Source organism: Spirosoma gilvum, from assembly GCF_054776815.1.
The window spans coordinates 287,758-403,100 of sequence record NZ_BAAHBH010000002.1 but is presented as its reverse complement, the minus strand read 5'-3'; the positions used below and the strand labels follow the sequence as shown (position 1 = coordinate 403,100).

Annotated in this window: 86 protein-coding genes (1 of these 86 running past the window's edge); 34 read left to right on the top strand and 52 right to left on the bottom strand. The window is 48.5% G+C overall.

Annotated elements, in window-relative coordinates; genetic code table 11:
- A protein-coding gene (gene eboE, locus ACYVFD_RS06440) for a metabolite traffic protein EboE (RefSeq protein ID WP_461088957.1) crosses the window boundary here: on the top strand, positions 1-1,199 show its 3' portion. Its footprint begins 28 nt before the window's first position; only the last 1,199 of its 1,227 coding nucleotides appear in the window; the start codon falls outside the window, past its left edge; its stop codon occupies positions 1,197-1,199.
- Between the two features lie 239 nt (positions 1,200-1,438).
- On the opposite strand, the gene ACYVFD_RS06435 is transcribed toward eboE, so the two are convergent.
- The gene (locus tag ACYVFD_RS06435) at positions 1,439-4,639 is read right to left on the bottom strand and encodes a TonB-dependent receptor (RefSeq protein ID WP_461088956.1); all 3,201 of its coding nucleotides are present in this window, start codon (positions 4,637-4,639) and stop codon (positions 1,439-1,441) included.
- 261 nt (positions 4,640-4,900) lie between these two features.
- On the opposite strand from ACYVFD_RS06435, the gene ACYVFD_RS06430 reads away from it, so the two are divergent.
- From ACYVFD_RS06430 to ACYVFD_RS06420, 3 genes are all read left to right on the top strand, one after another.
- A complete protein-coding gene (locus tag ACYVFD_RS06430; protein WP_461088955.1) occupies positions 4,901-6,283 on the top strand; it encodes an alkaline phosphatase family protein in 1,383 nt (460 codons plus the stop codon).
- 136 nt (positions 6,284-6,419) lie between these two features.
- Positions 6,420-6,956 (top strand): hypothetical protein, encoded by a 537-nt coding sequence (locus tag ACYVFD_RS06425; RefSeq protein WP_461088954.1) that lies wholly within the window; start codon positions 6,420-6,422, stop codon positions 6,954-6,956.
- A 105-nt stretch (positions 6,957-7,061) separates the two neighbouring features.
- Entirely contained in the window at positions 7,062-7,574 is a 513-nt protein-coding gene (locus ACYVFD_RS06420; RefSeq protein WP_461088953.1) for a hypothetical protein, read from the top strand.
- Positions 7,575-7,598: 24 nt separating this feature from the next.
- Here ACYVFD_RS06420 and ACYVFD_RS06415 read toward each other — a convergent pair whose 3' ends face one another.
- The 5 genes from ACYVFD_RS06415 to ACYVFD_RS06395 form a co-directional block, all read right to left on the bottom strand.
- Positions 7,599-8,567, bottom strand: a complete 969-nt coding sequence (locus ACYVFD_RS06415) for a DUF6089 family protein (RefSeq protein WP_461088952.1) — start codon at positions 8,565-8,567, stop codon at positions 7,599-7,601.
- A 307-nt stretch (positions 8,568-8,874) separates the two neighbouring features.
- Positions 8,875-9,855 carry a PorP/SprF family type IX secretion system membrane protein gene (locus ACYVFD_RS06410; protein ID WP_461088951.1) on the bottom strand — a complete coding sequence of 327 codons (981 nt, stop codon included), beginning with the start codon at positions 9,853-9,855 and terminating at the stop codon, positions 8,875-8,877.
- 65 nt (positions 9,856-9,920) lie between these two features.
- Positions 9,921-10,814, bottom strand: coding sequence for a gliding motility-associated C-terminal domain-containing protein (locus tag ACYVFD_RS06405; protein ID WP_461088950.1), 894 nt, complete (start codon positions 10,812-10,814; stop codon positions 9,921-9,923).
- Between the two features lie 1,258 nt (positions 10,815-12,072).
- Positions 12,073-12,315: a hypothetical protein gene (locus ACYVFD_RS06400; protein ID WP_461088949.1), complete on the bottom strand. Its 243-nt coding sequence runs from the start codon at positions 12,313-12,315 to the stop codon at positions 12,073-12,075.
- 43 nt (positions 12,316-12,358) lie between these two features.
- Positions 12,359-12,823, bottom strand: a complete 465-nt coding sequence (locus ACYVFD_RS06395) for a hypothetical protein (protein ID WP_461088948.1) — start codon at positions 12,821-12,823, stop codon at positions 12,359-12,361.
- A gap of 712 nt (positions 12,824-13,535) precedes the next feature.
- Between ACYVFD_RS06395 and ACYVFD_RS06390 the strand changes: the two genes are divergently transcribed.
- Entirely contained in the window at positions 13,536-14,255 is a 720-nt protein-coding gene (locus ACYVFD_RS06390) for a LytR/AlgR family response regulator transcription factor (RefSeq protein ID WP_461088947.1), read from the top strand.
- Between the two features lie 257 nt (positions 14,256-14,512).
- Complete coding sequence (locus ACYVFD_RS06385; RefSeq protein WP_461088946.1) at positions 14,513-14,815, top strand: GIY-YIG nuclease family protein; 303 nt, start codon at positions 14,513-14,515, stop codon at positions 14,813-14,815.
- 248 nt (positions 14,816-15,063) lie between these two features.
- Here the strand turns inward: ACYVFD_RS06385 and ACYVFD_RS06380 are convergent, their stop codons facing one another.
- The 9 genes from ACYVFD_RS06380 to kdpB all read right to left on the bottom strand — a co-directional run bounded on the left by ACYVFD_RS06380 (position 15,064) and on the right by kdpB (position 25,711).
- Positions 15,064-15,981 carry an SMP-30/gluconolactonase/LRE family protein gene (locus ACYVFD_RS06380; RefSeq protein ID WP_461088945.1) on the bottom strand — a complete coding sequence of 306 codons (918 nt, stop codon included), beginning with the start codon at positions 15,979-15,981 and terminating at the stop codon, positions 15,064-15,066.
- A gap of 71 nt (positions 15,982-16,052) precedes the next feature.
- Positions 16,053-16,967, bottom strand: coding sequence for a hypothetical protein (locus ACYVFD_RS06375; RefSeq protein ID WP_461088944.1), 915 nt, complete (start codon positions 16,965-16,967; stop codon positions 16,053-16,055).
- Between the two features lie 70 nt (positions 16,968-17,037).
- Complete coding sequence (locus tag ACYVFD_RS06370; protein WP_461088943.1) at positions 17,038-17,331, bottom strand: hypothetical protein; 294 nt, start codon at positions 17,329-17,331, stop codon at positions 17,038-17,040.
- A gap of 169 nt (positions 17,332-17,500) precedes the next feature.
- The gene (locus ACYVFD_RS06365; RefSeq protein WP_461088942.1) at positions 17,501-18,325 is read right to left on the bottom strand and encodes a ThuA domain-containing protein; all 825 of its coding nucleotides are present in this window, start codon (positions 18,323-18,325) and stop codon (positions 17,501-17,503) included.
- A gap of 44 nt (positions 18,326-18,369) precedes the next feature.
- The gene (locus ACYVFD_RS06360) at positions 18,370-20,181 is read right to left on the bottom strand and encodes a HAMP domain-containing sensor histidine kinase (RefSeq protein WP_461088941.1); all 1,812 of its coding nucleotides are present in this window, start codon (positions 20,179-20,181) and stop codon (positions 18,370-18,372) included.
- Positions 20,182-20,282: 101 nt separating this feature from the next.
- Entirely contained in the window at positions 20,283-21,407 is a 1,125-nt protein-coding gene (locus ACYVFD_RS06355; protein WP_461088940.1) for a sensor protein KdpD, read from the bottom strand.
- A gap of 19 nt (positions 21,408-21,426) precedes the next feature.
- Positions 21,427-22,560 (bottom strand): porin, encoded by a 1,134-nt coding sequence (locus ACYVFD_RS06350; protein WP_461088939.1) that lies wholly within the window; start codon positions 22,558-22,560, stop codon positions 21,427-21,429.
- A 295-nt stretch (positions 22,561-22,855) separates the two neighbouring features.
- On the bottom strand, positions 22,856-23,419 hold the full coding sequence (locus tag ACYVFD_RS06345) for a K(+)-transporting ATPase subunit C (RefSeq protein WP_461088938.1): 564 nt from the start codon (positions 23,417-23,419) through the stop codon (positions 22,856-22,858).
- A gap of 162 nt (positions 23,420-23,581) precedes the next feature.
- Positions 23,582-25,711, bottom strand: coding sequence for a potassium-transporting ATPase subunit KdpB (gene kdpB / locus ACYVFD_RS06340; protein WP_461088937.1), 2,130 nt, complete (start codon positions 25,709-25,711; stop codon positions 23,582-23,584).
- Between the two features lie 32 nt (positions 25,712-25,743).
- On the opposite strand from kdpB, the gene ACYVFD_RS06335 reads away from it, so the two are divergent.
- Both ACYVFD_RS06335 and ACYVFD_RS06330 read left to right on the top strand, forming a co-directional pair.
- Positions 25,744-26,070 (top strand): hypothetical protein, encoded by a 327-nt coding sequence (locus tag ACYVFD_RS06335; protein WP_461088936.1) that lies wholly within the window; start codon positions 25,744-25,746, stop codon positions 26,068-26,070.
- Positions 26,054-26,407, top strand: coding sequence for a toxin-antitoxin system TumE family protein (locus ACYVFD_RS06330; protein WP_461088935.1), 354 nt, complete (start codon positions 26,054-26,056; stop codon positions 26,405-26,407). The genes ACYVFD_RS06335 and ACYVFD_RS06330 overlap by 17 nt, the downstream gene beginning before the upstream one ends.
- Here ACYVFD_RS06330 and kdpA read toward each other — a convergent pair.
- From kdpA to ACYVFD_RS06275, 11 genes are all read right to left on the bottom strand, one after another.
- Positions 26,394-28,124, bottom strand: a complete 1,731-nt coding sequence (gene kdpA, locus ACYVFD_RS06325; protein WP_461088934.1) for a potassium-transporting ATPase subunit KdpA — start codon at positions 28,122-28,124, stop codon at positions 26,394-26,396. The two genes, ACYVFD_RS06330 and kdpA, sit on opposite strands and share 14 nt — an antisense overlap.
- Positions 28,125-28,136: 12 nt before the next feature.
- On the bottom strand, positions 28,137-28,217 hold the full coding sequence (locus ACYVFD_RS06320; protein ID WP_461089458.1) for a potassium-transporting ATPase subunit F: 81 nt from the start codon (positions 28,215-28,217) through the stop codon (positions 28,137-28,139).
- Positions 28,218-28,658: 441 nt separating this feature from the next.
- Complete coding sequence (locus ACYVFD_RS06315) at positions 28,659-30,608, bottom strand: KUP/HAK/KT family potassium transporter (RefSeq protein WP_461088933.1); 1,950 nt, start codon at positions 30,606-30,608, stop codon at positions 28,659-28,661.
- A 169-nt stretch (positions 30,609-30,777) separates the two neighbouring features.
- The gene (locus ACYVFD_RS06310; protein WP_461088931.1) at positions 30,778-32,148 is read right to left on the bottom strand and encodes a sigma-54-dependent transcriptional regulator; all 1,371 of its coding nucleotides are present in this window, start codon (positions 32,146-32,148) and stop codon (positions 30,778-30,780) included.
- A gap of 48 nt (positions 32,149-32,196) precedes the next feature.
- Positions 32,197-32,922, bottom strand: a complete 726-nt coding sequence (locus ACYVFD_RS06305; protein ID WP_461088930.1) for a superoxide dismutase — start codon at positions 32,920-32,922, stop codon at positions 32,197-32,199.
- Between the two features lie 2 nt (positions 32,923-32,924).
- A complete protein-coding gene (locus ACYVFD_RS06300) occupies positions 32,925-34,079 on the bottom strand; it encodes a chromate transporter (RefSeq protein ID WP_461088928.1) in 1,155 nt (384 codons plus the stop codon).
- Positions 34,080-34,090: 11 nt separating this feature from the next.
- Positions 34,091-34,621, bottom strand: coding sequence for a hypothetical protein (locus tag ACYVFD_RS06295; RefSeq protein ID WP_461088927.1), 531 nt, complete (start codon positions 34,619-34,621; stop codon positions 34,091-34,093).
- A 78-nt stretch (positions 34,622-34,699) separates the two neighbouring features.
- Positions 34,700-35,563: a chromate resistance protein ChrB domain-containing protein gene (locus tag ACYVFD_RS06290; RefSeq protein ID WP_461088926.1), complete on the bottom strand. Its 864-nt coding sequence runs from the start codon at positions 35,561-35,563 to the stop codon at positions 34,700-34,702.
- Positions 35,564-35,642: 79 nt separating this feature from the next.
- Positions 35,643-36,803 (bottom strand): Gfo/Idh/MocA family protein, encoded by a 1,161-nt coding sequence (locus tag ACYVFD_RS06285; RefSeq protein ID WP_461088925.1) that lies wholly within the window; start codon positions 36,801-36,803, stop codon positions 35,643-35,645.
- An 87-nt stretch (positions 36,804-36,890) separates the two neighbouring features.
- The gene (locus tag ACYVFD_RS06280; RefSeq protein ID WP_461088924.1) at positions 36,891-38,270 is read right to left on the bottom strand and encodes a putative oxidoreductase C-terminal domain-containing protein; all 1,380 of its coding nucleotides are present in this window, start codon (positions 38,268-38,270) and stop codon (positions 36,891-36,893) included.
- A 117-nt stretch (positions 38,271-38,387) separates the two neighbouring features.
- Positions 38,388-39,806, bottom strand: coding sequence for a Gfo/Idh/MocA family protein (locus ACYVFD_RS06275; protein WP_461088923.1), 1,419 nt, complete (start codon positions 39,804-39,806; stop codon positions 38,388-38,390).
- A 240-nt stretch (positions 39,807-40,046) separates the two neighbouring features.
- Between ACYVFD_RS06275 and ACYVFD_RS06270 the strand changes: the two genes are divergently transcribed.
- The gene (locus tag ACYVFD_RS06270) at positions 40,047-41,411 is read left to right on the top strand and encodes an OmpA family protein (protein ID WP_461088922.1); all 1,365 of its coding nucleotides are present in this window, start codon (positions 40,047-40,049) and stop codon (positions 41,409-41,411) included.
- Between the two features lie 108 nt (positions 41,412-41,519).
- On the opposite strand, the gene ACYVFD_RS06265 is transcribed toward ACYVFD_RS06270, so the two are convergent.
- Positions 41,520-42,626: a DUF2911 domain-containing protein gene (locus tag ACYVFD_RS06265; protein ID WP_461088921.1), complete on the bottom strand. Its 1,107-nt coding sequence runs from the start codon at positions 42,624-42,626 to the stop codon at positions 41,520-41,522.
- A gap of 255 nt (positions 42,627-42,881) precedes the next feature.
- Between ACYVFD_RS06265 and ileS the strand changes: the two genes are divergently transcribed.
- The 3 genes from ileS (at position 42,882) to ACYVFD_RS06250 (ending at position 49,474) form a co-directional block, all read left to right on the top strand.
- Entirely contained in the window at positions 42,882-46,343 is a 3,462-nt protein-coding gene (gene ileS, locus ACYVFD_RS06260) for an isoleucine--tRNA ligase (RefSeq protein WP_461088920.1), read from the top strand.
- A gap of 316 nt (positions 46,344-46,659) precedes the next feature.
- Positions 46,660-47,061, top strand: a complete 402-nt coding sequence (locus ACYVFD_RS06255; RefSeq protein WP_461088919.1) for a hypothetical protein — start codon at positions 46,660-46,662, stop codon at positions 47,059-47,061.
- Between the two features lie 88 nt (positions 47,062-47,149).
- Positions 47,150-49,474, top strand: a complete 2,325-nt coding sequence (locus tag ACYVFD_RS06250; RefSeq protein ID WP_461088918.1) for a metallophosphoesterase — start codon at positions 47,150-47,152, stop codon at positions 49,472-49,474.
- Between the two features lie 245 nt (positions 49,475-49,719).
- Here the strand turns inward: ACYVFD_RS06250 and ACYVFD_RS06245 are convergent, their stop codons facing one another.
- From ACYVFD_RS06245 to ACYVFD_RS06225, 5 genes are all read right to left on the bottom strand, one after another.
- On the bottom strand, positions 49,720-50,613 hold the full coding sequence (locus ACYVFD_RS06245; protein WP_461088917.1) for a 1,4-dihydroxy-2-naphthoate polyprenyltransferase: 894 nt from the start codon (positions 50,611-50,613) through the stop codon (positions 49,720-49,722).
- Positions 50,614-50,704: 91 nt separating this feature from the next.
- Entirely contained in the window at positions 50,705-51,322 is a 618-nt protein-coding gene (locus tag ACYVFD_RS06240; protein ID WP_461088916.1) for a glutathione peroxidase, read from the bottom strand.
- A gap of 79 nt (positions 51,323-51,401) precedes the next feature.
- A complete protein-coding gene (gene argS / locus ACYVFD_RS06235; protein ID WP_461088915.1) occupies positions 51,402-53,186 on the bottom strand; it encodes an arginine--tRNA ligase in 1,785 nt (594 codons plus the stop codon).
- A gap of 112 nt (positions 53,187-53,298) precedes the next feature.
- Positions 53,299-54,687 (bottom strand): FAD-binding oxidoreductase, encoded by a 1,389-nt coding sequence (locus ACYVFD_RS06230; protein ID WP_461088914.1) that lies wholly within the window; start codon positions 54,685-54,687, stop codon positions 53,299-53,301.
- A gap of 270 nt (positions 54,688-54,957) precedes the next feature.
- A complete protein-coding gene (locus tag ACYVFD_RS06225; RefSeq protein ID WP_461088913.1) occupies positions 54,958-57,327 on the bottom strand; it encodes a penicillin acylase family protein in 2,370 nt (789 codons plus the stop codon).
- Between the two features lie 120 nt (positions 57,328-57,447).
- Between ACYVFD_RS06225 and ACYVFD_RS06220 the strand changes: the two genes are divergently transcribed.
- Positions 57,448-57,975 carry a hypothetical protein gene (locus ACYVFD_RS06220; RefSeq protein ID WP_461088912.1) on the top strand — a complete coding sequence of 176 codons (528 nt, stop codon included), beginning with the start codon at positions 57,448-57,450 and terminating at the stop codon, positions 57,973-57,975.
- A 62-nt stretch (positions 57,976-58,037) separates the two neighbouring features.
- Here ACYVFD_RS06220 and ACYVFD_RS06215 read toward each other — a convergent pair whose 3' ends face one another.
- Positions 58,038-58,688: a hypothetical protein gene (locus ACYVFD_RS06215; protein WP_461088911.1), complete on the bottom strand. Its 651-nt coding sequence runs from the start codon at positions 58,686-58,688 to the stop codon at positions 58,038-58,040.
- 202 nt (positions 58,689-58,890) lie between these two features.
- Between ACYVFD_RS06215 and recQ the strand changes: the two genes are divergently transcribed.
- The 4 genes from recQ to ACYVFD_RS06195 all read left to right on the top strand — a co-directional run bounded on the left by recQ (position 58,891) and on the right by ACYVFD_RS06195 (position 65,045).
- Positions 58,891-61,017, top strand: coding sequence for a DNA helicase RecQ (gene recQ / locus ACYVFD_RS06210; RefSeq protein ID WP_461088910.1), 2,127 nt, complete (start codon positions 58,891-58,893; stop codon positions 61,015-61,017).
- A gap of 189 nt (positions 61,018-61,206) precedes the next feature.
- Positions 61,207-62,310 (top strand): lytic transglycosylase domain-containing protein, encoded by a 1,104-nt coding sequence (locus ACYVFD_RS06205; RefSeq protein ID WP_461088909.1) that lies wholly within the window; start codon positions 61,207-61,209, stop codon positions 62,308-62,310.
- A 185-nt stretch (positions 62,311-62,495) separates the two neighbouring features.
- The gene (locus tag ACYVFD_RS06200) at positions 62,496-63,725 is read left to right on the top strand and encodes a lytic transglycosylase domain-containing protein (protein ID WP_461088908.1); all 1,230 of its coding nucleotides are present in this window, start codon (positions 62,496-62,498) and stop codon (positions 63,723-63,725) included.
- 135 nt (positions 63,726-63,860) lie between these two features.
- Entirely contained in the window at positions 63,861-65,045 is a 1,185-nt protein-coding gene (locus ACYVFD_RS06195; protein WP_461088907.1) for a lytic transglycosylase domain-containing protein, read from the top strand.
- A gap of 22 nt (positions 65,046-65,067) precedes the next feature.
- Here ACYVFD_RS06195 and ACYVFD_RS06190 read toward each other — a convergent pair whose 3' ends face one another.
- The 6 genes from ACYVFD_RS06190 to ACYVFD_RS06165 form a co-directional block, all read right to left on the bottom strand.
- Positions 65,068-66,387 carry a cryptochrome/photolyase family protein gene (locus ACYVFD_RS06190; protein ID WP_461088906.1) on the bottom strand — a complete coding sequence of 440 codons (1,320 nt, stop codon included), beginning with the start codon at positions 66,385-66,387 and terminating at the stop codon, positions 65,068-65,070.
- 66 nt (positions 66,388-66,453) lie between these two features.
- Positions 66,454-67,491: a DUF4249 domain-containing protein gene (locus ACYVFD_RS06185; RefSeq protein ID WP_461088905.1), complete on the bottom strand. Its 1,038-nt coding sequence runs from the start codon at positions 67,489-67,491 to the stop codon at positions 66,454-66,456.
- Positions 67,492-67,495: 4 nt separating this feature from the next.
- Positions 67,496-68,485 (bottom strand): DUF4249 domain-containing protein, encoded by a 990-nt coding sequence (locus tag ACYVFD_RS06180; protein WP_461088904.1) that lies wholly within the window; start codon positions 68,483-68,485, stop codon positions 67,496-67,498.
- Between the two features lies 1 nt (position 68,486).
- On the bottom strand, positions 68,487-70,841 hold the full coding sequence (locus ACYVFD_RS06175; protein ID WP_461088903.1) for a TonB-dependent receptor: 2,355 nt from the start codon (positions 70,839-70,841) through the stop codon (positions 68,487-68,489).
- A 152-nt stretch (positions 70,842-70,993) separates the two neighbouring features.
- Positions 70,994-71,338 (bottom strand): hypothetical protein, encoded by a 345-nt coding sequence (locus tag ACYVFD_RS06170; protein WP_461088902.1) that lies wholly within the window; start codon positions 71,336-71,338, stop codon positions 70,994-70,996.
- Between the two features lie 413 nt (positions 71,339-71,751).
- On the bottom strand, positions 71,752-72,462 hold the full coding sequence (locus tag ACYVFD_RS06165) for a GNAT family N-acetyltransferase (RefSeq protein WP_461088901.1): 711 nt from the start codon (positions 72,460-72,462) through the stop codon (positions 71,752-71,754).
- 425 nt (positions 72,463-72,887) lie between these two features.
- On the opposite strand from ACYVFD_RS06165, the gene ACYVFD_RS06160 reads away from it, so the two are divergent.
- Positions 72,888-73,688: an ion transporter gene (locus ACYVFD_RS06160; RefSeq protein ID WP_461088900.1), complete on the top strand. Its 801-nt coding sequence runs from the start codon at positions 72,888-72,890 to the stop codon at positions 73,686-73,688.
- Between the two features lie 21 nt (positions 73,689-73,709).
- Here the strand turns inward: ACYVFD_RS06160 and ACYVFD_RS06155 are convergent, their stop codons facing one another.
- On the bottom strand, positions 73,710-74,324 hold the full coding sequence (locus ACYVFD_RS06155) for a trimeric intracellular cation channel family protein (protein ID WP_461088899.1): 615 nt from the start codon (positions 74,322-74,324) through the stop codon (positions 73,710-73,712).
- A gap of 169 nt (positions 74,325-74,493) precedes the next feature.
- Between ACYVFD_RS06155 and ACYVFD_RS06150 the strand changes: the two genes are divergently transcribed.
- Positions 74,494-76,410: a DNA polymerase III subunit gamma/tau gene (locus ACYVFD_RS06150; RefSeq protein ID WP_461088898.1), complete on the top strand. Its 1,917-nt coding sequence runs from the start codon at positions 74,494-74,496 to the stop codon at positions 76,408-76,410.
- Positions 76,411-76,519: 109 nt separating this feature from the next.
- Here the strand turns inward: ACYVFD_RS06150 and ACYVFD_RS06145 are convergent, their stop codons facing one another.
- Entirely contained in the window at positions 76,520-77,635 is a 1,116-nt protein-coding gene (locus ACYVFD_RS06145) for a tetratricopeptide repeat protein (RefSeq protein WP_461088897.1), read from the bottom strand.
- 99 nt (positions 77,636-77,734) lie between these two features.
- Between ACYVFD_RS06145 and ACYVFD_RS06140 the strand changes: the two genes are divergently transcribed.
- From ACYVFD_RS06140 to ACYVFD_RS06100, 9 genes are all read left to right on the top strand, one after another.
- Entirely contained in the window at positions 77,735-78,985 is a 1,251-nt protein-coding gene (locus ACYVFD_RS06140; RefSeq protein WP_461088896.1) for a M16 family metallopeptidase, read from the top strand.
- A 1-nt stretch (position 78,986) separates the two neighbouring features.
- Positions 78,987-79,463 carry a 2-C-methyl-D-erythritol 2,4-cyclodiphosphate synthase gene (gene ispF, locus ACYVFD_RS06135; RefSeq protein WP_461088895.1) on the top strand — a complete coding sequence of 159 codons (477 nt, stop codon included), beginning with the start codon at positions 78,987-78,989 and terminating at the stop codon, positions 79,461-79,463.
- A 101-nt stretch (positions 79,464-79,564) separates the two neighbouring features.
- Complete coding sequence (locus ACYVFD_RS06130) at positions 79,565-80,698, top strand: amidohydrolase family protein (RefSeq protein WP_461088894.1); 1,134 nt, start codon at positions 79,565-79,567, stop codon at positions 80,696-80,698.
- Positions 80,699-80,794: 96 nt separating this feature from the next.
- Positions 80,795-81,895, top strand: a complete 1,101-nt coding sequence (locus ACYVFD_RS06125) for a mandelate racemase/muconate lactonizing enzyme family protein (protein ID WP_461088893.1) — start codon at positions 80,795-80,797, stop codon at positions 81,893-81,895.
- 51 nt (positions 81,896-81,946) lie between these two features.
- Complete coding sequence (locus ACYVFD_RS06120) at positions 81,947-82,507, top strand: GNAT family N-acetyltransferase (RefSeq protein ID WP_461088892.1); 561 nt, start codon at positions 81,947-81,949, stop codon at positions 82,505-82,507.
- A gap of 77 nt (positions 82,508-82,584) precedes the next feature.
- Positions 82,585-83,868 carry a serine hydrolase domain-containing protein gene (locus ACYVFD_RS06115; protein ID WP_461088891.1) on the top strand — a complete coding sequence of 428 codons (1,284 nt, stop codon included), beginning with the start codon at positions 82,585-82,587 and terminating at the stop codon, positions 83,866-83,868.
- A 54-nt stretch (positions 83,869-83,922) separates the two neighbouring features.
- Positions 83,923-84,564, top strand: coding sequence for a cysteine hydrolase family protein (locus ACYVFD_RS06110; RefSeq protein WP_461088890.1), 642 nt, complete (start codon positions 83,923-83,925; stop codon positions 84,562-84,564).
- 125 nt (positions 84,565-84,689) lie between these two features.
- Entirely contained in the window at positions 84,690-85,736 is a 1,047-nt protein-coding gene (locus ACYVFD_RS06105) for an aminopeptidase (protein ID WP_461088889.1), read from the top strand.
- Positions 85,737-85,765: 29 nt separating this feature from the next.
- Positions 85,766-86,554 carry a DUF3108 domain-containing protein gene (locus tag ACYVFD_RS06100; RefSeq protein WP_461088888.1) on the top strand — a complete coding sequence of 263 codons (789 nt, stop codon included), beginning with the start codon at positions 85,766-85,768 and terminating at the stop codon, positions 86,552-86,554.
- 93 nt (positions 86,555-86,647) lie between these two features.
- Here the strand turns inward: ACYVFD_RS06100 and ACYVFD_RS06095 are convergent, their stop codons facing one another.
- The 3 genes from ACYVFD_RS06095 to dnaA all read right to left on the bottom strand — a co-directional run bounded on the left by ACYVFD_RS06095 (position 86,648) and on the right by dnaA (position 93,811).
- Positions 86,648-90,562, bottom strand: coding sequence for an SdrD B-like domain-containing protein (locus ACYVFD_RS06095; RefSeq protein ID WP_461088887.1), 3,915 nt, complete (start codon positions 90,560-90,562; stop codon positions 86,648-86,650).
- Positions 90,563-91,331: 769 nt separating this feature from the next.
- Positions 91,332-92,333 carry a GNAT family N-acetyltransferase gene (locus tag ACYVFD_RS06090; RefSeq protein ID WP_461088886.1) on the bottom strand — a complete coding sequence of 334 codons (1,002 nt, stop codon included), beginning with the start codon at positions 92,331-92,333 and terminating at the stop codon, positions 91,332-91,334.
- A 68-nt stretch (positions 92,334-92,401) separates the two neighbouring features.
- Positions 92,402-93,811 carry a chromosomal replication initiator protein DnaA gene (gene dnaA, locus ACYVFD_RS06085; protein ID WP_461089456.1) on the bottom strand — a complete coding sequence of 470 codons (1,410 nt, stop codon included), beginning with the start codon at positions 93,809-93,811 and terminating at the stop codon, positions 92,402-92,404.
- A 304-nt stretch (positions 93,812-94,115) separates the two neighbouring features.
- On the opposite strand from dnaA, the gene ACYVFD_RS06080 reads away from it, so the two are divergent.
- Both ACYVFD_RS06080 and scpA read left to right on the top strand, forming a co-directional pair.
- Positions 94,116-95,432, top strand: coding sequence for a methylmalonyl-CoA mutase family protein (locus ACYVFD_RS06080; RefSeq protein WP_461088885.1), 1,317 nt, complete (start codon positions 94,116-94,118; stop codon positions 95,430-95,432).
- A 3-nt stretch (positions 95,433-95,435) separates the two neighbouring features.
- On the top strand, positions 95,436-97,610 hold the full coding sequence (gene scpA, locus ACYVFD_RS06075; RefSeq protein ID WP_461088884.1) for a methylmalonyl-CoA mutase: 2,175 nt from the start codon (positions 95,436-95,438) through the stop codon (positions 97,608-97,610).
- Positions 97,611-97,723: 113 nt separating this feature from the next.
- Here the strand turns inward: scpA and ACYVFD_RS06070 are convergent, their stop codons facing one another.
- The 3 genes from ACYVFD_RS06070 to ACYVFD_RS06060 are packed head-to-tail and all read right to left on the bottom strand — an operon-like array spanning position 97,724 to position 100,668.
- Complete coding sequence (locus tag ACYVFD_RS06070; protein WP_461088883.1) at positions 97,724-98,791, bottom strand: VWA domain-containing protein; 1,068 nt, start codon at positions 98,789-98,791, stop codon at positions 97,724-97,726.
- Between the two features lie 4 nt (positions 98,792-98,795).
- A complete protein-coding gene (locus ACYVFD_RS06065) occupies positions 98,796-99,800 on the bottom strand; it encodes a hypothetical protein (RefSeq protein WP_461088882.1) in 1,005 nt (334 codons plus the stop codon).
- A gap of 7 nt (positions 99,801-99,807) precedes the next feature.
- Positions 99,808-100,668 carry a DUF58 domain-containing protein gene (locus tag ACYVFD_RS06060; RefSeq protein ID WP_461088881.1) on the bottom strand — a complete coding sequence of 287 codons (861 nt, stop codon included), beginning with the start codon at positions 100,666-100,668 and terminating at the stop codon, positions 99,808-99,810.
- A 135-nt stretch (positions 100,669-100,803) separates the two neighbouring features.
- Here ACYVFD_RS06060 and ACYVFD_RS06055 point away from each other — a divergent pair, with 135 nt between their 5' ends.
- The 3 genes from ACYVFD_RS06055 (at position 100,804) to porU2 (ending at position 105,678) form a co-directional block, all read left to right on the top strand.
- Positions 100,804-101,178, top strand: a complete 375-nt coding sequence (locus ACYVFD_RS06055; protein WP_461088880.1) for a DUF4296 domain-containing protein — start codon at positions 100,804-100,806, stop codon at positions 101,176-101,178.
- Positions 101,179-101,396: 218 nt separating this feature from the next.
- Positions 101,397-102,197 carry a polyprenol monophosphomannose synthase gene (locus ACYVFD_RS06050; RefSeq protein ID WP_461088879.1) on the top strand — a complete coding sequence of 267 codons (801 nt, stop codon included), beginning with the start codon at positions 101,397-101,399 and terminating at the stop codon, positions 102,195-102,197.
- 223 nt (positions 102,198-102,420) lie between these two features.
- A complete protein-coding gene (gene porU2 / locus ACYVFD_RS06045) occupies positions 102,421-105,678 on the top strand; it encodes a putative type IX secretion system sortase PorU2 (RefSeq protein WP_461088877.1) in 3,258 nt (1,085 codons plus the stop codon).
- Between the two features lie 2 nt (positions 105,679-105,680).
- Here porU2 and ACYVFD_RS06040 read toward each other — a convergent pair whose 3' ends face one another.
- Positions 105,681-106,382 carry a hypothetical protein gene (locus ACYVFD_RS06040; RefSeq protein ID WP_461088876.1) on the bottom strand — a complete coding sequence of 234 codons (702 nt, stop codon included), beginning with the start codon at positions 106,380-106,382 and terminating at the stop codon, positions 105,681-105,683.
- A gap of 140 nt (positions 106,383-106,522) precedes the next feature.
- Between ACYVFD_RS06040 and ACYVFD_RS06035 the strand changes: the two genes are divergently transcribed.
- A complete protein-coding gene (locus tag ACYVFD_RS06035) occupies positions 106,523-108,475 on the top strand; it encodes an asparagine synthetase B family protein (protein ID WP_461088875.1) in 1,953 nt (650 codons plus the stop codon).
- Here the strand turns inward: ACYVFD_RS06035 and ACYVFD_RS06030 are convergent.
- From ACYVFD_RS06030 to ACYVFD_RS06015, 4 genes are all read right to left on the bottom strand, one after another.
- On the bottom strand, positions 108,433-109,680 hold the full coding sequence (locus ACYVFD_RS06030; RefSeq protein ID WP_461088874.1) for a nucleotidyltransferase domain-containing protein: 1,248 nt from the start codon (positions 109,678-109,680) through the stop codon (positions 108,433-108,435). The two genes, ACYVFD_RS06035 and ACYVFD_RS06030, sit on opposite strands and share 43 nt — an antisense overlap.
- A 137-nt stretch (positions 109,681-109,817) precedes the next feature.
- Positions 109,818-109,961 (bottom strand): hypothetical protein, encoded by a 144-nt coding sequence (locus ACYVFD_RS06025; RefSeq protein WP_461088873.1) that lies wholly within the window; start codon positions 109,959-109,961, stop codon positions 109,818-109,820.
- A gap of 68 nt (positions 109,962-110,029) precedes the next feature.
- Positions 110,030-111,088 carry a T9SS type A sorting domain-containing protein gene (locus ACYVFD_RS06020; protein ID WP_461088872.1) on the bottom strand — a complete coding sequence of 353 codons (1,059 nt, stop codon included), beginning with the start codon at positions 111,086-111,088 and terminating at the stop codon, positions 110,030-110,032.
- A 90-nt stretch (positions 111,089-111,178) separates the two neighbouring features.
- Positions 111,179-114,841: a beta strand repeat-containing protein gene (locus tag ACYVFD_RS06015; RefSeq protein ID WP_461088871.1), complete on the bottom strand. Its 3,663-nt coding sequence runs from the start codon at positions 114,839-114,841 to the stop codon at positions 111,179-111,181.
- Positions 114,842-115,343: the final 502 nt, after the last annotated feature.

Here is a 115,343-nt window from a genome sequence, read left to right as displayed (position 1 = left end):
ACTGCACCAACATCCATGCGGGCGGAAGCTGGGCCGATCATTTTGCGGCCATCCAGCAGGCCATTCCCGAACTGAAGCAGCGTTTATCGCCCAATGCGCCGTTTGGTATTGGCCTCCGTCTGTCGAATCAGGCCAGTGAAGAACTGGAACTGCCCGACAATCTGATCGCTTTTCAGCACTGGCTCGCCCAGAACGACTGCTATGTGTACACCATGAACGGCTTTCCGTTCGGCGGCTTTCATGATACGGTTGTAAAAGACCAGGTCCACGCGCCCGACTGGACAACCGAAGCACGGGTTGAGTACACCAAACGGCTGTTCCGGCTACTGTCGGTATTGTTGCCCGTCGATGAACTTGGCAATGCGATTCAGGGCGGTGTCTCGACATCGCCCCTCTCCTATCGGCACTGGTTTGAATGGGAACAGCCAGCCGCCCGCGACTATATTTTTTCACTCACCACCCAGAACGTACTCGAAGTGGTAGCGGAGCTGGTCCGACTCCATAAGCAAACCGATCGGCTCATGCACCTTGATCTGGAACCTGAACCTGACGGCGTCATTGAAACGGCCGATGAGTTCATTAGCTGGTTTACGGAGTATCTGCTGCCAATGGGCATCGAGCAACTAACCAATGAGTTTGGCATGACTGATGCAGAAGCGGAGGCTACTATCTGCGAGCACGTTCGCCTTTGCTACGACGTTTGCCACTTTGCCGTGGGTTATGAACGCCCGGCCGACGTACTGGACAAGCTCAAAGAATACGGCTTACGGGTCGGTAAAATCCAGATTAGCGCGGCTTTGAAAGCCCAGTTTCCCGACGACCCAGCCGAACGAACAGCAATTCGGCAAGCTTTCGAGCAATTCAACGAGCCTACTTATCTGCATCAGGTTGTTGCCCGGTCGAGCGATAATACGCTGATGCGATTTTCTGACTTACCCGAAGCACTTGCCGCGTTGAATAACCAACACAGCGAATGGCGATCACATTTTCATGTCCCTCTATTTGTGGCCGACTATGGCGTATTGCAATCGACTCAGGATGACATTATGGAGGTGCTACGGCTTCAGGCTGAACGACGCTTTACCAACCAGCTCGAAGTGGAAACCTACACCTGGGGGGTATTGCCCGATGATTTAAAGAAAGACATCGTTGACTCCATTGAACGCGAAATGAAATGGGTCGTTGAGCAGATAGGTTAGTGCAGCCTTACCACTTAAGAAAATTAAAACCCCTAAATTCCATGAATAGACTTTAGGGGTTTAATGAAGCGGTTTTATACTTTTCCTTATTAGTCAAAGCAATGCTTTTTTTGTCATTCCGACGAAGGAGGAATCTCAAGCTCAACTAATAATCAAGCTTGAGATTCCTCCTTCGTCGGAATGACAAAAAATAGCGCCCATTTTAAGTGTATCTTCAAAAGTTCAGACAGCTTCAATATCTAAAAGAAGCTGAACCGTGCACCAAGCTGAACCTGGAACGGATCGCCTGAAGGCGTAACGGCTCCCGTGTTATTGACCCGGTAATTATACTGCGGCACCGACGCGGTAAAGCCCGGTACGGCAGCGGTGGTGCTCGTTGCCGGAACGCTCAACGCATACAGTGCCTGCGTACCCAGCGACTTGTTGGTTCCCCAATCCCTTCTCAGCAAATTCGTAAAATTGAACACGTCGGCCGATAGTTCTAGCGCGTAGTTCTTTCCGAACCGGAACTTATACAGCGCCCGTATGTCGAGTACGCCGAAGAAGCCATTGACACCGCCATTGCGCTCGGCAATCCGGCCAGAATAGGCGTTGATGTAGTTTTTGAGGCTCTGGCTGGCTGCAGGGTTATCGAGCAGGGCTTGCAGACCCGTCCGGACGTTGGCGGCTACTTCGGGATTGTTCCGGTCAAAAACAAAAGCCAGATCGTTGGTCGCTACGAAGTCGGCGTTGGTATTAGCCCCCGACAGCAACGAGTAGCGCGTACCGCCAATACCCGTATACCGGAATCCAAGCGTAACGCCAAAGAACGACGGCAACGTACCGTAAACGACCACCTTGTTGCGGAACTGGTTATCCGAATACGTCGTGTTGCTCAAGTTGCGTGGGTCATCTTTTACGGGCAGCACCAGCGTAGCCGTGTTGGCCACGTTACCGTTGTAGGTAACATTGTCGCGGGTGTCGTTCCAGGTGTAGCTCGCTGTGATTTCGCCATCCCGGAAATATTGCCACGTAGCATCCACTACGGCTGCAAACTGATTCACCTGCCCTTCGCTGTTCAACTCCAGTACCCGTCCCAGACGATTGCTGATACGCCCCTGCTGCCAGTCGCCCACGCCTGTCGTCGGCATTGACGCCAGCGGTACGTATACGCCCCGATTCGCTTCATTGGACAGCCGGAAGAACGGTTCTGCCACCATATTCCGGTCGATGTACATATAATTATTACGTCCCAGCGACATGTACCCCGAAACACCAACTTTCAACCGGTCCGTCAGGAAGCGCGAGTACGAGATATTGGCCTTGTAAAGCACCGGTATTTTAGCGTCCGGGCCCGTCATGTTGATGGTCGGCACCTGAAACTGCGCCAGCGTCGGAATACTGGACGCATTTTGGCGGTAAGCGGCAAAATCGGGCGTTGGTACGTTAGCTCCCCGCACATCGACCGTCGCAAAGTGCTTGCCGTCGAAGGTCAGGTTATTAATCAGCATATAGTTGTTAATGTCCGACGCAAATACCCCAGCTCCCAACCGAATAAAGGTGCGGTGTTCGTTATTGACATCCCAGTTGAACTGGATACGTGGCTGCGCAATAAAAGATTTGATCTGGTTGTCGGTGCGTAGTTTCAGATCGTCGAATACCACCTGATTAAATTGCGCTTTGGGGTAGATCGAATAGTCGAAGCGCAGCCCGGCGGTCATTTCCAGCTCCGGTCTCAGGTGGGTGCTGAGTTGTCCGTAAGCGCCCAGGTTGTAAATATTGCCGTAAACGGTCGGATCGGCCACGAGCGGTACCTCACGGTAGAAACGATAGGGCTTGAGGTTGTTGAAATTATCGAGCGCCGACCCGGAAGCATCGTTAATGTAATGAAACCGGCCATTTACTTCACTGCCATACAGCGACTTAGCGTGCGTGTACATTAGGTCGGCCCCAAACGTGTACTGAATCCGGTCGGTGTTGTAGTAAAAATTATCGACCAGTTGCAGCACATTGTTCGTGAATCCTTCCTGTGCGAAGCGATGCCCACCCATCTGGATATTAGTCGACAAGGTTCGTCCATCTACCGTCGATGTTACGTTCTCCACGATGTTACGGGGAATATTAGCGGCTGGCAACTGATCACCGGGACCGCTTTTCTGATAGGTGTACAGGTACTGGAGCTTCAACTCGTTGGTAATCTTGGGCGAAACCGTTGTGCGGAGCGTAGCCAGCAAACTGTTGTCGATGTTGTAATCGTTACCGTACGATTCGTAAAGGTTGATAGCCGTATTGTCGGCCAGGCCCAATTTATTCCGGTCGTTGGTATAGTTGTCGCGGATGGTCAGCAGGTTATTGGCGTTGATCTGCCAGTCGATTCGGGCAAAGGCCGCATCCGTTCCCCGGTTTTTGGGGAACGTACCAAATTGCTGCGTGTTGGCTACACCGTACTTGCTGCGGGCAATGTCTACATACCGATTGAGCGTGGCATTGGTCACGTTGAAACGGCTTTCGTCGAGTGGTGTCTGTACGTCGGCGATAATTAGCGGGCGCGAATCCTGCTGATGGTCCCATACAACGAAGTAGTGCAGTTTATCTTTGATAATTGGACCGCCTAACGAAAACCCAAACTGATTGGTCGAAAACGGTACGTTGCGCACGTTGCCCCGAATGTCGTACCGGCTAGACAGCCAGTTGGCGCGGGTGTAGTTGAACACGCTACCGGTCAGTTTGTTAGTTCCGGCCTTCGTTACGGCACTCACCAGACCACCCCCGGCCCGGCCGTACACGACGTCGTACTGGTTGGTGATTACTTTAAACTCCCGAACAGCCTCAATCGAAATTGAGTACGGCGCACCGCTGCGGCTGGTCGTCGCTCCGGCCGATGTCGGGTTTTTAGCCGTCATTCCGTCGATGGTGTAGTTGGTGGATGAACCAAGCTGGCCCGACAGGCTACCGCTGCTGTTGGTGAGGGGCGACAGGTTAACGAGCTGCGTAAAGTTTCGGCCATTGACGGGCATCGAGATCAGCGTTTTGGCATTGATAGCCGTAGCGGCCCCCAGGTTGTCGGTCTTGTTTTTCAGACCCGACGCCACCACCTGCACCACCTCAAGCGATTGATCGGCTTCCTGCATGGCCAGACTGATGCGAATGGCGTCGCCTTGGTTGACCATGTAGCCGGTCCGCTTTTGCTCGCCGTACCCAATAAATGTAACGCGGATGGTGTATGGGCCGCCTAATGGAATTTCTTTAAACGAATATTCGCCTTTGGCATTGGTCACCGTTCCGGTGGTAAAACCCGTGGATTCGTTACGTACCTGAACTGTAGCACCGGGCAGCGCAGCTTTCTCTTTTTCCGAGATCACCCCCGAGATTGATGCCTGTGTAGTCTGGGCAATTGTTTGATTGATGAAAGAACAGATTAAAAATAGAAGGATAGCACTAATAAGTAGGCCTTTTTTCATTTGTCAACTGAGTAGTTATGAGTTGCAAAGAGAGTGCCTGCCTTTTAACTGAATTTTAACATGCCTTTACCATATCGTTACCATTACATGATGAAACCTTAATAATTTCACTACACCGAAAACTGATGGACTGATGAGACAAACCTTATGGTAGAATAACCGTTTCTCATCTTTATTGATCAAGAACCTTAATCGGCTCTAGAACCGTTTTACCAGCAGATTCAATACTTTTACAGTTGCTTTTTCTTCGTTCAGATAACCATGCAAAAGACCGTAGTACTCGACGTTGTAGGGCTGTCGTATTCACTCATTGGCGAACACACACCTTTTCTGAAACAATGGTTCGCCAGTAAGCATCAGGCGACTATCGACCCGATGCTTCCAGCCGTAACAACCTCCGTTCAGTCGACCTATGTAACGGGCAAATGGCCAAGCGAAACGGGTATTGTCGGTAATGGCTGGTACGACCGGACAGATTCGGAAGTGAAATTCTGGAAGCAGTCGAACAAACTGGTAGCCGGTGAAAAAATCTGGGAGCGGGCAAAGAAAATCGACCCCAATTTTACGGTCTCCAAGATGTTCTGGTGGTATAACATGTACTCTACCGCCGATTTCTCGGCCACGCCACGCCCGCAATACCCCTCCGATGGATTGAAAATTCCTGACTGCTACACCCATCCCGGCGACCTGCGTGACAGGTTACAGAAAAAACTAGGTACGTTTCCGCTCTTTCAGTTCTGGGGGCCAGCTACGACGATAAAAAGCAGCCGATGGATCGCCGATGCCTCCATGCTAGTCGACAAGTGGCACCACCCGACCTTAACACTGATTTACCTACCACATCTGGACTATTGCCTGCAAAAGTTCGGGCAGGATTTTGCGAAAATTGGCAATGACCTGCGCGAAATCGACGACGTATGCCGCGACCTGATCCAGTATTACGAGAAAGAGGGCGCTGAAGTAATCGTGCTATCGGAGTATGGGATCACGGATGTGGATAACCCGATTCACATTAACCGAATCCTGCGCGAAGCCGGTATGATTCGCTATCGGGAAGAGCGGGGACTGGAAGTCTTCGATGCGGGTGCTTCTCCGGCCTTTGCCACACCCGACCATCAGATTGCCCACGTGTATATCAATGACCCGGCGGTGTTCGATAAAGTACGCTCGTTGCTGGAAAACACCCCCGGTATCGAATTAGTGCTGGATAAGGAACAACAGAAGCAATACCATATTGATCATGAGCGTTCTGGCGATCTGGTTGTCGTGGCCGATGCCCGTAGCTGGTTTACCTATTACTACTGGCTCGATGACGCCCGCGCTCCGGACTATGCACGGCTGGTAGCGATTCACCAGAAACCGGGTTACGATCCGGTGGAGATGTTTATGGACCAAACCAATCCGCTCATCAAGCTAAGAGCTGGGTATAAATTAGGTCGCAAACTACTTGGCTTCCGATACCTGATGGATGTAATCTCGCTGGATGCAACCCTCGTCAAGGGGTCGCATGGCCGGGTTGGTACAGCGCCCGAGCATCATCCTGTTTTTGTTAGCAGTCGAAACGTGGGAAAATCCCTGTCAGCTACGTCAGTTTACGCTCAGATCTGGGAAACCTTGTCAGTTGATGTATTCGTCAACAAGTAATAAACAATGTATAGTGCAGAATATATAATGGATAATGGCACTACGACAATTATACATTACACATTCTGCATTATACATTGCCAAACAGCGCACCTAACTTCTTGGTTATTTGAGTGGAAGCATCTAACTTAAATCTATGAAAGCGATCTTTCCTCTTCTTCTGCTGCTTTCGGCTTGCTCTACCCATCGACCAGCGGCAGTAAATGCGCCTGCCGATGGAGCTGAATATTATCAGGCTAGTCAGCCCATTGCCGGTTATCAGCAACGCCTTTACCCTGACCCCCAGGGTGGCCTTGGGCATTCACAGGACCCTGACATTAAAGTTACCGACATTCGGTTGACGGCCAGCTATACCGTGCTGTACATGACATTTGCCAAAGATCCCCATGGGCACGACAATAATTACTACGGCACGAGTAGTATTTCGTTCAACCCAAAAGCCGTGCTGGCTACGTCGGACGGAAAGAAAACGTACACCCTGGTTAAGACCGAAGGTATTCCGATGTCGCCCGAAACCCGCGACATTAAGAATGATGAAAAAGTCCCTTTCATTTTGTATTTCGAGCGGCTCGACAAGGGCGTTGAATCGTTCGATTTGTTCGAGTGTAAGAGCGATAATCAAAATTCCTGCTTCAATGTCGCCGGTATGACGGTACGAAATCCAGTTGACTGAACGACCTCATCGCCAAAATAATCTATTATTTTCTGTTCATATATACACCGAATCCGTCAATCAGGCGTTAATTTTATAGTTCCCGATTGAAATTAATGGTTGATTATGAATTTGATTACCTCCGTAAGCCGTCGCTTACGCACTCCTCTTTTTTTTCTTACCGGCTTGCTTATCAGCGTTTTAACGTTAGCTCAGGTCAATTTAACGTATCGGTTGCTCACTGGGTATTTCCTGAGTACTGATGCATCGGTCAATAAGGGTAAGCCTACCCTATTCGTGTTCGATGAGGCTGATGGTTTTGAAAAGGTTTTTAAGCCAGCAGCAACCACCAAGCGCCCAGATGCTATAAACTTTGCCAAAGAAACAGTAATCGGCATTGCACTACCGTCTACGAACAAACCGCCCAAGCTGTCGATCAGTAAAGTATTCGTCCAGGATTCTGTTTTAACGGTGCGCTATATACGACTGGCCGATACAACATTGACGCACAATCCACAGTCGTTCACAAGCCAACCTTTATTGCTACTTGCGGTCCCAAAGCACAACTATCTGAAAACCAAACTCATTGAAAACGGTAAAGTTGTTCAAATCCGGAAAAAGCAAGACGAGGAGGAGTAGTTTCAGACGTAAGGTAGCACCAGACTATCGCAAAGGTGGACACTTGATTCGACCCGGAAAGATATATTGAATCGATACCGTACTGAGCAGGTAACTATCTTTTTGCAGCGTGTTACTGCCTCGTTCTGAGGTTGTAAATAAGGCAGGTTGATTTTGAAACAGTTGCTGTGCCTCGGTGTACCGACTGATATTGACCCGGGCCGCATCGAACTCAAATCGACGATCGCCCATGAGCGCTGACAGACCCTGCAACGTTCCCGACTGGTCATACTGCCCGCTTACATCGTCAAGGTAATTGGTAAAGGTGTACCGAAAGCCTAGCTCAAAGCCCAGGTTCAGATTTTCGTTTAATCGATAGCGTACACCAAGTCCTGCCGGAATAGCAACCGTCACCAGCGAATAGGCTTTGTCCCGTTCCGCTCCCCCTTGTCCCTCTGTGTGCAATGGCTGAAGCTGAACCCACTGCCGCGCAGCCGATTCGCCATTATTTCCATTTGTGTTGGTTGGGGTACGAGCTTCTGGATTATGGGCTATAACGGCCAGCCCACCAAAGACGTATGGGGTAAACTTCGCTCGGAAAGCGGGTCTGTCTCCATCAGCGATGAATGAATAAATCCCTGTTATTGAAACTTCTTTTACATCATTGCGAAAATGAAGGTTTCTTGAAAACTGAGCGGCATATTCGGTTGGATTCGATCGGCTGTATGTATAATCATCGCCCACAATTCGGGCCCATGTAAACTGAGCACGGCCAGCAAAATGCGGAGTAAACTGGCGGGTATAGCCCAGAGAAGCATTCCAGCGAGGAAGTGTCGTTAGCGATTTTGCCAGATTTGAATAGCTGGCCAAATCGCCAAAATATGTCGATGAGCCAACCCCAAGCGATAGAGCATCGTACTGAATAAACCGACTCTTATTTCGCCACTGTGCCTGGCTAATTGTTGCCTGATTTAGTACTAACCAGGCTATTAATACGCATTTAATGAAATTCATGTACATAATCGAATCAACTCAACTAAGCTCCAGAGCCAAATGACAGATACTTGAGGATTCTGAACTGTCTTTCATTTCAGAATCGGCAAAACATCAGCTATTCACACTTTCCACTCGTTCTTAAAAATTCTCCCTAATCTTCTCCAGCGCTTCGTTGAGTATTGATTCATGTAGTAAAAACGGAATCTAAAAAAGCACATTGTTTTATATATAAACATTTTTATTAAAATTGTTTATATATAGAGTAACTTCCTTTTTGATCACAAAAAAAGGCCACTGGCTCGCTAAAACCAGACGGCACCTCTACTCAAAGATAACGGGGGGTTAGCACTCGTGTTTTAGAACGCCCTACTCTATAACGCACCATAAACTCATGCGAACTAGGGGCCACATCTTTGAAATTATTCATCGTCCGATCATAAGCGTAGCCAAACCGGAGCTGATCCGTTAATTCGACTTCCAGCAAGCCAACCAGTGCATCGGTTGTGTTGGTCGACCAGGATGAAAACTGATTTTTACGAACCGACGCACCCAGAGCAATACGGTCAAAAAACCAGAAATTAACGTTCCCATCAAATCCCAGATTCGTTCCTTCGGCATAGCGCAGGAGCATCGACGGCTTCATTTTTATATCGGAACTGAGACCAACGACAAATCCGGCTCCCAGATAGGCCTGCCGAACCTGCACCTGGGGTGCACTTCCTGTATTGTATTCACTCAACTTATTTTTGATCAGTCGGGGAACCGAAACACTTACATAGGCCCGATCGCTGCTGAGGTAAATACCTGTACCAAAATTTGGCAGAACCTTGGAAATATTACTGGCAAAGTTCGGATCAATCTGGCCGGTATTTCCAGGATTCACCTGAACATCGATTAGATTGGCCTGATAACTGGAAGCGCCAGCCTGTAACCCGAGTGCCAGTGTACTCCGATTCCCTACCGGAATACGAAACGCATACGAAGCGAAAGCACCCGCTTCCTGAAATACACCCACTTTATCACCATAGAGCTGTAGGCCCACTCCTACCCGGTCGTTATTGAGCGGCATATCCATCGAAAACGTGGCGGTTTGCGGGGCTCCCTGTATACCGGTCCACTGACTTCGATACAGCGCCGTCATGTTGAACGACTCTCTGCTTCCGGCATAGGCAGGATTCAGCGCCAGCATATTGAACATATACTGCGAGAACATTTTATCCTGTTGCGCTTTGGCTGCACTACCGAACAGGGCAAGCAGCATGAGTAAAAAAGCGGCTTGTTTTTTAGGTAAAAATGGGGTCAACATCGGGTTACGATTAACTTGTTATGGATCTATTCACTTACCGCTCGCCTTTACCTGATTCCATTCAATCAGTAACTGATCGTCATTGATCGCTGAAACGTACGTCCATCGCTTAATCGAACACTATAGAAATAGGTACCGCTGGGCACCGTACCCCCATCGGCTTTCCCATCCCAGTCATTCTGGTAATTATCGCTGGTATATACGGTCGCACCGCTCAGGTTATAAATGGTAACGCTCGCTTTCAGCGCGCCCAGATTATACAATACAAATCGGTCGTTAAGACCATCGCCATTGGGCGAAAAACCTTCCGGAATCATCAGTTCGCCATTACTGGCCACGCCTTGTCCACTGCATATGGCGCCAATCGATGTGATTTCCAGATTCTGAAAAACGCCACTCGCTTTGGTCACGTAGGCATCGACATTTGATGAGGCATTTTTAAGTACCACTTCACTTAAACCAGTCACGGGGAAACTGGTATCGGTATGCCAGCGCAGGCCAAAGCAGTTGTTGGTAATCAGACTTGTATTCCGAATATCGAACTGCAGGCAGGAAACCGTGATCCAGTCGGTACCGACCAGTTTAGCGCCCGTTCCCGATCCGCCATAGGTAGTATTGAGCGAAACCGTTCCGATGGTTGGGCCTTCAGTAGTACCGTTCAGGTTTTGTGGATTATAGCGCGTATCGCTGGCGGGTGCCGGGCTGGCGAAATTTTCCTGGCTGACGATTTGCGGATTGGTAATGATCCGGGAATCATAATCGAATCGATAGTTGGCATCGCCCATCAGGAATGTACTATCGGGATGACTGGCTTTGACATCCAACCGAATGACGACCTTCCCGGTTGAACAGTCAAGCGATTTGACCGTAAACCGCACCGAGAATCGACCTTTTTGAGCAAAAGCATTCGTCGTGACGGCCAAACCCAGAAGAAAAAGAAAGTAAAGCCTTTGTTTCATAATTCAGTGGATTATGAGGTACCGTGTTAGATAAGAGATGTTGCGTTGAGACGATTGTAGGGGTGCCCGCGTTACATTAGTGTATCAACATGTAAACAGCGAATGGCAAGGATCAGGGGTCGTTGAGTTCTGTTTAAGCAACGTCGTGCGTAATCAGTATCCAATTGGCTGCAATTCTGTGACCACTTTGCAGGAAAACGCCCCCAAAATGAATGAATTGGACCTTTAACTAATGGAATGAGAACTATGACTTAAGGAATTTAACATTTAGGGCATTTTTGGAGGTGTACGTTTAATATATTTATTCATAAGTAATCAATTACGGAGTTCACCTATTGAAGGCATGTTTTAGGCTTATCAATTTGATTACCAGACCAATCAATTAGACAAAAAAGGCTTGTTACAGGGCGTTTATTGGCGTAATTATTGCGCTTGTTTTATTTAGCTATAATTTACCATTTCCTATTTAATATATATATACAATAGAATAGAGTTAAAAAAATTTCATTTATTACGTAAATTTTTTAGTTAGGTACTGTTTTTTATCAATTCATGGGGCAAATGTCCATTTATCTACTGCCTCTTGGTAATCGTCCCTATTAGGGTTTTATAGTAAAACAGTCACAGGAAGCGGGAACACACGCCCATAGGGTTTATTGAGGCTGTTTAAACTTTCGGTATAGCTAGATTGGCTTTCTGTCATTCCCACGTATTCTGTCCTTCCTACGGATTTTTGTCATCCCGTCTTTGTGATGCTGCCTCTTTTTTGTCATCCCGAGGAACGAGGGACCTTCGGTAACAGGTGTTTTTTCAGCCTCACCCGAAGGTCCCTCGTTCCTCGGGATGACAAAGACGCTATTTTTGTTGTCATTTCGTCTTCGTCATTGCGGCCCTTTTTTGTCATCCCGGATAATGACAAAAAAGGCCAGCATGGAAAAAATGCCTATCGCACAAAAGTTAAAACAGGTTTAATAGCTAAATCTTATAGTTCACCTTAAATTACCTTATTAAATAAATTATAAAAAAACAACGCATAATTATATTAATAAATTACTATTTCCCTAACGATAACCTATATACGTTAACACTATACACCTACATATTAATATATAAGTAACATTTTCTAATACTAATTTGACGGGCACCAATAGTACCCGTCAAACCGATTTCCTACTCGGCAACTTAAGTAACATAAAATCCATTATGTGCAACTACTTAGCTTATAGAAGTCTTAAAGCATTACAAAATCAGGAGTTAGTTACCTCCATTCCAATTGTAGCCGTCGAATGGTATCCTTCATAGGCTTTCCATCAAACGCTTCAACTGGCAGGTTCAATCCACTTTCCGTATAATCGGCAAAAATACGGGCGCTTCGTAATTGCCAGCCTCGACCAACCAGCAGACTTAGTATTTCAAAACAGGATTCAATATCCTGATCGCTGTAGCTTTGTTCTCTACATTCGCCATACGGATTAACTGCCGTAAAGTCAACTATAGCCATAGTGGTGGGTACGTGAAAAGTGAGTATATAATTCGTTACGGTTTCATGCTGGTTGATTGGTTTCGCTACCCAACTTGCCTTTACTGGTCGGAGCAGCTTTTGACTTAGGGTTGCTGACTAGTTGTTTAGCACACCAACCTTGAATTTTCTCCAGTTCTCTGGGCAACCACAAATCGGGGTCGAGCTTATGCAGTTCGAGCTTTTCGTCGGTTAATCCGGCCGTTTTATAAACTGCCTTCTTTTCAGAACTAGGCAGTTGTTGAATCAGGTCGGCTAGTTTTTGTAATCGGCTCCCCATTCCATCCCAAAGCCCCAACTGATAAGCCAGTTTATGGATTTCGGCTGGTCGCCATAACTGAGCATTACTCCGTCGGCGATAGATGGAATGCGAGTCATGGCCGAATACGGCTTTGTACTCAAATTTTGCGAAGCGACTGTCTTCTATTTTTCGCAATACGGCCCCTCGAAAGTAAGCGTAGGATTGTAAAAGTTGTCTGATCTGCTCCATGTCAAACGTATAGTTATACACCCATAAATGAAATAAAGTACATTCACTCAGGTAGATGAATGTAGGTACACATATATAGTTATCTCTTATGGGTAGGGTACGTCTGGTTGAATCAGCCACAACACAACTGCCGTAGCTTATGTCAATTTTGCTTACTTAAGAAGCAATTGCATCGCCAATGTCACACTGGCTCTCCGATTAATGAATGAATGCTATGATTAATCTATTGAGTTATAAATCGTAGAGCAAGAATTATAGGTTTTTACCCTTAGTCACTATATCTGCCAATTTTATACTTTGCATTAGGTTATTTTCTACCTGACTATCACAAAAAGCAAAGCCAAATTTATAGCCGCTTTAGTAATGAATAGATATAAACTAATACGCATTCAGCAGCCTTTTCACTAGCAATTACTATATCTTATTATGACTTTTGAATCATAATTGATAAGTCAAAAAAAAAATCGCCAACACATGTGATTTTTCAGAAAACAATTCGTCTAACCCGTGAACTCTGAAAAATTCAGTTTTTGACATTTCCCTGGCCTAAAAAAAATTGTTTTCAACAATTAAAAACCCAGCTAACTATATCATTATCATGTGCATAGCCCAAAGACAACCTTTTTGTTTTTTTGGACACATTCACAAAATTTTTACTCATCTACCTAAAAAAACTACCGTCAATCAATTTTGTACTTAGCCATCGTAAGCCATGACAATACACAACTGCCTGGTAATTGATAATTCCAGCGAATCAACCTCTGCTTTAAGTCATCAACTGCAACAGATCGGACTTTTTGAGCTGACCTATTGCACCACTTGGGATGAAGGCACCCAGAAAATAAGAAAGCAATCGTTCGATTTAATTTTTTTAGATATCGATCTATGCGATCAAAGCGGGCTTACATTTTTAAAAATTTTTACCAACTTACCTCCTATCATTATCGTAACTGCTAATCCAGCTTTTGCCGTTGACACCTACGATATTGATGCAGTAGTTGATTACCTGTTAAAGCCTATCGATCCGGCTCGTCTGTACAAAGCCATTAATCGTGGGCTGGCAAATCTTTACACTGACAACTGCATCATCGAAAAAAACTTTGCTTTTTTCAAAGTTGCCCGGAAAGTTGTACGTTTCGATTTCCATGATATCAGCCATGTAGCCGCCTACGGAGTCTACTCAAAGATATTTTACAACAACCAGATGAACCTGGTCAATGAGCCGATTTCTGCACTGGAAAAAAGCCTGCCAAAGCATAAATTCAAGCGGGTTCACAAATCATACATCATTAACATTCAGAAGGTTACCGGCTTCGACCATAAATATTTCTACATTGATTCGGAGCAGATCCCGATCGGAATATCCTATCGTCCGCAACTGGAAGGGTTGTTCAGGCTTTTTGGCTCTTCGGGCTCTGAATCCGAATCCTGAATCCGTGCTACAGCTTACACCACAAAGGCGCAAAGAATAAGTGTTTTTGTCATTCCCACGCTTTTTGTCATGCTAACTCATTTTCTGTGATGCTGACTCTTTTTTGTCATGCTGACGCAGGAAGCATCTTCGGTGACAGGATAGAAGGTCATCACCCGAAGATTCCTCCTGCGTCGGAATGACAGAAAAAGAGTCAGCATGACAAAATGCGTCGGAAGGGCAGAAACGCGGATTGAGATGCCTAAAAATGTAGTAGTATGAACAGGTATGCTTTCTATGTTTATATCGTTACCAATCCTGAAAAAACGGTGCTATATACGGGTATGACAAACGACCTTGTCAGGCGGTTACAGGAGCATTATGAGTCACTTGGGCAACCGGATAAATTTACGGGTAAGTATTACTGCCACCGTCTGATTTATTGGGAGCATCACCAGTATGTACGCAACGCAATCAGTCGGGAAAAGGAGATAAAAGGTTGGCGACGGGAAAAGCAAGTGGCATTAATCAATTCAATAAATCCCGAATGGCGATTTCTAAACGATGACATTCAGCCATAACTAAACATGTGCTAAACATCTTTGGTAACCGTTTTTCTGTCATGCTGACTCTTTTTTGTCATGCTTTTTGTCATGCTGACGAAGGAAGCATCTTCGGTGGATGTTAAATATATCCTGTCTCCGAAGATGCTTCCTGCGTCAGCATGACAAAAAGCATGACAAAAAAGAGTCAGCATGACAGAAAAAAACACTTATTCTTTGCGCTTTAGTGGTTTAATCGTTTACGAATCGACTAAAGTTGGTTGCCGCTATTCAACCCCCTTCACCCGCATGGGGATTGTATAAATCGATTCGGTAGCGGTAATGAACAACATATCCCGATTTTTGCCCCCAAAGCAAACGTTTCCTACCCAACGCGATGGTACGGGAATGTTACCCAGCTTTTTGCCGGATGGATCATATATGGTTACACCTCTTCCCGAGATATACAAATTCCCTTGCTTGTCGAGGGTCATACCGTCGGAGCCCTGGGCAATAAAAAGCTGTCGGTTTTTGAGTGAACCGTCAGAACTGATTTCGTATTTATAGGTTTTGCTGTCCCGGATGTCGGCGACATACAGGTATTTTCCATCGGGCGTACCGACAATCCCATTGGGTTGTTTTAAATCGCCATCGACCAGTACCGCTTCCGATTTTCCTTTGGGTAGATAGTAGACTTTCTGTCCATCCATATCCGGTTTTTTCCGTTCCCAGTAATCGCGCTGGTAATAGGGATCGGTAAAATAAATCCCCCCCTTCGGGTCGATCCACAGATCATTAGGCCCGTTCATTCGCTGCCCCTGAAAATTGGTCATCAGCACCGTGATTTTCTTATCAGGACTGATCGACCACAATTCATCTTTCTCGTCGGCACAGGAAATAATATTGCCTTTTTTATCGAAATAGAGCCCATTAGAACGGCCCGTCTTATCCATATAGAGCGACAAATTTCCGTCGGTATCGTATTTCCAGATTTTGTCGTTCGGCTGATCGGTGAAGTAAATATTGCCTTTCTTATCAACAGCCGGGCCTTCGGTAAATGTAAACTGGCTCGATACTTTCTGAAGCGTAGCGCCGGGGGCCACCACCTGTATGGTATCCAGTCCGCTAGTTTGCTGCGCCATTATAGGCCCCGAGATAGCGGTAAGGCTGGTCAGTAGAAGAACAGTTTTAATCGAATGCATCATAGAAAATAAGAATGAAAACTTTTCTAGATCAGTAAGTTGGTTTCCCCGAAAAACTAATCTTAAGTCCTGATTTATTTAATTACCCAGGTCAGGCTTATATCGGCATAATAGCGCATATCGGTCGATATATCTTCGTCAGTATAGAGTTTAAATGGACGCACCAGATGGTTCGTTATACCGATCCGGAATCCAGAAAATGTTACTCGAACAGGGGCCGAAAAATCCAGTGCCATCAGCCCAAATCCATCATACCCAGTATCGGTCGTAGTAGCGTTCTTTTTTGCTTGTAGGCGCTGTAGAATACGGGCTAATCGGGTCGTTGCAGTCGTAGATGTTGCACCGGTTACGGCATTGGGCTGATATAGATTATAGGCCGAGATTTCGGTACCCAGGATAGCTGTTAGCGTAGGAATGACGCTTATCCGTTTTAAACCAAGGGATGAGGCAGATATAGCTTTAGCCAGATAAGCCGAAAGGGATAGCCGAAGTCGGTGAGCGGTCGCATTGCCGAAAAGTAGGCTATAATCGGATGTTGCTGATACGATTGGGCCAAGGTTGACAGTTAACGATGTATTGGCGTTGTAGGGCAGCAGGTTTTGCTGACCACGCTGGATGAGCACCGTTCGACCAAATTCTCCTGAATAGGCAATGACGTTACTTAGTATACCCAGGTATCCTACTGACAAAGCCGTCATTTCATAATGTGGCTTGCTTTGGCTTAGATAATAGCCTGAAAGGTCAGCATAAAAACCAGATTTGGCATAATACGTTATGCTCGGAGTGCTTATCCACTCCCGAACGCCAAAATCCCGGCCCGAAAACAATGCCTGACTTGTATAATTTAACCGGATGTTCAGTTCAGAGCCCGAAAGCGTACGGGAAGTCGGACGGGAAAGTTGGGTAGAATCGGCTGGATAACCGGTTGCCTTACCTGGTTGAGCAATGAGCAAAAAAAGAAATGAAAGTAGAACGGTTAAATAGGCCATGAGTCAGAAACAAATCGACGCCCGACCAGATAGATCGGGCGTCGTAAGTCCAGAAAGTAGAAAATTACGATCAATGTTTTCCCAGGCGTTCACGACGTGCCTGTAAGCGCTCTTTCGCTTTTTCACGCTGTTCAGGAGTCAGACTAGCCCATTTCTCTTTCAACTTTTCACGCTGCGCTTCTCGAAATACTTTTCGCTCTTCTGGAGTCATAGCGGCTAGTTTAGCCTTCAACTCCTGGCGTTTAGCAATTCGTTCTTCTTTTGTTAAATGGGGTTTGTCAGTAGGGGATTGGGCCGATTGAGCTAACGCTCCAATTGACATACTTGCGACGATAAAAGCAGTGGCCAGGAAACGGGTCTTCATGTAGGTAGGCGGTTTATGGTTTTAACTGATTTCGCCAGCTTTGACCAACTAATCATGATATGGTTTAATACTCAGCAGAAAAATAGTTTATTTTTTTATAATCAGCTAATTATGCACGATTACATGATCTTACGCACCGATTTTTGATAAGTATTTTTACTGTAGCTCCTTACTTAATTGGCGTATCCCGCGAATCGGCGTAGGCGTTGCTGAAATCAATTTTCTTTACCTGCCCGGCCACGTAGCGAATACCCTGAAAAATGTGCTTGATAAACGTTGTGTCGTCTATATAATCTGTTTTGGCATGGCCTAGGGTTGTGCACCAGGTGTAGCCCCCATCGAAATTATAGTACCAGGCCGATGGATATAACTCGGTATAGGAACCACCAAATTGCCTTACTTTCTCGGGTTCATCCTGATTCAGCGAAGTCAGATCGTTGGCCATGATAACGGTAGGACCAGGCGACATATTTTTGGCGAAATAAAATTCGTCTTCTTTCTCCCAGACCTTAGGCAGCCCTATCATCGACGGGTGTTTCGTATCGATGATGTCAATTTTGAACTTCTGGAATTTTGGATGCCAGGCAAACGTACCACCCAGCATTCGTTTGAACCACGCCCAGTTGCGTTCGGTCCCCATCACGGAGTGAATACCGACAAAACCTCCACCGGCTTCGATGTACCGGCGAAACGCCAGTCGCTGCTGGTCGGTATCGAACACATCGTTGTTGGTACTGGGAAAAAGCAGCAACGTATATTGTTTAAGGTTGTCTTCGGTAAAAACGGTAGGCTGGTCGGACGCATCGACCGTAAAGCCGTGTTGCTTCCCAAGTTTCTGAATGCACTGAATGGCATTGGGAATATTGTCGTGAACATAGCCTTTTCCATTTTTGGTGTACACGAGCACCTTTACCTTTTTCCAGTTTACATCCTGCGCCTGAAGTCTGACGATGGGCAACAGGCCAAGAAGCAATAAAACGGCCAATCGAGTCATTTTTACGGTTCGTTATGCCTCTATAAGCACCAAATCCAATCGATCTACGCTTGCTGACTGATGGGTAACTGAAAGAAGAAGGCAGCGCCATCTGTAACGCTGGTATCTAAGCCGATTTGGCCATGCATACTCTGGATAAATTCACTCGATATGGTAAGCCCCAGACCGGTGCCACCCGGCGCTCCATGACCAGCCTTACTACCAATGCCCGATGCTTTAAAATACCGATCGAACACGCGCTCCTGATGCTCAGGACGTATGCCGGAACCGTGATCGCGCACTCTAAATTCTACGACCCCATTCGTTTGTCGGGCCGAGATGTCAATGGTACTCTCCTCTGGACTATATCGAATCGCATTCGACAGAAAATTAATGAGTACCCAGGAGGCTTTATCGAGATCGGCCAATACGCTGGGCAAGGCGGGGTCCAGCTCTACCTGAAGCGCCACTTGGTTGGTATCGGCCTGTACGCGCAGGGCATTGATGGCAGACCGGACAATATCGGCTGGGGGCACAGGCTGGATATTGAGTTGAATCTGGCCCGATTCGACCTGGGCCATATTGAGCAGTTCGCCCGTCAGGTTCAGAAGCCGGTTCACATCGTCGCCAATGCTGCCAACGAGTTGTTTCTGCTCCTCATTCAGCGACCCAATACGACTGTCTTCCAGCAGCTTAAGACTCATCTTGCTACTCGACAGAGGGGTTTTCAACTCGTGCGAAATGGTGGCAATAAAGTTTGTCTTGGCCAGATCCAGTTCTTTATAAGAGGTAATATTTTCGAGCACCATAACATAGCCTGCCAATTGAGGCTGTTGTTCGCCCGTTGGGGTTACCTCTACCACATGGGTGCGTTGTTTGAAATAACTTTCCTTGCCGCTTCCATTTTTCCTATCCAGACCGGACCTATCCAGGCCGGAATCATAAATTTTCAGGAAGCCGTTCTGTTCGTTCTTCGGTGGTGTATCGACCATAATATCCTGAATCAGCGTTCGCATCAGGTCGTTGGAAGCGGCTACATCGGGAGCATATTGGCCTATCAACTGGTCTTCATTGACAGCCAGCAACCGACAGGCAACCGGATTGGCAAATAGAATCCGTTTGTTTTCGTCCATCCCTACAATGCCTTCGTTCATGATCCGAATGAGGGTGTCGATGCGTTTTTTCTCGAACAGGACTCGGGCCAGATTGGAGTGTTCGTACTCGTCCAGCTTTTCGGTCATGGAATTGAAGGTGCGGGCCAGTTCGCCAAATTCGTCGTTGGTTTGAATGTGCAATCGCTCTTCAAAATTCCGTTTGGTCACCTGCCGCAGCCCCCGTGTCAGTTCGCGCAGGGGATTGGCAACGTAGCTGGGAAAATTGATCACAAACGAAAACAGAATCAGAAAACACGTAGTCCCCACCACCGACAGCCACAGCAGCGCGTCTTTGGCCGTTTGCTTGGCTGTTTCATTTTTTCGGACAATTGCCTGTCGATTTAGTTCGTCGAGTATGAACAGATAATGTTGGATACGCGCAACGGTGGGACTATCCGTTGAATTGACTTTCAACCGATTAAACTCCCGACGAACACCCGTGGTAGCCTCCCGCTCGCCAACTTCGGTGATATTGGCTTCCTGTTTTTTCAGATTTGTCTCAAAATCGACCAGCGCATCTGGAGCAGTATTTGCGGATTCGGTAAGGTTAGCCAGGGCTTTCTGCATGTTGTTGGCGTATTCGAGCGAAATGTAATTATCCTTCAAAATGGCTTGTGAATCGTTGGCCAGCTCATTCAGATAAAACGCACTCAGCCCCCAAATCGCCAGAACAATGGCGAACATAAACACCAGCGCAGCCGCTATTTTACTTCTGATAGACATGGGGTAAGGGGTAAGGGGTAATGAACAATGAATAATGGAAAATGTATAATGTATAATGGGGGAGTTACTTCATTATTCATTTTCCATTATTCATTTTCCATTTACGAAAGGATAATCAGGTCAGTATCGGAACCCGACAGTTTGTTCAGCAACTGATTGAATGCATTTGTGCGTAAAATTATCTGTATCAGGGTAAAATGTGGCTTACCGATGCACACTGTCGTAATATTTCGTTTTTGTACCTCCTCCACAATGCTGTTGACCACACTGCTGCTTTTCACCTGTATCACCTCGGCTCCCAGTTCGGTAGCCAGTTTCAGATTGTTGATCAGGTGTCGCTGCACATCCAGCTTGATCCGGTCCGACTCTTCGCCCGGCGTTTGAACATAAAGCGCAAACCAGCGTGAGTTGTAATAGGCTGCCAGCCGGGCCGTTTTGCGAATAACGCGCCGGGCTGTTTCGTGGTTGGAGCTGATAGCCGCCATAAATCGCTCTGGCTTTGCCTTAATGCCGACCGGAATCGAAATCTCGATTTTCCGTTCGACAGCCGTAGCGACTTCACGGAGGGCCAACTCCCGCAGTTGTAAAATTTTTTCGGCCTGGAAAAAGTTGCGCAGGGCCGTTTCGACTTTGGCAGGATCGTAAATTTTGCCTTCACGCAATCGGCTGATCAACTCATCGGCGGTGAGGTCAATGTTTACAACTTCATCGGCCAGTTGAATGATTCGATCCGGCACCCGCTCAGTCACATCGATACCCGTAATCGCACGGACTTCATCATACAGGCTTTCAATGTGTTGAATGTTGACGGCGCTAATGACATTGATACCGGCCTCGATGATCTCGACCACATCCTGCCAGCGTTTTTCGTTTTTTGAACCGGGGATGTTGGTATGGGCCAACTCATCGACAATAACCAGTTCGGGATGCAGGTTCAGAATCGCCTGCACGTCCATTTCGTCCAGCTCACGCCCTTTATAGAATAGATTTCGCCGGGGAATAACAGGAAGCCCCTGAACCAGTGCCTGTGTTTCGGCCCGGTTGTGTGTTTCGATAAACCCGATCCGAACATCGATGCCTCCCCGCAGCAAACTATGGGCTTCCTGCAACATACGATACGACTTGCCAACGCCCGCGCTCATACCAATATAAATCTTAAACTTCCCCCGTCGCGACGCCTGAATAAGTCGCAGAAAGTGTTCAGCCGATTGATCGCGGGATTCCATTTGTATCAGAAACAATTCGTCAAAAACTGATGGCTAAACTGGTGGTCAAGGATGTGTTTGTACTGGTCATACCACTGCCTGTCTCGAAAATAGCATCTTTACTGGCGTATACTTTCCCCTCGATACGCGCCAGTGCATTGGGTAAGATGGCGTAATCGTAGTTCAGCGAATAGCCCCAGGTCTGAAAACCATTCGGTGTACCCGTATTGATAATCACCCCATTTTTATCATCGTAATACTCAATCCGACCCGCCAGATGACTTCGTTCGCTGGTGACAACACGGGCAATAACGACGGGCGCGTACCACACGTATGAACCACTGCCAATCCGCTGACTGCTACGGCTGTTGAGAACCGGCTTACGGTCGGCACCAATATCAAAGCCAAGGATCAGACCGAATTTTGCGGTTGGGTTAATGATGGCGTAGAAGTTATTGAAAAAACGGCTTTGCTTCAACGAATCGGGCCGGTCGGAGCCTATGAACGTACTCCAGTTCAACGTCAGTTTCGATGAGGGATGGTACTGTACCTGGGTGCTGATGGATGGCCCGCTATAACCCGCTAGTTTAGCAATACGCTGCCAGCCATTCAGCACTGAGCCTAGTAACGTCCATTTGCCATTCGCGGTGTTATACGTCAGTTTAGCACCGGCCAGAAAATAGGGTGAATTTTCGGCCATTATACTCCGAGTTAGCGTCCAGCAGTCTTTTGAGACGGCACTTTCAAAGCCAATATGCGACGGAAAAATACCCGCATCGAGCCACAGATGCTGCTTTTTACTGAGCCTAACCCCCGCGTTGGCTTCGTAAATGTGCTTAACCAACTCCTGCTCAGCCGCGTAATTGTATTGCGCATACGTGCCCACCTGCATCGCCAGATTGGCCCGGACGAGGGCGCTCGTATAGGCTGCCTTCAGAAAAGCCAGATTGATATTGACCTCCCGATTGCGCTTATGATTATAGAGAAAACCGGGACGCTCCTGGGCTGTTTTGGGCGCTGTAAAATCGTGCGTATAATACGCTTCGCTGTAGCCGGATACGTTTAGTCCTGTCTTTGGTTGAGTCGAATTCGTTGAGTCGGTGGTTTGCGCCATCAAGGGAAAGGCTACGGCCGACCAGGTTACAGTCAGCCACGCGGAAAGTCTATTTTTCATGGTTGTTTTGTTGTACGCAATCAACTGGCCCGAACCGTATAGGCTCTGTTCGGGCTTTCGATTAGTTTAACGCAAACTATGAGATTTATTCGCTGGTTAGGAGATGGTTCAGTGCCGTAGGCACGCAATGTTGGTAGAAAAATAACGCAATTCAGAACTTCAGCGTGCCGTAGGTACGCCACAATCGGTGCTGGTTGCGTACCTACGGCACGCCCATTGAGTCAATCAGAAACATAGAGCTATCAACATTCCGTGCCTACAGCACTTTATCAGCCAAATAATCCCATCGTTGGCGTTACTTTAATTCATCCAGCGCAATATTCAGTTGAAGCACATTGACTTTGGCAGGGCCAAACAACCCCAATAGGGGGCCTTCTGTATGTCGGTCCACTAGTTGTTCCAGTCGTTCTGCCGAAATTCCCCGAATCTTGGCAATTCGGGCGATCTGAATTTTAGCACCTTCAGGCGATAGATCTGGGTCGAGTCCACTCCCCGATGCGGTTACCAGTTCGGCCGGAATATCGGCTTTCTTTACACCGGGGTTATGCACCAGAAATGTATCGATACGAGCCTGAACCGTTTTCAGATAATCGGGATTGGTTGGGCCTTTGTTCGACCCTCCCGAACCGGCTGCATTATAGTCTACCGCCGATGGCCGGGAGTTGAAATACCGATCTTCGGTAAATTTCTGACCGATCAATTTATAGCCTACGACCTTACCCTTGACGGTAACGGTTTCTCCTCTGCCTCCGCCTGGTGCCAGACGGGCAATGCCTGCCACAACGAGTGGATAAATAACGACTAATACTACCAGCATCACGAACGTCAGTCGAATCGCTGGGCCTATGTGATTTTTCATAAGTTTAGTTGGTTTACCTCACCCCTGGCCCCTCTCCTAAAACAGGAGAGGGAAAAATTTCTGAGTCTCGTACTTTTTAGCAGCAGAGAACAGAACAAACTTTCCGTTTAATCTCCTCTCTCCCGTTCTGGGAGAGGGGCAGGGGGTGAGGGCTGAATTCATTTACACAAATAATCCGACGAATAAGTCAATCAATTTGATGCCGACGAAAGGAGCGACCAGCCCGCCAAAACCATAAATAAACAGATTCCGGCGCAGCAGCGCACTGGCCCCAATCGGCTTGTATTCGACCCCGCGTAAGGCCAGCGGAATCAGCAGGGGAATAATGATCGCATTGAAAATCACCGCTGATAAAATAGCTGATTCCGGGCTATGCAGACGCATCAGATTCAGGCTTTGCAGCGCTGGAATACTAACGACGAACAGGGCGGGTACGATGGCGAAATACTTGGCTACGTCGTTGGCAATGCTGAAGGTGGTCAGTGTACCACGCGTAATGAGCAACTGTTTGCCGATTTCGACGACCTCGATCAGTTTGGTCGGGTCGTTGTCCAGATCGACCATATTACCGGCTTCTTTGGCGGCCTGCGTGCCTGAGTTCATGGCCACACCCACATCGGCCTGGGCCAGCGCTGGGGCATCGTTGGTACCATCGCCCATCATCGCCACTAGTTTGCCACCCGTCTGTTCGTGCCGGATGTAGTTCATTTTGTCTTCCGGTTTGGCTTCGGCAATAAAGTCATCGACACCAGCTTTTTCGGCAATAAATTTGGCCGTCAGCGGGTTGTCGCCTGTTACCATCACCGTTTTAACGCCCATCTTCCGAAGCCGGTCGAAACGCTCCGAAATGCCAGGTTTAATAATGTCCTGCAACTCGATAACACCTTTAACAACCTCGTTTTCAATCACTACCAGTGGTGTGCCGCCGTTGGCCGCAATTTCGTTGGCTTTCGCTTCCACTTCGGTCGGAAACGGCTTCCCAGCTCGCTGCACAATAGCCCGTATGGAATCGACGGCTCCTTTCCGAATCCGAACCGACTCACCTTCGGCCTGACCATTTAGTGGCAGATCGATACCCGACGAGCGCGTTTCGGCGGTGAACTTTACAAAATGAACAGTAGATAATGGATAATGAATAATGGGAGTATTATCGAGTTGAAACCGTAAGGTATCGTTATTCATTGTCCATTGGACATTATTCATTTTCTCGCCCAGTTCGACAATGGATTTGCCTTCGGGGGTTTCGTCGGCCAGCGAACTCAGGGCCGAAGCCCGTACCATATCGGCCTGTTTAATACCGGGAGCCGGATAGAAATGGGTTGCTTTCCGGTTGCCGATGGTGATGGTACCCGTTTTGTCGAGCAACAGCGTATCGACATCGCCCGCCGTCTCGACCGCCCGACCCGATTTGGCAATGACGTTAGCCCGCAAGGCCCGGTCCATACCCGCAATGCCAATGGCCGACAGTAGACCGCCAATGGTCGTTGGAATCAGGCACACGAACAGCGAAATCAGGGCCGCAATCGTAATGGGCGTATTGGCGTAATCGGCAAATGGTTTCAGGGCTACGCAGACGATGATAAAGATCAGCGTAAAACCCGCCAGCAGAATTGTCAGGGCGATTTCGTTCGGTGTTTTTTGCCGCGAAGCTCCTTCCACCAGCGCAATCATTTTATCCAGAAACGATTCGCCGGGCTGGGTAGTTACCATAACTTTGATCCGATCCGACAGTACTTTCGTACCTCCCGTTACCGACGACTTATCACCACCTGCTTCGCGGATTACCGGGGCCGATTCGCCCGTTATGGCCGACTCGTCTATGGTTGCCAGCCCTTCGATAATTTCTCCATCGGAGGGGATGATATCGCTAGGTTCACAGAGGAATACATCGCCTTTTTTGAGTTGAGCCGACGAAATCGTTTCTACTTCATCAAGCTTGTAATTACCTACCGGGCGGATTACTTTGGCTGGCGTTTCCTGCCGGGTTTTCCGCAACGACTCGGCTTGCGCTTTGCCACGGGCTTCGGCTATGGCTTCGGCAAAATTGGCGAACAAAACCGTAACCAGCAGAATCAGCGTAATGACGAGATTATACGCTAGCGTACCCTGTGTTGTGTCGCCGGTAAAGGCGATGTAGGCCGTTACCAGCATCATAATCAGCGTACCGACTTCAACGGTAAACATGACCGGATTTTTGATCAGTACGGCTGGATTCAATTTGACAAATGACTCCCGAATCGCCGACCCAACCAGGTCGCGCTGAAATAGAGAGGGGGATGATTGCTTTGCCATTTTTGGTATATTTGATAAAAATGTGTGTTGTTATGACGGCTTCTCTCAACCCCGCCCTGGACGAATTAGCCCATGCTTTGGGCTACCGAAGTGCAATAGACTTTACCCGGATTCAACTTGAGAATATGGCGGTCCAAAAACTTGCCTATTTCAAAAGCCGTGTTGAACTCTACGAACAGAAGTACGGCATGTCGTACCAAGAGTTTATGAATCGTGTTGTTAACCAGCATGATACCGATTTGAATCGTTTTGGAATTTTTGAAAAAGAAGACGATTCATTTGATTGGGACGATAGCCTGCACTCGGTTCAATTCTATCAGCAACAGCTCGCAACGTTGGCGAATGGAGGAACTGCTTAGTCAATTCGATGACCTGATTCTTGCCCATAAAATCAGGAAGTACGACGTTCCGGGTGACCGATCTACAGTACGCACTGAACTGACGTTAAGCAATCACTCCCGCTTAATTGCGTATGAGTCGTTCTTTTATGATACGCATAGGCAGAAATACAGCTATCAATGGATTTCGTCCGACAATCAGCATATTCATCGCTGGGATAATGCCCATGACGTAGCGGGTATCGCAACTTCTCCCCATCATCAGCATGTTGGTTCCGACGAAAATATTCAGCCGTCTGAACCGATGACGCTCGGCAAAGTGCTGGCCTTTATCGCGGCTCGCCTTACCGCAGACTGAAATATTCGGCCAGCGGGCCAAGGGCCAATGCGGGAAAAAACGATAAAGCGGTCAGAATAAGGATAACAGCGAAAATCATCAGTCCAAACGTAGGCGTATCGACCGGTAATGTGCCGGACGATTCAGGAACGTACTTTTTACGAGCCAGTAAGCCCGCAATGGCTACCGGGCCGATGATGGGAATGTAGCGTCCGAAAAGCAGGACAAAACCCGTTGAAACGTTCCAGAAGATGTTGTTATCCCCCAGCCCCTCGAAACCTGAACCGTTGTTGGCGTTGGCCGATGTCATTTCATAAAGCATCTCCGAGAAACCGTGAAACGCTGGGTTATTTAGCCAGGTTGAGGGTTTCACGCCCAGGTCGGACGCAACCCCGGCCGCATCACCATATTGAACAAAAACCCAGGCAGCCAGCGCCGTACCTCCTTTTACCAGCAGGGCGCTCAGTAGAGCTACCAGCGAGGCAATCTTGATCTCGCGGGCTTCTACTTTTCGGCCAAAAAGTTCGGGCGTTCGGCCCACCATCAGACCGGAAATAAAGACAGCGATGATCAGGAAGTAGTAGAAGTTGAGCAATCCGGCACCCACACCCCCATAAAACGCATTGACCATCATGCCCAGCAATTCCATCGCTCCTGACAGGGCCATTGACGAATCGTGCATCGAGTTGACCGATCCCGTTGAAATGATCGTGGTGACGATACTCCAGTAAGCCGAAGCCAATGGCCCAAACCGAACCTCCTTACCTTCCATAGCACCCGTTGGCTGACTGATACCCAGGTGAGCAATTGCCGGGTTGCCACCTAGTTCACTCACGATGGTTGGTATCAGGAGCAGGAGCATCCCGACCGTCATTACGCCGTAAATAACCCAGGCAAATCGTTTGCGGTTGATGAAATAGCCCAGCGCAAAAATCATAGCAATGGGCAGCAACACCTGCACTACCATCTCCACCATATTGGTCAGGTAATTCGGGTTTTCGAGTGGGTGAGCCGAGTTGGCACCAAACCAGCCTCCGCCGTTGGTACCCAAGTGCTTAATGGCAATCATGGCTGCGGCTGGCCCCCGCGATATGCCTACCGTGTCGCCCTGCATGGTCACAATGGTATCCTTGCCATCAAACGAAGCGGGTACACCGTTGAATGCCAGAATCAGCGCGATAACGAGCGCACCAGGCAGCAATACCCGCGTGATGGAGCGTGTAAACAGCACGTAAAAATTGCCGACAGTTTCGGTGCTTTGCGGCAGAAACGACCGAAACAGCAGCACCGCAGCCGCCATACCCGTAGCCGCCGATACAAACATCAGAAACATCATAACGGCCAGTTGCGTCAGGTACGTAACCCCCGACTCGCCCGAGTAATGTTGCAGGTCGCAGTTGACCAGAAACGAAATGGCCGTATTAAACGTAAGATCAGGTGTTTGTGAGGGGTTGCCGTCGGGGTTGAGTGGTAAGCTACCCTGAAACAGCAGCAGTCCGAAAGCCAGCACAAACCAAACCAGATTGATGGTCAGCAAGGCCGCCAGATTTTGTTTCCAGGTCAGATCAGCCGACTCCGGCACACCCCCAATCCGATAAATCAGCCGTTCGAGGGGTTTCATAAAATCAAGGGCGGAAGGTTCGCTTTTAAAAACGCGGGCCAAGTATTTCCCCATCGGAATTGCCAGCAGCACCGTCAGGCCATACATGACAAATACCCCCATCCATTCAGTAGTCATGGCAGAAGTCGATTAAAATTTTTCTGGTCGTATCAGCACGTACAGCATGTAGGCAAAGACCAGTAGAGAGATGATAAAAACAAGTGTGATCATGGGAGTTGAATGTTGAATGATTGAGTGATAGAATGATTGAATAGTCAGTACAAACCCTTATTCAATCATTCAATCATTCAACATTAGTTAGATACGTTCGAACCAGTCGATGGCTTTGTAGAAGATGGCGAAGCAGAGCAGGGCCAGAACGAGAAGCAGCAGAGCGGTACTCATGATGTTGGTTATAAGTTTCGGACAGGATATGCCAAACCATATACCAGTTACGCCAACTAAACCAGCCCCTACAAGTAAACCCCTGATAGTCAGAAACCTAAACTCCTGTTTACTTGAAAAGCAGGCAGCTTATAAAAAATCGACCCTACCATTTTGGTAAGGTCGATTTTCAAATTGGAAAGATTTTTAGCTGAACAGCCCTACCGTTTTAAACATCTGTAACGGCCTGTATTGCAAGCCAGCGCTTTCAAAACGGAGGAGTCCCCTTTATTCCTCTTTCGGAGCGATCCGCTTGAGAGGTAATGATTTGGGCCTGGTAATGACCAACGGAATGGCTTCAACCGTAACATTGCTGGTATCTAGCCCGTAGGCAGCTTGTGGCGCTAATGCAATATTTTTGAGCAGCATATAACCGAACATAATTATCTGCTGACGCACCGATAGGTCGTTTTCGTAGGAAAGGAATCGCCGGAAAAGCACAAACCGGAAGTCGCCGGGAACGCGGTGCGAACTGAGCGATTTATACCGACTCTCAATGGTAACTTCATTTTTCTCAACCAAATCCTCAACTACCATCCTGAAGAGCAGATTGATGCGGGGTTCAATGCGGAAGCCCAGGTAAAACGTAACTACATAGACATCCTCCTGCGCCAGTGTATCGACCGAATAACGCATCACGTAGGGTTCATCTTCCACGCAAACATGAATAAACCAGTAAATATCCGCTCGCTTGGGCGCCCGGTTCAGAATCGAATATAAGATTTCCGATTCAATGCGCTTGCTGGAATCGGATGTGGTCAGATACACCAGATGCGTGGCAAATTTCGGAATGTTCGGATCGTTGCTTAATGACTTCAGAATGGGCAGGTTGCTGGTTAGCGATTCGTACTTGATCAGGCTTTGCTTTATCGACTCACCCTCGTGCCAGAACAGCATCATCGCCATGATCAGCAGGCCCAGCGTGACCGAAATCCAGCCACCTTCCTCAAATTTCACCAGATTGGCAATCAGAAACGTGGTTTCAACCGTCAGGAAAATACCGGTCAGAACAATCTGAAGAATGGGGTTGAACCGCTTTACGCGCATGTACATACTCATGAGTACGGTCGACATGAGCATGGTAAGCGTAACGGCCAGTCCGAAAGCAGCTTCCATATTTTTCGATTCCCGAAAGTAAAGCACAATCAGGCAGCAGCCGACCATAAGCGCCCAGTTGACAAACGGCACATACAGTTGTCCCCGCTCATTGGATGGATACGCCACCCGCTGACGGGGCCAGAGCGTCAGTCGCATGGCCTCACTGACGAGCGTAAACGACCCGCTGATCAATGCCTGCGAAGCAATGATTGTCGCCAACGTTGCCAGACCAATGCTAAACACCACGATAGAGGGCGGCACAATGCTGTAAAACGGACTCGTCTCGCCCAGCCGCTGACCGAGGTGATGCATGAGCCAGGCCGACTGCCCCGCATACGATAGCAATAGCGTCGTTTTTACGTAGACCCAACTGACACGGATGTTGCCCCGGCCGCAATGCCCCATGTCGGAATAGAGGGCTTCGGCTCCGGTTGTGCAGAGGAATACGCCACCCAATAGCCAGAAACCGCTGGGGTAAGTCATCAGGAAATGGAGCGCATAGTAGGGATTGATTGCTTTAAGAACCCCAGGCTGGCTCCATAACGCCCAAAGGCCAATGACGCCAATGAAGGAGAACCAGACCAGCATAACCGGTCCAAAAAGCCGTCCTAGTTGCTGGGTGCCAAACTGTTGACCGACAAACAGCGCAATCAGAATAGCGATGACTATGGGAACGGTGTCGAGTTTTGGATAGAAAATCAGCAGTCCTTCCACAGCCGATGACACCGAGATGGGTGGCGTAATCAGCCCGTCGGCCAGTAGAAAAGAACCGCCAATTACAGCTGGATACATCAGCCATCGGCCTGTATACCTCCGAACAAGAGTATATAGCGAAAATATACCGCCTTCTCCCTTGTTGTCGGCCCGAAGAGTAATAACGACGTATTTGATCGTAGTCTGTAATGTAAGCGTCCACAGAATACAGGAGAATGTTCCTAGAATCAGCGTTTCGGATAGCTCACGCCCGCGCATAACGGCCGATAAGGTGTAAAGGGGTGAGGTGCCAATATCACCGAAAACAATACCAATAGCGACCAAAAGCCCCTGCGCTGAAACCTTGTTGAGCGATGTAGACGACATGTCGAATGAAAAAATAGGCTGTTTTAAAAGAATGCCTGGAATTTTATTAAATGGAGACTCTTTGTCATTCCGACCGGGACGCGTAGTCGAAGGAGGAATGACAAAAAGTCTCCATTTCGGCTTCTGTTTAGAATTTTAGATAACCTCTTTGGGTCAAGATACTTAGACTTTATTCTCCTTGCAAAGTATCCATTTCGCTCAGTTTTCGGTAAAGGCTCGTCAGGCCAATACCGAGTAACCGGGCCGCTTCTGCCTTGTTACCGTGCGTATGCTGTAAAACCCGGCGGATGTGCCGTTGTTCGACCGTTGCCAGATCCAGCGCTAATTCGTTGCCCGCATTCGCTGCCGGGCCAGCCGTTTGCATTTCATACGGAAGCAGTTCGGGCGTGAGTTCAGTCGGGGTGTTTTGAGGAGATTCGGCTAGAATGACCGCTCGTTCGATGATGTTTTTCAACTCACGGATATTCCCTTTCCATGGATGTTGCTGGAGTTTCTTGACAAATTCGGCACTGAGTCGGATGTCGCGCTTGCCGAGCTTAGCCGCATATTGTCGGGCAAATTGTTCGGCCAGGTCAGGTATGTCGTCGCGTCGGTTGCGGAGGGGAGGCAGCTCAATCTGGAATACAGAGAGCCGATAATACAAATCCAGCCGAAAATGACCCGCGTTAGCTTCCTGCTCCAGCCCCCGGTTGGTAGCCGCAATCACCCGTACATCGGTTTTGGTCGGTTTGGTATCACCCACACGCAGAAACTCATGGGCCTCGAGCACACGGAGCAGCTTGGCCTGTAGATCGAGCGGCATTTCGCCAATTTCGTCCAGGAAAATGGTCCCTTTAGCGGCTTCGGCAAACAGCCCTTTCTGGTCGCGGCTGGCTCCGGTAAATGCCCCCGCCCGGTGTCCGAAGAGTTCGCTTTCCAGAATGTCTTTGCCCAGCGCCCCACAGTTGATGGCCACAAACGGCCCTGTCCGGCGTGGGCTAGCCTGATGGATGGCTTGGGCAAATACTTCTTTGCCCGTACCCGTTTCACCCGTCAGCAATACAGTAGCGTCGGTAACGGCTACCTTTCGGGCCAGATCGACAGCTTGCTGAACGGCTTTTGAATGACCGATAATACTCTCGAAGCCATGCCGCTGATTAACCTGTTTTTCAAGCTGCTGTATCCGAAACTGAAGCGTCGCTTTCTCAATAGCCCGGCTGACCAGTGGGATGATCCGGTCGTTATCATCGCCTTTGGTGATGTAATCGAATGCACCATTTTTAATAGCCGTAACGCCGTCTGAAATGGTCCCATAAGCGGTCAGGACAATAATTTCAGTGGCTGGGTAAAGCTGCTTAATCTGTGCTGATAGGTCAATACCGTTGCCATCTGGCAACTTAACATCACTGATAACCAAATAGACTTCCTCGCGTTCCAGAACCTTCAGACCAGAGCGGGCATTTTCTGCTTCCAGTACAGTATATCCTTCGAGTTCCAGAATCCGAGCCAGTAACTGACGCAGCCGTGACTCATCGTCGATCAGCAGAATAGGAGCAGGCATAAAAATCGCATCGTTTCTTCGGCAAAGATGAGAAACCGAACGAAGAATTCAGCGCATCAGTTTGAGGGCTACGTCTAATCGTTGAGCCGCATTATCCCAATTAAGGACCTTGAAAAGCGTATCAACAAAGTCAGCCCGCTTATTTTTATGTTTAAGGTAGTAGGCATGTTCCCACACGTCGATGACCAGCAAGGGAATCACACCCCATTGGGTTAGTTTCTCATGGTTTTCGCATTGCAGAACGGTCAACTGATTCGTGTAGGGCAGGTAGCCCAAAATACCCCAGCCATTACCATCGACATTTTTAGCGGTATGCGCCAATAGCCCTTTTAGCTTGTCATAGGAGCCAAACTGCTGATCGATTCGTTTGCGAAGTTCGCCTGCTGGCTCTGTGGCGTGGTTGGTTAAATTGGTCCAGAAAATGGTATGCAAAATATGGCTGGACAAGTGCAGGGAGAGCTTTTTAGTCCAGTAATCGACCGTCTCAAACGTAGCGGCATTGGTAGCATCCCGAATTTTCTGCACCGCCGTGTTCGCCGTTTTTACCGCATTACCATGGTGAAACGTATGGTGCAGATAGACCGTTTCTTCATCCATATAGGGTTCCAGGAAATTATTGGCAAACGGAAGCGCCCCCAACACAAACTGTCCCTGAGCATCGGTAAGTTTATCTAAACCACCATCGCGCAAACTGCTAGTGAAGGCATCGGTGCCCATCAACACGCCAGCACCAGTCAGGGCGGTAGAAGCCTGCAAAAATTGTGTTCGATTCATGACTAAAGAATGGTTTTAAGAAGAATACCTAACAGGCCTGCCCCGGCAATCAGATAGGGTTCCTGGATCCATTTTACACGCCAAAGTAAATAGCCGCTTAGTAAGGCAATGCCTACCGCAGGCCAATCAACGAGCGAACGCTGGGCCAATATAACCACGGCACCCGCGATAGCCCCAACCGCAGCCGCCGTTACGCCATCCACAAAAGCCTTGAGTGCAGGTAGTTTACCATACCGACGAAAATAAGGAGCCGGTAACACAGTAAGGACATAGCAAGGCAAAAACGTGGCTAGTGCAGCCGTGCAGGCACCCGGAAAGCCTTCGACCAAATAACCAATAAAACCGACGGTAATCACCACCGGCCCTGGCGTGATCATGGCAACCGCTACGGCATCTAAAAACTGTTGTTCCGTAAGCCAGCCGTACTCTTTTACGACACCACTGTACAGAAACGGTACAATGGCCAGCCCGCTCCCGAAGACAAATGCGCCCGCTTTGGCAAAGAACAGACCCATTTTAAACAAGTTACCCGAATAGCCAGTGGGTAGTATCTGTGTTAAAAATCCCAAAGCCGGAGTGGTCAGGGTATTGGAGATTGAGGAACGAATTTGAGGAGGTGATTTAACTAGCCAGACCAGTACACCAGCCCCCAGAAACAGCCAGATATTCTCATCCTTCGTCCAGATGGTCAGCACGGCCGATACCGCAAAAATTGCCCATAGCAATCGCTGTTGTCCCAACGATTTTTTAGCCAGCTTATAGGTGCTGATGGTGATAATGCCAATTACAGCAGCCCCGATTCCGTAAAAAATAGCCTGCATGCCCGGCAATCCGCCAAAGCGGACATACGCCCACCCAATGGCAACGACCATTAGAAACGAAGGTAATACAAACGCCAGTCCAACCCAGGTAGCGCCCAGAATCCCATAATGCACATACCCCATATAAATAGCCAATTGAGCCGCCAGGGGACCGGGGGCCAATTGGGCCAGAGCAAGACCCTCTTTATAATCTTCGTCCGAAATCCATTGGCGGGTTTCCACCAGATCGCGGTGCATATAGCCAACCAAAGCGACCGGGCCGCCAAAACCAATGGCACCCAGCCGTAAAAAATAGGCCGAAAGTTGTCGAAGCGAGTAAACAGGTTGTGTTTCCATTGCCTGCTTTGTTAAAACCCAATGCCAAACTGAAAACCAATCGTTACAGAAGCGGGTCGATCATTACCGAAGCGCACTGGAACCGGTACAGCCACAAAATATGAACTGGCGGCATTTCGTTTCACTACCTTGTTCAATACGGGTGTAAATCCATAACGCCCCGCCGTCTCGAAAGCGGCCCGCCCAACAAACGTATAGCCATGTCCCAGATTGACCAGTAGACCTGGATGAAACAGAAAATTAACCATCCGACTGCTACCGTTTTCAGCCCGGACCAACGGGACAAATTCTGCCGAGAAACCAATTTTCTGACTTTTCCAGATATTGATCCCCGTTGGCAATCCCACAATATAATAATCACCAAAATTGCCCTGCGTCCCCTCCGAACTAACAGTAATCAGCGGGTGTAGTAGTCCCACATACCCGGCTATACGCGGATAAGTAATGGAAGTATCCTGCGCTTGTGAAACCGATCGATTGATCATCACCAACCCAATTGACAGGAGAAAATAAGCTTTTATAGATCCTAAAAAACGTACCATAGTAAACCGATAGATTCAGGCTGTAATTCATATCGGCTGCAATGCTACGAAGGAGCTTTTCTGCAAAATAGAACAGAATTATCTGTTTGTATCTTCTTTACCTTTTCCCAGGCTTTTTCGGTAATCGGATGGGTTTTTGCCGGTATGTTTCTTAAAAATCCGGGTGAAATGGCTTTGATCCGAAAAGCCGGTCAGGTAGGCAATTTCGGATAAGTTATGCGACGATGATCCGAGTAGATGAATGGCTTTTTCAATTCGAAGCTTACGAATGTATTCACCAAATGACAGGTTGTCGAAGTAGTTGGCAAACTCGCGGGAAACGTAGGTAGGATTTAGCTGTACGGCTTCCGAAATTCCTTTTAGGCTAACAGTCAGATTGGTATCGATATGATCCTGGATCAACTCTTCCAGCTCGGTAATCCAGGCAGGTACTTTGCCCGTCTTGCCTTTTTTAGTCTTGATATAGCTGTTAAATACATCCAGTAATGCATGTTCGGTAGGGTTTTGCGTGTGCCGTTCGTGCTGAAGATGTTTGGCCCAACTATACAACGCATTGTACAAAATCATGCCCTGCTCCAGCAATTCATGATCGTTTTTGTGGTTAAAAGCTAACCCTGCCGAAATAGCCCACAACCCAGCCACTTGTGGCGCAATACTGTGATCGTCGGTATCGGCTCCCCGAATAATTGGGGCCATTGCGTGCAACGCCGGATCGGTTAGTTTGTACTTCGCCAGAAAATAATCGAACGTACATTGCCTACCATAGTGCGAAAATTCAGTATTCGGAACGTCGAAGGGGATGGCTTGTAACACCGCAGCTTTTTCGAGTACCTCTACGTCGGGAACGAACACAAACTCGGCATCAGTGTCAATAAATCGTCGGATCAGCCAGGGACAGGCAATGCGGTCGATCTTGGGCCGTTCGCGCGTAATCCATTTCATGATTTACAGTTTGAGGTTTCAAGTTAGCTGGCATATCGGTAACTTCTTGCATCAGCCAACTTGAAACCTCAAACAACTACTATTTTTTCAAATGAATCACCTGTGCATTTTTCTGCGCTTTAAGGGCCAGTTCCGTCGCCAGGAAGCAATGTTCCTGCGACATGGCCGTTTCGGTGCGGTTCAGTACATCATTGACCAGTTGTTCGCCGTAAGGTAGCGTCTCTTTGCTGCAATCGATGTAGCGGGTTTCTTTCTTATCGGTAATGAACAGGTGATTACCCCCTTCGCGTCCACCGGGATCGATGTTTTTGCGGAGTTCCATAAAGCCTTCGGTACCCAGAATCGTTAACCGGCCATCGCCCCAGCTTTTCAGTCCGTCGGGCGTAAACCAGTCGACCCGGATATAGCCCATACCGCCATCGCCACGTAGCATCACATCGCCAAAATCTTCAAAATTCGGATACTGTGGAAAATGGAGATTACCTACCTGCGACGCAACGATGTCGACTTTGGTTGACCCGGTGAAAAACAGAAACTGATCGAACTGGTGCGACGCAATATCGCAGATAATGCCACCGAATTGCTTTTTCTCAAAAAACCAGGCTGGGCGCGATGCGGGCGTCATGCGGTGTGGTCCTAACCCAATCGTCTGGATCACGTTGCCAATGGCCCCTGCTTTGACTAACTCTCCAGCTTTCACGGTGGCTTTATTTTCCAACCGTTCGCTGTACATGATCGAGTAAATGCGCTTGGTTTCTTTCTGCACTTTACGCACTTCGGCCAGTTGCTCAAGCGTGGTGATACCCGGTTTATCGGACATAAAATCCTTTCCGGCTTTCATGACCCGAATGCCTAGTGGCGCTCGTTCGTTGGCAATAGCCGAGCTCAGCACAAGCTGTATGGACTTATCTTCCAGAATTTCAGCCTCGCTTTTAGCCTGTTTCGCCTGCGGAAATCGCTTGGCAAATTCAGCCGCTAATTCGGGTTCTTTGGCATAAAACGAAACGAGTTCACCGCCACCCCGCTGTACAGCACCCACCTGTCCATAAATATGTCCGTGGTTCATGCCAATAACGGAAAAGCGAATCCGGGCGGCACCGGTCGGCACCGACTCACTGCCCAACGATGTAGACCGAACAATAGCTGGCGCACCAATCAACTCGTTCGATAACGAGGGCGCAAGAACCAATCCAGCCGCTGTGCTGATGGTCTCTTTGATAAAGTTTCTTCTTGGGTTCATTGCAATTTTGAATGATTGAATGATTGAATAATTGAATTGCTGATGTATCACTTTATGATTCAATCATTCAACAATTCAATCATTCAATCATTTAGATTTCTTTGCCAGCTCCAGTGCCTGGGTGGTGGTGTAATATTTGGCAATCATGTTGGGCACTTCCCAGGCAGGCAGACTACCCGCCTTAAGGTAATCGAGGTATTTCTGCGCTACCCGACCAAAATGGGCTTCGTGTCCTTCTTTGTACTTATCGGGAATGATGACTTCCCATCCGGTCGCTATTTTCTTCACCTCAACACCCGGAAACTCCTGCTGGATTTTAGGCAATACCGTTTTGATAGACGCTTCCATATCTTTGCTACCCGGAACAGCTTCGATGTACAGCGTCGGTTTGTACTGTTGTGGTGCGCCCTGCCGAATGATCAGGTTCGCTTTGGTGCCGCGCATAATGGAGTAGTGGGTGTCGCCCGCTCCTTCGGGCGCTTTGTAGGCCCAAGTAACCGATACTTTCGCGTGAATGCCCTTCAACTGGTAGTTGATTTCGCCGTTGCTGTACACCTTCAGGACGCTGTCTTTCACCACATCTTTTTTGAGGTAATCGGGAAAGGCTTCCTGCTTCGTAATGGCTTTGAACTGGCTCAGGCTCATGTCGGTGGTCCAGCGACGGGCCGATGTCAGGCTGATGTCTTTCTGGTAATCAATCGTTTGCTCGGGAAAGCACTCCCACTGGACCAGATCGACCAGGTGCGTGGTTACGTCTACGATACCTTCGCCCTGCTGGGTCACGTCCATGAACCAGGCTGGCCGGGTCAGGATGCTACCTGATACGTTTTTGTAAAAGTGATGAACGCTTTCTTTCGTTACGGCTGGGTTTTCGGGCGTTCCTTTTTCCAGGGTTCCAAATACATCGGCCTGCTGCGAAAAAGCGCGCTGAAGCATGGTTGTGATTTCATACCGTTCGGTCATGATGTCGTACAGCAGAACTTTGTTTTTCTCGGCAGAAGCAAACGCATCTTTCAACTCTTCGAATTTCGATGCCTCAATCACCATCGGTTTGTCGGCCAGCACGTTAAAACCGGCTTCGATGGTTTTCTTGATATAATCGGTTTTGAGTCGGTTATTACCCGCCATCACAACTACATTTCCCTTCTTTTCTGCAATCATTTTCTCCAGAAAATCAGTGCCTTTATACACCTCTTCTTTCCAGTGAGTTGGGCTTTCGAACCGGGTATTGTAGCCGTTGATTTTATCCAGATGCAGCTGAAGATCAGGGCCATCGGGTGCGTACACATGTACGACGGAATCGACACCTTCGAGGCTATTTTTCTGAACGAGGGCTGCGTGAAAATGACCGGGGTCGAGCGTAATCAGATGAACTTGGTCACCGGCTTTTTCACTTTTTTCGGACGACTGGCAAGCAGTAATGATCGCAGCCATACACATAATGCCAACGGTGGGCAGCAGTTTCATTGGTAAACTGGTTAATGTTTCAGGTTGAATGTCGTAAGTCTCCGTGTTAACGGTTCAGGTTGGCGAACGTACCCTATCTTTCACCAACCTGAACCGTTAACACGGAGACATTGAACTTTACTTCGCCGAAGCCAGCGCCTTAATGGCGTAGGGAGCGCGTTGTGGACGCGACAGCAGTTTATTGGCTTCAGGGTCGTTTTTGAATTGTTCTTTTTTAGGGTCCCAGTAGAGTTTACGATTTAGTTTCATCGCTGCATGGTGCAACAAACAAGCCGTGCAGGAACGGTGCCCCACTTCAACGGGTGCAATGGGCTCTTTGCGGCTCACGATGCTTTCCAGCCAGTTTCCGTGGTGTTCCTTACTAACAGGCAGATGCACTTCGTTTGGTCCGATAACAGAGGTAAGCAGTTTAGGATCGCTGGCATCCAGTTTCTTGGCGGCATTCTGCTTCGCAATCGGGTCGCTACTCGTTACGCTACCATCCCCGCGTGAAACGAAAATCCAGCCTTTAGTGCCTTCAAAGCGAATACCGTTGGCAATCTCGTTGGTCACAATCATGTGTACGCCATTGGCATACATGGCTTCGGTACGGAAGATGCCGTGTACATCCCACAGGCCGCTTTTGGGGAAATCGGCTTTACCCCAGATTTCGACCGGACCGGTGTATTCGGTATCCATCGCCCAGTGTGCCGAATCGATGTGGTGGGCTCCCCAGCCCGTAATCATCCCGGCACCGAACTGTTCGCAGCGTAACCACCCCGGCCGGTCGTAACCCACCTGCGGGTGTACTCGTTTTTCGGTATAATACACTTCGGGCGTTGTACCCAGCCACATATCGTAGTTCAGATTTTTAGGAACTGGCATTTGAGGCTCTTCATCGCCCGATGGGTCGCCCGGAAGACCGACATAGACCGTTTTCAGCTCACCAATCCGGCCATTACGCACCAATTCAGCTGCATAGCGAAACTGTTCCGACGACCGTTGCTGGCTCCCGACCTGCACAATCTGTTTCGACTGTTTCACGGCATCGGCCATCATACGCCCTTCGGCAATGGTGAGCGAAGCGGGTTTCTGCATATACACGTCCTTTTTCGCCCGTACCGCATCGACCACAATCGGCGCGTGCCAATGGTCGGGTGTACTCACCAGCACGGCGTCAATGTCTTTATTCAGTAATAATTCCCGGTAATCGGTATAAACCCGAACGCCGTCATAATTGTCCTTACCCGTCTTTTTGGCATACACCCCATTAACGAGTTTTTTCGCATCCTCGGCCCGATTGCTATCCAGATCGCAGACCGCCATAATCAGGGCATTGTCGTACTGCCACACACCCGGCATGTCGTGTCCACGCGAGATACGCCCTGTACCAATAGCGGCTACATTGATTCGGTTGCTGGGCGCATTTTTACCGAAGACCGAAGCCGGTACAATCGTTGGGAAACCACTCATGATTGCCGATGATGCCAGCGTGCCTTTGGCCGCCAGATCCAGAAATCCCCTCCGCGAAATAGTTGTATGTTTATCGGATGCCATGATCGTAAGAGTCAGGTACAGTTTATCGTATACCTAAGAGCTAATCGGGCAATTTTTACTATTCTTCTCTACTCAAGTCCTTCATTTAGAAAGATTATAGCCTCTACACTGTAACCATCCTTTGGTTTGTTCGTCTCATTCAGGCATTCAGGAAACCTCTACAGTCGACCTAATTTCAACGCACAATAAATCTGTACGGCCCGTTAACTCCTGATCATTAACCATTTACTTCTTGTACCTATGCGGCAACGCGCTTTACTCTTCTTCTTATTGGCCGGACTCACTTCGTCCTGCATGATGGGTTCCTATCCATCGGGTTATCCCTCAGGTGGTAGCCAATATCCATCCAGTGGCCAACAATCACCCGACGATACCTATCCCAACGCTGGCAATCAGCCGGGTAGTGGTCGTGCTGCCGACCCAGGCGTCACGGTGAATAGCATTCGCTTAACAGCCGATTATACCATTTTGAATTTGACATTTACAGATAATGCTCAACCAAAGTATGATCAAAATGGGCGCGTTCTACCTTCCGGTAATACGATTGGCTTCGATCCTACTAGCTATCTTGTAGCGGCCAATGGCGCCCGAACGTTTGCGTTTGTCCGCGCTGATGGCATTCCAGTAAAGCAGGAGCGCACCGATCCAAATACCGGCAAACGGGTACTCGTAGGACGAAACACCTATCCTGGTGAACAAGTCAATTTCACCGTATTTTTTCAACGGTTAGACAAAGGGTTGGAAAATTTCGACCTGTTTGAATGTCACTCGGATGCATACACCTGCTGGAATATCTATAACCTATATGTCAATAACCCAGCCGATCCGGTCGTGTATAATCCGCCAACGGCTCCTACGCCCGTACCAGTACCAAACTTACCTAAAAAGAAGTCGGATGTTCCCCCCGCACCTACCGGTAATTCGGGTGGTGAGATGGAAGCACCAAAGACGAAGCCGACTCCAGCTCCAGCCCCAGAGGTTACGGCTGTGACGGTGACGGGTAAAGTCAGCGATGCAAAAAACAAACGGCCTGTTACAGCTACCATCGATTACCAGTTATCATCCAGCAAAACAGCCGTCGATTCAGTTCAGAGTTTTGCCTCGACAGGAGCCTATAAAATGACGTTGCAGAAAGGACAGGTCTACACCTACATCGTGTCGGCACGCGGCTATCAATCGACTAATGGCGTACTAGACCTAAGCAAAGTGGCGGGTGGCAAAAGTGTTACTCGCGATATACCCCTAACGCCTTTGGCTGTGGGTGATAAGGTGACGCTGAAAAACGTCTATTTCGAAATGTCGAAATCGGACCTGTTACCGGCTTCCTTCGCCGAACTGGACAAACTCGTAACCATGATGCAGGACAACCCGAACATGAGCATCCGACTCGAAGGACATACCGACATCATTGGCGATCACGATAAAAATCTGCAACTCTCCCGCGACCGGGTGATTGCCTGCCAACGGTATCTTGTCCAAAAAGGCATCGACATTGACCGTATCCAAACAATAGGCTACGGCGATACACGCCCTATTCTGACCAAAGGAACCGACGAAGAGCGTAAAGTAAACCGTCGAGTCGAGTTTGTGATTTTGACTATTTAACGTTCACCTCACCCCCGGCCCCTCTCCTAAAACAGGAGAGGGGAGCAGGACTGCCCTATTTTCCCCCCTCTCCTAAAACAGGAGAGGGGCCGGGGGTGAGGTAACCTTCTAGTTCACATCTTTCCCTTGACCCAGCAATCCTAGCAACCGTTCTACATTGGCTTTGTTATTGGCATCGGGGGCCTGTGCCAGTGCTTTTTGTCCCCAGTCGGTAGCTGCTTTGTAATCGCCCATAGCCGAGTAAGCCCGCATCAGGCCCATGTTGGTCATGAACACGTTTGGGAATTTTTTGGCCAACTCCTGGAAAAGTGCCAGGGCTTCTTTTGATTTCTTCTGATTGATCAGTTGCCGTCCGTATTGATACGCCTGCTGCATATTGGCCAAAGGCAGTGCTTCTTTCATCAGTGCATCGGCTTCGGCGGTACGGTTCGTCAAGGCTAGTAGTCGAGCTTTTGTACTTAGGGTATTGAAATTCTTTTCGCCAACAAACTGCCCGTTAATGGAATAATCGGCCCAACGTAGGCCCTCTTCCAGATTTGTTTTATGGTCGGCCGTATAGGCTGCCGCCTGCTGATACGCATCCCACCGGAATCCTTTTTCGCCCCGCAGTTCATTGCGTAAGGAAGCCAGTTGGGTCTGCACCAGATTGACCGATACGGTAAATGGAATTGCCCATTTCTCCCATTCCAGCATGACCACCGCCGAGCTATCCGTCTCGTTGGTGAACTCATATTTCAATCGCTCTACCGATGGTCTGTCTTTCAAAGGCTTCACATTGACCCGTAGCACATCTTCTTTGGGATCGTAGAAATAGCTACCCCATGAAGTGGTACTTTTGGAGAAAATGACTGTTACGTCGTTTTCTTGTACACCCATCAGCAAGCCGTAGGTACCGGCGGCTAAGGGTTTTCCCTCAATAGCGACATCGGTGCTGAATGTAATGGTTGTGTTTTCGTTGGCACCGGCTCGCCAGGGCGATTCCTTACTGGTTCCGAACCCTAAATCCTTGAAGCCATAGTGGACCAGTTGCCCCCAGATTTTGCCTTCCCGTCCTTTCACGGCAGGTCGATCATAATGAATGGTCACATCGGTAAGGCCAATCTGCTCCGAAACGGTTGCTTTTTTGTTTCCTCCATCGGCTGGAAAAGTAAGCTGAGCAAACGAGGCTAAAGAACTCAGGCAAAAGGCGCTGAGTACTAGTGTAATTTTCTTCATGGTTAGCTGTCAGATTTTGAGTAATACTAACTAATTGACTTAACCCCAAAGTAAGCAGCTATTGACAGCCTCGTCAAGGTGAACTGTATAAGCGGTCGAGTTAGTGAACGTTCTGGTTAAAGCACTTTGTTGACTAGTTACAAAGGCAATACGAAATCTGAACCACTTTCTAGTCAGTCCGATGCGTCAAATTTCCGTATCTTTGCACTCATTTTTTAACCGCACGGTCGTCAGGGATGATCTGTGCTTTCGATTATGCCAGGCGTGAAGTACCAACAATACGAATCCCTCGATTACGCAAAGCTAGCGGCCGAGGTGTTAACTTACTGGAATCAGAATCAGGTATTCGAACAGTCGATTTCCCTGCGAGAGGGGAAGTCGAACGGTCCGGCGCTCCGGTTTACGTTCTATGAAGGCCCTCCATCGGCCAACGGAACACCGGGTATTCACCACGTAATGGCTCGAACCATTAAGGATATTTTCTGCCGTTACAAAACACTTCAGGGCTTTCAGGTCGAACGGAAAGGCGGCTGGGATACGCACGGTCTGCCTATTGAGCTTCAGGTCGAAAAAGAACTGGGCATTACGAAAGATCATATCGGCAAACCCGAATCAGAAGGCGGCATCAGCGTTGAAGATTACAACCGTAAATGCCGCGAAACGGTGATGCGGTTTACAGACCAGTGGAACGACCTAACCCAGAAAATGGGCTATTGGGTCGACCTCGACAATCCGTACATCACCTATAAAAACGAATACATCGAATCGATCTGGTGGCTGCTCAAGCAGTTGTACGACAAGGATCTGCTCTACAAAGGCTACACCATCCAGCCGTATTCGCCCAAAGCCGGAACGGGTCTAAGTTCACATGAGCTAAACATGCCCGGTACGTACAAAGATGTGCGCGACACGACCATTGTGGCTCAGTTCAAGGTCAAGCCGACGGGCAAATCAGGCTTTCTGTTTTTCGACTCGGCCGATGCCGATGTGTATATCCTGGCCTGGACCACTACGCCCTGGACACTACCAGCCAACTCGGCACTGACCGTTGGAGCCAACATCGATTACGTATTGGTCAAAACGTTCAATCCGTATACGCATAGGCTGGTCCATATAGTGCTGGCTAAAAACTTAGTAGGTCGTTGGCTACCTGAAAAGGGACAAGTCGATTCGATCAATCATCCGGCTTTTGAAGCATACCTACCCACCGACAAAATAGCCCCGTGGACGATTGTGTCGGAGTTTAAAGGAGAACACCTCGAAGGCATTGAGTACGAACAACTAATGCCATACGTTCAGCCTGATAAACCTGCCTTTAAGGTTATACTGGGCGATTTCGTAACGACTGAAGATGGTACGGGGGTTGTTCATACCTCGCCAACCTTTGGTGCCGATGACTTCCGGGTAGCTCAGGCGGCTGGTATCCCACCGATTATGGTGAAGGATGAGACTGGCAAGGAGGTTCCGATTGTCGATAAGCATGGTCAGTTTGTAAACGAGATCACGGATTTCGCCGGTCGGTATGTGAAGGAGGAATATTATTCCGATGAAGAACGTGCTGACCCGGAATTCCGACCAACTGATGTGCTGATTGCCATCAAGCTGAAAGAGGAAAATAAGGCGTTTCGGGTAGAGAAATACGAACACCCCTACCCACACTGCTGGCGGACCGACAAACCAATCCTGTATTACCCCCTTGATAGCTGGTTTATCCGCACAACGGCCAAAAAAGATCGGCTGGTTGAACTGAACAGGACTATCAACTGGCAACCTGAGAGTACGGGTACGGGTCGCTTTGGCAACTGGCTCGAAAACCTGGTGGACTGGAACCTGAGCCGTAGTCGTTTCTGGGGAACACCTTTGCCCATCTGGCGATCAGAAACGGGCGAGGAAGTCTGCATTGGCTCTGTTGACGAACTCGTGTCAAAGATTGAAAAAGCGAATGAGCAACTGAATCAATGGCTTCAGGCAGGTCAAACTGACTACCAAGTCTATTTCGACGCCAACCATTCATTCCTTCAATCATTCAATCATTCAACATTTGATCTGCACCGTCCGTATGTGGATGAGGTGTATTTCGTATCGGAGTCGGGCAAAGTCATGCAGCGCGAGTCGGACCTGATCGACGTTTGGTTCGATTCGGGAGCGATGCCGTACGCACAATGGCACTATCCGTTTGAAAACAAAGACGTATTCGCCAAAGCCTTCCCGGCTGATTTTATCTCGGAAGGGGTCGACCAGACACGTGGTTGGTTCTTTACCCTGCACGCCATTGCGGGTATGCTGTTCGATTCGATTGCGTTCAAAAACGTGGTTTCGACCGGGCTGGTTCTCGATAAGAACGGCAATAAAATGTCGAAACGGCTGGGTAATGCCATCGATCCGTTTAAAACGCTGGACCAGTATGGCCCCGATGCGACGCGCTGGTACATGATCACCAATGCGGAACCCTGGGACAACCTGAAGTTCAACGTAGACGGTATCGGCGAAGTGCAACGGAAGTTGTTTGGTACCCTCTCGAACACGTATAATTTCTTTGCGCTGTACGCCAATCTGGATCAGTTCACGTTTACGGGTCGTACCATTCCCGTAGCCGAACGACCAGAACTCGACCGCTGGATTCTGTCGAAACTACAATCGCTGGTGCTGGAGGTTGAAGAACAATTCGATGGCTACAATCCAACCAAAGCCGGGCGGGCGGTACAGGACTTCGTTAATGATCAACTGTCGAACTGGTACGTTCGGCTGTCGCGTCGGCGTTTCTGGCAAGGAAACATGACGGCTGACAAACGGGCCGCTTACGAAACACTACACGAATGTCTGAGCGTAGTGGCTCAGCTTATGTCGCCTATAGCACCGTTCTATGCCGACTGGCTGTACCGGAACCTGAACGAAGGGCAAACGTCGGTTCACCTGACCGATTTCCCCGTTGCGGATAAAACGCTGATCAATTCGGAGTTGGAACAGTCGATGGAAGCCGCACAAGGTGTATCGTCGCTGGTTCACTCATTACGGAAAGGCCATAAACTGAAAGTTCGCCAGCCGTTGAGCCGGGTATTGATCCCCGTATTGAGCGCCGATACCCGTCGGCAGATCGAGCATGTTGCCCCCATCATCATGTCGGAAGTGAATGTGAAGGCGGTGGAGTTTGTCGATGACGCCAGTGGCATTTTGAAAAAGCGGGTAAAACCCAACTTCAAAGCGCTGGGACCAAAATTTGGCAAGCAAATGAAAGAGGTTGCTGCCGCCATCACGACCATGACCGACGACGAATTGAAGGAACTGGAAGCTAACGGAGAGAAATCATTCGTCATTCAAGATTCATCATTCCTCATTTCGCTGTCGGATGTCGACATCCAGACAGAAGATATTCCGGGCTGGCTTGTTGCCAGCGAAAGCGGCCTGACCGTTGCCCTCGACGTAACCGTCACCGACGAATTACGGGGTGAGGGCATCGCTCGTGACTTTGTCAACCGGATTCAGAACCTGCGGAAAGACCGGGACTTTTCAGTAACGGACAAGATTCGGATTGAGCTGGAACGCAACAACGAACTGCTGGCGCAGGCTATCGAAACCAATCGTGACTACATCCGTCAGGAGGTTCAGGCGGTTTCGCTCGATTTGGTAGGCGATCTGAACGGCCAGGACGCCGGACCGTTGGCAACCGAAATTGAAATGGATGAATTCCAGCTACGGCTTAAAGTCGAACGCGTCTAACCATTATTACGGTCCGTTTTCTCAATTGAAAGCATAAAGTTTTGAGACGTATAGTTTCTAAAGTCACCCCTCGGCCGAGGAGTGACTTTTTTATATATACCTTCCTACCGGCTCCGTACTTATTTATACTTTCTTATAAAAAATGCACAACGGCATGAATGTTGTATATACGCTAACTGAGTTTATAATGGATAGGCCGCTTCGTTTACCCCTGCGAGCATACATAAGGCCATCTGCACTCATCCTACTAGCCCATCTTATAGATCGTAGTATTTGCACGCACCTACTCGCTGCGTTCACTTAACCATTTATAACCTTGATAGATTATTTACGCTCAACTTTACACTCCTTTGTTAATAATTACCAGGCCGTGATGTGGCGGCTACGGGAGTGTTCGCTCAATGATGAGCAATTAGGAAACGCTGTGGGCCTGAGTGGCAATGCCATCCGAAACCGACGCAGCAAACCCGATCTATGGAAACTATCCGATGTGGAGCGGCTGGCGGCTCATTTTACGCTACCCGCTACGGCTTGCCTACAGTTAAATCAGGTTCTTCACAAATTACCCGGCGATCTACGACAGCTACCCAACGACGAACGGCGACGGATTGAACGTCAGTTACTAATGAAATTAGCCCAGTTGGAATCGTATAACCAAAGTGAGTGGCCTGTTCGAAACCTACTCAAAATGCATCAGGCGTTGCATAACAACCGCTAGTTAAGGAGTTGATCTATATGAATTTACACCTACCGACCCGAAATTCCGTCTGGTAGGTGTACCTTTACGGTGGCCCTCTTTGCACCGTATGAAACTCCGTAAATTTATAGCCCTGGCTGTTCTGCTCTGTGTCAGTCAGCAGCTGTTTGCACAAACACCCACTCTGGTTCGTGGGCCTTACTTGCAGGTGGTAACACCTACCTCGGTAGTTGTTCGCTGGCGTACTGACCAACCAACCACAGGTCGGGTCTGGTTTGGCCAATCGGCTAATCAGTTGACCGGCAACATACAGGAATCCCAGCCAACGCAGGAACATATACTGACACTCACAGGCTTACAGCCTGCCACTCGCTATGCGTATTCGATTGGCTATGGCGATACCCAACTAGCGGCTGGCCCTGACTATTCGTTCAAAACGGCCCTTCCAACGGGTGATACGCGCCCGTTCCGTATGTGGGTATTGGGCGACTTTGGGAGCGGCAACGATAACCAGCGGGCCGTTTACCAAGCCTATCGTAATGCAACCGTCAATCGACCAGCCGACCTGTGGCTTTGGCTGGGCGATAATGCCTATTCGTTCGGGCTGGAAGAGGAATATCAGCAATTGGTATTTCCGGTTTATGCCCCTACACTTCGCAATACACCCATTTTTATCACGCCCGGCAACCACGACTACGCCGATAGCGAGACAAATTTCAATACTGCGTACTACAATCTGTTCTCGTTTCCGCAACAGGGCGAAGCTGGGGGCGTTCCATCGGGATCAAAATCCTACTACGCAGCCAACTACGGCACCGTTCACCTGATTTCGCTCGACTCACAGGGCAGGCAGGATGGCCAGTATCGACTGTATGATACGACCTCGGCGCAGGTACAGTGGCTCAAGCGCGATCTGGCAGCTAATAAACTGCCTTGGACCATCGTCATTTTTCATCATCCACCCTACAGCAAAGGCGGGCACAATTCCGATACAGAAGAGTCGATGCGACTCATTCGCGAAAATCTGACACCGATTCTGGAGCGGTTTGGGGTTGATCTGGTGCTGAATGGTCATAGCCACGGCTACGAACGGACCTATAGGCTGAAAGGCTTACAAGGACTGGCCAACACCTTCGACAAAGGCAAAAATGTCGTCGACAATAATTCGGGGCGTTATGATGGTTCACCGAACTCGTGTCCCATTTTGTCGAAAGGGCAGGGCACTGTATATGTGATTAACGGATCGGGTGGTCAACTGGGTGGCCAATCGCCCGATTTTCCGCATCCAGCCACGGTTTATAACAATGTTACCAAGGGTGGCTCCATGATTCTGGACGTAAACGACAGTCGGCTGGATGCTCAATTTCTCCTATCAGATGGCTCCATCGGCGACCGATTTACGCTGGTAAAAAATACCGGCAAATCCACAAGTCTTACTGCCGAATATGGTGATACGCTTCAATTCGCAGCTTCCTGGAATGGCGACTACCGCTGGTCAGATGGAAAAAGCAGTCGCAGTATCAACTACGTGGCCGACAAAGCCGGGACGTTTCCAATTACGGTTAAAGACAATCAGAACTGTCTGGCTGACCAGTTTACGGTGAACGTGCTCCCCCCGCCTAAAGTCACGGCCAAAACGTCGGCAGGAGCCTCCGTTTGTGTCGGCAGTACATTTGCCGTAACCGCTACTCCTGAAAATACCACCAAAGCCGCCGGTTGGCAGTATGATGTACTTTTATCCGATGCATCAGGCAATTTCGCGAGTAATCGAATTGTTGGTTCAGGGTCGCTCTACTCCTTACAAGCCACGATTCCGGCGAATCTGCCGCCCGGCTCTGGCTATCGCGTGCAGGTACGTCCGCGTGGCATTCCGTATGCCCAACTGAGCCCAAGCGATGCGTTTACCGTCAAGTCATTACCAACTGCTACAGTAGCAGGTTCAACAACGGTATTGAAAGGGGAATCAGTCGCCCTCACCCTCAACTTTACGGGCGATGGCCCCTGGAAAGGAACCTTATCGGATGGCACGGCCTTTTCGAGCAATGTAACGCCCTTTACGCTGACGATTCAACCGGCAACATCTACCGTTTATTCGATCGCCAATGTCGAAAACAGTTGTGGAAAAGGTACCAGTTCAGGACAGGCGTCGGTTACGGTATTGCTCCCCCTGGCCGAAGAAGGGCTTACAGATAGTCAACTGAAGGTTTATCCTAACCCAGCCCATGACATAGTTCATGTTGAGCTAACAATTGCTCAGAAAAAAGAAATTAGCGTAACGCTGGTGGATGGGAATGGACGGTCTGTTCTCCAGAAACAATTTGCACCGACCAGTTCACTTTCCGAATCCTTACCCATGCCGCATGCCCATGGCACCTACCTCCTAAAAGTGCAGGTTGGCAATGGCACGTTGGTTCGGAAAGTAGTTCGGCAATAATAAATGGTCAGGTTTGGTCAAAGATGGTCAGATATAGTCAATGAATTACCACAAACAATGTTTATCCATACCTGATTACCCCTGACCATGAGGCTGTTTAAACTTTTGAAAATAGTCTTAAAATGAGCGATTTTTGTCATTCCGACGAAGGAGGAATCTCAAGCTTGATTAATGAGCAACGTTGAGATTCCTCCTTCGTCGGAATGACAAAAATCGCTTTTCAAGGAAAGTTTTAACAGCTTCAATTACAATACCTGCCCGACTCCAAACAGGATGACAAACAGAAGGGTACTCATGGCAAGCTGGCCCAATCGTGGGTTAAGTTCTGCCGAGCGTTTGTGCGTAGCAATGGCACGGCCATTCAAAATAAAGAGCGGGAAGGCCAGCACGTAGAGATAACTCACCCAGGCCGCTCCCGTCAGGAAGGAATAAGCCAGCGCACAGGCCATACCAGCAATCAATAGCCCCCAGTGATACCGAATCGCCAACGATAAACCGATTCGCGACGGAATTGACCGTTTACCCGTCATGGTATCTGTTTCGATGTCGCGAATGTTGTTGACATTCAGAACCCCCGTTGCAAAAAGCCCGACACTGGTAGCCGGTAATAGAAGCAGTGGGTTGAACGAAAGTGTATGCAGAAAATATGTTCCCAGCACGCCCACCCAACCAAAGAAAATCAGGACGGCAATATCCCCAAATCCGGCATATCCGTAGGGTCGCTTACCATTCGTATAGCCAATAGCAGCCGCAATGCTGAGGAGCCCTACTACCAGAAAAAACCAGAAGAGTTTTGGGCCAGCGCCATAAAAGGCCACCACCAGTAATCCAATACCACTAATCAGCGATAGAACCGACATCAGAATAATACCGCGCATCATGGCCTCTTTGCTGATGTCGCCGGTAGCCACTGCCCTGCGCGGACCTACCCGCAATTCGGTATCTTTTCCCGACACCGCATCGCCGTAGTCGTTGGCGAAATTCGATAGGATTTGAAGAAAAATAGTTGTCAGCGCAGCCAACAACGCAATCGGCCAACTAAAATGACCATCGGCAGAAGCCAGAAAACACCCTAAAATGATACTCGCCAGCGACAGCGGCAATGTCCGGGGCCGCGCAGCCGCAATCCAACTTTTCATAATACAAAGAGCGAAAGAGTGAAAGAGTGAAAGAGCGAAACACTGGCTTACGTCAGCTTTCCGCTCTTTCACTCTTTCGCTCTTTCACTCATTAAATTCCTACTGCTTTTTTAAACTCTTCGTCTTCGGGTTTTACTTTCGAGCCGAAGAAGTTGGTCAGTTCACCCTTTTCGTTGATCACGTATTTGCAGAAATTCCAGGTAGGTACCTGATCGTTCCAGCCGTTCAGATCTTTGTGAGTCAGCCATTTGTAGATTGGAGCCTGATCGTCGCCCAGTACCGAAACTTTTTCGAACATTGGGAAGGTTACGCCATAATTCTTTTTGCAGAACTCAGCAATTTCTTCGTTGCTACCAGGCTCCTGGCTTTTGAAGTTGTTGGCAGGGAAGCCTAACACAACCACTTTGTCACCGTGCTCTTTGTAGAATTTCTCCCAATCGGCATACTGTGGCGTAAATCCACATTTAGAAGCCACGTTAAGAATAACAACTTTTTTGCCTTTGAATCCTTTCAGAGCCACTGGCTTACCGTCCAGCGAGTTTACCGTAAAATCATACAGGCTTTTAGTTGGGGCACTATTGGCAGGTGCCGACAGAGCCGCCCGCTTATCCGCAAAAATTCCTTTAACTAGAGTGGAAAAAGACATAAAACTGGAAAGAGAAAAAACAAGGGCCAAAGCGGCCAGCGTAAAAATGAGATTCTTTTTCATCGTTGGTTTTCGGTTTTAGTATGCTTGAGGCATAACGTTTAGAAAGTAAACTAGTATTGACTGATTCTGAACAAAGTAACTACATTTTCTGCGGAACTTCTATTCCCAATAAGCCCATTGCTTTCCGAATAGTTTCACCAACCGATTTGGCCAGCACAAGCCGGGTCTGGAGCTTAACCGAATCCGTTTCTTTCAGGATCGGCAACTTGTCGTAAAACTGGTTAAACGTCTTAGCCAACTCATAGGCATACTGCGCCAGATACGAAGGTGCATAACCATCGCCCGCTTCTTTTACCCGCTGCGGATACTGACTCAGCAGAAAGACTAGCTGCTGCTCAATCTCATCAAGCTGGGTTTCCGAGAGTTTTCCAGTTAACCCAATAGTAATCTCACCTGCTTTCCGCAGAATCGACTGAATCCGGGCATGAACATACTGGATGTAAGGCCCTGTGTTGCCATGCAAATCGACGGATTCAGCGGGATTGAACTGCATTCGCTTCTGTGGGTCAACTTTCAGCAAGTAGTATTTTAATGCCCCTAGACCCAGCATACGGAACAGTGCCGCCTTCTCGGCTTCACTAAATTCATCGAGTTTACCTTTGGCAGCTTCGTCGGCAGCGGTGGCCGCAGCATCGGTGGTTTCCTGAATCAGATCATCGGCATCGACAACCGTACCTTCCCTCGACTTCATCTTGCCAGTTGGCAGATCGACCATACCGTACGAGAGATGGTACAAATTGCTCGCATAGGGCCGCCCTAATCGACGCAGTATGGCAAACAGGACATTGAAGTGGTAATCCTGCTCGTTGCCAACCACCCAAATCTGCCGGTCGTTATGAAAATCCTGGAATTTCAGATCGGTTGTGCCGAGATCCTGCGTCATGTAAACCGACGTACCATCGGAACGAAGCACCAGTTTCTGATCCAGCCCTTCGTCAGTTAAGTCAATCCAGACAGAACTGTCGTCTTTCCGGTAAAAAACGCCTTTTTGCAACCCTTCTTCCACGACCTCTTTTCCAAGTACGTAGGTATTCGACTCGTAATAGGTTTTGTCGAAACTGACACCAATGGCCTTATAGGTTGCATCGAAACCAGCATAGACCCAGTCGTTGAGTTTGCGCCAGAGCGCTACCGTTTCGGGATCGCCCTGCTCCCAAAGCCGAAGCATCTGTTGTACTTCGAGCATCAAGGGGGCTTTCTTCTCAGCTTCTTCCCGGCTCATCCCCTGCCCGACCATTTCCTCGACTTCTTGCTTGTACGCCTTGTCGAACATAACATAGTACTTACCAATCAGGTGATCGCCTTTCATACCTGCCTGCTCGGGGGTTTCGTCATTGCCGTAGAGCTTGTACGCCAGCATTGACTTGCAGATGTGTACACCCCGGTCGTTGACGATACAGGTTTTGACCACATCATAGCCATTGGCCGACAGAATCCGACTGACCGAATCGCCCAGAAAATTATTGCGCAGGTGGCCAAGGTGCAGGGGTTTGTTGGTATTGGGCGAGGAAAACTCAACCATTACCGATTGGCTTTTATGTGGTAACTGACCAAAATCCTGATTTTCAGCGATGTCGTTCAATACCTCAATCCAGGCCGAATCGGCAATACTGATGTTCAGAAACCCCTGTACCACATTAAATGCACTAACCAGGCTACTGTTTGCCACTAACCAATTCCCGATCGACTGGCCAATTTGGGCGGGAGCCTGCCGCAGTGCTTTGGTGAGCGGAAAGGTCACGAACGTATAAAGTCCGGCGAATTCTTTTTTGGTGGGCTGTAATGAAACGTCACCAATTTCCTGTTGATACAATTCGGAAACGGCCTGTTGAATTGCACTTTTTAAGTCTTCCTGAATATCCATTCGATCGTGAAACTGCCTGTCTGTACAGTTTTCAGCAACAAAAGTACGAAATGAATAAGTAACGCAGCCTTCCTTATCTGCCGACCAATCGATTACCCTATCGCTACGTAGCTTATTCAGGCAACAATTTCCCAGGATTTAAAATGCCGCGTGGGTCCAACGCCTTTTTTATCGTTCGCATCAGGGCTATTTCTTCGGCCGTTCGGCTTACATAGAGCCACGATTTTTTCTCCAGACCAATACCATGTTCGCCAGTTATGGAGCCACCGATGGGTTGGAGTGGCCCATATAGAATCTCTTCCACGCGATGTTTGGTTTGGTGATCATCGGTCCCGCAACTGATAAACAAATGGAGGTTTCCATCGCCCATATGCCCGAATGAATACATATGCGCATCCGGCCAAACCTGTTGAAGTTCAGATCGTATCGCTTTAATGTAGGCATCCATGTCAGAAATGGCGAGGCTGATATCGAACAGAAAAACCGGGCGATGAACAGAAAAGATAAACTCGACATTTTCGCGAATACCCCAAAACCAGTCCAGTTCTTTTTTTGACTGAGCCATCACAGCATCCGCGATCAACTCACTGGTCAGGCAATTTTCTAAAAATTCCTCAAATACAATTTTGTCCTTGTCAGCGTCGTGTCCGAGTGATTCCAGCAACACGTAAAACGGGTACGTTTGCGGTAAGGGTGGCGAAAACAGCGACGGCTTCGAGGTCATTAACGCGTAATAGTCCTGCCACAGCAATTCAAAACTGGTCAGGTCGCTCTTTAGCGCGGCTTTGGCTGCCCGTAATAGGCTGTTCGCTTTCTCAAAACTGTCGAGGGCGATAAAGGCGGTGTTGCGACTTTTGGGCTGGTCTTCCAGTTTTAAAACGGCTCTTGTAATAATTCCCAACGTTCCTTCGGAACCAATAAATAGCTGTTTGAGGTCGTAACCGGCATTGTTCTTCATCATCCGGTTCATCGACGAAACAACGGTACCATCGGCCAATACGACCTCCAGACCCAGCACCAGATTGCGCATCACCCCGTATCGTACCGCCTGCAACCCACCGGCATTCGACGCAATATTACCCCCGATCATACAGCTACCTTTAGCTCCCAGATCGAGCGGGAAGAGTTGCCCTTGTGTGGCTGCTTTTTCCTGCAATTGCTGGAGCACCACACCCGCCTGTACCGTTACCGTTTTGTTGATCACATCGATTTGTTCCACCTGATTCATTCGCTCAAGGCTGATCGCAATCTCGTTCGGATGCGTATCCGTACCGCCAACTACATTGGTTAATCCACCATGTGGCACAACGGGTTGATGGTAGTCATGGCAGATTCGGAGCATGTTGGATACGTCCTGGGTAGAATTCGGCAACAACAGCGCCAGGCAGTTGAGACCGCCTGCCTGCTTCCAGTGACTGGCTACGCGTGTGCTGGCTTCTTCACGAGTCAGCACACAATTTCTCCCGAACGTTTTAATTAACTCCTCAACTATATCAGCCATGACACTATGAATTTGTTCGTTGTTCTAAAAAATCAGGTAAGTACAGTTTATGTCTGCCCAAACAGGCGTCGGTTAAAAGGCCAAATCCTGAATTCGCTACTGCCATAAGTTTGCTCGTCCGCGATTGCATTGCGGATGGATGAAGCCCGCGTCTGTGACGCTTTAGTAAATCCATTATTGGTTTCGATTATTGATTTTTTCGTCTTTCGCGTCACAGACGCGAACCTCGCGCATCCGCGATACAATCGCGGACGAGCCTGCGCTATAACACTAGGGCTTTAACAGAGTGGCTCCTTCCGAAACGGATTTTACCTTTTCTTTCGAGAAATACACCGGGAAATACTCGTTCTTCGCCCAGATAGGAAAGAGGTCGCCATAGTGCGGACTATCGGGATTACCCGACTGACCAGGGCTATTAATACCCAGCGTTTTGTCCCAATCCTGCGTATCGACCAGAATCCGGAACGATGCGCCATGCGTTTGGTTCAGATCAAAGGAGGTAGCGTTGACCGTTTCGCCATACCCACCCCGCGCTACAGGCCCAAAATTGAGCCGTTTCTGCATGGCCTCATCGACCAGTCCGCTCAAGGGATGCATGATGGTGATGTGTTTGAAATTGGGCTGTCCATAACGCCAGTTTGCAATGTCGGTGCCCAGCCATTCGGTCAGATTGGCCACAGCTTTATCAAGGCAACGAATCAGTAGACTATCGCGATGAACGCCAGGTTGTAGCAGGAATTCGGTGACACGTTTGGTAGGTAATGAGGTCAGGTACGGTTGGGCCTTCAGTGGGACTTTCTCTTCATAAACAGCGGCTTTCAGCACATCGTCCCAGGCTATAAAGATGGAAGCAGCTACCGAATTGGTATCGAGCCGGTAATCCCATTGACGCAAATAGGTCAGTGCCTGTTGGGTTCGGGGATTGGTCGACGTTAGTTTTTGAAGTAACGGCACAATGGTTCGGGCTGGAATAGACAGGTAGTCGGCCTGCAAGGCTTTAAAATCCGTTAGGCTTTTTGGCTTATCCTCCCGCAACACTTCTTTAATCCGATCGGTCCGACTCGACGGTGACCAGGTCCAGCCAACGGCATTGCGGTACGGATACGCAGGTGGCAGCAGGTTGTTATTCGCCGTTACAATAAAGTCTTCGGGCGGATTGAGCGTGTTGGGCAATTGCTGAATGGGCAGGTAGCCGTTCCACTCAAATCGACCATCGCCTGGCACAGGAACCAGTCCCGTAAAATTCGGGCGAATGGGCGACAGGGCCACCACCTGCCAACCAATGTTACCTGCCTTACCGTCGGTTGGGCGCTCGGCCCAGATCATATTCTCGCCTGGCACCCGGCTTTGCGCACACGCCTGCCGAAACTCGGCCCAGTTGCGGGCCTGATTCATTCGTAAACTCGCCAGATACGGCGCACAACCGGGTTCAAGCCACCCTGCCCGAACGGCGTACGCCTTATGCCGTACTGTGTCTTCAAAAACGACAGGCCCGTGCCGGGTGTATTTCAACGTTACGCTGACGGGCTGACCCTCTTTGACGGGAATCGATTCGGTCAGAGTTTTCATGGCCACCCAAGCTCCTTTGTAGCGATATTGAGCCGGATTGGTCGGATTGGTATCGTAGACGTATAGATCTTCGTTATCGGTCTCGAAAATGGTTAGCCCCCAGGCACCGTAATCGTTGTGGCCGATCGAAATTCCCGGCAGCGTTGGCTCGCCCGCACCTACCACATGCCAGCCGGGCGCATCCAGATGAACCCAATACCGAAGCGAAGGCGTCGACTGCGCCCGATGCGGATCGTTGGCCAGCATGGGAAAACCACTCGCTGATTTTGCGCCGGAAATCACCCAGTTATTTGAGCCTGTATATTGCTTTTCAGTGTCGAACCAGCGGTCTACATCCAATCGCCGAGCTTCATCTTCATCGGCTTTGCTGGACACTCCGTTGCATTTCAGTGGCAAGCGAAAGGCTTCGTACAACTCCAAAATCGGCTGAAATAACTCTTCACCGTTTACGTGCAGGGTCAAATCGGGTTCTTTAGAACTTACTGCCGGATGAAACCATTCCAGCTCACGTACTTTATCGGGACCAAGCAAATGAACCAGCCGTCCGTAATTTAACTCATCCCGCACATTGGCCAGAATACCCTGGTGCCGACTAATCACTACTTCCGGTGTCCAAAGACCAGGCTTTGTATTCAGCACCCGAAACTCAAACGGCAACTGTTCAGGAGTTTTCAGCACGGTTTTGATATAGGCATTAATGCCATCAACAAAGGCCCGAACAATCTGTGGTCCATGCGGATGGTAGTGCTTCAGTTCTTCATCCAGATTACCCCGAAACCGAAACAACCGAGTACCTATATCCCGTTTCAATTCCTGCGGTCCCAGCAGCTCAGCGACGGTTCCGGTAGCCTGTCGTCGCCAGATTTCGAGTTGGAACAGCCGATCCTGCGCAGCCGAATACCCTTGCGTAAAGAACAAATCGTGTTCATTTTTGGCGTAAATGTGGTTAATACCCCAGCGGTCACGAATAATCTCTACAGACTCCTGTAAGCCAGTCAGTTGTAGCGTAGCAGATTGATTAACACAGCCGAACGGAAAAAGAAGAAGGAACAGGACAAGCCGTCGATACATAGCGCAGATGGATGAGTCAGAAAGATAGTCAACAATCCATATTCAGGAAGTTTAACAGTCGTTTAACAATCAAATTGCCATACGGTTAGTATGTTTGACCAACACCAAATCCTAAACCTCATGAAATCTATCCTTTCTGGCCTACTGATTAGCAGCCTGCTTATCAGTCTGACGGGTTGTGTAACCGCAACCATTCAATCGAACGTAAAAGCCGATGCAAAGCCTGAGTTTAAGCGCATTCTGATTGTATCGCGCCTTCCGAAGACAAACCCTACTTACCTGGCCTCATTACAAACGGCTTTTCCGGCGGGTTATCAGGTTTGTACCGTATCGAATAGCCCAATCTCATTTGAAAGTGCCGAAGAGGCTATCGAAAAACAACGGCAGACCTGCCAAAGCGAAGTGGTGTTAACGATTGATTTTAATCGAAGCTATACGTCGGGATCGGGTCGGTATATTTCTTCCAATAATGAGTTGCTATTGGAAATGAAAAGCCTGACCACCGGCATTCCCTTCTGGAAGGCCCTCGTAACAACCTCATTGAGTAATAACGAAATAGTCCCAAGAGAACTCGTTACTAAACTGATCAATGACGGCATTATTCAGGGGAGTGCCCCACTAGGAAGGTCTTATCAGTCTACCTATTAAGGAAAAGGGGCCAGATTTTCGAAATCTGGCCCCTTTTCCTTAATAGATTTAACAATCTCAGACTACTTGCTTTTCATGCTGCTGAGATAGGTTTTGTTGCCGTTCTTATTGATGTAGTACTTGCCACCGCGTGGCCCAACCATAACTTTTTCGCCGTTGGGGCCTTTAGAAGACGGATCAACCGGGGCTTTGTAATCGGCTGGAGTGGCTTTTTCCTCTTTCATAGCAGGCTTCGATGCCTTGGCCATCTTATCGGCTTTATCCATCTTATCCGCCTTCGCTGGTTTGTCCATCTTGTCGTCTTTCAAACCCGCATTGGTAGCCATTTTATCCGCCTTCTTTTCAGCCTTATCTAGTTTGGCATCAGCCTTGGTCGTTGCTTTGTCGGCTTCTTTTTCAGCTTTTTTCTCCGCTTTAGCCGCTTTCTTATCGGCCTTATCCATTGCGTCGTCGGTCTTTTTGTCAGCTTTCTTCGCTTCTTTTGCCGCCTGTTTTTCAGCTTTGGCCTGTGCCTTCTCGGCATCTGTCATGCCGGCCTTAGCAGCCTCTTTAGCCGCTTTTTTCTCGGCCTTTGCCGCTTTTTTGGCGTCTTTATCGGCCTCATTCTGTTCTTTTTTCGCTTTATTCTTCGACGGTTTGTCGTCCTGTGCCCAGCCATTGAAGGCAACCAGCAAGCCCAGCGCAAGGCATAGGAGTGAAAGGGTCTTTTTCATTGGAATCGGATTGGTTTTGTGAAACAATAGAATTGGCTCTTATGACGGAAAGATGGTGATAAAATCACCATTCCGGCACTAAAAAAGACTTAAATTTTTCTTAAATTTGATAGAATGATTGTAGCCGGTACTTGTCACCAATCGCTTTTAGCTCGTCTAATTGACGGCTGCTCAACCAGCGTACCATCACCCGAATAAGTCAATGATTAGTACATCCCCACTCCAGACGCAAAATCCCGCTGATTACCTCAAACGCTACTATGGATACGACCGCTTTCGGCCCATGCAGGAAGCCATTATCCAATCGATCCTGAGCGGACGCGATACGGTGGTTTTGATGCCTACCGGCGGGGGAAAATCCGTTTGTTTTCAGATTCCGGCTCTGATGCTTCCGGGCGTTACCATTGTGGTTTCTCCGCTGATTGCCCTTATGAAAGATCAGGTGGGAGCGCTGCACATGAACGGGATTCAGGCGGCTTTCTATAACAGTACCCAAACTTCCCGCGAACAGCGCGATATTGAGGCCGATTGCCATAAGGGGAAACTCAAACTACTCTACGTGTCGCCGGAGAAACTGCTCACTGAGTCGTTTTTTCATTTTCTGAAGCAGATTAACATTTCGCTGTTCGCCATCGACGAAGCACACTGTATTTCGTCGTGGGGCCACGATTTCCGGCCGGAATACACGCAATTGCATGTACTCAAAGAACAGTTTCCGACTGTACCGACCATTGCGCTGACCGCTACGGCCGATAAACTGACCCGGCAGGATATTGCTACAGGCCTGGGAATGATTGATCCGGCTGTATTTGTGGCTTCGTTTAATCGAACGAACCTGAGCTTACAGGTCTTACCGGGTCAAAACCGGCTTCAGCAGATCATCCGACTCCTCCAGCAAAAGCCCAATACATCCGGTATTATTTACTGCCTCAGCCGGAAATCGACCGAATCGCTGGCGGCTAAATTGCAGGAGAAAGGCTTTAGCGCGGCCTTTTACCACGCTAAAATGGACCCCGACGACCGGACTAAAACCCAGGAAGCGTTCCTGCGCGATGATGTTCGGATTATGTGTGCGACTATCGCCTTTGGTATGGGGATTGACAAATCGAATGTGCGTTGGGTAATTCATTACAACCTGCCTAAAAATATCGAGAGCTTTTACCAGGAAATCGGCCGGGCCGGACGCGATGGTGCTGCCGCCCAAACGGTTCTTTTCTACAGCTTTGCCGATGTGGCTACGTATAAGGACATGCTGGCCGAAAACAATCCGGCTAATCTGGGGCTTCAACTGGCCAAACTGGAACGGATGCAGCAGTATGCCGATGCCCATACCTGCCGCCGTCAGATTCTGCTATCCTATTTCTCCGAAGAACTGCCCGAACCCTGTGGCAACTGCGACGTTTGCCGTGACCCTCGCGTTACGTTTGACGGAACCGTTCTGGCCCAGAAAGCCCTTTCGGCTATGGTACGTACGGGTGAGCGCGTACCCATGAATCTGCTCATCGACATTCTTCGGGGCTCGCGAAGCCAGCAGGTCCTGCAAGGCGGTTACGATCAGATAAAAACCTATGGAGCCGGGCGCGACATTCGCTTTGAAGACTGGCGGAATTACCTGCACCAGTTGATCAATATTGGGGTCATCGAAATTGCCTACGACCAGCACTATGCGTTACGGCGGGGTATCCTGGCCGATCAGGTTCTTTACGGCGGTAGGAAAATAGACTTGGTTCGTCCCGACGATGCGCCCAAACCGGTGGTGGAAAAACCAAAAACCAAAACCGAGTCGCAGCGTGACGAACTCTTCGAGCGGCTCCGGGTTCTGCGCAAGCAAGTTGCCGACGAGCAGAACGTACCAGCTTACGTTATCTTTACCGATACCACGCTTGAAGACATGGCACGGCAGAAGCCGACGACTCCCGATGCCCTTCGGAACGTTAGTGGGGTGGGCGAGCGCAAACTTCAGTTGTTCGGCAAGCAATTTCTGGATGAGATTGTCGGGTATGTTCGCGGGCGAGTACAGGCTGGTGAAAAGCCCAAAGGATCGACGCAACTCATCACCCTCGAACTCTATAAAAACGGCCTCAGCATAGAGGAGATTGCCGCCGAGCGTCAGCTTACGACAGGCTCGGTGGCCAGCCATCTGGTACAGCTTTCCAAGTCAGGTTACGACATCGATTTAGCCTCGCTGATTGACCCCTACGAGCGCCGGGAAATAGAAAAAGCAATTGGTGTCGTTGGCCTGGAAGAAGGACGTTTAAAGGCGGTTTACGACTATTTGGGTGGCAAATACGATTACGGTAAATTGACCCTGGTAGCAGGCCTGTTATAAAGATAAAATCCTGTTTTACGCGATACCGTTGGATAATTCTTAGAGCCTAAATTTGGTATATACCAGATTATCAGTTATATTCGTATAAATAAAGATTACGAGCCCGTTACGATTGTGCGGGTTTTTTCGTCTCTATGTTTCACAACAACTACTATAATTTTGATTAAAGAAGTAAGTTTTTCACTGCTCATGGCTACCATGAAGCCGGGGATTGGTGTCACTACACTACCAAGTTGGTCCCCACTTTTTGGAACTGATACGAGCCGGGTACTTCCGTTGTCAAGCGGTCTGAACAACCCCCAATTATTAGTCGTTGATTCGACCAAACGTCTGTTTCCAATCTATTTCTGCGGGGAAGAAGTCCCCGTCACTGAGCCCCGCGTGTCGCGTCGGTGGGCGCAAACCCTGCGTAACTATGGTGCTCAGGAAGAGTTCCTTATGGACCTTCGTACTAAAGCGTCTGAATTCTTCCCCATTATTGACCCAATCTTACGGAAGTACAAAATTCCCCGCGATTTTCGGTTTATGCCCCTGGCCGAAAGTGCACTGAACAACCGTAGTGTATCGTACAAAGGAGCCGCTGGCTACTGGCAGATCATGCCGGGTACAGCCCGCGAGTTAGGCCTGAAAGTAAGTGGTGGTGTTGATGAACGCCGTGACCTATATAAGTCAACGGTAGCGGTTTGTCGGCATTTACACCAATTGTACAAAGTACTGGGTTCCTGGACGCTGGTTGCAGCAGCCTATAATGGTGGTATTACACACGTCATGAACAAAATGGAGCAGCAGGGCCATTCGAATTATTATCGACTCCGGCTTCACCGCGAAACAAGCGCTTATCTGTTCCAGATTCTGGCGTTTAAGGAATTGCTGTCCAACCCGCGTCAGTACGCTTTGCTGCTAAGCGGATCAACGATTGCCGAGCTTACCAAGCCACTTCCAAGTTGGCATAAGCCGCTGGCCGTACCAAAAAAAATCAAGGATGCTCCTACAATCGAGCTGATTGATGAAGAGTACACCTCACCGATCTGGGGTCCTCGCCCAAACAATTCGCTGACCAAAGCGCCTTCCGACACCGATCAGTTGATTGCCACTGCCGCAGCGGTTAAGCATACCCCTAATGCCCCTGATGCCGCTCTGGAAAAACAAGGCGCTCATTTGCCCATTAAAAAGCTGATGATGGGCCTAATGGTCCTACGTTTCCGCCGACCCCGAATTCTTCAATGGAAACAGGCAGATGGCGAAGGCAAGGGCGAAGGTATCCGCCCGCTACATTTCTGGGACTGGTTATGATTAGGTAATTAACACTATGTATTGACACAGAAAGCCGCTTCAAAAGCGGCTTTCTGTGTTTACGAATGTCAACATACAGCAACATTGATCTTATCGTAAGAGAAAAACAAGAAACTATACCGTTACTATAGACTTCTTTTTACGTCTAAATTTCTATAACCCATAAATAGTAAGATTGCGGTTTAATGAACTTGTTAGCCTCTCTTTCATTGGCGACGGGACTGGTTGTGGCGAGTGTTTCGATTTCCAATGATTTGTTACCAGTAACCAGTCCGTTAACCAACCAGAGCCTCAGCTCTTCAGCTCTCGATCCGGGACTCACTCGGCTGTTGCCTTCCGTTTATTTCTGCGGAGAATCAGTACCACTACATGAAGAAGCCGTTGCTCGTCGGCTGGTGTCCGCTTTAGCACGCAATACGGCTCAAAATGAGGCTATTTATCGCATGCGGCAGCGGGCAGCCATCTTTTTCCCGATCATCGAACCTATTCTGGCCAAACACAACATTCCGCTGGATTTCAAATACTTACCCCTGGTTGAAAGTGCCTTGACGGGTATGGCCGTATCGCCCAAGGGCGCTGTTGGGTATTGGCAATTCATGCCAGCTACTGCTCGCGAGTTAGGTTTAACCATTGAGCGTGGCTATGATGAACGACAAAATCTGGTCAAATCAACCCATGCCGCCTGCCGGTATTTACGGTATTTGTATAACCGTTTAGGCTCATGGACCTTGGCAGCTGCTGCTTATAATAATGGCATTGGCGCTTTATTGAGTAACATACGTCGGCAGCAACAGCGCGATTATTACTACCTACGTCTGAACGCTGAGACCGGCAAATATTTATACCGGATTCTGGCGTTTAAAGAACTGTTTTCCAACTATCGGTCGTATCGTCAACTCATTCCAGAACAAATGATGGCGTACCTGAGCGAGCCGCTTACGACTAATTACGAATCCGATCAGAACGAGCCCATCTTATCTGAGTCACTGATCAATACCGTCACGCAGAAAGCAGTCGATGCCCCTGACGAAGAAATGCAACCGACTACCGGAAAGCCTAAAGATATACCACTTCCGAACGCTGCTGATGTGTTCCGGGAAGGAATAAAAGCCAAACTAATCGAAGCATCGGGCGCACAACGCGGAACCACTTGGGTGTTCCATCTCACCCGAAATGGCATAGCCGATGGCAAAATCGTCGAAGAAGGCGATGTGCTTTACGCCATTGTCGAAGATGTTGATCCCAAAACCGACAAGCTCTACCTACGCGCCGACAAAATTTACTCGGCCACCGAAAAGCATACGTACAACCTGGCCCTAACCGCAATTGACGCGTCGACGGGGCGCATCGGCATTAAACTCTCCGATGTCGATCAGATAAAAGCAGGCTGGATTCTGACCTGGAAAGCGCTGTGAATGGTTGAGTGGTTGATTAGTTACCGAACTAAACGTCTCGTCTGAATCGTTGTCTAAAGGTCCAACCAATCAACTTTTATTTTGAGAATAGTGACAACAAGCGTTATACTGGCCGCTCTAAGCAGTATATTGCTTATGAACCCAGCAGCAGCGCAGAAGAAAGCGACTTCGATAAAAGCTAAATCCGAACAGCGGAAACCCTTACCTCCACGCCCGCTTGTTGGACCTCAGCGGCTGCATTTCTGCGGGGAAATTGTCCCAACCGAACAAGGGGATGTTTCGGCGAAACTGGCGCTTGCATTGGCTGGCAGTTCGGGGTATGTGCAGCATGTAAATGGCTTGAAAGCACGATCAGCGCCTTACTTTGCTGTTATTGAGCCGATTCTGGCTCGACATAATATCCCGAATGATTTTAAGTACCTGCCCCTTATCGAAAGTGCTTGGCAATCGAACGCGGTTTCATCAGCAGGTGCCATTGGTTATTGGCAATTTATGGACGATACTGCGCAGGATATGGGTCTGTCTATCACACCCGGCAACGACGAACGTACTGACCTCCGCAAATCGACCGAAGCAGCCTGTAAATACCTGCGATTTCTGCATCAGAAATTGGGTTCCTGGACACTCGTTGCGGCCGCTTACAATGGCGGTGTTGGCATGGTCCAACGAAAAATTACCAGGTCAGGTAATCGGGATTATTATGCTATGACGCTAAATACCGAAACGGCTTACTACCTCTACCGGATTCTGGCGATGAAAGAGCTGTTCACCAATCCTATGTATGGCGTAGGTTCAGCCGGGATTATGCTGGCTGCCTCGGGTAATGCCTATGAGCGGGAACGGGAGCAAGCCCGACGCATGGGCTGGCTTCAGGACGAAGACGCCGACCCGGTGGGCGTACCGATAGCTTCGCAATTGGATGCAAGCACACCCCGAAAAAACGAAGCTATGCTTATGGATAGCCTGCTGGTACAATTGCTCAGCGAAAAATCGGCTTCGCCCCGGGTGTTTGTTGGTGATGCAGCCGCCCGCTTAGTTCATGCCGGTCAACCCAAAGTGGGACAAAGCTGGGCGTTCGCCCTCACCGAAGCCATTCAAATCGGTGAGGATGAACTACAGGCTGGCGATCTGCTCTATGCTGTTGTGGACGATATTGACACGCAGGGCAACTTATTCCTACGCGCGACAAAAGCCGTTTCCAGTCAAACCAAAAGCACGATTCCGATCACGTTGATCGCTATGAACCCAGCTACCGGGTTGGCCGGTGTGCCCCGCCCAAAAGCAATCAAGCCGGGCTGGGTAGTTCAGTGGAAGCTATAAGCCGGTAACCTTTGTCATGCTCTTATTCCTCATCCTGGTTTAATGCCTTTTTGTAGGCCATAATGGCTCGTTGCCGCACGATGGCATGATCGACTATGGGCTTAGGATAGTCGGGGCTTGCCAGTTCAGGTACCCAGTGGCGAATGTACACATCCTGAGGGTCGAATTTTTGGGCCTGCGCAATTGGATTAAACACCCGGAAATAAGGCGCGGCATCCGTGCCCGAACCTGCTGCCCACTGCCAGCCCCCGTTGTTCGCAGCCAGATCATAATCACGTAATTTTCGGGCAAAGTAAGCTTCACCCCATCGCCAGTCGATCAGCAAATGTTTGCACAGAAAACTAGCGGTGATCATCCTGACCCGATTATGCATCCAGCCAATCGTGTTTAACTGGCGCATTCCGGCATCTACAATTGGGTAGCCGGTTCGACCTTCGCACCATTTTGCAAACTCTTCTTCATTGTTTCGCCAGTTTATACGGTCGTATTTTGGCCGGAATGAGTTTTGTTCGACATGCGGAAAATGGTCCAGTACCTGAAAGTAAAAGTCGCGCCAGCAAAGCTCATTCAGAAAGGTACCCTCACTGGCGGCTCTGGCTTGCCGGGCCAACTCGCGGATACTAAGGGTGCCGAAACGCAGGTGAATGCTTAACTGGCTGGTTCCCTGTGACAGTGCCGGTAAATCCCGCGTTTTTTTGTAGGTATTCAACAAGTCAGCCGGCACAGTACGGCCTGGAAACGGCTCACCGACTGGCTTAAAGTTCAGCTCGGCCAGAGTAGGCATGGCTTCTGGCTGGGTTTTCCAGAAGTGCGAAAAATAACGTTCGGTTGGATAGCCTTTCAGGTAAAAGTCAGTCAGCTGGTCGTGCCACTTCCGACTGTAGGGGGTAAAAACGGTGTAGGGTGCTTTTTTACCACTGAGCACTTCGTCCCGATCAAAAATAGTCTGGTCTTTACTCAGATGAAATCCGATGCCCTGCTCCTTCAATAGCTCGCCAATGGCCTTATCCCGGTCTTTGGCATATGCTTCGTAATCATAGTTGGCAAACACATCGCCAATGGTGTATTGCTGAATCAGTTCTTTCCATACAGCAACTGGATGGCCGTAGCGAACTATGAGCGTTGATCCCATGGCCGTTAGCTCGGTCTGTAATCGATGGATTTCCTGAACGATAAACTCTACGCGCCGGTCGGCTCGGTCGTCCAGTGCATCCAAAATGGTACGATCAAAAATAAAAACGGGTAACACAGGGCGGCCGCTTTTAAAGGCATGGTATAAAGCGGCATTGTCATGTAGTCGTAAATCGCGCCGGAGCCAAACCAGCGATAAAGTTTCGGTCATTCGTTAGGTGGTTTGGTTGCGCAACAATTCGCCAATAAAAAATGTTGCCTATACCAAACCAATACATCACCATCCGTCAGGCTCAGTCACTGGTACGGGGCCATAGGTGTTGCGGCAATCGCCATCAGGCAGGAGCTGGCTGGCAATGTAACTCGACAACGCCGGATAAAAGGGGGCGCTGTAGTTCATAAGACGTAGCCGTTTTCGGGTGATCGACGTAACCGCGAAATAACCCCGAGCCAGATCGGCCGGGTCATTCACATTCACGACGTTGCCCGTTACGGGCGCGGGCAATGGATCGAAAATACTACCCGTCCGGGCGTTTTGCTGCTGATAGAGCTTCCAGAACTGGTAATTCGCCTGTGTGATGCCATATTGCTGTATCTCAACCAACTGAGGGCCAATAGCATAAACGGGCACCTGGAGCACGAACCGATTCCGGATCGGATTACCGTTGATCGCTTCGTCGTTATAAATATTCACGACGTTGGTCGACTCTGTGGTCCAGCAGCGGGTAAAGCATTTATTGGGGCTGCCCAGCGAGCATGGCGTGCCTAACGAAAGTCGGTTTGTATAGCCATAGGCCGTCCAGCGATAGTAATTCTTCTCATTAGCCGGATCAAGCGTATTCACCCCGTAGGACATAGCATACGGTTTAGTCAGATTATTCGTTTTGACCAACTGTCCCGAAATACTGTCGATCACGGGTACAGCGGGCATCTGTTCAGGTTTTGTCACGTATCGTTTGCCATCGCTCAGCACAATAGTTAAGCTATACGAACGACCAACCTGCCCTCGGAAGGTTGTATCGTTGGTCCGATAAAGTCCCTGTCCCATTGCCATAAACCGCGTTGACCGCCCCCGATCATCGGCCAGATTTACCTGCGCTTCCCGTACATATTGATCCGACGGATTCTGACCACCGCTACTATAGTTGCCTGTATAGGTCAGCCGGATGGTATAGGGTGGCGCTTCGTTGGTAATCTGCCCTTCTACAACTAGTCGGGGAGCCTCTGCACGAATGGGTAGTTCGACTCGATCAATACAACTTATGAGTTGGACCGACAGATAGATCAGCAAGCCAGCAATTCTAACGTTTTTCATAGGTTCAAAAACCAGGCGGATTAACGCGCAATGGGAATAAGCCCGGTGGGGGGTAATTACAAAAAAAACCACTCTGCGAAATCGACGTGATATACGATTGTACACCCGGTCGCCAGATTTCCTCGATGTCGTAAAAACGAACGCGCTTTGTCGTCACCGAGCAAACTTCAAAAAACCCTCTAGCTTTATCGGTAGGGTCTGCCTGGTTGATCAGGTTACCGACTATAGGGGCTGGCAACGGATCGAAAATACTCCCTGTCCGCGAATTTTGCTGCTGATAAAGGCCCCAAAACTGGTACGAAGCGGGCGTAATCCCGTACTGTCGGACTTCAACCAAATAGGGATATGCTGAGAAAACGGGCGCTTTAATTACAAACCGCCGAAACGCATTCCCATCGATAGCTTCGTCGGAAAGTAGGTTAACCGCCGAATTCTGAAATGGAACCCATAAATAATCACTACAGGCCAGAACACTATACGATTTGGCCAACCAGCGATAATAATTATGGCTCCCAGCCGGGTCCGTTGTCAAAATATTGAATTGGAGAAAATAGCGGTAAAGACTTCGCTCATCTCGGATAAGTCCGGCAACATATACACTATCAATAGCTGGTACATCGGGCATTTGTTCGGGTTTTGATGCATACCGTTTGCCATCCGATAAAACGACAGATAAGCTATACGTCCGGCCAATCTGCCCCCGAAATGTGTTGTCAATAGACTGATAAAGCCCCTGCCCCAGCGCCCTGAACCCGGTAGACCGCCCCCGGTCATCGGCCAGACGAATCTGTGCTTCCTTCACATATTGATCGGATGGGTTCTGGCCACTGCTGTAATTTCCTGTATAGGTTAGTCGGATGGTATAGGGTGGTGCTTCGTTGGTAATCTGTCCTTCAACAACCAGCCGGGGCGTTTCCGCCCGAATAGGCAAGTCGACCCGGTCGATACAGGCCTCAACGAGCACCATTGTCAGGATAGCGAAGAGCCGGTACATATCAGAAATAAAAATTATAGGCAATCGACGGAATCATCGTGCCAAATACCGACAGTCGGTACGATTCGGTACGCTGGTTGTAGCGGGTAAAATAAATCGAATACGGATTTTTGTGAGCATATACGTTGTAGATGCCTAATGTCCAGACGCCGTACCGTTTTTGCGCTTTGTTGAACCGAGTATCTTTCGAAAACGCTATATCGAGCCGATGGTAATCGGGAATCCGGTCGGCATTGCGCCGGGAATAGTCCTGAACCGGCTCACCATTGTACGTAAATTGCCCATCGGGATAGGTAGCCGGTACGCCCGTATAGTATACGAAATTGGTGGAGAACGTCCAGTTGTGCGACAGAGCCAGTCGGGTCTGCATGTTTAGCGTATGTGGTCGGTCGATGTACGATGGATAATACTCCCCGCCATTGATGCGTAACTCATCGAAAGGGGTTTGCACGGCAATCAGTGAGCGGGCGTAGGTGTAATTGATCTGCCCGGTCAATTGGCCTTTATTCTTACTAATGCCCACTTCAACGCCATACGCTTTACCAACGGCTGGCAACAGAGCCGTTTCAAGGGTTGGATTCAGGATCAGGTTCGCCCCGTATCGGTATTCAATCTGGTTTTGCAGCCGTTTATAGTACCCTTCCAGACTTAGCTCATAAGTATTCTCATTCAGATTCTGGAATAGCCCCAGCGACACCTGATCGGCAATCTGAGGAGGAATATATCGGTCGCTCATTTTCCAGAAATCGAGTGGCGTAATGGCTGTTGTATTCGAAACCAGGTTGATATACTGGCGGGTTCGACCCGCACTGGCCTTAACAGCCGTATTTTTGGCTACCTGAACCCGCAAGGCTAGCCGGGGCTCCAGACCACCATACGTCTGGATAACCTGCCCATTGCCGTAGCGAGTCGAATCCTGAATAGTTTCTTCCGAACGGGGGAGGTTATCCACATACTTATACACCGTTTGTGCGCCCAGATAAGCAAACGCCGAATATCGCAACCCGGCCTGTAGGGTGATTCTGGGCGTCAGTTCCCATTCGGTATTCACATAGGCTCCTAGTTCACGACCACGTTCGGGAGCGATCCGACGGGGATTGATGCTGGAGTTTTCGCCGGTAGGTTCAACAGCGCCGGTACTGACGTCGTAGCGAATACCATTCATGCCCAACTGAACCTTATGTTTCTGACGAATGGTGTAGAACAGGTCGGCTTTCGCTTCCCGCTGTTCGATGTACGACGTAAACCGGAATGTCAGGCTGGGAGCTACACCATCTACGTTCAGATGATAGCCACTGTAGAGCGCCGTCAGATTGAGTTGAAGATTTGGTCGTATCAGGTAACTCCAGCGACCAGTTAGTAGATCGGACGCCCAGCCATATAGTGTATCGCCCGGAAACCGAAACTTATCCTGACTTCGGTAGGCCGACAACGAGATCGTATTCCGGTCGTCGGGTGTATACGTTAGTTTCAGGCTGCCATCGTAAAAAAAAGCCCGGCTATCTTTTACACTTTGCGTTGGGAACAAGCCTAACAGATAATTGGGGAAGGCAACTCGTCCACCAGCCAGCAAGGTGAGCTTTTTCGAGATTGGCCCATCGACTACTACCCGTGCGCTGACCGGACTAAGCCCACCTGAAAAACGCCAGCCATCCTTATTACCATTGCGGCTGCTCATGAGTAATAATGACGATACACGACCACCGTATTGAGCCGAAAAGGCCCCCTTATTTAGACTAACATCCTGAACCAGATCGGGATTAACATTTGTATAAAAACCCAGCAAGTGAGAGGTATTAAACAGGGGAGCCCCGTCGAACAGGACCAGATTCTGATCGGCCCGACCACCTCGTACGTTAAATCCTCCGGCCCCCTCGCCCGCCGTTGTAACCCCTGCCTGCAAGGTTAGCGCTTTTAGAATATCGGGTTCACCCAGTACCACCGGCATCCGTTTCAGTTCAGGCATACTGAGCTGAATCTGGCCCATCTGTACGGCTTTGATGTTTTTGTCTTCGCGCGTAGCCCGCACATCCACTTCTTCCAGATCTGTGGAGCGGGGTTGCAGAAAGTATTCGACGCGTTTGTTGAAATCCAGTACAACGGTTTCGCGCCCTCGAAAATACCCTACAGCCGAAACATAGAGTGTTAATACACCGGGAACATGGTTGATCGAGATGACGCCAACACTATCGGCTCTGGCCCCTGCTTTAGTCTCGGCAACAAACAGGCTCGCTCCGGGAATTGGCTTTTTGGTAGTGCCGTCGCGCACCACTACACTGAGCCGTAGCTTTTGTTGTGCGAATGTTGTAGACCCAAATAGACTGAAAAGAAAAAGAACGTAGAGCCGTAGCTTCATGTCGTGCGGTATGGGAATAATCTATAAACAACGCTGTAAGTTACAAAAAGCCTTTTAAATGATTTAGGCTAAATATGACTACACCCCGAAAGTTACCCACTTGTGTTAGGGTAGCTTTCGGGGTGTAATTTTATGGATTCTGGTAAAACTACTTAAGGCTCGAAATGTAGCCGGACGGTATATACTTCGTCAGGAACACGGCCGTATGCTACCAATTTCTTACTGGTCAATTGGCGAGTCAGCGTGTGATTTAATTCGTCGTTTCCACTGAACACTTTCAATTGGCAAAGTTCATTGACTTCGTTGATTCGAAATTGAATCACCACAACACTTGCCAGCTTTGTCGATTTCAATATGTTTGGATACGACACATATCTGGCTATCTGTTGCTCCAGCGTAGCCTGAGGAGCTGTAGGTTTATGTGAACCGAAAGGTAGTGAGTAAGCTTGTGTTGCCAGGAAGCCTACCAGCATAAGTAGATAAAGGTATTTTTTCATGACTTCAATAGATTAGAAGAAACAACAATTCAACTCAGTCACAAACTGCCTGAATGCACTAGCGGCAAATGTTAAGCTAATATTACGTAAATATTATGTAAATGTTAACAGATTGTTCGTGAGCAGACCCTCTTACTAATTTCCAAATAAATGAAAGAATAATCCACTTAGCTATATTATTTTACATCATTTGATTTTTATAAAGAAGTAATGGGATGACTACCCGATGAAGCGACCATCTTCAAAATAAAATTTGGCCCGTACAGATTAACGAATTGTTAAGAAAGATCAGTTTTTCATCCAAAATGACTATCTCAAGCTATGAAATTCGGATGTATGGGCTAGTCAGATATGCCAAAAGGCCCGGAATCACTTCCGGGCCTTTTGGCATATTTTAAAACAAGTTTCTTACGTTAAGCAACTTCCATTTCCCGCTCAGCCTTACGGGAGCGCGAACGGTCGGATGGGTTCAGTCGTAGCAGAATACGATTCTTGATGCGCATCCAGCGCTCGTAAAGCTTCGACTCTTTCAGAAAGTTCCATTTTTCATCCTTCTCTTCTTTCTTATGCTCTTCAGGGTCGTAGAGCATACCCGTACAGAGGCAGTGCTTCCGATTGGTACGCGTCAGGATGTCGAAGTTGGCACATGTCTGACACCCCTTCCAGAATGCTTCGTCGGCTGGAAGTTCACTCAGCGTTACGGGTTGGTAACCCAAATCTGAGTTAATTTTCATAACAGCCAGACTGGTAGTAATGCCAATGATCTTAGCCGTCGGGAACATCGTCCGCGACAGTTCAAACGCTTTGGCTTTGATCCGGGTAGCAATACCACTCTTGCGATAATCGGGATGTACGATCAGGCCGGAATTGGCCACAAATTTACCGTGGTCCCAGGTTTCGATATAACAAAACCCAACCCATTCGCCCGAGAGCGTAGTAGCGACAATCGCTTTGCCTTCGAGCATTTTTTCCATGACGTAAATCGGTGAGCGTTTGGCGATACCGGTTCCCCGGGCCTTGGCACTCTGTTCCATCTCATGGCAGATGGTTTCGGCCAGCCGAAGATGATCCTCATTGGCGACCTGAACAATATATTGATCGTTGACTATTTCGGGCTTAATCATTGTCGTTTAATGGCGGTTGTAAAGCCGCATATACGGAGACAGCGCAATCCGGTGCTGGTTTGTTGTGAAAATTAAAACGAGAAAACAGGCGAAAACGTCTACCGCATAGGCAAACAAATTGATATAGTCCTTTCGGACCTAAACCGAAATGGCGTAGTATGGAAGAAAGTCGGTAAATAAACGAGCTTTGCCATTGGTTTTTTGCGGAAAACGCGGACAATGTTAGAGAGATTATCCGTATCCTGCAATAAAATAACGGATTTTTTGCAGGATAGTTCGCCAGCGGTCAAAACATATTTATTGCCCGTTAAATCCAATATTGTTACTTAGCTCACAATCAGGCAGTCACATCGGCCAGCTTTCTGGCAAACGGAATGGCAAGTTCAGTTTTTGGTGAGTAGCTTGCATCTCCTACCGTTTCGATCATGTTGGTTCTCCGCAAATCGCTCTACCGTATCCTTGAAACCTCGGCCGGAAAACGTCGGGGTGTAAGTCTGGTCTTCAACTTAACGCTTATCAGCATTATTACGCTGAACGCCATTGCAATCGTCCTGCATACGGTGCCGGAGTATAACCAGCGTTTTGCCAGACTATTTTACGACTTTGAGGTTTTCTCCGTCTGTTTTTTCACGATTGAATACCTGCTTCGGTTGTGGGTGTGCGTCGAAAACGAAAAATACCATCATCCGTTTTGGGGACGATTACGGTATATGTTTTCGACCTCAGCAATCATTGATTTTCTGGCCATTTTCCCTTTCTACTTTTCGCTCTTTGCGACCGATCTGGCTATAGTCCGGATTCTGCGGTTGTTCCGAATTTTCCGACTGTTCCGTATTTCGCGTTATTCACACGCCTTTCGGCTGATTCAAAGTGTGGTTTCTGACAAAAAGGAAGAGTTGGTCTTAAGTACGATTCTGGTTGTGTTTATGCTCATCATTGTGTCGAGTATTATGTATTATATAGAGCATAACGCCCAGCCCGACAAGTTTTCGAGCATTCCGGCTACCATGTGGTGGGGCGTTACAGCGATGACCACTGTGGGCTACGGCGATATTCACCCGATCACCCCGTTAGGCAAATTTTTAGGCGGCATTGCGGCTATTGTCGGGATTGGGCTATTCGCTTTACCAACCGGTATTCTGGTATCTGGTTTCAATGAGCACATTCGTTCTCATAAAGGAGGCCACAGCCGTCAGCGTTGCCCCCATTGCGGGAAAGAGATTTAGGGGTTTATGGCGTTCACTCGATCAGTTCTGAATACGGGGCAAAGTCCAATCTTTACGAATCGCGATGAGTCTGAACAGGGTGATTAAACCCGCCGATAGAATGACGTTAAGAGTTGAATCAACACCTAAGGTTGCATTCAATTGATAGAGTAGCGCCCCCACTAAGCAAGGCGTAACGTACAACTGTCGGTCCAGAATAAGGGGCAGATCATTAACAAACGTATCCCGAATAACACCTCCAAACAGAGCCGTAATGATGCCCAGCAGAATCGCGGCCCAGTCGTTCACGCCCGCCAGTAAGGCTTTCTGCATACCCAGGATCGTAAAAAGACCAAGCCCAATGGTATCGAAAACCAATAAAGGTCGTCGGAAAGCACCACGCCACCAGGAGCGCCCCACTACGGCCATCAGAACGCTGATGAAAATGACAATCAGATAAGCCGGGTCCCGTATCCAGGCAATCGGATGAGAACCCATAATGACATCCCGGGTGGTTCCTCCACCAACGGCCGTCAGAAACCCGACAAAAAACAGGGCGACTATGTCGTGATACATTTTCTTATTGAGGGCAGAAAGAGCACCGGAAATAGCAAAGACACTTGTACCAGCCAAATCGATGATATACCAGATAGTCATGGATGTACGAAGTCACTCAGAAATAGCTCCAACGGATTTCATTGGCGATCAATCGGCAAACTTACGCTGGATCAAGGGTTATTAAAATTCCTTTTGCAACGCATAGGTCTCCACGGCACTACTTCTAAATACCTTTTGCCTTTCCGCCCCCAACCTGCTAACTTGCAGTATGGAAAATTTCGTGGTCTCGGCCCGCAAGTACCGTCCGGCTACCTTCGACACCGTGGTAGGTCAGGAGCATATTACAACTACCCTTAAGAACGCTATCAAGACCAATCACTTAGCGTCGGCGTTTTTATTTTGTGGGCCACGTGGCGTTGGCAAAACGACCTGTGCCCGGATTCTGGCCAAAACCATTAACTGTCAAAACCTAACGCCCGAGGGCGAAGCCTGTGATGCCTGCGACTCGTGCGTCAGTTTTACTCAGAATGCTTCATTTAACATTCATGAGCTGGATGCCGCTTCCAACAACTCAGTTGAAGATATACGCAATCTGATTGATCAGGTTCGCTACCCGCCCCAATCGGGCAAATACAAGATCTATATCATCGACGAGGTTCACATGCTTTCGTCGGCGGCTTTCAATGCATTTCTGAAAACGCTGGAGGAGCCTCCCTCCTACGCCATTTTTATTCTGGCAACGACCGAGAAGCACAAAATTCTGCCCACGATTCTGTCACGCTGCCAGATTTTCGACTTCAACCGGATTCAGCCGGGGCATATTTCGGCTCACCTGGCCAAAATTGCCTCGAAAGAAGACATTACAGCCGAGACCGAAGCGCTGGACCTGATTGCGCAAAAAGCAGATGGGGGCTTACGTGATGCGCTGTCGATGTTCGATCTGAACGTCACGTTTGCTGCCGACCGGGTGATTCGGTACAAAGAAGTACTGGACAACCTGCATATTCTCGACTACGATTATTATTTCAAGCTGACCGATTTGCTACTGGCGGGCAATCTGCCCCAGAGTTTACTGACGGTTGACGAAATCCTGCGAAAAGGGTTCGATGGGCATCAGTTTATCGTAGGATTGTGTCGTCACTTCCGCGATCTGCTGGTTTGCAAAGACCCAGCCACAGTCCAGTTGCTACAGGTAACCGAAAACGTTCGGCGGCAGTATCTTGAGCAGTCAGCTAAAGCCCCGATGTCGTTTTTGCTCTCAGCGTTGAGTCTGGGTGGTCAGTGCGATATGAATTATAAGCAGGCCAAAGACCAGCGACTTCATACCGAATTGTGGTTGATGAAACTGGCTAATCTGCGGAATGTGCTGAACTGGGATTCATTGCCGGAGTTACCGCTCAATGGAACACACAATGGCGATGCAGTTTCGTTGGCCCAATCGGGTTCTGAAAAAAAAAACGGCGAACCGAAGCCCAGTCAGTCAGCAGCCAGTAGTTCAGATACCCCATCGGGCAATACCAGCCAACCAGTAGCTACGCATCCCATTACGAGCGAACCTGTTAACGACTACCAGTCTGGCCCGCCGAAAAATGGATCAGCCGTCGCGGAGAAGTTAGTACCCGTTGGGCACGCAGTTCCGACAAATGGGGTGGCAACCGTTGAAGCCAAAGCACCTGTTGCTACCAAACCTCAGTTTGCGCCCCCCGCTCGCCCGGCCAGTAGTCGACTGCGCTCAACGGTTTCGTTAACCGCCGGCCCCGCGTCAACGGCGACCGACACGGAAGAAGTAGCAACGGTAAAAGCACCCACTCGCCCTGATATGCCGTTCAGCTTTGAAGAGTTACAGGACCAATGGGCTACCTTTGCCCGGTTGCGTCGGCAACAGAACGACATTACCTCAGAACAGGTTGTGCTGAACCGGGAGCTACTATTGGATGGCACCACCATTCGACTGACCCTCGACAATACGCTTCAGGTCGATTTTTTGACCGAATTGAAACCTGAACTACTGGGCTATCTGCGTAGAGAATTACAGAATAGCCAGATTCAAATTGAGCATCAGGTGGTCATTCAGGAAGTGAAGAAGATGATTTACAGCTCGCAGGATAAATACAACTACATGGCCGAAAAGAACCCAGCCCTGCACGAGCTACGTAAAGTCCTGAATCTGGAAGTGGATTATTGATGTAGGATGTATGTATGTATGATGTATGATATAGGATGTATCGAATAGTACCGAATGAGGATATACATCATACATCATACATCATACATCATACATCATACATCATACATCACTTATACCCTTTCGCTTCCTTAATCAATGATTTGTATTCGCCTATGGCCAGGGCTTTTTTGTAATACATTCTGGCGCGAGTATGGTCATTGGCGCGGGCGGCAATACGGGCCAGGCCAGCATAGGCGAAGGCAAGATATTCTTTTGTATAGGGGTCGTTATAAGGCAGCTTCAGCGACTGACTATAAAATTCAGCGGCTTCTTTGTCGTCTTTATCCAGGTGCTCAGCCAGCATCCCCGAAAACGTATGATAGGCCAGTGGAACCAGTTTGTTGGTCATCGACTTCAGTCGCTGCACGTAAGGCCGGGCTTCGGCATAACGGCCTGCCAGCAATAAAGACTCCGCATAACTCATCGCAAACAACTGATTGTTAGGATATTTGTCTACCAGGTATTTTGTATAGACTGCTGCGCGTGCTGGGTTAGCCTCATGTTTCATCAGCAGGTGCGCCAGATAGTAGTTGGCTACCGGCCGCATGAAGATCGCCTTTCGAGTCGCCATGTCCATCTGGCGAATTCCTAACTGAATATCACCGTCAGCAAAGAAAACCATAAACGGCCTGACAATCGGGTGGTCGATGGGGTAGCGTTCAACGTAATAATTATAGAGCCCGGTAGTAAAATAAAAGTCTGGATTCTTTTCCATCAGCTTGGTACCATCACGCAGGTAGTTATACGCCTTCTTCGATTCGCCCACAGCTTTTAACGATTCGCCCTGATTGTTATAGAGCATGGCCATATAGCTATGGCTGGTCAGCATAAAAAAAATAGCTTCAGGATCGTCTTCGTTTTTATCGATCATGCGCTTCGATAGCTGCAATCCCTGCTCGACGGCCTGCATAAACTGGGCTGTAGCCGCTTTATTTTCCGACAAGGGCAAGTGCTGAATATCCAGTTGAGTTGCCCGTAAGATATAAGGCGCCGGGCTTTGGGGATAGCGTGTCTGTAACTGTCGAATCAACGCATCCGATTCGGCAAACTCAAGGTTATAGATGTGATCGAGTGTCTTCAGAATGGTTTGCTGAGCCAAAGGGTCATTTAACACCTGGGCCGGAGCAATAACCGATACACAAAGAAAAAGCAGAGGTAAAATGGTACGTTTCAGGGTGGACAAAGCAGTGGGTGCGGTTATGTCGTTTGATTCTATACAGTCAGAAGCGTACTTTTGTTCAATGCGCCTAACTCAACGAAGGTTAGCTGCAATTGTTTAGCTATGATTCATTACGAAGAGTTTGTTCTTGACAATGGTCTGCGGGTATTCGTTCACGAAGACGAATCGACTCCTATGGCCGTTGTCAATATTTTATACAATGTCGGGTCACGCGATGAAGACCCAGCTAAAACAGGGTTCGCACACTTATTTGAGCATCTGATGTTTGGTGGGTCGCGGCATATTCCGGTTTACGACGAACCACTGCAGAAAGTAGGTGGCGAAAACAATGCCTTCACCAGCCCCGACATTACGAACTATTATATCACCCTGCCAGCCGCCAATCTGGAAACGGCTTTCTGGCTTGAGTCGGACCGGATGCTGAGCCTCTCCTTCGACCCGCAGGTACTCGATGTACAGCAAAAAGTGGTTATCGAAGAATTTAAGCAACGGTACCTGAACCAGCCTTATGGCGATGTGTGGCTGAAACTCCGACCGCTAGCCTACCAGCAACACCCATATCGATGGGCCACTATCGGAAAAGACATCAGCCATATTGAAGAGGCTACAATGGACGATGTCAAATCGTTTTTCTACAAATATTACCTGCCCAACAATGCCATTCTTGTCGTAGCTGGCAACGTAACGGTAGAGCAGGTTAAGCAATTGTGCGCCAAATGGTTTTCTTCGATTCCAGCGGGCGAACCCTATCTTCGTCAACTTCCATCTGAACCTGTCCAGACCGAAGCCCGAAAGCTGGAGACCTCTGCCAAAGTCCCACTGAATAGTTTGTACAAAGTCTACCATATGCCCGGCCGTTTTGAACCCGGCTTTCAAACGGCCGACTTACTGAGTGATATGCTTGGACGGAGTAAATCGTCGCGGTTGTACCAGAAACTGCTGCGCGACAACCCGATGTTCAGCAGTGTAAACGCTTATATTACAGCTTCTGTCGATCCTGGCTTATTAATCATTCAGGGCAATCTGAACAAAGGCGTTTCACTGGAAGAGGCCGATGCCGCTGTCGAAGCCATCGTTCAGGAATTTATTGACCAGCCTGTATCGGACGAAGAACTTTCGAAGGTAAAAAATCAGGCCGAAGCTACACTAGCCTTCTCGGAAGTCGAGTTACTCAACCGCGCCATGAATCTAGCCTATGCCGCCAATGCCGGAAACCCTGCTTTTGTTAATCAGGAAGCCGACCGTATTCAGGCTATAACATCTGCCGATATCCAATCCATGGCCAAGCAGATACTACGAAAAGACAATTGTTCGACGCTCTACTATCGGGTTGCTGAAGACGCTACCGTTTAACATGAAAATTCGTGTAGGACAAGGATACGACGTTCACCGGCTGGAAGAAGGCCGTCCGTTCTGGTTGGGTGGCATCCAGATTCCCAGTACGTTTGGTCCGGTTGGCCATTCAGACGCCGATGTGGTTTGTCATGTGTTGTGCGATGCGCTGCTGGGTGCTGCCAACATGCGGAATATTGGCTACCATTTTTCCGATAAAGACCCCCGCTGGAAAGGCGTTGATAGTAAGATTCTGCTGACCGAAGTGTTGCGTATGGTGCGGGAGGTCGGTTATGAAATCTCAAATGTCGATGTCACAGTGGTGTTGCAGGAACCCAAACTGAACCCGCATATACCGGCTATGAAAACATGCCTGGCCGAGGTTATGGCCATTCCTGAAGAGGATATTTCCATTAAAGCCACCACGTCTGAGCATATTGGCTTCGTAGGTCGGGGCGAAGGCATTGCGGCTCATTGCGTTGCGTTAATTTTTCGTTAGTTTGTGTCATGCTGACGAAGGAAGCATCTTCGTTAACAGCAATTAATCCACTATACTTGGCTATCGGAGATGCTTCCTTCGTCAGCATGACACAAAACAGGATGATACCTCTGCGTTCGCTTCGCCTTCTCCCGGCGCTCTTTGCGGTTACGATTTCATTGGGTTACGCCCAGAAACCGGCCGATATGCCACTTGGCTTTGAAGAATACGACCCCGTTTCGACGCTGAAAGTCCCCGAACACAAGCTGACCCGGTCGAAGTATCCGTTTATTGACGTTCACAACCATCAGTTTCAGATGGACAAGGAGGATTTGCGCAAACTCCTGTCTCAAATGGACAGCTTGAACATGGGTCTGATGGTCAACCTGAGCGGACGCGGTTTTGCCGACAATCAGACAGCCAGCACGAAATTTTTCGACGATGCCCTGACCAATATCCAAAAAACGAATGATAAACGACTGGTTCTGTTTACGAATATCAATTTTTCGAACGTAACCGATAAAGGCTGGAGCGAGCAGGCCGTGAAAATCCTGGAGGAAGATGTAAAGAAAGGAGCCAAAGGGCTAAAAATTTACAAGAGCCTGGGCTTCAGCGTGAAAGATGACAAAGGCAATCGGGTTCGGGTAGATGATCCACGGCTGGACCCTATCTGGGCGAAATGTGGTCAGTTGGGCATTCCGGTGCTGATTCATACCGCCGACCCCAAATCATTCTGGGACCCGATGGACCGCTACAACGAACGCTGGCTCGAACTCAAACTCCACGCTGGTCGTAAGCGGGGTCCGAATGACCCTGTACCCTGGGGACAACTGATTACAGAACAGCACAATGTGTTTCGGAAACACCCTAAAACAACGTTCATTGCCGCGCACATGGGCTGGTATCCGAACGATCTGAAAAAACTGGATAGCCTAATGACCGTTTTCCCGAACATGAACGTCGAGATTGGGGCTGTTATCGCGGAGTTAGGCCGCCAGCCTAAGGCCAGTCGTAAGTTTTTCGAGAAGTATCAGGACCGGATTCTATTCGGGAAAGACAGTTGGGTGCCCAGCGAATACGCGACCTATTTCCGGGTGCTGGAAACCGACGATGAGTACTTCCCCTACCACAAAAAGTATCACGCGTTCTGGCGGATGTACGGCATGGGCCTGCCCGACGAAGTCCTGAAAAAAGTGTACTACAAAAACGCGCTACGGATCATACCCGGCTTGGATAAAAGCCAGTTTCCTAATTAATTTTAAAACACAGAGGGGACGGAGGTTTCACAGAGGACACTGAGAAAATCTCTGTGCTCTCCGTGAAACCTCCGTCCCCTCTGTGTTTGACGAGAAATGAAAATCACTCAAATCAATCTTTACCGGTACGATATTCCACTCAAAGCACCGATTGCCATTTCGCTGGGTACGATTGAGCATGCCCGAAACATACTGGTAGAAATGCAAACCGACGAAAGTATTACAGGCTGGGGCGAAGGCTCACCGTTCTGGATGATCGTCGGTGAAACCCAGGAATCGGGACTGGCGGCTGCTAAGGACATGGCTAAATTGCTGCTGGGCCTGAATCCGCTCGATATAGAAGGCTGTCTGAATGCCCTGACGCGGTATCTGCCCGGCCATATTACAACCCGTTCGGCTTTCGATATGGCGTTGTATGACATTGCCGCCAAAGCTGCCCGTATGCCCCTGTATCAGTTTCTAGGCGGCTCAAAACGGCAACTCGTTACGGACGAAACCATTTACATCAATACGCCCGAACGTATGGTGGAAGATGCGCTACGCATTCAGGCCAAAGGCGCGGATGCTATTAAAGTAAAACTGGGTACCAATCTTCGTGACGACATTAAGCGGGTAGAAGCTATCCGAACCGCCATTGGCGATACAATCCCTATTCGAACCGATGCCAATCAGGGCTGGGATGTGGTAACGGCGTCAGGTGTACTCCGTACCATTGGTGACTGGAATGTACAATACTGCGAACAACCCATCAAACGACACGACATCAGGAGCCTTCGTCAACTTCGGCAAACCTCAACTGTGCCGATCATGGCCGACGAAAGCCTGTTTGACGCTACCGATGCTATTCGACTCGTTCGCGAAGAAGCCGTCGATTATTTTAACATCAAGCTCTCCAAAAGCGGAGGCATCTGGGACGCGCTTAAGATTAATGCCATCGCCGAAGCCGCCGGAATTCCCTGTATGATTGGTTGCATGTCGGAGTCGCGACTGGCCCTGACGGCCAACGCGCATTTTGCATCGGCGCGGCAAAATGTACGCTTCTATGACTTGGATGCCTGTTTCGAGCACGCCATCGATCCCGTTTATGGGGGCATTACATACAACGGCTATCAAATTGACTTACCCGAAACACCGGGCATTGGTGCCGAGGTAGATACCGACTTTTTGAAAAAATGTAGAATGTACAATGTAGAATGAATAATGACTGAGTAATCCTGGCACCTTATTCATTATACATTTTTCTCCCTCATGCAAATCACCACCGTTCAGTCAGATGCCGATGTTCAGGGTATTCTGGCACTCCAGCAAAAAAATCTACGTCGAAATGTTCCACTCGATGTGCAGGTCGATCAGGGTTTTGTCACAGTAGAACACGACCCGCAGGTATTAGCCCGAATGAATCAGGCCGCCCCGAGCATTATAGCCAAAGATGGCGATACCGTTGTGGGTTATGCACTGACCATGCTGTCTGAGTTCGGCGCCGATATACCTGAACTACTGCCTTTGTTTGATCTGATCAATAAACTTACCTACGACGGTAAATCGTTAAGCGAATATGCCTGGTATGTGATGGGTCAGGTTTGCGTAGCTGATGGCTACCGAGGAGAGCGAATTTTCGACCGCATGTTCGAGCATCATCGCGAGGTGTATGGCAACCGCTTCCGGTTATTGATCACAGATATTTCGGCCAACAATACCCGCTCGTTACGCGCCCACAACCGCGTCGGTTTCGAGTCGCTTCACGAATTTTATGATCCGGCCATTGGCGAAACCTGGGTAGTGGTAGCCTGGGATTTTCAGAAAGCGTAAATTGACTGAGCCAATCTCCAGATTGGCCAATGAATTAGTACATAAATAGCCAATCTGGAGATTGGCCCACCTAAACCATGCGCCTATTTCTGTTCTTCTTACTTAGTACAACCTGGCTATTCGCTCAATCAGTACCCCAAACCTTTACAACACCCAAATCGGTTGCCGACGCGGGCTTTTCGGAGGATAGACTGAACCGGTTAGATACCTGGTTACAAAGCCTGATCGATCAGGGAATTGCGCCCAATGCGGTTACGTTTGTGGCGCATAAAGGTAAAGTGGTTCATTATAAAGCCTTCGGTTACAGCAACCTCGCCAGGAAAACACCGTTGAAACGCGACGATCTCTACCGGATTGCCTCACAGTCGAAAGCCATCACAACGACCACGCTGATGACGCTGTTTGAGGAGGAAAAGTTTTTGCTCGATGATCCCATCGCCAAGTACATTCCCGCCTTTAAGCATCCGAAAGTGCTGGTTCGGTACGACAAGAAAGATCCCGTTGGCGGCACCTATGAAACTCGTCCGGCCAAAGGTGAGATTACCATCCGGCAGTTGCTGAGCCATAATGCCGGTATCCCGTATGAACATCCGCTCGACAGCCGACCGGAGTTCAAAGTCCCGTTTTTCAACTCAACGGCACCCGATAAGCTCGAAGATGTGGTCAATAAACTGGCCAAGCGCCCACTCCTTCGCGATCCCGGCACCGACTCTACCGGCGCTGGCTTTACCTATGGCCTGAATACAGACATTATTGGCCGACTGGTGGAGGTACTATCGGGCAAACCACTGGACGTTGCCATGCGCGAGCGCGTGCTTGACCCATTAGGTATGACCGACACCTACTTTTATCTGCCCGACAGTAAAGCAAGCCGACTGGTTGAACTGTATGAAAAGTCGAGTATGGATAAGCCACTGACCCTGCATCCCAACGAAGCCTACCGCAATTCATCTATTTCGGGGGCGAAAACATATTTTTCGGGAGGAGCTGGCCTGATCAGTTCAGTAGAGGATTACGCCAAACTTTGTCAGATGTTGCTCAATGGCGGATCTTTCAACAACAAGCGAATCCTGGGGCGTAAAACGGTCGACATGATGCTCCGCAATCAGATTGGCCAAGCCGAAGTATGGGAGCGAAAAGACAAATTCGGTCTTGGCTTTCAACTGATTACCGAAAACTCCCATTACGGTGATCAGGCATCACCCGGTTCATTCACCTGGGGAGGTATGTATTGCTCTGAGTTTACTGTCGACCCCAAAGAAGAACTTATTCTGCTTATTTTTACCAATGTACAACCTTATGCCTACTACAGCGATTTTGTTAAGAAATTCCGGATTGCTGTTTACCAGGCTTTAGAGTAAAGGCTGGATTCAGGCGGCTTTCGGTACTAATAACTCAACAAAACGACTACGACAATGAATCCACAAAAAACCGCCGTTGTCCTGATCGAGTATCAGAACGATTTTACATCGTCGGGAGGTAGTCTGCATGATGCCGTTAAAGGCGTTATGGAGTCGACGCATATGTTGCAAAACACCATTGATCTGGTGCAGAAAGCCCGCAAATCCGGAGCCGTCTTTATCCATTCGCCTATTAGCTTTCAGGAGGGATATTTCGAAATCACCAAACACCCTTATGGTATTTTGAAGGGTGTTGTCGATAGTCAGTCTTTTCGTAAAGGGTCCTGGGGTGTTGAGATTGTTGATTCGCTGGCTCCCCAAGCGGGCGATATTGTTCTGGAAGGAAAACGAGGGCTGGATGCCTTTGCCAGTACCAATCTGGACTTCATTCTGCGTAGTAAAGGGATTGAGACGATTGCCCTGGGTGGCTTTCTAACCAACTGCTGTGTTGAGTCAACCATGCGCTCAGGGTATGAAAAAGGCTTTGAAGTCATTACGCTAACCGACTGCACAGCTACCCTCAGTGAGGAAGAACAAGCCTTTGCCTGCGCCAAAAATTTCCCCATGTTTTCAAAGCCCATGACGCATACGCAGTTTCTGGACGAGCTAACCGGTGAATTCATTCAGGAAATAGAAACACGAGGTTATTCATCCTGAAACCTCTTCGTTAACAGGCAAAATCTGTCAAACCGACTACACTTACTAAGCGTAGTCGGTTTTCGTTTACTAACGCGGGTGGGTTTTATTTTTGCACCCATATATCGAATGAAGATTTCCAACCTATGTTCAAAAAAATTGGTCTTATCAGTATAGGGGTTTTGGCCGTTCTGATTGTCTGGCAATGGGAGTTGGTTAGTTACGGCTGGATGCAGGCAAAAGGTCAGCTACGCATTATCTGGAATACAAAACCCGTAACGGAGGTGTTGGCCGATGCAGCCTATCCTGACTCATTGAAGGATAAAATAGAACTTATCCGCGAAATCAAACGTTTTGCTATAGACTCGCTTGGTTTGGATAAGTCTGGAAGCTACGAATCGTTTTATGATCAGCAGGGGAAGCCAATTTTGTGGGTCGTAACGGCCGCTGAGCCGTATCAACTAGTTGCAAAACAATGGCATTTCCCGATCATCGGCACCTTTTCGTACAAGGGCTTTTTTGAAAAAGATAGGGCCGATTCGACGGTATCAGAACTCAAACGAGAAAAGTTTGACACGCGTATCGGCGAAGTATCGGCCTGGTCGACTTTAGGATTTTTAGATGATCCAATTCTGTCCAGTTTTCTGGATAGGCCCGTTGGAAGCCTGGCCGAGTTGATTATTCACGAGCTGACGCACGGAACGTTGTTCATAAAAAATAGTTTAGAATACAACGAAAACCTGGCAGACTTCGTAGGAGAATACGGTGCGCTACGGTTTCTGGCTCAAAAGTATGGTAAAGCCTCGGAGCCTTACCAGAACTATCTGGCCAGTAAAGCGTTTTACGAACGATACGATGAACATATTTTGCGCGGTACCAAAACGCTCGATAGTTTATATCGGACGTTTAAACCCGCGACCTCGGTGGCCATCAAAGATTCGCTGAAGTGGAAAACCATTCGGCAAATTGTTATCTCCGCCGACACAATAACCGACCAACGAAAAGGACTAAGTGTACGTTTAATAAAAAAGCGGAATCTTAGCAAACCATATCTACCTAATAATGCGTACTTTATTGGGTATTTAACCTACCGAAACCAACAGAATCGATTTCGGCAGGAGTTTGAAGGCCGATTCGGAGGAGATTTTAAACGGTACTTGTCTTACTTAAAACAAACCTATCCATCTTTATAAATGGAGCCCGTCTGCGGGCATTTGGCAGTATGAAGAAGTTATTGATCGGCATTGGTATTCTTTCAGTCCTGAGCACTGGCTTTATGGCGTTGAACACGTATCGTCGTGTCGTAAATACGAGCTTTGGCCCTGGCGAACACCTCGAATACCGAGTCCACTATGGATTTCTGAACGCGGCAGAAGCCATCGTCGACGTAAGCCCAACCCTGTACAAAGTCAATGATCGCCCTTGCTACCGCGTCAACGTAGACGGCCGGACTGTCGGTGCGTTTGACCTGGTTACGCGCATCCGGGATACCTGGCGGTCGTATATCGACACAGCCGCCATCCTGCCGCAGAAGTTTTATACCAACCTTCAGGAGAACAGCTACCGGAAGGAGGAAAACATCACGTTTAACCACGAAACCAACACGGTAAAAGCCGAAGAACGCACCGAAAAAGATGTATTTAAAGTACCCGATAATGTCCACGACCTGATCAGTGGCTATTATTTCCTGCGTACGATCGACTTCAATCGGCTTGGCAATGGGCAAATAATTGAAGTACCGGCTTTTTACGACGATACGGTTTATAACATGAAGGTTCGGTATCGTGGTAAAGCCGTTATCAAAACCAAGCAGGGTAAGATCAACGTCATTAAGCTAAACCCGGTTTTGCCAGCCAACAAGCTTTTCAAAGACGAAGAATCGATCCGTATTTTCGTTTCCGATGATGCGAATAAAGTACCGATGAAAGTGGAAGTTGACTTCTGGGTTGGCGCTATGGTCATGGATCTGCGTCAGAATAGCGGCTTGAAACAACCTCTGAAGTTTTATTAACAGCCCCATCAACTTACTAAAAAGCCCCGATTGATTTTTAAGTCAATCGGGGCTTTTTAATGATAATTCATTACAGCTTTGTATTCGGTAATTTTACCGACTTGGTCGCTTCGTCACTTTTATGACGAAGGGTACGCATGTACCAGTCGGGCATACACAGGCTTGTACATCCACTGACGCTTCTGCATAACAGCCCATTTCGTTATAAACCCGTATCCAATAGGTTCCCGGATTCTGAAGGGAACTTAATGCGCCGTTTACCGGCAATAGTGTTTTGCCCGAGGTTATGGCCACTCCTGCATCGAATGTGCTTCCCTGTACTAGTTCATAAGTCAGTGGCCCGGCAGTTGTGTTCGACACATTATCCAGCACAATGGTGTATGAGCCCGGTCCACTACAATTGGAATAAATGTTTCCAATCGATGGTAACGGATTGACGGTGACAGTTCCGACAGCTGTGGCTATACAGCCAGTTGCATTGCTCACAACCGCCGTATATGCACTATTACCGGTTGGAGTCACTGTAAACTCACCTGTAGTGCTTACAAGATTGTCGGGCAAAAGCGTATAACTGGTCCCTCCGGTAGCCGTTAAACTAACCGATTGACTCGTACAAATGGTAGCACTACTCAGTGTAGCCGTCGGTAGCGGATTAACCGTTACGCTGGCCACGGCCGATGCCACACTGTTACCAATGGTGCAGGTTGCCGTATACGTCAGCACAGTAGGACTAGTACTATTGATTAGCCCAGCCGTTGAGACGGTTACGGATGTACCACTGCCAGGCGTCGTTCCAGCCGACCAGTCAATACTACCTACTGCACATCCACTGGCGGTAAGGATAGCCGGTTGCCCGGCACAAACTACCGCATCTGTTACCCGGATATCGGCTGCCACAGTACAACTTAATGGTGCCGTATAAGTCTGACTGAATACCTGTCCCGCATAACTTGCACTCAGTGAGTGACTACCTGAACCTGATGGGAATCCACTTAAAGAGAACGGTATAGACGTTTCTCCGACAGTTACAGGAGTGTTTGCCGTTACCAAACCATCGGTCAAAATCGCTGTATCAGTTATGGAATTGGTAAGCGACATCGTTCCAGTAAGGGTGTACCCGTTGGTGAGTGTATTACAGGCGCCTGGCGTCACGGCCAGTCCGATAGTCGGTATACAGGTATTTTGTGGAAGAAATGCCGAAACGATTTCATAACAATAGGGCCCATTATAGACAATAATCGAATAGCTGGTGCCTGTGCTGCTGACAGGATTGGCCAAATCCGTATAACTTACGCTTCCATTCACCACCGTACGACTATCAACTGTAGCCGTATAGGCGGGTGGGATGCTGGTCGTATACAGAAATGTTTTACTGCCGTTTTGTATGCCACTAATGTCGATGCGGGCGTCATTGTTGGCGATTGTACTGCTGGTCGGGCAGGTTGCCATCGTTACGGATACGCTCCCGACCGACGTAGGCAGGCAGTAAAAGCCAACGTCGAAGCTATGGTCGACAGAGCCGCTGTAGCTGGTCGTAATACTGATCGTTGGAGCCGTAAAGCCAGCCAATGAGACTATCTCCGCATCAGAATCATTCATATCATTCCGATTACCACCGGATGCATTGGCCACTGTAAGATGATACCGACCACCGTTATCAGTCAGTACGGTATCGGTAAATTGCCCGCCCGTACCAAACGCGATCTGGTAAGAAGAATTCGGCAATAGAGCCGTCGTCGATCCCGGAACGGTCGATGACGTGGGGGTGTAGGTAAAATAATACTCCCCATCATCATTTGTCGTGGTAGTGGCAATAACGGCCCCATTCTGTAACAATGAAACATTGACGCCGGGCAAGCCGATTTCGCCGGGGTCCTGTTCGCCATCGTGGTCGTCGTCCAGCCAGACGCGGTTACCAATCTGTAAATAATCGGGCAAGTCGCAGGCAAGTCCAACACCGCCTAGTCCGGTAGATTTACCCAGCGTTCCGGCATCACCATCCCCCGTTTTATACACCACAAAAGCACTGGTGGCATTATCGCCGGATGTATACCCACCGGTTGTATTACTCAAAAACCGAACCCCACCCGACCAGGCCTGACTATCCAGCGGGTCCATTGTCGAAGCCACCACTTCTCCAGAACCTGGGCGGATGGCCATGGCCCCATTGGCATTTTCGGAGTGAACAAGCTCGTGATTTAGCCCAAACCCGGTATAATAAAAATCATCGTTATAAAACTCTCCACCGCCTGGTCCCTGATTGTTGGCTGTACTTGACCCGGTATTTGGCCCTGCTTTACCACCATTTTCCAGGATAAAAGTACCATTGCTAAAATAAGCCCTAAGCAAGTCACCCCCACTAATGTTATTATAATGCTTACCGTCGGCCGCATTATCACTAAAATTCTGGTAGCCGAGTTGCAACCCTGACCGATCGTTGAATCCTAATACCATCGATCCATCAATATCAAACTCGATATTGGCCAGAATAGGCTGAGGATGGATAATAAAGTACTCGCCCGTGTTGACAACGGCAAAATTGGAAAAAGTATCTTCCCATGGATACCACCCCCGAATGCTAAAGTCTATGCGATCAGGAGAGCCTTTGGGGTAGGTCAGCGGAAAGTCGAATATGATCTTGTAGGTTCCTCCGCTCCCCAGGCTATTACCTGTGCCTGGTGTATAGGCGTAAACAATGGCCCGCAGATCGCTCTTATTTTTACTGACCGAAGCATCACAGACAGCCCCCACATACACTTTACCCTGATAGGTTTTCAAGCCCCATATCCGACGAACACCACTTGTACAGATATTATCGACAGGCAGCGGGTGAGCGGCCCAATCACTGGGACCAGGTGCCCCCGACGCAGGCACACGAAGCGAATACAGTTGACCATCGTGTAAATTGGTAAACCACAGCAACGATCCATCTTCGGATAAATCCATATCGCCAATACCAACTTTTCCAATCGAATAAAAAGCATCAGCATCGTGACTGGGCGAGATTGGCTGGTCCTGTAACCCCCGTGCACTGTTCGATGGTATTGTTCCCAGATCAATGCCCAGCGTAGTAACATCGACGAACGGACTGGTATTAGCCGGACTCAGAGAAGGTCCCGACATATCGGTTACATAAATACCGCCTAAACCTGCCGGGCCTAAGCCTACGTGCCGACGCAGTACAGCACTGGTGTATAACCGTTTCGTAAACTTACTATAGGTAGCACCCCATAACGATCCGACCTGGCTAGCCGTTGCCAGAGGGCTCATAAAGCTCATATCCTTATTGCCTCGGCTGGAGTAGGGGAAAGCAACAATGGCATCCATAGCTCCGGAAGGGGAACCGTTCGTTAATGGATCACCATTGACAAAACACGGCACCATGATCAGCGGATTGGTCTGACAGTATTCCTGCGCATTCAACACGCCCAGATCCACGTCACAATCAGGCGCATTAACGAACTGTACCGTCGTGCGGCCATCCGCGCCATTTGGCGTTCCATTTCCGGCATAGGTTGGAATGTTAGTAAATTCAACCCGAACTGGATACTCTGCAGCAGGCACGGGGATCGTATAGTTACCGATTGAGTCTGTTGATGCCGTCAATACAGTACCGTTTTTTGTGATGGCTCGTACCGTAATATCCGGCAGTCCCGTTGACTCACCATCCTGATGAATACCGTCGGCATTGAAGTCTTTAAACACCGTGCCTCCCAATCCTGTACAAATAAGTGGCGGGCAAGGGGCAGGCTTATGGATCGTTTCGGTTACTGAGCAGTTCGTTGCTCCCGCGTTATAGGTTACGGTTACGGCTGCGACCGTATTGTCGGCATCAACCTGAAAAGCTATGACTTGTGGGATATGGACATCAGCATCGGTTACGGTCGAAACAGCGCGGGTAGTAATGGTCTTTATTTCATTACCTAATTGAACTGAAATCACTCCCCCATCGGGAATATTCGTCCAGCCAATTTCGGCGCTGACCGTCACTTTACTAACGCCACTCACTGAATAACAGCCAGTTGCGCTAAGACGTACAGTTAATCCACAGTCGTTATCACCGACCAATGATGATCCCGTCTTAGAATTACTGGTAACTAGTGCTGTTGGGCCGTCAGCCTGAAGAGTACCTTTAGTTCCGGTTTGTGTGGGTTTCGTTACAAGATTTGCTTCGGCTGGGCCGTTTCGACCATATTTTGACGAATATGGCACGGTAGTTGTATCCGAGTATAATACAAATAATAATTGTATAAAGAAAGGCACAAGTAAACGTAGAAACATATCGTTTGAGTTAATTAATCCATAAAAAACCTACCAACGAATTATATAAAAAACGCAAAAATCTGGTTACATAAAGATCTATTCCTATGACTTGCCTAACAAAAGATTAGCTATTCATATGTTAGGCGAAAAAAAATAGCCTTTCGGCCTCCGTTTGCTCTCAATAACCATTTTAGGGTTTTGCAACATTTATACCATCCCCCTCCGGGAAGGGCATAATCCATTTATAATTTAGGTAAATATTAAGTATAGTTTATTAATCGGCGTATAACTAAACGAGTAGTCTATAACCTCAAAAATCACTCCATTTTATAAACTATGTACCGATAAATTTTGCAAAATAGCGCTACCAGTTAATAAGTATTCGCTAATTAGCTTAACAGGATACATAGCTAGACTATCATGAAAACTACAGGCTGATAAGTCAGATAAGGTAGTTGAGTGCCAATAGATGTCGTCTAGCCAAACAGATATCGTATCATTAGAACTGATGTCCCTAAACAGCGTCTGCCAAGTGCTTTCGGACGCTGAGCATGACTCGCTCTAACCAATTCAACCGACTCCAACACATTGCTTGAAACGGTTCTTCAACAGCGCCAAAACTCTGATAGAAACTTCGTATTGATGGTTTTGTGGGACTTTCGAAGTCAAGTACCATTGGGGTTCCTTCAGTCCAGTAACCGGCCTTCTCCCGAACAAATCGGTCAATCAGGAGGGTACGCCCATTTCGTTTTCTTCCAATGTCGGAAGCCGCGTTGAAGAGATAAATGATCCGGTTGCCTTCCTCAGTAAAAAAAGCTCCTGCTTCAATCTGCCCTTGAGTTATAGCGTAATACAGGCAACCTAGTCGGCGCTGAATCAATTCATTCGCTAGATTCTGGAATACACGATAAGCCCATTCGGGCACGCCACCGTCAATGTTGCGGGCGTGGTTTTGACGAAACAGGGCTAGAAGTGGCTCTGGGTCTGAGGACTTTACAACTGTCCAATCGGCAGCGATAGCCCTACGTAAATTGAGCTTTCGGTCGCGCGAATAGTTTTGATAAATACAACTGTAATCAGTTCCCAGGCTGAGTGTATGAGTGGAACATGATTGAACAGATACAAAGTCATCTGTCCGATAAATCGGCTGGCGACTACTGAAATTTGATCCGTAGCTGAACGAAGTCGTCAGTAACTGGTAAAATGGGCTTGTATCCAGTGAATCATCACGACTAAATACATCCAGAAACTGACAGAAAAATGGCTGATGAACGACCCACTTATAGGGTACACCTGCTATCCATTTTCGACGTAAGGGAACGGGTAGAACAGCCTGATATTGACCCGTATCATCGGCCAGCACAATACCCATCCACGACCAGTCGGGCGAAGGCAGAACGATATCCAGATACCAAGAATAGCCATAGATAATCCGTTGCGGTGAGGCCGCCACACAGGCATTCCAGGCTACAACATCCAGTTCACTACGTGGAAGAAGTTTGGCCCCATTGGTCATACTGACGAAAAAAGAAGAGACGTCATTATAGACGAATGATTACCTTCCTCGTCAATCTATTTCAGGCGTTATTTAAACTGTGCTTTCAGCTTTTCGATCATATCGCGGGTTTCGGCATGTTTAGCCACCAGATCACTGATCGTTTGAACGGCATGAATCACGGTACTGTGGTCGCGGCCACCGAAGTGATACCCAATGGATTTCAGCGACAGATCTGTTTTTTCTTTAGCCAGGTACATGGCCACCTGACGCGGATGAACCAGCTCACGTTTTCGACTTTTTGCTTTCAGATCGGCGATGGTTACGTTAAAATAATCAGCAACCGCTTCCTGCACCGAGTCGATGGTTACTTCCCGGTCGGAGTCAACAACGATATTGCGGAGGGTCTGCTTAGCCAGTTCCAGGTCAATATCACGTCGATTTAGGGATGCCTGCGCCATCAATGAGACAATGACCCCTTCCAGCTCACGTACGTTGGTGTTAACGCTGTGCGCCAGATACTCGATCACATTGTCGTCAATGTAAATGCCTTCCATCTGAAGTTTTTTCTGGATAATGGCAATCCGGGTTTCCAGGTCAGGTGTCTGCAAATCTGCCGAAAGCCCCCACTTGAAGCGCGAAAGCAGCCGATCTTCCAGGCCATCCAGGGCACGCGGAGCCCGGTCCGACGTCATGATGATCTGCTTACCTGACTGATGCAGGTGATTGAAGATATGGAAGAAAATTTCCTGCGTTTTTTCTTTCTTTTGTAAAAACTGAACGTCATCGATCACCAATACATCGACCTGCATGTAGAACGATGTAAAATCGCGGATACCATCGGTCCGAACTGCATTCAGAAACTGGTTCGTAAATTTTTCTGACGTGACGTACAGAACAAACTTATTGTGATTGTTATTCTTGATATAATTACCAATAGCCTGCACCAGATGGGTTTTACCAAGCCCAACTCCCCCGTAAATCATGAGTGGGTTAAAGGAGGTAACGCCAGGCCGTTCGGCGACCGCGTAACCGGCCGAGCGCGCTAGTCGGTTACAATCACCTTCCACATAGTTTTCGAAGGTATAGCTTGGATTCAGGTACGAATCAAGCGTCAGCGAATCAAGGTCTTTAAGCTGGAAAGGACTTTTAAGAATATCCGGGTTAACATTGTCCGGCTTGGCCGTTTGTGGGCTTTTGGTAGTGGGCACATTGACCGTAAGCGGCCGATTCTGCTCATTTCCCTTATCCACAATGATCGAATACTCCAACTGCCCTGTTGGTCCTATAGCTGTGTCAAGAGCTTTACGCAGGGCATGTATAAAATTCTCCTCCAGCCATTCATAGAAGAACTCACTGGGGACCTGTATGGTTAGAACATTCCCATTGAGCCTCAGCGGAACAATGGGTTCAAACCAGGTATTAAAGCTTTGTTCGGGAACAATTTCCCGAATTACATTCAGACAGCGATTCCACACCGTCGTTACTTCACGCTGCATGCCTGTCTGAGTGGTTACATTCACGAGAATCTAGTTGTGTTACGGTTGATGCCGCAAAAAAAGGAGACAAATATGAGGAAAATATCTGACCAGACCATGCAAATGAGGGCATGATTTTAGACAGACTTGCCTTCCTTTCTGCAATGTTAAGCTAAAATTAAGGGATTAAGGCCGAACGTCAAGGGGGTAAAAAAATCCCTTTGAATAATGCAACGAACACCTATGTCAGCAGGTTGAAAAGGCACGTCTTTCCCGAAAAGATAAAAACGTTACTTTTACCAGCGTATCCTCCTACTACTATTCGATGGAGTCTCTTTTTTCATCATCCTTCCCCCCAACCGACAAGTCGGCCTGGCTGGCTCAGGTTCAGAAAGAACTAAAGGATGCGAATGCTTACGAAAGCTTACGCTGGCATACCGACGAAGGCTTTACCCTGGAACCATATTATACAGCCGATGACCTGGCCAGGCTTCCGCTTGACCAAATTCAGCGTGTGCAGAAGCAGGTGCCTGGCTGGCTTAACGCACCTGAATTAGCCATATCTGATGAAAAAACAGCGAATTTATCAATCCGAACGATACTCTCTCAGGGGGCGGAGGCTCTGGTCGTTCAACTGAGGGCAAAACCCAACCTTGCCCAATTGCTCAATGGCATAAAGCTGGCTGAAACGCCTGTTTATTTCCGCTTCCAGCCAGAATGGCCACAGGATGAGCTTGTCGATTTTATCAATAGTCTCAAAACTATTGCTCCTTACCAACTGAAAGGAGGACTCCTGACCAATGCGGGGAAAGCAACACCCGACATTACCCGTTTAACCGCTGACTCTCCACAGTTCCAGACGGTTTGCGTTAGCGGTCATGATTTTCATCAGGCAGGCGCAACCGCTACGCAGGAGTTAGCGTTTATGCTGGCTTCGCTGGTCGATCAGTATGACCAGCTAACCGAGGCAGGTCTGACCATAGAGCAACTGGTGCCAAAGACTATTCTATCCGTTTCGATTGGTACCAGCTATTTTCTGGAAGTAGCCAAACTTCGCGCTCTACGGGTACTGATTCATCGCTTATTAAGTCATTATTCATTGTCCATTACCCATTATTCATTGCCTATTCATTGCCAAACCTCAACCTTTTACGATTCCAGAGCAACGGTCTATACCAATATGCTTCGGGCTACCTCCGAAGCGATGGCGGCTGTGATTGGGGGCTCCGATGTGTTAACCATTCATGGGTATAATACCGTTCTGGGCGAGTCCAACGAGTTTTCAGAACGAATTGCCCGCAACATCTCCGTTTTACTGAAAGAAGAAAGTTATCTGAGCAAAGTGGCTGACCCGTCGGCTGGATCGTATTACATTGAATCGCTGACGCACCAACTAATCGAAGCTGCCTGGGCACTTTTTTTGGCTGTCGAACAGCAAGGAGGTATGGCCAAAGCAACTGCTGATGGTTTTATTCGGTCAGAACTGGAACGGGCTTACCAGCACAAAATCGAAGCGGTAAAAAACGGGAAGGTACTGGTAGGCGTAAACAAATTTCGTTTTGATGAGCCGAATCCAACCAGCAGCAAGTCCACGGATAACCTGGAGACAACCGGCAAACGACTTGCCGAGACGTTTGAGTAAACTATGAGACCCGACTTTACCCATATAATTCAGGCAAACCTGTCGACCCAAGAGCCGCAGGAGCGTTCTGTGGAAAACCCTTCACGCACGAGCCTTTTCGCCACTGCCGAAGGAATAAAATTAAAACCCCATTTCACGGCTGCTGATACCGATCCGCACTATGTTTCGTCATCGCAGGCAGGTATACCACCCTATCTACGTGGGCCGTATGCCAGTATGTACGTCCGCCAACCCTGGACCATTCGGCAGTATGCGGGCTTTTCGACGGCCGAAGAATCAAATGCGTTCTACCGGCGAAATCTGGCGGCTGGTCAAAAAGGGTTGTCCGTTGCCTTTGACCTGGCTACGCACCGAGGGTACGACTCCGACCATCCGCGTGTGGTGGGCGATGTCGGTAAAGCGGGGGTAGCCATCGATTCGGTCGAAGACATGAAAATTCTCTTCGATCAGATTCCCCTCGACCAAATGTCGGTATCGATGACCATGAATGGGGCCGTTATTCCCATTATGGCGTTTTACATTGTAGCCGCCGAAGAACAGGGCGTTTCGCCCGAAAAACTATCGGGCACCATTCAGAACGACATTCTGAAAGAGTTCATGGTGCGAAACACCTATATCTACCCTCCCGAACCGTCGATGCGTATTGTCGGTGACATTTTCGCGTACACCTCGCGGTATATGCCAAAGTTCAATTCCATCAGTATCAGCGGCTATCACATGCACGAAGCGGGTGCTCCTGCCCAGCTTGAGCTAGCCTATACTTTGGCCGATGGACTCGAATACATCCGTACGGGTTTACGGGCGGGCATGAGCATCGACGAGTTTGCGCCCCGGCTATCGTTCTTCTGGGGAATCGGCATGAACCACTTTATGGAGATAGCCAAGCTACGGGCAGGTCGGTTACTGTGGTCGAACATCGTCAGCCAGTTCAGTCCAAAAAATTCAAAATCACTGGCATTACGAACCCACTGCCAAACCTCCGGCTACAGCCTGACCGAACAGGACCCGTTCAACAACGTCGCCCGGACAACGATCGAAGCGCTGGCGGCCGTATTGGGGGGAACCCAAAGTCTGCATACCAACTCGCTGGACGAAGCCATTGCACTACCCACTGATTTCTCGGCCCGTATTGCGCGCAATACCCAACTGTACATCCAGCACGAAACCGACATTACCCGTGCTATTGACCCCTGGGGTGGCTCCTATTACGTTGAATTTCTGACCAGGGAATTGATAGAAAAAGCCTGGGCCCTGATCGAAGAAGTGGAGCAGCTCGGCGGTATGACCAAAGCCATCGAAACCGGATTACCCAAACTTCGCATTGAAGAAGCGGCTGCCCGCAAACAAGCCCGTATCGACTCAGGGAAAGATACAATTGTAGGAGTCAATCGCTACCGATCCGACGCAGAAACAGCCATCGAACTGCTCGATATCGATAACAAGGCCGTCCGCGAAGCTCAGATCCGACGACTAAACGAGACAAAAGCGAAACGAGACAATCAACAAGTAGAACAGGCCCTGGCGGCCCTAACCCAAGCGGCATTAACTTCAACCCAACCCTCTCCCGAAAACCAGGAAAGGGGGCCAAACCTCCTCACCTTGGCTGTCGAAGCGGCTCGTGTGCGGGCTACACTTGGCGAAATTTCAGATGCTATGGAAAAAGCGTTCGGCCGGCACAAGGCTACCATTCGGGCCGTATCCGGTATTTATTCCGCCGAAGTCTCTGACGATGAAAACTTCCGGCTAGCTCGCCAGATGAGTGATCAGTTTGCCGAACTCGACGGCCGACGCCCGCGCATTCTGGTCGCCAAAATGGGGCAGGACGGGCACGACCGGGGAGCCAAAGTCATTGCAACCAGCTTTGCTGACCTTGGTTTCGATGTCGATATGGGCCCTTTATTCCAAACCCCAGCCGAAGTAGCTCGGCAAGCCGCCGAAAATGATGTCCATGTTGTGGGCGTATCGAGTTTGGCTGCGGGGCATAAAACGCTGGTTCCCCAATTGATCGAGGAACTCCGAAAAATCGGTCGCGACGACATTTTAGTCATTGCTGGTGGCGTAATACCCGCTCAGGATTACCAGTTTCTTTATGATGCGGGCGTAAAGGGCGTATTTGGTCCCGGAACGGTTATTTCGGTAGCCGCCCAGAAGATTCTTACAGAGTTGATGAAGGAGTAAGTAGTTGGAAATAAGTAGGGCTGTGAAAATACATTAGGTTATTCTCTGTCATCCCGAGGAACGACCGGGCAGCATACGCTAAACTAGTTTCGCTTGAGTACTTACTAGCGGAGTTAATCCTCCAGCACATTACCAAATATTGTGTTTTTCAGCAGGAGAGCACTTAACAGAAAACTAATACCCCAGTATAAATACACACGGTAAAAATCTTGGATGTCTTCATACACCCTGATCTGTACCGGTGCTTTTTCTAAGCGGTTGATTTGAGCGAAAATACCTCGAAGGCGTCGGGTGTCGGTAGCCCGAAAGAAACTCCCATTTCCGATGGTCGCAATGGTTTTCAGAATTCCCTCATCAACCGTACCCGCTTTCGCCGACGATGCCCGACCAACGGCAATGGTGTACAGACGCATCGAAAAGGCTCTGGCTAATTTAGCGGCCGTGACCGGATCAAGATTCCCAGCTGTATTATCCCCATCACTCAACAGGATAATCAGTTTACTTCGCTCTGGCCTATCCTGTTCGGCTTCAGCCAGTGCAGTATCGGCCGGTGCTAGTTGCGAATTTCGCATACGGTTGATACAACGAGCCAATGCATCACCAATAGCGGTTCCCGAGGTCCGTATCATCCGGGTATTGAGGTCATTAAGGTACTGGTTTAGCAACGCATAATCCGTTGTCAGGGGGCATAATGAGAAGGCTTCACCTGCAAAAATCACTAAGCCAATGCGATCGTTTTTACGGCTGTTGACAAACGCCCGAGCAACCCGACGGGCAGCCGCCAGCCGGTTGGGCGGCAAATCGCTTTCACTCATCGACTCCGACACATCGATAGCCAGCATGATGTCGATTCCTTCCGATTGCTCATCGCGCTGTTGCCGAACAATCTGTGGGCGCGCCAATGCTACCAGCAACATGCCCATACCCATAAAGACACTAATAGGTAAAAGATAGCGGAGTAAACTAAGCCAGCGATCGATTGCATTTTCAGCCGTTAAGCGCTTCTGACGGAGTTGCCCAACTGATATATTAAGCTGTTGTCGGGCATTCAGGCTCAGGTAGTAACGAATAAAAAACAGAATCAGGATTCCGGGAATCAACGATAACGCCAATGGATAGGCAAAGTGATATTGTTTCCATTGCGCCGGGCTAAACCAGACTAGAGAATACCAGGGCTCCATGTAATCAGACAATTGGTGTGGTTTCGGTAGATTTTCCCTGAGCCGAGGTTTCGATAGACATCTTTCCCTGCAATCGGGACCGGGCGCGTCGATAGGTTTGTGTGGCGATTTCCCCCAATAAGCGTAAGGCAGGCTGCGATTGTGGCGTAAATGAACCGCCATAAATCATCCGATCGGCTTCCCGAAGTGCATCCGTTATGCGATCGTCGGCCATTCGCTCAGCCAATTCGGGGGTAGTCATGGATGTATACGGTAGCAAATCCAGTCGTTCCAGATAGGTTTTCCACAACACTACCGCCTGATTGGCTATATCGGACGCCGTATAGGAATTGATACTTCGGCAAAAGCGATTGTATTCATTCAGAAAGCGAAGATGTTGGCGGTTGAGTTGATACAGTCTCCACTGCCGACGAATAGCCTGTCCAAAGAGCCCGTATAACAGTAACGACACGATACTCACTAAGGCAAATCCGGTTGCTAACGCCAGATAATTGAACTGCTGCTGTAGTGCTGCCAGCTTGGTTTCGGTGGCTAGCTTCGCTACCGGCGTATGCGTCGAATCGGCTGTTGACGGGGTCAGCTTCGACTTTAGAAATACAGAATCGGTCTGGGTCCAGTATCGTGTACAGTCAACATCGCCTATTACCCGAACAGGTACCTGCAACCGTTGAACGGAGTCGGTTTCAAAGGAGACCAATGTGTACACGGCACTATCACGACTGATTGCGTTAAAGCCAACTCCTGATGTTTGTGTGGGAAATACAACAACACGCTCCACACGGTACGGAGCAAAATGCAGGGCCGTATCGGGAAACAATACATCCTTTATGGCCGGGTGGCGATATGTAAGTGCAAATTGAAATGGGCGACCAATTTCAATGGTATCCGTCAGAAATTGCCCGTACAGGGGTAGCCGCTTCATGGGGATTTTTTGCCCAATAGAAGCCTTCGGCTCCCAAAGCCCCACGACTAATACCAGCAAATTGATTGTGCGGAAAATAGAGGTCACGGCAGTTTTACTTTCTTACCCGGAACAATTCAACGAGTTTTGGTACAAAATCTTCCTGCGAATCGATTGCCAGGTAATTCGCATTATATTGCTTGCAGAGTCGCTCAAGCCGTACCTGATTCTGCCGGAACGTGTCATGAAGACTATTCCGAAAGGTAGCCGACGATGTATTGACCCATGTGGTTCGCCCTGACTCAGTATCGTGTACCGGTATAATACCTAAACGCGGCAGTTTCACCTCTCGCTGATCGTATAAGTGAATAACGACCAAATCATGCTTTTTCGCCAGCGCCTTCAGGTTATGTTCGTATTGCTGGTCAATAAAATCAGAGAGCAGGATCACCACACTCCGGCGTTTGAGCGCATTAAGCGTAAACAGCAACGCATCGGCAATACTGGTTCGACCCGACTCAGGCTGGAGCTTATACAGGCTCATAATCAGCTGATAGCCTGTTTTCAGGCCGTTTGACGGCTTGATGTATTTCTCTTTCTGATCCGAAAAACAGTACATGCCCACATGGCTGGCTTCCCGAATGGCCGACAGGGCCAGTACGCCACACACCTCTTTGGTAGCCGCCAGTTTGTCGCGGTAGCTTGGACCAACCTGTTGCGAAGCACTTACATCGACCACAAAAAAAACGGTCTGATCTTTCTCTTCCCGAAATACTTTCACAAACGTACCGTGGCCTTTCGACGATACGTTCCAGTCAATAGCCCGCACGTCGTCGCCGTATTGATAGGTGCGTAAATCGGTAAATTCCAGGCCTGTACCTTTAAAAACAGATCGAAAGCTTCCCCGCATCTGCGAATTAACCGCTTTGCGAATGCGAATATCAAAATTTCGAAGCCGGGCCAGGAATTCGTCCATCGTTACCAGACATTATACTTTTTTAACAGCCAATACCGAACTTTGCCTGGCATGATTAGCTTACAAAGCTATTAGTTTTCAGTATTCGGTTTACGCGTAAACCAAATACCGTACATCTCAATCAAAACGTACCGCATGTATCGGACCCATTTCCAATCCCGTTGGTGGACCCTGTTGGTAGGCGGCTGGCTGATGGTTGCCTGTTCAGCTCCGGAGGATGAACGCCCGGAACACCTGATCCCGACCGATCAGATGGCCGACATCCTGACCGACGTTCATTTGACCGAAGCCCGAGTCAGCCGCATGGCCTTAACGTCGATTGACTCATCAAATATTGTCTATAAACGATTGGAAAGCCAGATTATAAAAAAACACCAGCTCGATACGGCCGTGTACCGAAAAAGTTATATTTTCTACTCGTCGCACCCGCGTGAGATGGAAACGATTTACCAACGGGTAACCAAAAATCTGCAGAATATAATCAGCGGAAAAACGCCCAAAAAAGCATGACTGGTAGCTGTCTCCAGAAACGCCCTTTCAAAACATTTCCGGTATTGGTTCAGTACTACTAAGTATAAAGCCTGATGCTGAATCGTCTGTTACGGCAAGCGTTGGGTACACCGATTGAAAGCCAAATCGTTGATTAACACTTTTTAATGACTATCTTGTACAAAAAGTGCGTGATTTGTTGTTGTACAGATAATCCCTCTTAAAACGAAACAAACGCTGTGAAAGAACGTCTGGTCGTCATTCCTACTTATAACGAAATCGAGAATATTGAAGCGATAATCCGGAAAGTATTCAGCCTACCGGAGCCCTTCGATGTTCTGATTGTTGACGACGGTTCGCCGGATGGCACCGCCCAACGCGTTCGTGATTTACAGCAGGAATTTCCCAGCACAGGCCCTTCTTATCGACTCCACTTACTCGAACGGCGCGGCAAATTAGGACTAGGGACCGCTTATATTGATGGGTTTAAATGGGCTTTGGCACGGGGCTATCGGTATCTGTTCGAAATGGACGCCGACTTTTCCCATAATCCTGAAGATCTGGTTCGACTGTATCATGCCTGTGCCGACGAGGGGCCTGACCGGGCCGATGTAGCAATAGGCTCGCGCTACATTCGGGGCGTAAACGTTGTAAACTGGCCAATGGGCCGAGTGCTCATGTCGTATTTCGCCGGTGTGTATGTCCGGTTCATTACGGGTATGTCGATCATGGACCCAACGGCAGGATTTATTTGCTACCGGGCTGAAGTTCTGGAAGTTATCCTGCATAATCCCATCAAATTTGTTGGCTATGCTTTTCAGATCGAAATGAAGTTCACCTGCTGGAAGTACGGCTTCCGACTCCAGGAGGTTCCCATTATCTTTACCGACCGCACCAAAGGCGTTTCCAAGATGTCGTCGAAGATTTTCAAAGAAGCCGTGTTTGGCGTCTTGCAAATGAAGATCAGCAGTTTCTTTCGGCATTACATTCCTCGCCGGGAAGCTACAGCCAAAATCGAAGAATCGGTCGATACACTCTAGCGACTCCGAAGCTGTACTGAGGCTACCAAGTTACCGAACTAATCTTTACCTTTGATAGTACGGCTTTACTGTATAGGCCGAAGTCACATACAGTAAAGCCGTAATTTACTCAACGCAACTAGTAGAAACATTCTGATGACTGGTCGGGTAAAGCGATTAGTTTGCCATTTCGCTGACGAGTTGATGAGTAGTTTCTGGTATAGTTAGGCTACCCGTTTTCCTGATGAAACAAGGATTACTTTTACTAGGATTTACGATTCATTGTTTCGCCCTGTATGCGCAACGTACGTTTGGTAACGAGTGGATCAAGCCCTCTCAGAAATACCTGAAGTTGTCGACCAGCCAGACCGGCATTTACCGCATCACATATGATGACCTAAAATCGGTCGACGCTTCGTTTCTCCAAACCAATCCAACCAACTGGCAGCTCTTTTTCCGGGGGAAGGAAATCGCCATTCGTATTGTAGGTCAGCAGGACGGCGTATTCGACACGGCTGATTACCTGGAGTTTTATGGAGAAGGTAACGATGGTAGCCAGGACTCGCTGCTGTATAGGCCCCAAAAGCGACTGCATCCGTACCAAACCTTATTCTCGGACAAAACAGCCTATTTCCTGACCAGTAGCCCCGGAACAACGGGCAAGCGGGTACAGGAGCTAAATGCATCGGTTCAGGGACTCACTGCCGAAAAATTCCATGTGGAAGAAACAATCCGTGCCTTTACAAGCGAGTACACCTTCAACAACTTAAAAGGCATTGAACCAGCTCTTCAGCAAAGTTACTTTGAACCCGGCGAAGGCTGGTCGGGCTCACTACTGACAACTGATTCGGTTGGTACAGTACCCATAACGCTGTCGAATCGGGTGAGTACGGCCTCCTGGCCCATTGTGCTGGAAGGTATGGTTAATGGCCGCGACAATTCCGATCACCGCATTACAGTCGATGCCGGGAATGCCGCTCAGATAAGCCCACTTCTTGTTTCAAGTTTTGCTTCCCAACTGTTTAAAACGTCGGTCAATCCGGCTGGGCTCCCGAACGATCAGCTTACAGTACGGTTTAAATCGCAAAAGCTTGATAATACCAACAACTTTTCGATTACGTACGTAAAAGTATCCTTTCCGCAGGCGACCGATATGACGGGGCAATTGAGTAAGGCGTTTCATTTGCCCGCTAATACGCAGTCCAACGCGTTACTCGCCATTAAAAACGCACCGGCCGGGGCTGTTGCTTACGACATTACGGATAAAGGCAATAGCCGATTTCTGACTTTACAAACTACGTCGGGGCAGGCACAGGCCGTGGTCAGTGGTATGAATCAAAAGCGGGATATTTACGTGTCAAGCCAGTTTCTTAAGCCGCTATCGATTCAGACGACCCATTTTTCATCGACCTTTCCCCCGTCGACTACCTACCTCATCATTACGCACTCATCCCTGAAACAGTCGGCTACCACGTATGCGGCTTATCGGGCATCGGATGCCGGAGGAAAGCATATTCCCCTTATTGTAGACGCCGACTCGCTTTATGATCAGTTCAATTACGGTGAACGGAGTCCGCTGGCTCTTCGGCGCTTTGCTGATTTTATGCTGGCCAATACGGCGGTAAAAAACATACTGCTGATTGGCAAAGCCTGTAGCTATCCGTACTACGTTAAAACAGCCCCCGACGATCTGGTTCCAACCATCGGCTACCCCGGATCAGATATTTTGATCACAGCCGGTTTGGGAGGCTACCCCATAAATACGCCCGCCATACCAACCGGCCGGCTAAATGTGACATCGAATGAGCAAGTGCTGGCCTATCTGGAGAAAATTAAGCAGCAGGAAAGTCCTAATCAGAACGGTATCTGGCGCAAACACCTCATCCATATTAGTGGTGGCAAAACGAAAGAGGAAGCCCAACGGCTGAGCAGTTCTCTGGCCGATATTGGCAGTACCTACACCAATGGTCTGCTGGGAGGGCAGGTTTCGGCATTCAGCAAGACCACAACAGCCGAAGTTGAACCCATCAACATTACCCCACTCGTCAACGACGGGGTTAGCCTCATTACCTTTTTCGGGCATGCAGGTCCTAATGTGACCGATATGAATTTCGGCTATGCTTCGCCACCGGAGAATGGGTTCCGTAATTCGTTTTACCCGTTCATGATTTTTAACGGCTGTGGTGTAGGCGAGATTTTTTCCCGTTTCAATACCCTGTCGACCGACTGGCTTCTGGCCCCTTCGAAAGGAGCAGCCGTCGTTCTGGCGCATTCGTACTGGAGTTTTGAAGGCCCAACGGCGTATTACTTAAGCAATCTGTACACCTCTCTTTTTACGGATGCCAGCACATTGGGTATGCCGTTCGGAAAAGTGCAGCAGCAGTTGAATACAACCATTCAGAAAGGTCCCTATGGTCCTTACGACGAATCGATATTGCTGGAGATGATTCTACAGGGCGATCCAGCCGTAATTCTGTATCCACTCCCCAATCCCGACTATTCCATCGACTCCAAGGGGCTCTATATTCAGTCGTCGGTAGTAGGTAGTTCTATTAAAAGCAGCGATTCCATTCAGGTGGTGATGCCGCTGGCCAATCTGGGTAAATTTGTGGCCGGTCAGTCGATCGATCTATCGATCAAGAAAACTACTAATGCAGGGCCAACAACCAACACCTTGCGTTTCAGTGGCTTTCGTTACCAGGACACCTTAAGGTACACGTTGCCCAAAGACGCCAATCTGCAAAAAGTAGAGGTAACGATTGATCCGGCCAATCAACTGACTGAATTATCCAAAACCAACAACACGGCTTCGCTCACCATCGACTGGTCGCAGGCTGAAAGTGGCAATAGTTACCCGATCAAAGCCTTGCCGGACCGGATTAGTCCCGAAATCAACGTGTTTATTGATGGCGCTATCCGAACAAACCGATCAGTTGTCGGCTTGAGTCCACGGGTCGATATTTTTATTCAGGATGAAAATCCACTGTCCCGGCAAGATACCAGCGCAGTCGATGTGTATCTGCGGAGTTGCGAAACCTGTGCTCCACAGAAACTGTCAGCTCGGTTGCTTTCTGTGTCGGCCGTTGCCGCCAATCAGCTTCAGGTTACTACTAACTTATCCCTTAAAGCGGGCGGGACCTATCAGCTTATTGTATTTGGGAAAGATGCCGCCGGTAATCGAATCGCATCACCCTATCGGCTTGATCTGGTTACGTTATCCAATGAAGAAACGATTACCGTAAACACCTACCCAAATCCGGCTACCAGCTACGTTAAATTCGAACTAAATCTGAACATAACCGATCTCCCTGCCGAATCCAGACTCAGTATCTATAATTCGTCGGGCGTGCAGGTTTTCAACAGTAGTCTTCCTATATCGACCGGAAAAAATCTGTTGCTCTGGCAGGGAGGGTCGCCCGGGATGTACCCGTATTCATTACTCTTAACCTGGAAAGACGGAAGAACAGATGTCCGGACCGGAAAAATAGTCTGGCAGCCATAACACTACTGTAAGCGGTTGCTCGTTAACAACCTCCACTTCAGCCGAGTACCGGCCGAAATAATCCCTTTTCCAAGGCAATCGGGCGATGATTGACAATAGGTAAGCGATGTATTTTCGCGGTACACCAGGCCAACGTTCTGTGCATATACCCGACTGTATTTCTGCTGGCTAACCAGTGTTGAATCATTATCGCCGACCACCGACACGGTCCGATCAAATGCATGGCTCCCTACCGAAAATGAACGACCTGTATCTTTATAGTGCAATAACGTATCTGGATTCGCATTGTAGCTATTCAGATTCCAGCTTGTGGTAGCCGCAATTGGGAACAGCAATTGTACCTTAGGGACATTGTTATCCTGACTGACTACTTCAGACAAATTTTTATAAACCGTACGAATCGCATTGATTTGCCAGTCGGATTGAGCAGAAAGTTTAACGGATTCCTCTACCTGGAAAAATACCTGTCCATTTTGCGTATAGGAATTGCTGACTTTCTGTTGAAGTTGATAGGTCTTTGTCGTTGGTGCGCCGGTTAGGGTATAATTCTCCTGGGTTACCTGATAAATCCAGTAGTCACCTGGTTGAATCGGGAAATAAGCCGAGTCGTCAGGAGCCAGGTTTGTTTGATCGGTTTGGCACCCGACACCAAGGCTAACCACTGTCAGCAGAAAAAATTGAAACAGACTATTTTTAAAACGCATGGGGAGGGATTTACAAAACGAGGTCAGATCGTCCGGGTAAGCGGTTACAACTACTGCCAATTTCATAACATTGTACACAACAACTAACTAAAAGCGAAGATACGAAAACGGACAGGTTATCACGTTTTCAACAACCAACCATGAGTGGCATTGCGGGAATAATTCGATTTGATGGGCAACGCATCGATCCTGATGATCGATCCAATTTGATTCGATCACTACAACATCGGGGTAAGGTAGAAAGTCAACCAATAACTCAGGGTGAGTTCGTTTCGTTCGGAGGGCATATTGACGTAAATACGCTGGCTTCCCTTTATGTCGTTACAGATGCCGATCTATTTGCTGATGCTCTCCCGGATCAGCCATTTAGCACGGGGTATTTACAAAACGGTACAGCCGTATTTAACGAGTTAAACGCAGATTTTGCCGCCGTACTGTGGGATGAACGCCAGCAATTGCTTGTCTGCGCCCGCGATCCATTGGGCATTAAGCCCCTTTATTATACGCATCAGCCCGGCCACTTTTTCGCCTTTGCTTCCGAAATTAAAGCGCTGTTAGCCTTACAGGAAGTTTCTGTAAAACCCAATCGACATAAATTCAGAGAATACCTGACCTGGACTACGACCTATGTACCATACAGTACCGAAACGTTCTACGAAACTATTTTTAGCGCCTTACCAGGGTATTATTTGCTTGTGCGCTCCGAAAGCGTTCAGATTCGCCCTTACTGGCAACCTAACCTCAACCAATTCCGTGGGTTAGCTAACCCAAAGGAGTATGCGTCATTGTTTCAGGAGCAGTTTACAAAGGCGGTCAACCATCGTATTCGGGGTAAACAAGTAGTGGGGTCCCACTTAAGTGGTGGCTTAGACTCTTCGTCCATTAGCTGTGTTGCCCAATCGCTACTACAGACTCAGCAACGTTCAGATTTGCATACGTTTTCCATCGACACCAATCAACCGTCGGCCAGTGAGCAGGAGTATGTACAGGCCGTTACTGACCAATGGCATCCTCAGCATCATACGGTTCGTCCGTTAGACGATGTGCTGGAGTCGGTCATGACTATCAATAGGCTCTTCGACCGCCCTGAGCACTTCATTATTCCTTCCAGCTTCCACTTAAGCGTTTCTACAGAGGCCCAACAACTCGGCTGCGACATACTTCTGACCGGTCATGATGGTGATAGTACAGCCCCAAACGGGTTTGATTTTCTAGATCAATTGTTGACTGTAAACGACTGGGAAAAGCTGGCATTGGCCTGCCGACAACTGATAGCAGTTCAGGGGCAAAATATGACGCGGTTGAGCGCCGACTGGCTCAGCTTAAGTGAGCAGATGAAATACGAGAAATTTGTTTTGTCGATCATAGGCTCTGATCTCAAAAAACGCTTTAGCCAGCAGTCAGGCATCTCCTTTCTCAGTATGCTTATCGAGCAGAAACGATTCTTTGGGCTTTCATCAACAGCCATCCTCTCTTACTTAGCCAAGCGAATCCAGACCAAACTCGCCCATGAATCGTTAATCGACAATGCGTTAAGCCAGGAATTTAAAAGCCAGGTTCAGCAACGTCCTCAAACCTCAACGCGGGACTTGGTGACGCAATTAACTAATGAACACAACGCTCCGTTCAATCAAATACTTCACACGACCAATGTTATCTGCAATGAGCAGATGAATCATATTGGCGCCTATTACGGCCATACGTACTCATTTCCTTTCTTCGATAAAAAAATTATTGAATTAGGCCTGGCCACACCTTTAGAAGTTCATTTTAATCAGGGACGTGGGCGTGGACTTATCCGAAACGGCCTGGAAACTGTTTTGCCTCCAGCGATTATTTCTCGGTTTACGAAAGCAAATTTTGTTGAATATGGTACATTATCAGCTCAGCAATTGTATAAGGCGACGCAGGAACGATTTGCATCGTCAGCTCATCCAATCTGGGAAGTGATTGACAGGAAAATTTTTGAGAAAATCGTTACAATTGTTTTTAATCCCAGTTATGCGGTGAAGAAAAAAACGCGCTATAACTGGCTGCTTAGCCGGATTATTTATCTCGCACTCTGGCTGGATTCGTTACGGGCCAAATCATGATCTTCGCCCGTCTTGTTTTCAACAGAGACAACTACCGATTTAGCTGGCAGAAATTTCCATATTGATCGCATTGCACGAATAAATATCGTAATAAATCCGGCTTCCTGCGGTAGGTAAATATACGATTTACCAAACTTAAATGTACTCGGTTGAAAGATGCGACTCGTAAAAAATGTTCTATAGACTTTTAATTGATGACGAAAACCTGGCTGCGCTTTTACCATAAATTTTAATTGACGGGCAATCCGATCGCTTAACTCATATGATTCTCGTCGAGCCCAGTTAGCGGCATATTCTTTTGCCAATTGCTCAACCTCCACTGTATCTACTAATGACTCAATAAATGTTGGTAGGGATAAGGCCCATATTTTTTTGCACCAATATAAACCTGACAAAAAGATCGCTTCGAAACCATACTGCTTTAACTCATCCAGAAGCCAGTTCCAGTTAATTTCTTTTTTGATTAGTAGAAAATATAAATCATTGATAAAATAGATCCTTTGCCAAATATTAGTTATACCATGATGTACGGCTAACAACACTATTTGCTGTTCAATAAAAAGTTCGGGATTTAATCGAAAGTAGTTCAGGCCAAATAGAGCATAATGCTTATTAAAACCTAGTACCTGCCAGTGAAGATCTATATCAAATTCACTTTTACCTGAAAAAGGCTTAAATAAACTTACTTCAGATAAATCCGTTAGTAATGCCTGTTTTTTTTTCTGCCAATGAATAGTATGTACCTTATTTAACTCATATCCATTTGTACGTAGCAGTTCTATAGTCTTAAACACCTCTCCTTCGCTAACTAAAATATCAAGATCGCCCGTAGGTCGTAAGCCAGGATTAGGATAGGCATTTTCGGCAAGATATATACCTTTTAACGGTATATGATCAATACCATTTTCAATCAATAGATTACTGAGTATATGGTAGTGATGAAGCTTTAATAAATTATCCGTTGTATCTTCCTGATAATCTTTTTGCAGTTTTTCCAGAAATTCATGTGGGCAGTTAGCTATTTTCTGGAGCGCTCTATATAAAAAAGGCTTTAATCGATGCCGATCTGCTAAAACATAAAGTAGTTGCCAATCAATCTGATTTTGCCCTAAAAAATGAATGAATCCGGCTTTTTTCTCTTCTGAAATATCCAGCGTACAAGCCATAAGCAGGACTGTAATTTCAGGAGATTGATATGTATTCATTAATAACTTATTTACAACTATCTTATCCTTATACCTTTTATTATATCCAGCAATTTACTGCTTTTTTATAAAAGGAAATAGCCTGGTGCTCGTATTCCGATGACACCAGGCTACTGCAGAAAAGTTATAGAAATTTCCTAGACGAATGTACCGCCAAACCCATCGGTGTTGGAACCGATCTTCAGAGTGAGCTTCTTGACATTCCCCAGCACGTGCAGCTTGGGTGATTTATAGGCCTTCTTGGGCGCTGGAATTGATATATTGTTAGCCTTTGAGTTCATGGAGCAATGAGTTAAATGTGGTCTGATTCAGTCCCAATTGAATACTTGTACACAACGATGACCGACCACTACTGGATAACGATCCGATGTTTGCGAAGCTGGCCCCGCTCTTCCACCGTCAGCACATACACCCCCGTAGTGAGCTGGCCGTTGGCCTTCAGCAGCAGATTGCTGCCCTGTACCTCACTCTTCTGAACCGAGACCGAATTGCCATCCGCCCCATACAGGTTCAACACCGCCGTCTCGGGCTCATCCAGACTCACCCGGAACTGCTGGCTGGCTACCACCGGATTGGGGAACACTCCATAGGCCCCTTCCCGCAACACCACCGATTCCACCTTGAGCACCGTCGACTTACCATCCAGATCCAGCTGGGTCAGCCGATAGTAGCTGGTGCCCCGGAAGGGAGTGTAGTCGGTGAGGTGGTAGTTCTTCAGCGATTCACTGCTGGAACCGATCTCGGTTACCTCGCCCACAGTTTCGAAGTGTTTGAGGTCTTTGCTGCGCTCGATGAGAAAACCTTTGTTGTTGGCTTCCCAGGAGGTGGTCCAGGCCAGGGCCACGGTTTGATCTTCCTGGGCTTTGGCTGTAAAGGAGACCAGACCTACCGGCTGAACTGTACCCTGGGTAACGGCTACAGCGGTGTTGGCATTATCATTACCACTGTTGTTGGTCGACAGCCCGGTGGCTACGGCATTGGCCGTGATGCTGGGGGGCAGACCGCCCGTAACCGATACGCCCCGGATGGTGAGCAGCAGGTTGTAGATGGCATTACCCGGCACTGCGCCCAGATCACTTTTGACGGTGACGATGGTGCCGCTGCCACTGCTGTAGGCTCCCTGGGTGAGCGACAGGTTGGCGGTGGTACCGGCTACGGGAGAGATAACGGCTACCGACGCAGCCGTCACACCCACGTTGGGTGGCAGGTTGATGGTATAGGTAGCGGTAGCGCTCTGAGGGATGTCGGTGGAGCTACCGTTGCCGAAGCTGACGGTGACACTGCTGAACTGGCCCACCTGCAGGGGGTTGGGGGTGATGGTAACGCCGGTGGCGTTAGGATCCTGGGCATAGGAAGCGTATCCACTGCATAAGCCCACTACGAAAAAGAGTAAAAGTCGCTTAATCATAAAGAATAAACTTAAGTTTAGCAAACCCGATTAAAGAAAATAAAGAGTGTGCCAAATATCTGAAAAAAGATATTTGGCACAAGTTAAATTTTACAATCCACTGATAATTCTTGAGTAAACATTATTTAATGGATTCTCATCATACGTTTTTGTAGCGTCATCAGTTACATTAACGGTAATATTGGATACACTACCCGAGTTGGCCGTTGTACGAGTGATCGTAAAGCCCAATACTGCCGTCGCATTAGCCGCAATAATCTGTCCAGCATTAATCTTGAGAGTAAGCTGCTGATTTGCCACATTATTCACTACTGTCCATTTCGGATTCTCTATAGCAACAGGATTGCTCGTTCCTTCCGTCACATTGATGCTGGTAAGCGCACTATTGTAGGAAATAGTATAACCTGTTGGTACCGAAATCGTAATACTGACACTTCCTGGCGGGGTTGGCTGACCATTTGCTTCAAAAATATTCACTACAAAATCACGTACGTTATTTGGTGATGTATTGAAGTTACCCTGAGGCAGGTAAATCGTTGGAGACAAGTCGGGAATAGCCTGATTCGCCAGTATGTGAAGTGTAGCGCTGGCACAATTCGAAGGAGAATTGTTATCACAAGTTGTATAGGTGAAATCAACTGGACCTGACGTGCCTGGTGTAGGCGTGAACGTGTAGCTACCTGTCGACGTCACAACAAGCGTACCTGATGAGTAAGTCGTTGTGCCAGGATTCGATACCGATAGTCCCGTCCCTATATCATTCGTGAGGATGTTACCTGTCACAGCCGTTCCTGACGTAGCCACATAGTCATCATTCGCCGATACTGTAGCCGGGCTATTCGGTGCCTTCACCGTAATCGTCACGGTAGCTGTAGCACAGGCAGGTGTACTTGGCGTTTCACAAATCTGATAGGTTACAACATCAACTCCATAATAACCTGCTGTTGGTGTGTACACTAAATTGCCACTTCCGTCAATACTTGCTGTACCATGCGCCGGTTGGCTCGGAATAGTCGGCGTGCCTAGAGTTCCACCTGGGTTGCCTGGACCATCGTTTACTTTGATATTAACAGTAATGGCCGTTGGGCTGCTTGGTGCTCCAGTCGTAGTAGCAAAATCAGGATTAGCCACAGGGTTATTTGTCGTCACCGCAGGATCAAGAACCGTAACGGTTAACGTCTGAGATGTGCAGACCGAAGGTGTTCCTGGCGTACAAACCGGTACGTCATATACATATACGCCAGGTGTAGCGCTGGTAAACGTATAACTACCCGTTGAGGTCATGGTCAGCGTCGGAGTGGAGCCACCTGGGCTACTAACCAGCGTTGGCGTTGTATTGTACGTAGCGCCTACTGGTACGACATCATTGGTCTTAACACTACCCGTTACTGGAACAGACTTGTTCGTTACAGCGAAATCCGGATTGGGGTTGAACGGATTGATCAGAACATGTAACGTTCCATTGGCACTAGCCGCAGGTGAGCCATTATCAGTCGTAGTATAGGTGAATTCAACTGGACCGGTTGCGCCCGCTACAGGTGTGAAGGTATAGCTACCAGCCGAAGTCAACACCAAGGTACCTATGCCGGGGACAGTGGTTGTTTGAGCAGTTACCGTTTGTGTATTCCCTTCCGGGTCGCTATCATTTGTTTTCACATTACCCGAAACGGCTGCTCCCTGATACGTACTTATATAGTCGTCGGCGGCAAGTGTACTGTTGTTAGCCCCTGGCGGATTAACAGTAACCGTTACAGTTGATGTTGCACATAAACCGCCTGGTGTTTCACACACCTGATACGTTAGCACATCTGTCCCGAAGAAACCGGCATTGGGCGTATAAACTACATTACCACTACCGTCCACACTGGCTACTCCATTAGTTGGGTTACCCGTAATAGTAGGCGTACCCAATGTACCACCTGGATTACCCGGTCCATCATTTGCCTTAACATTTACGGTTACCGACGATGGGCTAGCGGATGCTCCTGTCATCGAAACGACATCAGGATTCGCTACCGGCTTATTCGTATTCACCGTCGGATCAAGAACGGTAACGGTTAACGTCTGCGAAACGCAAACAGCCGACACACAAACAGGTACCGAATATACATATACGCCAGCAGTCGAGCTGCTGAAGGTATAGGTACCGTCGCTGTTCATGGTCAATGAGGGCGTCGATCCGCCAGGGCTGCTAACGAGCGTTGGGCTTGTACCGTAGGTGGTACCTGCTGGAACAACATCATTGGTTTTGACGCTACCCGATACAGGAACATTTTTGTTCGTAACGGCAAAGTCAGGGCTGGTATTAAGTGCACAAACCAGGCCATTACCTAGTGATAAGCGGGTATCGATGAAAGCACCATAAACATCAAGGCTACCACCCAACGCCGACAAGGCGGCTACACCTACCAGGGGCGATACGGATAACTTGATCTCGTCAAATGACTTTGTGGCTACAAACCCTACATTGAAGAAGTCGGTAGTAGTTCCAAATAAAGCGATTGACAAATCAAGCAAATTACCAGCCGTTCTTGATTCCTGAAGAACGCCATCCAGATAAGTAGAAACGGTTAGTTGCTGGAACAGATCAAGTGCCAGAATTCCGGTAACCTTCTTGACTGTGAACCCGGCAAATGTTCCTTGTGGATACGTGTCAACTGCGTTCAGAACAGCAATAGATGCCAGCGTACCTGCCGATGCGGTTGTGTTGATTCTTGCAAAATCAGTAGGACTTGACGACACTACATTCCACGGATTCTCAACTGTTGTTGCGGCCGAAACGACTCCCGTAACCCCTGTATTCGCAAAGTCGATTACAACGGGGAATGTAGGGTTAGTCAGGCTGTAACTCGTATTGCAACTGATTGTCGCTGAGCAGGTTTTTTCAAATATAGCATTGTAAATTACTATATTTCCCAGATCAGCATTTACTAGATTGACGAAGGAAATCTGTACTTCATCATAAGCAGCCGTTGCAACAACACCGATATACTGACGGCTTCTACCATTCAGCAAAGGGCTACTGGCCGCACCCACAATTAATGCATTCCCTGTGGTTGTCTGAACCAGACTTCCGTTATTGTATAATCTGACAGTTGCCGTACTAAAGACATTAGCCGATAATAATGAGTTGGTTTCTACATCAAATCCGGCATAACTACCAACAGGATAAGTATCTAATGCATTGGCAACTGCAAACGAGGCCGTAACAGCCACACCCGCAGTCACTACCATAGTTGCAGAGTTTGCGGTACTGGCGTCAACTACGTTTTCAGAATTATTTATCTGGCAGGCAGCGCAGGCTACACCACCAACAATACCTGTGCGTCCGCCATCTACATATACTGGATGCGTAGGATTGGTCAGTGGCGAAATGGTATTTTTCGGAATTGTATTATCCGCACAATCAAGGCTTGGCCCTGCGCAGAATGCCTTCATCACCACACCAAATACATTGATGCCTGCATCGGCTACTGCTGCAGCTCTGGTAACGGTTAAGACTACCTCATCAAAATCTGCTGTCGCTACAAAGCCAATGGTTCGTCTACCAGTACCTGATAAAATGGCACTGCCTACCGAAACAAGATCCCCACCGTATGTTACAGATTGAATAGGAGCAGTAGTACCTGTCTTATACGTGGAAACGGTAATTTTATCATTAACTCCTAAACTGACTAAGTCAGTACTGGATATATCAAACCCAACAAATGTGTTAGTCTGACTAGCCGGATAGGTAATAAAAGCATTTTTCACACCTATCGTAGCGGTTACTGCCACGCCTGCGGTTAAATTAATACCAGCAGAATTTGCGCTATTGCCATCAATAAGATTATCTGCATTGCTGACAGAACAAAGAGCACAGGTTACATTAGTTGCTATACCCGTACGGTCAGAAATATAGATTGAGTTTCCAGGCGCTGTCAACGAACTGGCTGTGTTACAGACTAATGGCGTACTTGCCGAAGCATATCGTCTCATAAGAGCGTAATACACTCGATAACTAGTAGCCAGGGTCAGCGGATTTGTGAAAGCAATCGATATCTGATTAAAATCCAGTGTTGTGTGAAATCCGACTTCATAAGCACCAGAAACCAACGCTGAATTTACTCCAAGAAGGCTGGTCGCTGTTTTTTGCTCCCGCTGTACACCATTTTTGTACGTTGTAATAGTAACCGCCCCTAATAAAGTAACATCAGCCAGCGAGCTATTACTTATTAAAAAACCAGCAAAGTTACCAGCATCATAAATATTAGCG

What these genes read in the sequence shown, in the direction of transcription:
- ACYVFD_RS06155 (WP_461088899.1), bottom strand. Translation starts at nt 74,324, where the DNA reads ATGACTATCTGGTATATCATCGATTTGGCTGGTACAAGTGTCTTTGCT.
- ACYVFD_RS06415 (WP_461088952.1), bottom strand. Translation starts at nt 8,567, where the DNA reads ATGAATTTCATTAAATGCGTATTAATAGCCTGGTTAGTACTAAATCAG.
- ACYVFD_RS06140 (WP_461088896.1), top strand. Translation starts at nt 77,735, where the DNA reads ATGATTCATTACGAAGAGTTTGTTCTTGACAATGGTCTGCGGGTATTC.
- ileS (WP_461088920.1), top strand. Translation starts at nt 42,882, where the DNA reads ATGCCAGGCGTGAAGTACCAACAATACGAATCCCTCGATTACGCAAAG.
- ACYVFD_RS06410 (WP_461088951.1), bottom strand. Translation starts at nt 9,855, where the DNA reads ATGTTGACCCCATTTTTACCTAAAAAACAAGCCGCTTTTTTACTCATG.
- ACYVFD_RS06405 (WP_461088950.1), bottom strand. Translation starts at nt 10,814, where the DNA reads ATGAAACAAAGGCTTTACTTTCTTTTTCTTCTGGGTTTGGCCGTCACG.
- ACYVFD_RS06060 (WP_461088881.1), bottom strand. Translation starts at nt 100,668, where the DNA reads ATGGACGAATTCCTGGCCCGGCTTCGAAATTTTGATATTCGCATTCGC.
- ACYVFD_RS06370 (WP_461088943.1), bottom strand. Translation starts at nt 17,331, where the DNA reads ATGAAGACCCGTTTCCTGGCCACTGCTTTTATCGTCGCAAGTATGTCA.
- ACYVFD_RS06275 (WP_461088923.1), bottom strand. Translation starts at nt 39,806, where the DNA reads ATGGCATCCGATAAACATACAACTATTTCGCGGAGGGGATTTCTGGAT.
- ACYVFD_RS06265 (WP_461088921.1), bottom strand. Translation starts at nt 42,626, where the DNA reads ATGAAGAAAATTACACTAGTACTCAGCGCCTTTTGCCTGAGTTCTTTA.
- ACYVFD_RS06250 (WP_461088918.1), top strand. Translation starts at nt 47,150, where the DNA reads ATGAAACTCCGTAAATTTATAGCCCTGGCTGTTCTGCTCTGTGTCAGT.
- ACYVFD_RS06030 (WP_461088874.1), bottom strand. Translation starts at nt 109,680, where the DNA reads ATGAATACATATCAATCTCCTGAAATTACAGTCCTGCTTATGGCTTGT.
- ACYVFD_RS06335 (WP_461088936.1), top strand. Translation starts at nt 25,744, where the DNA reads ATGACGGCTTCTCTCAACCCCGCCCTGGACGAATTAGCCCATGCTTTG.
- ACYVFD_RS06395 (WP_461088948.1), bottom strand. Translation starts at nt 12,823, where the DNA reads ATGGAGCAGATCAGACAACTTTTACAATCCTACGCTTACTTTCGAGGG.
- ACYVFD_RS06285 (WP_461088925.1), bottom strand. Translation starts at nt 36,803, where the DNA reads ATGAACCCAAGAAGAAACTTTATCAAAGAGACCATCAGCACAGCGGCT.
- ACYVFD_RS06180 (WP_461088904.1), bottom strand. Translation starts at nt 68,485, where the DNA reads ATGTACCGGCTCTTCGCTATCCTGACAATGGTGCTCGTTGAGGCCTGT.
- ACYVFD_RS06100 (WP_461088888.1), top strand. Translation starts at nt 85,766, where the DNA reads ATGAAGAAGTTATTGATCGGCATTGGTATTCTTTCAGTCCTGAGCACT.
- ACYVFD_RS06240 (WP_461088916.1), bottom strand. Translation starts at nt 51,322, where the DNA reads ATGAAAAAGAATCTCATTTTTACGCTGGCCGCTTTGGCCCTTGTTTTT.
- ACYVFD_RS06220 (WP_461088912.1), top strand. Translation starts at nt 57,448, where the DNA reads ATGAAATCTATCCTTTCTGGCCTACTGATTAGCAGCCTGCTTATCAGT.
- ACYVFD_RS06425 (WP_461088954.1), top strand. Translation starts at nt 6,420, where the DNA reads ATGAAAGCGATCTTTCCTCTTCTTCTGCTGCTTTCGGCTTGCTCTACC.
- ACYVFD_RS06110 (WP_461088890.1), top strand. Translation starts at nt 83,923, where the DNA reads ATGAATCCACAAAAAACCGCCGTTGTCCTGATCGAGTATCAGAACGAT.
- ACYVFD_RS06035 (WP_461088875.1), top strand. Translation starts at nt 106,523, where the DNA reads ATGAGTGGCATTGCGGGAATAATTCGATTTGATGGGCAACGCATCGAT.
- argS (WP_461088915.1), bottom strand. Translation starts at nt 53,186, where the DNA reads ATGGATATTCAGGAAGACTTAAAAAGTGCAATTCAACAGGCCGTTTCC.
- ACYVFD_RS06295 (WP_461088927.1), bottom strand. Translation starts at nt 34,621, where the DNA reads ATGGTACGTTTTTTAGGATCTATAAAAGCTTATTTTCTCCTGTCAATT.
- porU2 (WP_461088877.1), top strand. Translation starts at nt 102,421, where the DNA reads ATGAAACAAGGATTACTTTTACTAGGATTTACGATTCATTGTTTCGCC.
- ACYVFD_RS06360 (WP_461088941.1), bottom strand. Translation starts at nt 20,181, where the DNA reads ATGTCTATCAGAAGTAAAATAGCGGCTGCGCTGGTGTTTATGTTCGCC.
- ACYVFD_RS06375 (WP_461088944.1), bottom strand. Translation starts at nt 16,967, where the DNA reads ATGGCCTATTTAACCGTTCTACTTTCATTTCTTTTTTTGCTCATTGCT.
- ACYVFD_RS06305 (WP_461088930.1), bottom strand. Translation starts at nt 32,922, where the DNA reads ATGAATCGAACACAATTTTTGCAGGCTTCTACCGCCCTGACTGGTGCT.
- ACYVFD_RS06310 (WP_461088931.1), bottom strand. Translation starts at nt 32,148, where the DNA reads ATGCCTGCTCCTATTCTGCTGATCGACGATGAGTCACGGCTGCGTCAG.
- ispF (WP_461088895.1), top strand. Translation starts at nt 78,987, where the DNA reads ATGAAAATTCGTGTAGGACAAGGATACGACGTTCACCGGCTGGAAGAA.
- kdpA (WP_461088934.1), bottom strand. Translation starts at nt 28,124, where the DNA reads ATGACTACTGAATGGATGGGGGTATTTGTCATGTATGGCCTGACGGTG.
- ACYVFD_RS06390 (WP_461088947.1), top strand. Translation starts at nt 13,536, where the DNA reads ATGACAATACACAACTGCCTGGTAATTGATAATTCCAGCGAATCAACC.
- ACYVFD_RS06350 (WP_461088939.1), bottom strand. Translation starts at nt 22,560, where the DNA reads ATGAAAAATAGACTTTCCGCGTGGCTGACTGTAACCTGGTCGGCCGTA.
- ACYVFD_RS06195 (WP_461088907.1), top strand. Translation starts at nt 63,861, where the DNA reads ATGAACCCAGCAGCAGCGCAGAAGAAAGCGACTTCGATAAAAGCTAAA.
- ACYVFD_RS06070 (WP_461088883.1), bottom strand. Translation starts at nt 98,791, where the DNA reads ATGGAGCCCTGGTATTCTCTAGTCTGGTTTAGCCCGGCGCAATGGAAA.
- ACYVFD_RS06330 (WP_461088935.1), top strand. Translation starts at nt 26,054, where the DNA reads ATGGAGGAACTGCTTAGTCAATTCGATGACCTGATTCTTGCCCATAAA.
- ACYVFD_RS06385 (WP_461088946.1), top strand. Translation starts at nt 14,513, where the DNA reads ATGAACAGGTATGCTTTCTATGTTTATATCGTTACCAATCCTGAAAAA.
- ACYVFD_RS06435 (WP_461088956.1), bottom strand. Translation starts at nt 4,639, where the DNA reads ATGAAAAAAGGCCTACTTATTAGTGCTATCCTTCTATTTTTAATCTGT.
- ACYVFD_RS06115 (WP_461088891.1), top strand. Translation starts at nt 82,585, where the DNA reads ATGCGCCTATTTCTGTTCTTCTTACTTAGTACAACCTGGCTATTCGCT.
- ACYVFD_RS06120 (WP_461088892.1), top strand. Translation starts at nt 81,947, where the DNA reads ATGCAAATCACCACCGTTCAGTCAGATGCCGATGTTCAGGGTATTCTG.
- ACYVFD_RS06225 (WP_461088913.1), bottom strand. Translation starts at nt 57,327, where the DNA reads ATGTATCGACGGCTTGTCCTGTTCCTTCTTCTTTTTCCGTTCGGCTGT.
- ACYVFD_RS06280 (WP_461088924.1), bottom strand. Translation starts at nt 38,270, where the DNA reads ATGAAACTGCTGCCCACCGTTGGCATTATGTGTATGGCTGCGATCATT.
- dnaA (WP_461089456.1), bottom strand. Translation starts at nt 93,811, where the DNA reads ATGCAGCGTGAAGTAACGACGGTGTGGAATCGCTGTCTGAATGTAATT.
- ACYVFD_RS06175 (WP_461088903.1), bottom strand. Translation starts at nt 70,841, where the DNA reads ATGAAGCTACGGCTCTACGTTCTTTTTCTTTTCAGTCTATTTGGGTCT.
- ACYVFD_RS06040 (WP_461088876.1), bottom strand. Translation starts at nt 106,382, where the DNA reads ATGCGTTTTAAAAATAGTCTGTTTCAATTTTTTCTGCTGACAGTGGTT.
- ACYVFD_RS06270 (WP_461088922.1), top strand. Translation starts at nt 40,047, where the DNA reads ATGCGGCAACGCGCTTTACTCTTCTTCTTATTGGCCGGACTCACTTCG.
- ACYVFD_RS06245 (WP_461088917.1), bottom strand. Translation starts at nt 50,613, where the DNA reads ATGAAAAGTTGGATTGCGGCTGCGCGGCCCCGGACATTGCCGCTGTCG.
- ACYVFD_RS06420 (WP_461088953.1), top strand. Translation starts at nt 7,062, where the DNA reads ATGAATTTGATTACCTCCGTAAGCCGTCGCTTACGCACTCCTCTTTTT.
- ACYVFD_RS06230 (WP_461088914.1), bottom strand. Translation starts at nt 54,687, where the DNA reads ATGGCTGATATAGTTGAGGAGTTAATTAAAACGTTCGGGAGAAATTGT.
- ACYVFD_RS06355 (WP_461088940.1), bottom strand. Translation starts at nt 21,407, where the DNA reads ATGGAATCCCGCGATCAATCGGCTGAACACTTTCTGCGACTTATTCAG.
- ACYVFD_RS06105 (WP_461088889.1), top strand. Translation starts at nt 84,690, where the DNA reads ATGTTCAAAAAAATTGGTCTTATCAGTATAGGGGTTTTGGCCGTTCTG.
- ACYVFD_RS06205 (WP_461088909.1), top strand. Translation starts at nt 61,207, where the DNA reads ATGGCTACCATGAAGCCGGGGATTGGTGTCACTACACTACCAAGTTGG.
- ACYVFD_RS06300 (WP_461088928.1), bottom strand. Translation starts at nt 34,079, where the DNA reads ATGGAAACACAACCTGTTTACTCGCTTCGACAACTTTCGGCCTATTTT.
- ACYVFD_RS06090 (WP_461088886.1), bottom strand. Translation starts at nt 92,333, where the DNA reads ATGACCAATGGGGCCAAACTTCTTCCACGTAGTGAACTGGATGTTGTA.
- ACYVFD_RS06185 (WP_461088905.1), bottom strand. Translation starts at nt 67,491, where the DNA reads ATGAAAAACGTTAGAATTGCTGGCTTGCTGATCTATCTGTCGGTCCAA.
- ACYVFD_RS06430 (WP_461088955.1), top strand. Translation starts at nt 4,901, where the DNA reads ATGCAAAAGACCGTAGTACTCGACGTTGTAGGGCTGTCGTATTCACTC.
- ACYVFD_RS06190 (WP_461088906.1), bottom strand. Translation starts at nt 66,387, where the DNA reads ATGACCGAAACTTTATCGCTGGTTTGGCTCCGGCGCGATTTACGACTA.
- ACYVFD_RS06290 (WP_461088926.1), bottom strand. Translation starts at nt 35,563, where the DNA reads ATGAAATGGATTACGCGCGAACGGCCCAAGATCGACCGCATTGCCTGT.
- ACYVFD_RS06130 (WP_461088894.1), top strand. Translation starts at nt 79,565, where the DNA reads ATGATACCTCTGCGTTCGCTTCGCCTTCTCCCGGCGCTCTTTGCGGTT.
- ACYVFD_RS06320 (WP_461089458.1), bottom strand. Translation starts at nt 28,217, where the DNA reads ATGATCACACTTGTTTTTATCATCTCTCTACTGGTCTTTGCCTACATG.
- ACYVFD_RS06365 (WP_461088942.1), bottom strand. Translation starts at nt 18,325, where the DNA reads ATGACTCGATTGGCCGTTTTATTGCTTCTTGGCCTGTTGCCCATCGTC.
- ACYVFD_RS06400 (WP_461088949.1), bottom strand. Translation starts at nt 12,315, where the DNA reads ATGGCTATAGTTGACTTTACGGCAGTTAATCCGTATGGCGAATGTAGA.
- ACYVFD_RS06025 (WP_461088873.1), bottom strand. Translation starts at nt 109,961, where the DNA reads ATGAACTCAAAGGCTAACAATATATCAATTCCAGCGCCCAAGAAGGCC.
- ACYVFD_RS06380 (WP_461088945.1), bottom strand. Translation starts at nt 15,981, where the DNA reads ATGATGCATTCGATTAAAACTGTTCTTCTACTGACCAGCCTTACCGCT.
- ACYVFD_RS06345 (WP_461088938.1), bottom strand. Translation starts at nt 23,419, where the DNA reads ATGAAAAATCACATAGGCCCAGCGATTCGACTGACGTTCGTGATGCTG.
- ACYVFD_RS06020 (WP_461088872.1), bottom strand. Translation starts at nt 111,088, where the DNA reads ATGATTAAGCGACTTTTACTCTTTTTCGTAGTGGGCTTATGCAGTGGA.
- kdpB (WP_461088937.1), bottom strand. Translation starts at nt 25,711, where the DNA reads ATGGCAAAGCAATCATCCCCCTCTCTATTTCAGCGCGACCTGGTTGGG.
- ACYVFD_RS06170 (WP_461088902.1), bottom strand. Translation starts at nt 71,338, where the DNA reads ATGAAAAAATACCTTTATCTACTTATGCTGGTAGGCTTCCTGGCAACA.
- ACYVFD_RS06080 (WP_461088885.1), top strand. Translation starts at nt 94,116, where the DNA reads ATGGAGTCTCTTTTTTCATCATCCTTCCCCCCAACCGACAAGTCGGCC.
- ACYVFD_RS06215 (WP_461088911.1), bottom strand. Translation starts at nt 58,688, where the DNA reads ATGAAAAAGACCCTTTCACTCCTATGCCTTGCGCTGGGCTTGCTGGTT.
- ACYVFD_RS06200 (WP_461088908.1), top strand. Translation starts at nt 62,496, where the DNA reads ATGAACTTGTTAGCCTCTCTTTCATTGGCGACGGGACTGGTTGTGGCG.
- ACYVFD_RS06055 (WP_461088880.1), top strand. Translation starts at nt 100,804, where the DNA reads ATGTATCGGACCCATTTCCAATCCCGTTGGTGGACCCTGTTGGTAGGC.
- recQ (WP_461088910.1), top strand. Translation starts at nt 58,891, where the DNA reads ATGATTAGTACATCCCCACTCCAGACGCAAAATCCCGCTGATTACCTC.
- ACYVFD_RS06165 (WP_461088901.1), bottom strand. Translation starts at nt 72,462, where the DNA reads ATGATTAAGCCCGAAATAGTCAACGATCAATATATTGTTCAGGTCGCC.
- ACYVFD_RS06315 (WP_461088933.1), bottom strand. Translation starts at nt 30,608, where the DNA reads ATGTCGTCTACATCGCTCAACAAGGTTTCAGCGCAGGGGCTTTTGGTC.
- ACYVFD_RS06150 (WP_461088898.1), top strand. Translation starts at nt 74,494, where the DNA reads ATGGAAAATTTCGTGGTCTCGGCCCGCAAGTACCGTCCGGCTACCTTC.
- scpA (WP_461088884.1), top strand. Translation starts at nt 95,436, where the DNA reads ATGAGACCCGACTTTACCCATATAATTCAGGCAAACCTGTCGACCCAA.
- ACYVFD_RS06160 (WP_461088900.1), top strand. Translation starts at nt 72,888, where the DNA reads ATGTTGGTTCTCCGCAAATCGCTCTACCGTATCCTTGAAACCTCGGCC.
- ACYVFD_RS06125 (WP_461088893.1), top strand. Translation starts at nt 80,795, where the DNA reads ATGAAAATCACTCAAATCAATCTTTACCGGTACGATATTCCACTCAAA.